General features: G+C 58.2%; 106 protein-coding genes, 2 tRNA genes and 1 pseudogene (2 of these 109 running past the window's edge). 23 read left to right on the top strand and 86 right to left on the bottom strand.

Features of this window, described 5'->3' with window-relative positions:
- A protein-coding gene (shc, locus tag HGHM_RS09535) for a squalene--hopene cyclase (protein WP_245549197.1) crosses the window boundary here: on the bottom strand, positions 1-1,309 show its 5' portion. The gene continues 644 nt to the left of window position 1, outside the view; only the first 1,309 of its 1,953 coding nucleotides appear in the window; it begins with the start codon at positions 1,307-1,309; its stop codon lies beyond the left edge, outside the window.
- Between the two features lie 856 nt (positions 1,310-2,165).
- Here shc and HGHM_RS09545 point away from each other — a divergent pair.
- A complete protein-coding gene (locus HGHM_RS09545) occupies positions 2,166-3,080 on the top strand; it encodes a ferritin-like domain-containing protein (protein WP_245549260.1) in 915 nt (304 codons plus the stop codon).
- A gap of 74 nt (positions 3,081-3,154) precedes the next feature.
- Here HGHM_RS09545 and garD read toward each other — a convergent pair whose 3' ends face one another.
- Both garD and HGHM_RS09555 read right to left on the bottom strand, forming a co-directional pair.
- A complete protein-coding gene (gene garD, locus HGHM_RS09550) occupies positions 3,155-4,738 on the bottom strand; it encodes a galactarate dehydratase (protein WP_019141303.1) in 1,584 nt (527 codons plus the stop codon).
- A 36-nt stretch (positions 4,739-4,774) separates the two neighbouring features.
- A complete protein-coding gene (locus HGHM_RS09555) occupies positions 4,775-6,490 on the bottom strand; it encodes a thiamine pyrophosphate-binding protein (protein WP_148415461.1) in 1,716 nt (571 codons plus the stop codon).
- Between the two features lie 167 nt (positions 6,491-6,657).
- On the opposite strand from HGHM_RS09555, the gene HGHM_RS09560 reads away from it, so the two are divergent.
- Positions 6,658-7,749, top strand: a complete 1,092-nt coding sequence (locus tag HGHM_RS09560; RefSeq protein WP_019141305.1) for a malate/lactate/ureidoglycolate dehydrogenase — start codon at positions 6,658-6,660, stop codon at positions 7,747-7,749.
- Positions 7,750-7,791: 42 nt separating this feature from the next.
- On the opposite strand, the gene garL is transcribed toward HGHM_RS09560, so the two are convergent.
- Positions 7,792-8,568 (bottom strand): 2-dehydro-3-deoxyglucarate aldolase, encoded by a 777-nt coding sequence (garL, locus tag HGHM_RS09565; protein WP_019141306.1) that lies wholly within the window; start codon positions 8,566-8,568, stop codon positions 7,792-7,794.
- 297 nt (positions 8,569-8,865) lie between these two features.
- Between garL and HGHM_RS09575 the strand changes: the two genes are divergently transcribed.
- Both HGHM_RS09575 and HGHM_RS21085 read left to right on the top strand, forming a co-directional pair.
- Complete coding sequence (locus tag HGHM_RS09575; protein ID WP_019141308.1) at positions 8,866-9,840, top strand: Bug family tripartite tricarboxylate transporter substrate binding protein; 975 nt, start codon at positions 8,866-8,868, stop codon at positions 9,838-9,840.
- 108 nt (positions 9,841-9,948) lie between these two features.
- Positions 9,949-11,067, top strand: a complete 1,119-nt coding sequence (locus HGHM_RS21085) for a malate/lactate/ureidoglycolate dehydrogenase (RefSeq protein WP_019141309.1) — start codon at positions 9,949-9,951, stop codon at positions 11,065-11,067.
- Positions 11,068-11,112: 45 nt separating this feature from the next.
- On the opposite strand, the gene HGHM_RS09585 is transcribed toward HGHM_RS21085, so the two are convergent.
- On the bottom strand, positions 11,113-12,042 hold the full coding sequence (locus HGHM_RS09585; protein WP_026075869.1) for a LysR family transcriptional regulator: 930 nt from the start codon (positions 12,040-12,042) through the stop codon (positions 11,113-11,115).
- Between the two features lie 215 nt (positions 12,043-12,257).
- Complete coding sequence (locus HGHM_RS09590) at positions 12,258-12,755, bottom strand: hypothetical protein (protein WP_148415463.1); 498 nt, start codon at positions 12,753-12,755, stop codon at positions 12,258-12,260.
- Between the two features lie 575 nt (positions 12,756-13,330).
- Between HGHM_RS09590 and HGHM_RS22280 the strand changes: the two genes are divergently transcribed.
- The 3 genes from HGHM_RS22280 to HGHM_RS09605 all read left to right on the top strand — a co-directional run bounded on the left by HGHM_RS22280 (position 13,331) and on the right by HGHM_RS09605 (position 16,153).
- Positions 13,331-14,551, top strand: coding sequence for a GGDEF domain-containing protein (locus tag HGHM_RS22280; protein ID WP_019141312.1), 1,221 nt, complete (start codon positions 13,331-13,333; stop codon positions 14,549-14,551).
- A 165-nt stretch (positions 14,552-14,716) separates the two neighbouring features.
- The gene (locus tag HGHM_RS09600) at positions 14,717-15,382 is read left to right on the top strand and encodes a dienelactone hydrolase family protein (RefSeq protein ID WP_019141313.1); all 666 of its coding nucleotides are present in this window, start codon (positions 14,717-14,719) and stop codon (positions 15,380-15,382) included.
- A 3-nt stretch (positions 15,383-15,385) separates the two neighbouring features.
- Entirely contained in the window at positions 15,386-16,153 is a 768-nt protein-coding gene (locus HGHM_RS09605; RefSeq protein WP_019141314.1) for a phosphoribosyltransferase, read from the top strand.
- A gap of 282 nt (positions 16,154-16,435) precedes the next feature.
- Here the strand turns inward: HGHM_RS09605 and HGHM_RS09610 are convergent, their stop codons facing one another.
- Complete coding sequence (locus HGHM_RS09610) at positions 16,436-16,882, bottom strand: CBS domain-containing protein (RefSeq protein ID WP_019141315.1); 447 nt, start codon at positions 16,880-16,882, stop codon at positions 16,436-16,438.
- A 353-nt stretch (positions 16,883-17,235) separates the two neighbouring features.
- On the opposite strand from HGHM_RS09610, the gene HGHM_RS09615 reads away from it, so the two are divergent.
- Together HGHM_RS09615 and HGHM_RS09620 are read left to right on the top strand one after the other, a co-directional pair.
- Positions 17,236-18,621, top strand: coding sequence for an erythromycin esterase family protein (locus HGHM_RS09615; protein ID WP_019141316.1), 1,386 nt, complete (start codon positions 17,236-17,238; stop codon positions 18,619-18,621).
- Between the two features lie 42 nt (positions 18,622-18,663).
- On the top strand, positions 18,664-18,861 hold the full coding sequence (locus tag HGHM_RS09620; RefSeq protein ID WP_019141317.1) for a hypothetical protein: 198 nt from the start codon (positions 18,664-18,666) through the stop codon (positions 18,859-18,861).
- Positions 18,862-19,041: 180 nt separating this feature from the next.
- On the opposite strand, the gene HGHM_RS09630 is transcribed toward HGHM_RS09620, so the two are convergent.
- The 13 genes from HGHM_RS09630 to HGHM_RS09690 all read right to left on the bottom strand — a co-directional run bounded on the left by HGHM_RS09630 (position 19,042) and on the right by HGHM_RS09690 (position 33,379).
- Positions 19,042-21,174, bottom strand: a complete 2,133-nt coding sequence (locus HGHM_RS09630; protein ID WP_026075870.1) for a D-(-)-3-hydroxybutyrate oligomer hydrolase — start codon at positions 21,172-21,174, stop codon at positions 19,042-19,044.
- Positions 21,175-21,666: 492 nt separating this feature from the next.
- Entirely contained in the window at positions 21,667-22,053 is a 387-nt protein-coding gene (locus HGHM_RS09635; RefSeq protein ID WP_019141320.1) for a MerR family transcriptional regulator, read from the bottom strand.
- An 8-nt stretch (positions 22,054-22,061) separates the two neighbouring features.
- Positions 22,062-22,478 (bottom strand): integration host factor subunit alpha, encoded by a 417-nt coding sequence (locus HGHM_RS09640; RefSeq protein ID WP_019141321.1) that lies wholly within the window; start codon positions 22,476-22,478, stop codon positions 22,062-22,064.
- Positions 22,479-22,512: 34 nt separating this feature from the next.
- Entirely contained in the window at positions 22,513-24,939 is a 2,427-nt protein-coding gene (gene pheT, locus HGHM_RS09645) for a phenylalanine--tRNA ligase subunit beta (protein WP_019141322.1), read from the bottom strand.
- A gap of 137 nt (positions 24,940-25,076) precedes the next feature.
- Positions 25,077-26,093, bottom strand: coding sequence for a phenylalanine--tRNA ligase subunit alpha (pheS, locus tag HGHM_RS09650; RefSeq protein ID WP_019141323.1), 1,017 nt, complete (start codon positions 26,091-26,093; stop codon positions 25,077-25,079).
- A gap of 121 nt (positions 26,094-26,214) precedes the next feature.
- A complete protein-coding gene (gene rplT / locus HGHM_RS09655) occupies positions 26,215-26,574 on the bottom strand; it encodes a 50S ribosomal protein L20 (protein WP_026075871.1) in 360 nt (119 codons plus the stop codon).
- 19 nt (positions 26,575-26,593) lie between these two features.
- Complete coding sequence (gene rpmI, locus HGHM_RS09660) at positions 26,594-26,791, bottom strand: 50S ribosomal protein L35 (RefSeq protein WP_019141325.1); 198 nt, start codon at positions 26,789-26,791, stop codon at positions 26,594-26,596.
- A 151-nt stretch (positions 26,792-26,942) separates the two neighbouring features.
- The gene (gene infC, locus HGHM_RS09665) at positions 26,943-27,464 is read right to left on the bottom strand and encodes a translation initiation factor IF-3 (RefSeq protein WP_075111707.1); all 522 of its coding nucleotides are present in this window, start codon (positions 27,462-27,464) and stop codon (positions 26,943-26,945) included.
- A 59-nt stretch (positions 27,465-27,523) separates the two neighbouring features.
- Positions 27,524-29,431, bottom strand: coding sequence for a threonine--tRNA ligase (gene thrS / locus HGHM_RS09670; protein ID WP_026075872.1), 1,908 nt, complete (start codon positions 29,429-29,431; stop codon positions 27,524-27,526).
- A 210-nt stretch (positions 29,432-29,641) separates the two neighbouring features.
- Positions 29,642-29,718 (bottom strand) — tRNA-Val (locus tag HGHM_RS09675).
- A 129-nt stretch (positions 29,719-29,847) separates the two neighbouring features.
- Positions 29,848-32,115: a RelA/SpoT family protein gene (locus HGHM_RS09680; protein ID WP_019141328.1), complete on the bottom strand. Its 2,268-nt coding sequence runs from the start codon at positions 32,113-32,115 to the stop codon at positions 29,848-29,850.
- 7 nt (positions 32,116-32,122) lie between these two features.
- On the bottom strand, positions 32,123-32,476 hold the full coding sequence (locus tag HGHM_RS09685) for a RidA family protein (protein WP_034348936.1): 354 nt from the start codon (positions 32,474-32,476) through the stop codon (positions 32,123-32,125).
- A gap of 36 nt (positions 32,477-32,512) precedes the next feature.
- Positions 32,513-33,379 carry an alpha/beta fold hydrolase gene (locus HGHM_RS09690; protein WP_019141330.1) on the bottom strand — a complete coding sequence of 289 codons (867 nt, stop codon included), beginning with the start codon at positions 33,377-33,379 and terminating at the stop codon, positions 32,513-32,515.
- 268 nt (positions 33,380-33,647) lie between these two features.
- On the opposite strand from HGHM_RS09690, the gene HGHM_RS09695 reads away from it, so the two are divergent.
- A complete protein-coding gene (locus HGHM_RS09695) occupies positions 33,648-34,442 on the top strand; it encodes a 3-hydroxybutyrate dehydrogenase (RefSeq protein WP_019141331.1) in 795 nt (264 codons plus the stop codon).
- Positions 34,439-35,773 carry a PQQ-dependent sugar dehydrogenase gene (locus HGHM_RS09700; RefSeq protein WP_019141332.1) on the top strand — a complete coding sequence of 445 codons (1,335 nt, stop codon included), beginning with the start codon at positions 34,439-34,441 and terminating at the stop codon, positions 35,771-35,773. Before HGHM_RS09695 ends, HGHM_RS09700 begins: the two co-directional genes overlap by 4 nt.
- Positions 35,774-35,830: 57 nt before the next feature.
- Here the strand turns inward: HGHM_RS09700 and HGHM_RS09705 are convergent, their stop codons facing one another.
- On the bottom strand, positions 35,831-36,484 hold the full coding sequence (locus HGHM_RS09705; protein WP_019141333.1) for a 3-oxoacid CoA-transferase subunit B: 654 nt from the start codon (positions 36,482-36,484) through the stop codon (positions 35,831-35,833).
- A gap of 14 nt (positions 36,485-36,498) precedes the next feature.
- The gene (locus tag HGHM_RS09710; RefSeq protein ID WP_019141334.1) at positions 36,499-37,197 is read right to left on the bottom strand and encodes a CoA transferase subunit A; all 699 of its coding nucleotides are present in this window, start codon (positions 37,195-37,197) and stop codon (positions 36,499-36,501) included.
- Between the two features lie 194 nt (positions 37,198-37,391).
- Here HGHM_RS09710 and HGHM_RS09715 point away from each other — a divergent pair, with 194 nt between their 5' ends.
- The gene (locus HGHM_RS09715) at positions 37,392-37,952 is read left to right on the top strand and encodes a LuxR C-terminal-related transcriptional regulator (protein WP_026075873.1); all 561 of its coding nucleotides are present in this window, start codon (positions 37,392-37,394) and stop codon (positions 37,950-37,952) included.
- A 25-nt stretch (positions 37,953-37,977) separates the two neighbouring features.
- Here HGHM_RS09715 and HGHM_RS09720 read toward each other — a convergent pair whose 3' ends face one another.
- Positions 37,978-38,442 (bottom strand): acyl-CoA thioesterase, encoded by a 465-nt coding sequence (locus HGHM_RS09720; RefSeq protein WP_019141336.1) that lies wholly within the window; start codon positions 38,440-38,442, stop codon positions 37,978-37,980.
- A complete protein-coding gene (locus tag HGHM_RS09725; RefSeq protein ID WP_019141337.1) occupies positions 38,439-39,215 on the bottom strand; it encodes an SDR family oxidoreductase in 777 nt (258 codons plus the stop codon). The genes HGHM_RS09720 and HGHM_RS09725 overlap by 4 nt, the downstream gene beginning before the upstream one ends.
- A 161-nt stretch (positions 39,216-39,376) precedes the next feature.
- Here HGHM_RS09725 and HGHM_RS09730 point away from each other — a divergent pair, with 161 nt between their 5' ends.
- Positions 39,377-41,053 carry an electron transfer flavoprotein-ubiquinone oxidoreductase gene (locus HGHM_RS09730; RefSeq protein WP_019141338.1) on the top strand — a complete coding sequence of 559 codons (1,677 nt, stop codon included), beginning with the start codon at positions 39,377-39,379 and terminating at the stop codon, positions 41,051-41,053.
- 143 nt (positions 41,054-41,196) lie between these two features.
- Here HGHM_RS09730 and HGHM_RS09740 read toward each other — a convergent pair whose 3' ends face one another.
- From HGHM_RS09740 to rpsO, 22 genes and pseudogenes are all read right to left on the bottom strand, one after another.
- Entirely contained in the window at positions 41,197-41,751 is a 555-nt protein-coding gene (locus HGHM_RS09740) for an NUDIX domain-containing protein (protein ID WP_019141340.1), read from the bottom strand.
- Positions 41,752-41,820: 69 nt separating this feature from the next.
- The gene (locus tag HGHM_RS09745; protein ID WP_026075874.1) at positions 41,821-42,126 is read right to left on the bottom strand and encodes a DUF2818 family protein; all 306 of its coding nucleotides are present in this window, start codon (positions 42,124-42,126) and stop codon (positions 41,821-41,823) included.
- Positions 42,127-42,159: 33 nt separating this feature from the next.
- Positions 42,160-43,644 carry an NADH-quinone oxidoreductase subunit NuoN gene (gene nuoN / locus HGHM_RS09750; RefSeq protein ID WP_019141342.1) on the bottom strand — a complete coding sequence of 495 codons (1,485 nt, stop codon included), beginning with the start codon at positions 43,642-43,644 and terminating at the stop codon, positions 42,160-42,162.
- 36 nt (positions 43,645-43,680) lie between these two features.
- The gene (locus tag HGHM_RS09755) at positions 43,681-45,171 is read right to left on the bottom strand and encodes an NADH-quinone oxidoreductase subunit M (protein ID WP_019141343.1); all 1,491 of its coding nucleotides are present in this window, start codon (positions 45,169-45,171) and stop codon (positions 43,681-43,683) included.
- A 26-nt stretch (positions 45,172-45,197) separates the two neighbouring features.
- On the bottom strand, positions 45,198-47,243 hold the full coding sequence (nuoL, locus tag HGHM_RS09760) for an NADH-quinone oxidoreductase subunit L (RefSeq protein WP_020693839.1): 2,046 nt from the start codon (positions 47,241-47,243) through the stop codon (positions 45,198-45,200).
- Positions 47,244-47,267: 24 nt separating this feature from the next.
- Positions 47,268-47,579 (bottom strand): NADH-quinone oxidoreductase subunit NuoK, encoded by a 312-nt coding sequence (gene nuoK / locus HGHM_RS09765; protein WP_173390524.1) that lies wholly within the window; start codon positions 47,577-47,579, stop codon positions 47,268-47,270.
- Between the two features lie 9 nt (positions 47,580-47,588).
- Entirely contained in the window at positions 47,589-48,233 is a 645-nt protein-coding gene (locus tag HGHM_RS09770; protein ID WP_019141346.1) for an NADH-quinone oxidoreductase subunit J, read from the bottom strand.
- 45 nt (positions 48,234-48,278) lie between these two features.
- A complete protein-coding gene (gene nuoI, locus HGHM_RS09775; RefSeq protein ID WP_019141347.1) occupies positions 48,279-48,767 on the bottom strand; it encodes an NADH-quinone oxidoreductase subunit NuoI in 489 nt (162 codons plus the stop codon).
- A 23-nt stretch (positions 48,768-48,790) separates the two neighbouring features.
- A pseudogene (nuoH, locus tag HGHM_RS21095) lies at positions 48,791-49,857 on the bottom strand (NADH-quinone oxidoreductase subunit NuoH).
- Positions 49,857-52,193: an NADH-quinone oxidoreductase subunit NuoG gene (gene nuoG, locus HGHM_RS09785; RefSeq protein ID WP_019141348.1), complete on the bottom strand. Its 2,337-nt coding sequence runs from the start codon at positions 52,191-52,193 to the stop codon at positions 49,857-49,859. Before nuoG ends, nuoH begins: the two are co-directional and overlap by 1 nt.
- 48 nt (positions 52,194-52,241) lie before the next feature.
- Positions 52,242-53,537, bottom strand: coding sequence for an NADH-quinone oxidoreductase subunit NuoF (gene nuoF / locus HGHM_RS09790; RefSeq protein WP_019141349.1), 1,296 nt, complete (start codon positions 53,535-53,537; stop codon positions 52,242-52,244).
- Positions 53,534-54,013: an NADH-quinone oxidoreductase subunit NuoE gene (gene nuoE / locus HGHM_RS09795; RefSeq protein WP_019141350.1), complete on the bottom strand. Its 480-nt coding sequence runs from the start codon at positions 54,011-54,013 to the stop codon at positions 53,534-53,536. The genes nuoF and nuoE overlap by 4 nt, the downstream gene beginning before the upstream one ends.
- Positions 54,014-54,047: 34 nt before the next feature.
- The gene (locus HGHM_RS09800; RefSeq protein ID WP_019141351.1) at positions 54,048-55,301 is read right to left on the bottom strand and encodes an NADH-quinone oxidoreductase subunit D; all 1,254 of its coding nucleotides are present in this window, start codon (positions 55,299-55,301) and stop codon (positions 54,048-54,050) included.
- Positions 55,301-55,897, bottom strand: a complete 597-nt coding sequence (locus HGHM_RS09805) for an NADH-quinone oxidoreductase subunit C (protein ID WP_019141352.1) — start codon at positions 55,895-55,897, stop codon at positions 55,301-55,303. The genes HGHM_RS09800 and HGHM_RS09805 overlap by 1 nt, the downstream gene beginning before the upstream one ends.
- 20 nt (positions 55,898-55,917) lie before the next feature.
- Positions 55,918-56,394 (bottom strand): NuoB/complex I 20 kDa subunit family protein, encoded by a 477-nt coding sequence (locus HGHM_RS09810; RefSeq protein ID WP_019141353.1) that lies wholly within the window; start codon positions 56,392-56,394, stop codon positions 55,918-55,920.
- A gap of 3 nt (positions 56,395-56,397) precedes the next feature.
- Entirely contained in the window at positions 56,398-56,757 is a 360-nt protein-coding gene (locus tag HGHM_RS09815) for an NADH-quinone oxidoreductase subunit A (protein ID WP_019141354.1), read from the bottom strand.
- 112 nt (positions 56,758-56,869) lie between these two features.
- A tRNA-Leu gene (locus HGHM_RS09820) sits at positions 56,870-56,954 on the bottom strand.
- Positions 56,955-57,035: 81 nt separating this feature from the next.
- Positions 57,036-57,473 (bottom strand): preprotein translocase subunit SecG, encoded by a 438-nt coding sequence (gene secG, locus HGHM_RS22640; protein WP_075111709.1) that lies wholly within the window; start codon positions 57,471-57,473, stop codon positions 57,036-57,038.
- Between the two features lie 42 nt (positions 57,474-57,515).
- Positions 57,516-58,268, bottom strand: coding sequence for a triose-phosphate isomerase (gene tpiA / locus HGHM_RS09830; RefSeq protein ID WP_019141356.1), 753 nt, complete (start codon positions 58,266-58,268; stop codon positions 57,516-57,518).
- Positions 58,269-58,394: 126 nt separating this feature from the next.
- Entirely contained in the window at positions 58,395-59,375 is a 981-nt protein-coding gene (locus HGHM_RS09835; protein WP_026075875.1) for an NAD(P)H-quinone oxidoreductase, read from the bottom strand.
- Positions 59,376-59,544: 169 nt separating this feature from the next.
- Complete coding sequence (pnp, locus tag HGHM_RS09840) at positions 59,545-61,674, bottom strand: polyribonucleotide nucleotidyltransferase (RefSeq protein ID WP_019141358.1); 2,130 nt, start codon at positions 61,672-61,674, stop codon at positions 59,545-59,547.
- Positions 61,675-61,862: 188 nt separating this feature from the next.
- A complete protein-coding gene (gene rpsO, locus HGHM_RS09845) occupies positions 61,863-62,132 on the bottom strand; it encodes a 30S ribosomal protein S15 (RefSeq protein ID WP_019141359.1) in 270 nt (89 codons plus the stop codon).
- A 165-nt stretch (positions 62,133-62,297) separates the two neighbouring features.
- On the opposite strand from rpsO, the gene HGHM_RS09850 reads away from it, so the two are divergent.
- A complete protein-coding gene (locus tag HGHM_RS09850; RefSeq protein WP_245549199.1) occupies positions 62,298-62,801 on the top strand; it encodes a hypothetical protein in 504 nt (167 codons plus the stop codon).
- Positions 62,802-62,920: 119 nt separating this feature from the next.
- Positions 62,921-63,400 carry an Hsp20/alpha crystallin family protein gene (locus HGHM_RS09855; RefSeq protein ID WP_019141361.1) on the top strand — a complete coding sequence of 160 codons (480 nt, stop codon included), beginning with the start codon at positions 62,921-62,923 and terminating at the stop codon, positions 63,398-63,400.
- Positions 63,401-63,494: 94 nt separating this feature from the next.
- On the opposite strand, the gene HGHM_RS09860 is transcribed toward HGHM_RS09855, so the two are convergent.
- The 7 genes from HGHM_RS09860 to HGHM_RS09890 form a co-directional block, all read right to left on the bottom strand.
- A complete protein-coding gene (locus HGHM_RS09860) occupies positions 63,495-65,033 on the bottom strand; it encodes a 2-isopropylmalate synthase (RefSeq protein WP_019141362.1) in 1,539 nt (512 codons plus the stop codon).
- Positions 65,034-65,437: 404 nt separating this feature from the next.
- Positions 65,438-66,313: a CDP-diacylglycerol--serine O-phosphatidyltransferase gene (gene pssA, locus HGHM_RS09865; RefSeq protein WP_019141363.1), complete on the bottom strand. Its 876-nt coding sequence runs from the start codon at positions 66,311-66,313 to the stop codon at positions 65,438-65,440.
- Positions 66,314-66,355: 42 nt separating this feature from the next.
- On the bottom strand, positions 66,356-67,000 hold the full coding sequence (locus tag HGHM_RS09870) for a phosphatidylserine decarboxylase (protein ID WP_026075877.1): 645 nt from the start codon (positions 66,998-67,000) through the stop codon (positions 66,356-66,358).
- 284 nt (positions 67,001-67,284) lie between these two features.
- Complete coding sequence (locus HGHM_RS09875) at positions 67,285-68,004, bottom strand: SIMPL domain-containing protein (protein ID WP_019141365.1); 720 nt, start codon at positions 68,002-68,004, stop codon at positions 67,285-67,287.
- A gap of 257 nt (positions 68,005-68,261) precedes the next feature.
- A complete protein-coding gene (gene ilvC / locus HGHM_RS09880; protein ID WP_019141366.1) occupies positions 68,262-69,278 on the bottom strand; it encodes a ketol-acid reductoisomerase in 1,017 nt (338 codons plus the stop codon).
- 33 nt (positions 69,279-69,311) lie between these two features.
- A complete protein-coding gene (gene ilvN, locus HGHM_RS22915) occupies positions 69,312-69,803 on the bottom strand; it encodes an acetolactate synthase small subunit (RefSeq protein WP_019141367.1) in 492 nt (163 codons plus the stop codon).
- Positions 69,804-71,528 carry an acetolactate synthase 3 catalytic subunit gene (locus HGHM_RS09890; RefSeq protein ID WP_019141368.1) on the bottom strand — a complete coding sequence of 575 codons (1,725 nt, stop codon included), beginning with the start codon at positions 71,526-71,528 and terminating at the stop codon, positions 69,804-69,806.
- Positions 71,529-72,028: 500 nt separating this feature from the next.
- Between HGHM_RS09890 and HGHM_RS09895 the strand changes: the two genes are divergently transcribed.
- The 5 genes from HGHM_RS09895 (at position 72,029) to HGHM_RS09915 (ending at position 75,321) form a co-directional block, all read left to right on the top strand.
- Positions 72,029-72,598, top strand: a complete 570-nt coding sequence (locus tag HGHM_RS09895) for an RNA polymerase sigma factor (protein WP_026075879.1) — start codon at positions 72,029-72,031, stop codon at positions 72,596-72,598.
- The gene (locus HGHM_RS09900) at positions 72,595-73,008 is read left to right on the top strand and encodes a DUF3619 family protein (protein WP_019141370.1); all 414 of its coding nucleotides are present in this window, start codon (positions 72,595-72,597) and stop codon (positions 73,006-73,008) included. The genes HGHM_RS09895 and HGHM_RS09900 overlap by 4 nt, the downstream gene beginning before the upstream one ends.
- A gap of 10 nt (positions 73,009-73,018) precedes the next feature.
- Positions 73,019-73,702, top strand: a complete 684-nt coding sequence (locus HGHM_RS21100) for a DUF3106 domain-containing protein (protein ID WP_019141371.1) — start codon at positions 73,019-73,021, stop codon at positions 73,700-73,702.
- Between the two features lie 7 nt (positions 73,703-73,709).
- Entirely contained in the window at positions 73,710-74,228 is a 519-nt protein-coding gene (locus HGHM_RS09910; protein WP_026075880.1) for an RDD family protein, read from the top strand.
- 109 nt (positions 74,229-74,337) lie between these two features.
- Positions 74,338-75,321 (top strand): esterase/lipase family protein, encoded by a 984-nt coding sequence (locus tag HGHM_RS09915; protein WP_034348943.1) that lies wholly within the window; start codon positions 74,338-74,340, stop codon positions 75,319-75,321.
- 13 nt (positions 75,322-75,334) lie between these two features.
- Here the strand turns inward: HGHM_RS09915 and corA are convergent, their stop codons facing one another.
- Positions 75,335-76,300, bottom strand: coding sequence for a magnesium/cobalt transporter CorA (corA, locus tag HGHM_RS09920; protein ID WP_026075881.1), 966 nt, complete (start codon positions 76,298-76,300; stop codon positions 75,335-75,337).
- A gap of 284 nt (positions 76,301-76,584) precedes the next feature.
- Between corA and HGHM_RS23170 the strand changes: the two genes are divergently transcribed.
- From HGHM_RS23170 to HGHM_RS09935, 3 genes are all read left to right on the top strand, one after another.
- Entirely contained in the window at positions 76,585-76,737 is a 153-nt protein-coding gene (locus HGHM_RS23170) for a hypothetical protein (protein WP_019141375.1), read from the top strand.
- A gap of 294 nt (positions 76,738-77,031) precedes the next feature.
- Entirely contained in the window at positions 77,032-77,697 is a 666-nt protein-coding gene (locus tag HGHM_RS09930) for a TetR/AcrR family transcriptional regulator (RefSeq protein ID WP_019141376.1), read from the top strand.
- Between the two features lie 131 nt (positions 77,698-77,828).
- Positions 77,829-78,422 (top strand): LOG family protein, encoded by a 594-nt coding sequence (locus HGHM_RS09935; RefSeq protein ID WP_026075882.1) that lies wholly within the window; start codon positions 77,829-77,831, stop codon positions 78,420-78,422.
- A 73-nt stretch (positions 78,423-78,495) separates the two neighbouring features.
- Here the strand turns inward: HGHM_RS09935 and HGHM_RS09940 are convergent, their stop codons facing one another.
- The 32 genes from HGHM_RS09940 to HGHM_RS10100 all read right to left on the bottom strand — a co-directional run.
- Positions 78,496-79,671, bottom strand: a complete 1,176-nt coding sequence (locus HGHM_RS09940; protein ID WP_075111744.1) for a tetratricopeptide repeat protein — start codon at positions 79,669-79,671, stop codon at positions 78,496-78,498.
- Positions 79,668-80,561 (bottom strand): ExeA family protein, encoded by an 894-nt coding sequence (locus HGHM_RS09945; RefSeq protein WP_019141379.1) that lies wholly within the window; start codon positions 80,559-80,561, stop codon positions 79,668-79,670. The genes HGHM_RS09940 and HGHM_RS09945 overlap by 4 nt, the downstream gene beginning before the upstream one ends.
- Positions 80,562-80,569: 8 nt before the next feature.
- Positions 80,570-82,306 carry a pilus (MSHA type) biogenesis protein MshL gene (gene mshL, locus HGHM_RS09950; RefSeq protein WP_026075884.1) on the bottom strand — a complete coding sequence of 579 codons (1,737 nt, stop codon included), beginning with the start codon at positions 82,304-82,306 and terminating at the stop codon, positions 80,570-80,572.
- A 409-nt stretch (positions 82,307-82,715) separates the two neighbouring features.
- Positions 82,716-83,417: a hypothetical protein gene (locus tag HGHM_RS09960; RefSeq protein ID WP_019141382.1), complete on the bottom strand. Its 702-nt coding sequence runs from the start codon at positions 83,415-83,417 to the stop codon at positions 82,716-82,718.
- The gene (locus tag HGHM_RS09965) at positions 83,414-84,094 is read right to left on the bottom strand and encodes a hypothetical protein (RefSeq protein WP_019141383.1); all 681 of its coding nucleotides are present in this window, start codon (positions 84,092-84,094) and stop codon (positions 83,414-83,416) included. The genes HGHM_RS09960 and HGHM_RS09965 overlap by 4 nt, the downstream gene beginning before the upstream one ends.
- Positions 84,091-85,041, bottom strand: a complete 951-nt coding sequence (pilM, locus tag HGHM_RS09970) for a type IV pilus biogenesis protein PilM (protein WP_019141384.1) — start codon at positions 85,039-85,041, stop codon at positions 84,091-84,093. Before pilM ends, HGHM_RS09965 begins: the two co-directional genes overlap by 4 nt.
- A gap of 148 nt (positions 85,042-85,189) precedes the next feature.
- A complete protein-coding gene (locus HGHM_RS09975) occupies positions 85,190-89,062 on the bottom strand; it encodes a DUF6701 domain-containing protein (RefSeq protein ID WP_019141385.1) in 3,873 nt (1,290 codons plus the stop codon).
- Between the two features lie 90 nt (positions 89,063-89,152).
- Entirely contained in the window at positions 89,153-89,623 is a 471-nt protein-coding gene (locus tag HGHM_RS09980; RefSeq protein ID WP_019141386.1) for a hypothetical protein, read from the bottom strand.
- Positions 89,620-90,612: a prepilin-type N-terminal cleavage/methylation domain-containing protein gene (locus HGHM_RS09985; RefSeq protein WP_019141387.1), complete on the bottom strand. Its 993-nt coding sequence runs from the start codon at positions 90,610-90,612 to the stop codon at positions 89,620-89,622. Before HGHM_RS09985 ends, HGHM_RS09980 begins: the two co-directional genes overlap by 4 nt.
- Positions 90,609-91,217, bottom strand: a complete 609-nt coding sequence (locus HGHM_RS09990; protein WP_019141388.1) for a prepilin-type N-terminal cleavage/methylation domain-containing protein — start codon at positions 91,215-91,217, stop codon at positions 90,609-90,611. Before HGHM_RS09990 ends, HGHM_RS09985 begins: the two co-directional genes overlap by 4 nt.
- Positions 91,204-91,785: a pilus assembly FimT family protein gene (locus tag HGHM_RS09995; protein ID WP_081583558.1), complete on the bottom strand. Its 582-nt coding sequence runs from the start codon at positions 91,783-91,785 to the stop codon at positions 91,204-91,206. Before HGHM_RS09995 ends, HGHM_RS09990 begins: the two co-directional genes overlap by 14 nt.
- A gap of 152 nt (positions 91,786-91,937) precedes the next feature.
- Complete coding sequence (locus HGHM_RS23815; protein WP_019141390.1) at positions 91,938-92,396, bottom strand: type II secretion system protein; 459 nt, start codon at positions 92,394-92,396, stop codon at positions 91,938-91,940.
- Positions 92,397-92,458: 62 nt separating this feature from the next.
- The gene (locus HGHM_RS23820) at positions 92,459-92,959 is read right to left on the bottom strand and encodes a type II secretion system protein (RefSeq protein ID WP_019141391.1); all 501 of its coding nucleotides are present in this window, start codon (positions 92,957-92,959) and stop codon (positions 92,459-92,461) included.
- Positions 92,960-93,081: 122 nt separating this feature from the next.
- Positions 93,082-93,627, bottom strand: coding sequence for a hypothetical protein (locus tag HGHM_RS10010; protein ID WP_148415467.1), 546 nt, complete (start codon positions 93,625-93,627; stop codon positions 93,082-93,084).
- Positions 93,628-93,641: 14 nt separating this feature from the next.
- Complete coding sequence (locus HGHM_RS10015) at positions 93,642-94,871, bottom strand: type II secretion system F family protein (RefSeq protein WP_019141393.1); 1,230 nt, start codon at positions 94,869-94,871, stop codon at positions 93,642-93,644.
- A 1-nt stretch (position 94,872) separates the two neighbouring features.
- Complete coding sequence (locus tag HGHM_RS10020; RefSeq protein WP_019141394.1) at positions 94,873-96,576, bottom strand: GspE/PulE family protein; 1,704 nt, start codon at positions 96,574-96,576, stop codon at positions 94,873-94,875.
- Positions 96,577-96,666: 90 nt separating this feature from the next.
- Positions 96,667-97,911 (bottom strand): cystathionine gamma-synthase family protein, encoded by a 1,245-nt coding sequence (locus tag HGHM_RS10025; RefSeq protein ID WP_019141395.1) that lies wholly within the window; start codon positions 97,909-97,911, stop codon positions 96,667-96,669.
- A gap of 41 nt (positions 97,912-97,952) precedes the next feature.
- Positions 97,953-99,470: an amidophosphoribosyltransferase gene (gene purF, locus HGHM_RS10030; protein ID WP_019141396.1), complete on the bottom strand. Its 1,518-nt coding sequence runs from the start codon at positions 99,468-99,470 to the stop codon at positions 97,953-97,955.
- A gap of 24 nt (positions 99,471-99,494) precedes the next feature.
- Positions 99,495-99,983 (bottom strand): CvpA family protein, encoded by a 489-nt coding sequence (locus HGHM_RS10035; protein WP_019141397.1) that lies wholly within the window; start codon positions 99,981-99,983, stop codon positions 99,495-99,497.
- A gap of 12 nt (positions 99,984-99,995) precedes the next feature.
- Positions 99,996-100,925 carry an SPOR domain-containing protein gene (locus tag HGHM_RS10040; protein ID WP_026075887.1) on the bottom strand — a complete coding sequence of 310 codons (930 nt, stop codon included), beginning with the start codon at positions 100,923-100,925 and terminating at the stop codon, positions 99,996-99,998.
- Between the two features lie 19 nt (positions 100,926-100,944).
- On the bottom strand, positions 100,945-102,246 hold the full coding sequence (gene folC, locus HGHM_RS10045) for a bifunctional tetrahydrofolate synthase/dihydrofolate synthase (protein ID WP_019141399.1): 1,302 nt from the start codon (positions 102,244-102,246) through the stop codon (positions 100,945-100,947).
- An 88-nt stretch (positions 102,247-102,334) separates the two neighbouring features.
- Complete coding sequence (accD, locus tag HGHM_RS10050; protein WP_019141400.1) at positions 102,335-103,207, bottom strand: acetyl-CoA carboxylase, carboxyltransferase subunit beta; 873 nt, start codon at positions 103,205-103,207, stop codon at positions 102,335-102,337.
- Positions 103,208-103,314: 107 nt separating this feature from the next.
- Entirely contained in the window at positions 103,315-104,112 is a 798-nt protein-coding gene (gene trpA / locus HGHM_RS10055; RefSeq protein WP_026075888.1) for a tryptophan synthase subunit alpha, read from the bottom strand.
- 134 nt (positions 104,113-104,246) lie between these two features.
- Positions 104,247-105,518: a tryptophan synthase subunit beta gene (gene trpB / locus HGHM_RS10060; protein ID WP_019141402.1), complete on the bottom strand. Its 1,272-nt coding sequence runs from the start codon at positions 105,516-105,518 to the stop codon at positions 104,247-104,249.
- A 13-nt stretch (positions 105,519-105,531) separates the two neighbouring features.
- A complete protein-coding gene (locus HGHM_RS10065) occupies positions 105,532-106,203 on the bottom strand; it encodes a phosphoribosylanthranilate isomerase (RefSeq protein ID WP_019141403.1) in 672 nt (223 codons plus the stop codon).
- An 89-nt stretch (positions 106,204-106,292) separates the two neighbouring features.
- Complete coding sequence (gene truA / locus HGHM_RS10070; protein ID WP_019141404.1) at positions 106,293-107,105, bottom strand: tRNA pseudouridine(38-40) synthase TruA; 813 nt, start codon at positions 107,103-107,105, stop codon at positions 106,293-106,295.
- Positions 107,106-107,188: 83 nt separating this feature from the next.
- Positions 107,189-110,176 carry a FimV/HubP family polar landmark protein gene (locus HGHM_RS10075; protein WP_026075889.1) on the bottom strand — a complete coding sequence of 996 codons (2,988 nt, stop codon included), beginning with the start codon at positions 110,174-110,176 and terminating at the stop codon, positions 107,189-107,191.
- A gap of 265 nt (positions 110,177-110,441) precedes the next feature.
- Complete coding sequence (gene asd / locus HGHM_RS10080) at positions 110,442-111,578, bottom strand: aspartate-semialdehyde dehydrogenase (protein ID WP_075111745.1); 1,137 nt, start codon at positions 111,576-111,578, stop codon at positions 110,442-110,444.
- A 26-nt stretch (positions 111,579-111,604) separates the two neighbouring features.
- Positions 111,605-112,675, bottom strand: a complete 1,071-nt coding sequence (gene leuB, locus HGHM_RS10085; protein WP_019141407.1) for a 3-isopropylmalate dehydrogenase — start codon at positions 112,673-112,675, stop codon at positions 111,605-111,607.
- Between the two features lie 29 nt (positions 112,676-112,704).
- Positions 112,705-113,352, bottom strand: coding sequence for a 3-isopropylmalate dehydratase small subunit (gene leuD, locus HGHM_RS10090; protein WP_019141408.1), 648 nt, complete (start codon positions 113,350-113,352; stop codon positions 112,705-112,707).
- A 36-nt stretch (positions 113,353-113,388) separates the two neighbouring features.
- On the bottom strand, positions 113,389-114,792 hold the full coding sequence (gene leuC / locus HGHM_RS10095) for a 3-isopropylmalate dehydratase large subunit (RefSeq protein ID WP_019141409.1): 1,404 nt from the start codon (positions 114,790-114,792) through the stop codon (positions 113,389-113,391).
- Positions 114,793-114,948: 156 nt separating this feature from the next.
- Positions 114,949-115,343, bottom strand: the 3' portion of a protein-coding gene (locus tag HGHM_RS10100; RefSeq protein ID WP_019141410.1) for a M48 family metallopeptidase. The gene runs 439 nt beyond the window's last position; the window shows 395 of its 834 coding nt (coding positions 440-834); its start codon lies off the right edge, out of view — the gene reads right to left on this strand; it ends in the stop codon at positions 114,949-114,951.

The following is a 115,343-nucleotide window of genomic DNA, read 5'->3' on the forward strand; positions in this document are numbered from 1 at the left end:
TGTTCAGATACAGCTGCGTGTTTTCCGGCTCGAATGCCCCCCACCCTCCGTCACTGCTCTGCATGCCAATGATCCATTCGGTGGCGCGGGAAATCGCTTCCCGGTAGTCCAGTTTCGGATCCTGGGCACTGGCGCGATGCATGGCCATGACTACCACCGCGGTGTCATCGACATCGGGATAATGCGGGTTGGCGTACTGGAAGGCCCAGCCGCCCGGTCGCACGCCGGCCCGGCGCACCGTCCAGTCGCCGTACGTGTCGAGAATCTGCAGCGGGCGCAACCATTCAAGCGCACGTTGCGCAGCCTGAACAGCCGCCGCATCGCCGGTCTCCAGCAAAGCGTGGCTCATCAGGGCCGTATCCCAGACCGGGGACAGGCAGGGTTGGCAAAATGCCTCATCGTCGTTCACCACCAGCAGCTTGTCGATTGCCCTGCGAGCGGTTACGAACTCCGGGCTGTCATGTGGTAAGCCAAGTGCGTCGAACATCAGGACCGCATTCGCCATCGCCGGGAAAATCCCGCCGAGTCCGTCCTCGCCATTGAGCCGTGCACGGACGAACTCGACCACGGAACCGATGGCGCGCGTACGCAGAGATGCAGGGGAATATGGTTCAACGGTGCGAAGCACGGTATCGGCACCACGGAAGAATGAGAACCAGGCGAAACTCTGGTGCGGCGATTTCGGAAGCATGCCGGTTTCGGACGGCGGCCGGATGAACAGCTCGTCGATACCGACACCCTGGGGATTGCGTGCACGCGGCTTCAACGCGCCGAGCACCAGCAGAGGTGCAACCACCGTGCGCGACCAGTATGAAACCTTGGACAAATGGAACGGAGACCATTCTGGCAGCAAGGCAATTTCGACCGGCATGGCCGGGACCGCCCGCCAGGAGACAATGCCAAATAGCGCCAGCAGTATCCGGGTGAACACATTGCAGGTCTCGGCACCTCCGCGCGCGCGTATCGCTTCGCGGGCTTTCAGCATGTGCGGCGCGTCTGGTGAATCGCCTGTCATTTTCAGTGCGAAATAAGCTTTCACGCTGGCACTGACGTCGGACGCTCCTGTATGGAAAAGCGGCCATCCCCCGTCCTCGTTCTGGATGCGCCGCAGGTATCTCGCGATCTTGGATTCCAGCAAGGGATTCGGTGGCTCGGCGAGATGATGCACCAACAGCACGTATTCAGCCGAAATGGTTGCATCCGCTTCGAGCGGATAGATCCAATGACCATCCGGTTTCTGGTCCGCCAGCAAGGTGTTCGTGGCACGGGTGATTGCTTCATGCAGTTCAGCAAGCGTTACCGTTGGCATGTTTGCAGCGGCATCGGATGACGCAAATGAATAAGCGGAATATTGCATATCGATTTAACGTATCTCTTTGTCCGGTACTCGGTAGCGTGTAGCTATGCCTGGGGCTTGTCTATCGATTGAATCAATATGCATCGCAGTAGGATGCCGATGCGTTGCAGCCTGGGGGCTTTCACCGGATATCACCGCATGAAAATCGACACGTTCCAATGCGAATGCAAGGACTTGCCGATGTAGCCCAATTAAATGCGGCGGCGGATTGCCGCCATAGCAGGCGCCGGCGCGCCAATCTTCCGCTGGGCATCACAGTCAGCAATATCATCCACCGCACGGCCAGACGTATAAATTTCAAACATGGCTTGCCGCTGCATGGCAGGCAGGATGCAAATGGCTGTTTGGAACGAGCCGCGATCTGCGGGTGGCGCAGCCTCGCTTTCGACGTGTGAAATGGATGCAGAAATGGGCACGGATCCTCGCATTGCACATGGCGCTGCTCGACCAAAGAGCAAGTCGCGTACCAGACGCGAGGAGAAGGAGCTCCCCGAATGCGGCCCTTCTGCATGCATGCTGCTCGGGAAGACCCGCGATTGCCGAATAAACCAATCTGCCGTTAAGGCGGTCATAACGAAAGGTCGGTTGCATCTGAAACCGTGCCGTTTCCAGATGCGATGACTGCCTGCGGGACATGAGAGCATGAAGCGCGATGCTTTCAATCACGCATGATGCGGCGGCTTCAAGCAATTATCGACAAGCAGGAACAAGAATGCGTGAACAGGCAATGGATGCGTTTGACATCGAAGAAATGATTCCCGGCTTCAGCGCGCCACGCTTGCGAACTTGGGGAGAAGCCCGTCTGGCGATGATTGAGGCTGCCGAACAGCGGAGCCGCCAATGGCACAGCCGGATCGAGGGGCCGATTGTGCCTGGCTCCGATGTTCATAAACGCGAAGTGTGCCGGATGTTTCACGAGACATTCAATCCCTACCGTCCGTCCGTGCTCGACTGGCCAGTACTTGATCCGGAAGCACGCCAGCGCATTCTCTCTCTGCCGATCTGGGACATCGCGGTGCAGACGGAAGGCAAGGCGCGCTTGCGCATGGCGGCATATGCAAAGACGGTATCCGATCCTGACATGCGCAGTGCCCTGGCCTTGAATGCCTGGGAAGAAAACCGTCACAAGGAAGTGCTTTCCAAAATGGTAGAGGCTTACGGCATCCCTCTTGCCGCCGAAGCTCCATACAAGTTCCCGAGAGACGCGGAATGGGCGTATCTCGTCACTGGCTACAGCGAATGCATCGACAGCTTCTTCGCGTTTGGCCTGTTTGAATTGGCGCGGCGCTCAGGCATTTTTCCACCGGACCTGGTGGATACCTTCGAACCCGTCATGCAGGAGGAATGCCGCCATATCTTGCTGTTCGCCAATTGGGTTGCATGGCATCGCGCCAATCTTTCCTGGTGGCGGCGCATCTGGTTTGAAGCAAAGGTGATGGCGGTATGGGGATACCTTGGCTGGGAACGCATCGGTCTTGCGCGCACGCTCGATGCGGACGGCAACAAACAGCAGCAGGACCACAATTTCACCGTAAGCGGGGCGCAGTCGGTCTCAAGCGATGACATCAGCGTGCACGAACTCATGGTGCTGTGTCTGCACGAAAACGACCGTCGATTTTCAGGCTATGATCCGCGTCTGCTCCGCCCGACGACCATGCCGCGAATCGTCAGGTTCGTGCTGCGATTCATGGGCGCGCGCGGAAATCCACAGAAAGCTGCATAAGTTTTCCCCACGAATAATGATGCGCGTCGCACGAGCAACACATGCTCGTGCGCCGGGTTTGCCGCCCCTTTTGTTCAGGTAATCGGCGCCGGGTTGAACAAGGCGAGCGAGTTGTGCAGCTTCCAGTGCTCTGCCCAGGTTTTCTTCCGTCCGCTGGCGACGTCGAGCATCAGGTGGAACAATTCCCAGCCCACGTCCTCGATGCTGGCTTCGCCGGTGGCGATGCGGCCGGCGTTCACGTCCATCAGGTCGTGCCATCGGCGCGCCAGGTCACTGCGTGTGGCGACCTTGATTACGGGAACGGAGGCAAGACCGTAGGGCGTGCCGCGTCCTGTCGTGAATACATGCATGTTGATGCCGGAAGCAACCTGCAGGGTGCCGCAAATGAAGTCGCTCGCTGGCGTGGCAGCATAGAGCAAGCCTTTCTGCTTCGCCTTTTCACCCGGAGCAAGCACGCCCGAGATGGGGCTGGTGCCGGACTTGACGATGGAACCCATCGCCTTCTCGACGATGTTCGACAAGCCGCCCTTCTTGTTGCCCGGCGAGGTGTTCGCACTACGGTCCACGCCGCCTTTGCGCAGGTAGTTGTCGTACCACTCCATCTCGCGCACCATGGCTGCAGCAACCTCAGGGTCCGCCGCCCTTGCCGTCAGCTGGTCGATGCCGTCCCGGACTTCGGTCACTTCCGAAAACATCACCGTCGCGCCGGCACGCACCAGCAGGTCGCTTGCAAAGCCCACTGCAGGATTGGCCGTCACGCCGGAAAATGCATCGCTGCCACCGCACTGCACGCCCACCACGAGATCCGACGCAGGACACTCTTCACGCTGGCGCCGGTTCAATCGGGCGAGCTGCCTTTCCGCGACGCGCATGATGGACTGGATCATGGATTCGAATCCGACATGCTCGGCATCCTGGAGAATGACGAGGTTGGACTCGCTATCCTGGATCGGAATGCTGCCGGGAGGGAATAGCCGCACAGGCTGCAGCTTTTCGCATCCGAGGCTGACAACCATCGGCTGCCCGCCGAAATTCGGATTCATGCTGATATTGCGCAGGGTCCGTATCGGTATCTCCGCGCCGGGAGCGTCAATCGCAACGCCGCAGCCATAGCTGTGCTCGATGCCGATGACGTCGTCCACGTTCGGATACCTGGGCAGCAACTCTTCCTTGATACGCTTGACGGCAAAGTCGACGACGCCTGATACGCATTGCACCGTCGTGCTGATGGCGAGGATGTTACGGGTGCCGACGCTGCCATCCGGGTTGCGGTAGCCCATGAAGGTATAACCTTCCAGCGGTTCCTGCTTCGGTACTGCACGCGTGGCCACCGGCAGGTTGGAGAGTTCGCGCGCGGGCGGCAGGCGTACCAGGGATTCGTCGATCCAGCTGCCCTTCGGGATGTCGCGCATGGCGTAACCGATCGTGACGTCATAGCGCACGATAGGATCGCCTTCCGCAAAATCCTTGAGTGCGATCTTGTGCCCTTGCGGTACCCGGTCATGCAGGGTCAGCCCGCATGGAAACACGGTTCCCGCAGGCAGTCCGCCATCATTGACGACGATCGCGACGTTGTCATTGCGGTTCATTAGGATGTAGCGCGGGGCTGCGGCGTCCCCTGCGGATGCGAGTTCCGCGGATGTGCATTCCGTATTCATTGGCGTTTTCCTTTCTTCTGCAAGCTGCTAGTTCCGTCATTGCTGCGCCGGATCCGCGAGCCGGAGCTGCGGCGTGATCTGTCTCGGATCGACACGCAGTTCCAGCAATGCCGGCCGACCCGCCTCCCGTGCCCGCGCGAAGGCTGCCGGGAATGCTTCCGTCGCTTCGACCAGTTCGGCATGCGCGCCGAAGGATTGTGCCATGCCCACGAAGTCCGGCGTCGTCAGCTCGGTCGCACTGATGCGGCCGGGGAAGCGCTTTTCCTGGTGCATGCGGATCGTCCCGTACATGCCGTTGTTGACCACGATGACGATCACCGGAACTTGGTATTGCAGCGCCGTCGCCAGTTCCTGCGGATACATCAGGAAGCAGCCGTCGCCTGCGAAGCAGACTACGGTGCGCTCCGGATGCCGCAGCTTGGCCGCGAGCGCCGCCGGCATGCCGTACCCCATTGCCCCGCAGGTTGGCGCCAGCTCGGTTCGCGGGCGGCGGTACCGGTAAAAGCGATGGACCCAGACGGTGTAGTTGCCGGCGCCGTTGGTCAGGATCGCGTCTTCGGGCAGGATCCGATCGAGATGGGACACGACTTCTCCCATGTCCACCCCCTGGTGCCGGGAATGCAGTACAGGGATGGCGGAAAACTCCAGCAGGTCGCGATGAGCACTGGCTGTCCATGCATCCCATGGCCGATCCGCCGGTGCCGGCAGCGATTTGAGCAGCGCCGCTCCGGATGCCGCGCCGGCATGGATCGCCAGGTCAGGCTGGTACACGCGCCCGAGTTCGGCGGCGTCGGCGTGCATGTGTACCAGTCGTTGACGGCTGCGCGGCGGCTTCAGGAGCGTATAGCCGTCGGTGCTGATGTCACCGAGCCGGGTGCCTACGGCAAGGATCAGGTCGGCATCGCGCACCCGCTGTGCCAGTTTCGGATTCATGCCGAGACTCAGGTGGCCGGCATACTGTTCACGCCGATTGTCGAACAGGTCCTGGCGCCGGAACGATGCGGCGACGGGTAGGTTCCAGGTGGCGACGAAGCCGGCAAAATCTGCGCATGCCTGATCGTTCCAGCCCGCTCCGCCGACGATGACCAGCGGCTGGCTGGCCTGCTGCAGTTCTTGCATCAGGGCTTCCCGATCCGCCTGCGAGGGCGATGCGGCCACAGGACGATATGCCTGGCTATCTTCCGTTGCGCACATCGCACCCAGTATGTCTTCTGGCAGGGACAGCACCACCGGGCCGGGACGGCCGGAGGTCGCGCATTGAAATGCGCGCGCAACCAGTTCGGGAATCCGTGCCGGGTCGTCGATTTCCGCCACCCATTTGGCGATGGAACCGAACATCGATACATAGTCGACTTCCTGGAAGGCTTCCCGGCCGCGATGCTCGCGTGCGATCTGCCCGATGAAGAGAATCATCGGTGACGAATCCTGGGCGGCGATATGCACGCCGATGCTGGCATGGGTGGCGCCCGGTCCGCGCGTGACGAAACAGATGCCGGGGCGACCGGTGAGCTTGCCGTCTGCTTCTGCCATGTTCGCGGCAGCGCCTTCATGCTTGGTAACGACGACCTGGATTTCCGGATGATCATGCAGGGCGTCGAGCACGTCGAGATAACTTTCTCCGGGAACGCAGAATATGCGGTCCGCTCCATGCACGCGCAGCGCATCGACCAGGATGCGGCCGCCGGAACGCATGACAGTCGAAGAAGCGGATGAGGAATCGGCGGCACCGAAGGCCGGCACGGGCTGGTTCATGAGGATATCCATCGGAATATGGGGAATGCAGGCATTGTCGCAAAGCGCACCGTGCCCGCTTCAAGGTTTTTCGCATTTCTGCTATGCCAAAGTTCGATAACACCTGCCTTGAAGGGACGCTAGAGTTCATATCCGCCATCCTCCGGCAATGATTCCAGGAGAACAGCATGCACACCCTTGAGACTCCCGTTTCCGACATCCATATTGCCGCTCCGGAACTGCATCGCTTCGTCAGGAAACTCTGGCAGCAGGCAGGCAGCAGCGAAACCGAAGCAGCGCTGGTCGCCGACCATCTCGTGATGTCCAACCTGACTGGGCACGACTCCCACGGCGTCGGCATGATCCCGCGCTACGTCCGGGCTCTGAACGAAGGCTTGCTGAAACTGAACCGGCATGCCGAAATCGCGCGCGACGCCGGCGCCGTGCTGACGGTGGAAGGCGGACTCGGATTCGGCCAGGTGATTGCGCACGAAGCGATGGAACTTGGCATTGCACGCGCGAAGAAGATTGGCATTTGCGCGGTCGGGCTGCGCAATGCCCACCATATTGGCCGCATCGGGCACTGGGCGGAACAATGCGCCGCTGCGGGCCTGGTTTCTTTTCACTTCGTCAATGTCGCAGGTTTTGCGCAGGTTGCTCCCTTCGGCGGCTTTGGCGGGCGCTTCGGCACCAATCCGTTCTGCGCCGCCTTCCCGCGTAGCGGCAGGCCGCCGCTGGTGCTTGATTTCGCGACCAGCAGCATCGCGGTCAACAAGACGCGCGTCGCTTACAACAAGGGCGTGCCGGTCCCCCAAGACTGCCTGATGGACCATGAAGGGAGGCCGACCACCGATCCGAAAGTCATGCACGAAGCACCCTTCGGGTCTCTGCGCACCTTTGGCGGACACAAGGGTTACGGCATGGCGGCGATGTGCGAAATATTCGCCGGTGCCCTCACCGGCGGCTACACGACGCACGAAGAGACGAAGGTCAAGGGCAGTGCCATCGTCAACTGCATGCTCTCGGTCATCCTCGATCCGCAGGCATTCGATGCGGCCGATGCCGAAGTCGAAGCCGACGCTTTCGTGGAATGGGTCAAGGCCTCGCCCCGGCTGGCGGGGCATGGCGAAATTTACGTACCGGGCGAGCCGGAACGCCTGCGCAAGGCCGAGCGCAGCGAATCCGGCATCCCTATCGACAGCACGAGCTGGAGGCAGATCACCGAAGCGGCGCTGGCGGTGGGCATGCGCCCCGGGGAGATCGAGTCAGTCGTGCGGTAAGGAGTTGCGAACTGCGCCGACGCCGTCCGCAACTGCCCTGCCCTACTTCTTGAACCGTGCGCAAAGCGCGCTGCTCGCATTTTTCAGGAGGCCGATGTCGCTGCCTACTGCGGTGACATGAATGCCCATGCCGAGATAACGCTGCGCGTCGGCTTCCACCGGGGCAAGGATGCCGACCTGCTTGCCCTTGGACCTGGCGGTCTCGGCCACGTGGCGGATCGCTTCCTGCACCTCCGGATGCTGCGGCTGCCCGAAATGGCCGAGTGCGGCCGACAGGTCGGAGGGGCCGATGAACAGGCAATCGATCCCGTCCACCATCGCGATCTCGGCGCAGGCGTCAACTCCCTTGCGGCTTTCGATCTGGGCCATGACGCAGATGTTGTCGTTGATCGTCGCAAAATAATCCGGCTCGTAGCCGAAGCGGTTGCCGCGGTTGGCCACCGATACGCCCCGTATCCCCTGCGGAGGATAACGGGTGGCGGAAACCGCCGCCTGCGCCTGCTCCGCGGATTCGACGAACGGGATCAGGAAATTGAAGAAACCGATGTCGAGCAGGCGCTTGATGCGGACTGGTTCATTCCAGTCCGGCCGCACTACCGGCGCGCTGCTGCTGTCCTTGAGCGCCTGCAGCTGGGCAACCAGTGAGTTGAGATCGTTCGGCGCATGCTCACCATCCAGCAGCAGCCAGTCGAAGCCTGCGTAGCCGACCACTTCGCTTACCAGGTTGTCAGCCAGCCCGAGCCAGCAGCCGATCAGCCGCTCGCCGGCCAGCACGCGCTGCCGGAACCTGTTTGGCAGACGGTTGTGTGCATTGTTCATCCTTCCTCCTCCATTTTCTTAGCATGCTGAATTTTCACCTGCCGGAACGCCCACAGCCCACCGGTGGCAGGAAATGCGATGGCGACAGTCATCAAGGTACTGTTGGCCGTTTCATGGCATACCGGGAGATTATCGTCGAAGCCAGGTTGCGGGTTCCGGCATTTGCGCATTTCTGCTATGCCTCCTGCGCAAGATCGTGCCTGCGGGACGAGTGTACATTTTGAAGCACCGTTCTGGGCATGCGCCGCTCCCGCGCAAAACCAGGGCGCAGATTAAAACTACACGAAGGAGACAATCATGCAATTCAGCAAGTATCTTGCTGCGCTTTCCTGTGCCGCAGCAGTCATCGCAGCAGGCTCCGTCCAGGCACAGGACAAGTGGCCGAGCAAGCCGATCACTTACGTGGTACCTTTTGCGGCCGGCGGCACCACTGACGTACTTGCGCGACTGATCGGAAACAAGCTCGGCCCCGTGCTCGGCACGACGGTCATTGTGGAAAACAAGCCGGGCGCCGGCGGCAACATCGGATCAGACTACGTCGCCAAGGCAGCGCCGGACGGCTACACCATCCTCGGCGGCACGATCAGCTCGCATGCGATCAATGTCAGCCTGTACTCGAAAATGCCGTATGACCCGGTCAAGAATTTTCAGCCGGTCACGCTGATCGGCACGCTTCCCAATGTCCTGGTCGTCAGAGCCGACAGCCCCTTCCACTCGGTCAAGGATGTCATCGCTGCCGCCAAGGCCAAGCCGGATGCGGTGACCTACGCTTCATCGGGCAACGGCACTTCGCAACATCTCTCCGGCGAATTGTTCCAATCCCTTTCCGGCACGAAGATGCTGCACGTGCCGTACAAGGGCAGCGCCCCAGCCATGCAGGCCCTGCTCGGCGGTGAAGTCAATCTCGTCTTTGAAAACATCCTCGCCGCCGTGCCTCATATTCAGGCCGGCAAACTGCGCGCGCTCGGCGTGACCTCGGCCAAGCGCGCGACCGGACTGCCCGACGTGCCTCCGCTGGCGGATTTCCTGCCGGGCTATGAAATCGTGTCATGGCAAGCCGTCTTCGCACCGGCCGGGACGCCCCAGCCTATCGTGGACCGCCTCGCGAAGGAAATCGGAAAGATCATTCATGACCCCGAACTCACCAGCCGCCTGATGGCCCTCGGTGTGGAACCGTCCGGTGCCGGCCCGAACGAACTGGGCAGCTTCCAGAAGGCCGAAGTCGCCAAATGGGCGCAACTGATCAAGTCTGCGAAGATCACGATGGAGTAAGAAGCCCGGACGGACCGATCGCGCTCGGAGACCCGGTGCGATCGGTCCGTCTTCGAGCGAACCGGATCGCACAACAGGCTTTTCCTTCAACCCAAATCACTTTCGACTGTGGCTCAACATCTCATCCCCACTTCTGCCCTGCACCGCTGGGTTACCGATCTCTGGCTGGCGGCAGGCAGCGAACACCGTGAAGCCATCCTGACCGCGGACCACCTGGTCGGCGCCAATCTCGCCGGCCACGACTCGCATGGCGTAGGCATGGTGCCGCGCTATGTCAATTCATGGCTGGCGGACGAGCTGCAGCTGAACCGGCATGCGCACGTGATGCAGGATTCGGGCAGCATGCTCACTCTCGACGGGCAGCGCGGCATGGGTCAGGCAGTCACGCATGAAGCGATGGAGCTCGCAATTGCGCGGGCCCGCGAGCATGGAGTGTGCGTGATGGGGCTGAGGCACTCGCATCACCTCGGCCGCGTCGGCCACTGGGCGGAACAGGCGGTTGCCGCCGGCATGGTGTCGGTGCACTTCGTCAATGCGGTCAGCAAGCCGATCGTCGCTCCGCATGGAGGAAAGCAGGGGCGCTTCCTGACCAATCCGTTCACGGTCGGCATTCCGGTTCCCGGACGGGAACCGGTATTGCTCGATTTCGCGACCAGCGCCATTGCACTCGGCAAGGTGCGCGTGGCCTACAACAGCAAATCCAGGGTGCCGCCCGGTTCGCTGCTCGACCATGAAGGAAGCTTCACCGACGACCCGGGCGTCATGTTTCCGCCGCCCGGTTCTGCCCCAGGTGCGCTGGTGCCGTTTGCCGGACACAAGGGCTATGCACTGGCAATGGTGTGCGAATTGCTCGGCGCCGCACTCATCGGCGGCGATACCACGCGTCCGCCGAATGCCCAGATGAAGCATGCAATCTGGAACAACATGCTGACCATCGTGTTCGACCCGCAGCGGATGGGAGCGACTGAGGTTTTCGGCAGCGAATTCAGTGCCTTTGTCGAATGGGTGCAATCGGCGCCTCTGCAGGAAGGCAGCCCGGGCGTGCTGCTGCCGGGAGATCCCGAGCGCGCAACCAGAAAGGCGCGGGCGCAAGCAGTGCCGATCGACAGCGGGACGCTGGCGCAGATGGATGAAGCCGCGGCTGCGGTTGAGCGTGCGAAAGGAAATTCGCCCGGGCCTCTGTCGCGACTGGAAATCGCGGCACATCGGGGGAACATGGAGAGATAAGGCTGCCGCCTTTATCCACCCTATGGGCAAAGCCGCCGGCTGGTGCTATTCAAGCAGTTGCGCGTCCGGCCAATTGCCTTCGGCGACGATCTGAGTCACTTCCTGCCGTATGGTTTGCATCACGCCCCACAGCTGCGTGACCGGGGGGCGATTTCTGGCGGTGGCGATGGCCACCTCGCGCATCACCTCGGGGCCGGTCAGGCGTGCAGTGCGCAGGCTTCCCTTCGCCACTTCATCCATCACCGATGCCAGCGGCAGCAAGGTGCATCCGCAGCCCTCCTCCACCAGCCGGCGCGTGACGTTCGTCGAAGCGTCGCACTCCATGGCAATATCCAGGGACACGCCCGCCTTTTGCGCCAGCGACTCGGCAAGCAGCCGCAATCCGTGCGGCGTGCTCGGCAGGATCAGCGGTACCTGGCCAAGCTGCCTCACATTGAACTCCGCACCGATGTGCGAATAACCGGCCGGGACCACCAGCCGGATCGGTTCGCGCAACAAGGGGTCGACCTTCAGGCCCCCGGTGTGCATCGGCACGTAGAGAATCGCAATGTCCACCTCGCCGGTTGCAAGCCACTCCACCATATGCATGCCGAGGCCTTCGACGAAGCGCAACCGGGTCTTGGGGAATTTCTTCTTGAGCGCCTTTCCGACCGCGCCATATGCCATGCGCGCGATAGTCGGCTGCGCCGCAATGACAACCCGCGCCGGCCCCTGTTCCGAGAAGCTGTGGATGGCTTGTTTCGCTTCCTCCAGCGCAGCCATGACCTTGCGCGCCTGCTCGAACAGGGCAAGGCCGGCATCCGTCAGCACCACGCCGCGGCCGCTGCGGTGAAACAGCCGGGTCTCTGAAGCTGCCTCCAGCCGCGCCATCTGCCGGCTTACCGTCGACTGGTCGGTGCCGAGCTCCATGGCTGCACGGGAAATGCTGCCGCAATTGGCGACACGGATGAAGCATTCAAGATCGTCTGAATTCATGGTAAGCCAGGTACAAACGCGAGCCGGACGGCTGAAGCGGGTAATAGTACCTCCAATCAATTCCCTCATGTAACGAAGCTGCGGCGCCGGCGAAAGCGCCGGGACGATGCACGGATCGCTGCACACCATGAAAAAGCCCCGGGCTTGCAAACCCGGGGCTTTCCGCCTTCCACGTCATGCCGCATACCCCGCGCCCCGGGGTATGTGAGCATTCCTCACTTCTTGGTCGTCCGGATCCTCACCACGGTGCCTCCGATCTCGACGTTCCGGATGGTTACGTCACCGAAACTGGGGCCACCCGAGCCGCGCACATGGATGTGCCTGAATCTCAGCTCTTCGATCGAGCTTGGCAGGCGAACGAGCGCAGTGCCGTTTCTGTCGACGATGGTGGCTGGATTGTTCGGATTGTAGATGGCATTTCTGAAGCTCGTTTCCGCGTCCACCAAATCCCATACGGGGTTCAACAAGCTCGCTATTCCACTCCATACGTCGACCGCATTCCCGCCCGGCGACGAATATCTGGAAACATTTCCAAACAGGCGTTCGGGATAGCGATCCGTGAATCCCTGGGCTGAAACGCGCCTTAGGTCTTCCTCGGCCATCCGGCGCCAGCCGCTCCCGGATGCAAATGCCTGCGGCGCATCGCTTGCCAGTGATCCCGGCTCGAACGCATGGACGTGTATGGGATTAAACAGGATTGTTCCGATAAACACTGCCAAACCGAGGCAGCCTTGCCTGCTGCCGCGCTGATGCTCTTGGCGTTGCCCTAGCCATTCCATAATCTCTCCATAGGTGAAGAATCATGATCGCGCTCTGACGTCGCTGTCCGCCCCCTGCCAGATGCGGTTATCCTTTGCCATTCGGGCCGGCTGACTGCCATGATGGCAATCCAAACGAAAGCGCCATTTGTCCAACCGCATAATTTTGGACATGAAAAAATGGAAATAAATCCGCTTCATAAGAACCTATGGAAGCGGGATCCAAAAAATCACGCAAACTGAAATATTCTGAGAATACTTCACGGAATCAAGAATAGAGAAAAGACGAATTCCGAAAGATAGTGCGTCTTGTCTTCAATAAGCGATACTTTAAAAACAGAAAAGACGTTTGTTTATTTAGAGCAACATTCAAAAAGAATAATTGTGCGGGGATGAGGGCTGGCGCAGCTAATATATTTCTTTCGTGCAATAATTGGTAAATTGTTTTGACATGGCGCCGGCCCGAGCGAGGCAAACATCCTTGCTGGAGTTGTGCGAACCCTCATGCATTGCCTGTGCACGACGTAGTTATGCATAAACTTTCTCCAGACACCGTCGACGCGCTGCTGGCCCATCCTTCCCGGTTCCTTACCTTTCCCGCGGAAATCGAGAGCTATTTCCAGCAAAAGATCAAAAAGGAGCGCACGCGCCACGTCGTATATGCCTCCTGCGTCGGCATTCTGGTCTACCTGCTGTTCGCACTTTGCGACCGGGTGCTGCTGCCGGACGTTTACCTCAGCGTTTGGAAAATCCGGCTGTTCGTGGGATTTCCCCTCCTCGTCTTCGCCTGCGCCCTGTTTCCCTTCATTGAAAGTTATCAGCTGCGCGAGTCGTTTGTCGCAGGCGTCGCCTGGTTCGTTGGGGGCATTACTTGCTGGATGATGCTGAAAAGTACGGCACCGCTGGTAGTGCAGGAAGTCGTCGGCTTCATTCTCTTCATTGTGTATGGAAATGTCGTCATCAGATTCCGCTTTACCCTCGCCCTACGGTCTTCCATCATCTTCCTCGCGTTTTTTGCGCTCATTTCGTTCACTGCAAACCATATCCCCACAGCCTCGCACGTCAACAACTTTGTTCTGTTCCTTGCCACCACGGTACTGACGCTGATCAGCAATTATCGGCAGGAACTGGACGAAAGGCGCAACTTCCTGCTGGTTGAACGCGACGCCGCGCGCAAGGAAGAGCTTCAGAATGCGAACGCGACCCTCGCCGACCTGTCCTATCGCGACGGCCTCACTTCCGCCTACAACAAGCGCTATTTCGACATCCGCTTTCCGCTCCTGCTCAGCAGCGCCCAGCAGGCAGGAACGCCCCTGTGCGTCATGTTCATCGACGTCGACCACTTCAAGGCGTTTAACGACAGCTACGGACATGTCGCCGGCGACAAGGCACTGATCTCGGTTGCAGCCCTGCTGAATGCGAGCTTCCGACGCAGGGATGAAATACTGGCGCGCACTGGTGGCGAAGAATTTGTCGGCCTGGTTCCCGGCATATCGCCCGAGCAAGGCCGCGAAATGGCAGAAATGATACGCGAGCAAGTCCAGCAACTTGGCATCCCGCACGAACGTTCTTCCGCCGCCAAGGTTGTCACCGTCAGCATCGGCGTGGCCTTCGCCATGCCAGGGCTCGGGCGCTCCACCCAAGATCTGCTCACCGCCGCCGATGTTGCCCTCTACAAGGCCAAGCAGCGGGGGCGAAACCAGGTAGTGGTTCACGAACAGCATGCTGCACTGGAACCGCCAGGCGAGTAACTCGATGGTTTCGCCTGCCGCCTTGCCTGTTCCCTTCATCTGCGCAAGCCGCGCAGCATCTTTTCAAGTCCGCGCCTCTCAGCATCATTTCCATTCCGCTTGAGCCGCTCCCCCGCGCATCATGGCAGGCATCTTGCTTTAGATATTTCATGCTATGCCAGGGAGATGGCAATGGGATCCTTGTCCAAGCGCGTCGATGAAGTCCGGATCGGGCCGAGCAAGCTTCCCGGCCTGCTTGGGCTTGTCGATGAACCCAAAGGCATTGTGCTCTTCGCCCATGGAAGCGGTAGCGGCCGGTTCAGCCCGCGCAATAACTTCGTCGCTTCCGGCCTGCGCGAAGCCGGATTGGCCACCCTGCTGCTCGATTTGCTGCAACCGGAGGAAGAAGACAACCGGAGCAAGGTCTTCGACATCGAATTGCTCGCATCACGCCTGCAGGAAGCAAGCCTTTGGAGCAGACAACATGCTCCGACCGCGCAACTGCCCATCGGCTATTTCGGCGCGAGTACCGGTGCGGCGGCGGCACTGGTCGCGGCAGCAAGGCTCGGCACTGAAATCGCAGCCATCGTCTCGCGCGGCGGGCGGCCCGATCTTGCCGGCGCCATGCTGGAGCAGGTGCAAGCACCTACCCTGCTGATCGTGGGCAGCCTGGATGCCGCCGTGCTCGATCTCAATAGGCAGGCACTGGAACACATCCCCGCGCATAAGCAGCTATCTATCGTGCCCGGCGCAACGCATCTCTTCGAGGAACCCGGCACCCTGAACCAGGTTCTTACATTGGCTGCCAACTGGTTCATCCAGCATTTGCCGGGCAAGTACAGCGGGAGGTAGAAAGTGGACTTCAGCCATGCTCCTTTTAAAGACAGGCGCGATGCCGGACGCCAGCTTGCGGCCGCCCTCATGCATTTGAAGGACAGCCATCCGGTCGTGCTTGGCCTGCCGCGCGGCGGTGTGCCGGTCGCTTATGAAGTGGCGCGAGCGCTCGAGGCGCCGCTGGATGTCCTGCTGGTGCGCAAGATCGGCGCCCCCTATTTTCCGGAGCTGGGCCTGGGTGCAGTCGCGGATGGCGCGCATCCCCAGCTGATCCTCAATGAAAACGTGGTCCGGCAGGTCAACCCGCCTCAAGGCTATATCGAGGAAGAAAAGCAGCGCCAGCTTGCGGAAATCGAGCGCCGTAGAAAACTCTATTGCGGCGATCGTCCGCCGGTTCCGCTGCAGGGGCGCACGGTTCTTATCGTCGATGATGGAATTGCAACCGGCGGCACCATGAAAACGGCCCTGGCGGCAGTGGCCAAGGCAGGCGCACGCGAAGTGATCTTTGCCGTGCCGGTAGCGGCAAGAGAAGTGCTCGATACGCTCTGCGACTCCGCGAATGACGGCATCTGCCTGCTTGTTCCGCGCGACTTCCGCGCAGTCAGTCCCTATTACGCGGAATTCGATCAGACCAGCGATGAAGAAGTCATTGCACGGCTCCACGATGCAGCGCAGGAACACAATGGCAGTGCGCAAGCCGAGGGAAACGACATGCACGCGTCGTCCGGCATCATGACCTTGCCGCCATCGAACCCTGCGACACCATCGGACATGCCGCGCAAGCGATGAATGACACGCAGCTGGATGCGATGGCGTCGCTTCCCGGTATCGCAACGCGGGACAACGCAGACGTGGACAGCAGACGGGAGAACGTCTCCACGCCAGCAGAGCCCGGCTGCCCGACACAAAACGGGAAGCCTGCGCGGTCGACCTGCCTTTAAGAAGAAGGTGGCAAATTGGCTCGTCGGCGGCTGAATGTCGGCGCAGGCAGACAATGAACCAATCTGCGCCGGGCCTGCGCTGCCAAAGGCATACGCAGGCAGTTCAGCGCAAAGCCTTCGCTGCCGGCAATCAGGAGTTGAGGGGCGGCCGATCGGGCGTGGAGGGCTTCGAAATGTCTTCCAGCGTCCAGTCCACTTCGGCCGAATGCTTGGTCGCGAGGTCGCCGAGGGAGACAATGCCGATCAGGCTGTGCGTAGTGTGATCCATGACGGGTATGCGCCGGATCTGCACGTCGCGCATCTGCTCCATCACTTCATCGACGGGCTGATCGTCGAAGCAGGTTCGCACGTCGCTGCTCATGACCTGTTCGACCCGGGTGTTCTCCGGCATGGCCCCCGTGGAGGTGGCCCGCACCGTGATGTCGCGGTCCGTCACCATGCCTACCAGTTTTCCTCCGTCGCATACCGGAAGCGCACCCACGTTCATCTCATCCATCATCTGCGCTGCCCGCTTGATCGTTTCCTGGGGCGATACGCTCATTACATCGCGCGTCATGATGTCGGCAATTCTCTGCATCGCATGCTCCTTGTCTAGGCAATTTGCATTCTTCGTTCCATTTAATCCGCTGCCGTTTCAACTGCCGGCACGCGTAACCAGTCTAGTACAAACTTCTTCCATGAAAAGACACGGACAGGAATTGGACTGCACGAACTGCATCCTGATTCCCATGCCTCTCGTTATTGCCTTCTTTCAAGGAAACGTTGGCACTGCTGGCTATTGGATGCACGGCTGAAAAATGCAGGAAATCGGTTGAACTATTGCGGCCCGGTACGGCCGAAAGGCTTATCAGGAATACAGCGCGGCGGCCGATGCAAGGGCAGAACACTTTGCCTCGTCCTTGACCGCCGTGCGGCACGGAGGAACAGGCCATGTCCCGACAACCAATCGTCGAGGATCTACGGCGTGAAGCGCATGCCTGGGGCCACAATGAAGGCTTCAATCCGCTCATTGAACAAATCGGCGACGCGTCGGTTGTTCTGCTTGGCGAAGCAACACACGGTTCTCACGAGTTCTACCGGGCCCGGGCAGAAATCAGCAAGCGGCTCATCTACAGCAAGGGTTTCGACGCCATTGCAGTGGAAGCCGACTGGCCGGATGCATTGTGCATCAGCAGATATGTCCAGTCCTCGGACCAGAACGATGGAACAAGCAATCCGGCTTCGGACAGCACCATTGCTCGCGACAAGATTGCCGATGAAGCGCTGCAGGGATTCACCCGCTTTCCGCGCTGGATGTGGCGCAATACCGAAATCGTCGAACTGATCGGCTGGCTGCGTTCGCACAACATGCGGATCGCGGCTCCGGACAGGCGCATCGGCTTTTTTGGCCTCGATCTGTACAGTCTGCGCAAGTCGATGGATGCAGTCGTGCGCTACCTTGACCAAGTCGATCCGGCAGCGGCCAGGAATGCGCGCTACCGCTACAGCTGCTTCGATCATCTTGCGGAAGATCCTCAGCGTTACGGCTATGCGGCCACATTCGGCACGAAGAAGAACTGTGAAGAAGAGGTGGTTCAGCAGCTGGTCGCATTGACTTCGGAAGCCGGCAAATATCTCGCGCATGATGGACGAGCCGCATCGGACGAGCTGTTCTATGCGCAGCAGAATGCCCGGGTGGCACAGAATGCCGAAGCCTATTACCGCTCCATGTTTCATGGGCGCGATGAGTCATGGAATCTGCGCGACACGCACATGATGGAAACCCTGTACGCCTTGCGCGAGCACATCGGCCAGCGCAAAGGCAGTCCCGCGAAGATCATCGTGTGGGCACACAATTCCCACATCGGCGATGCGCGTGCGACCGAAATGGGTGATCACGGACAGCTCAACCTCGGACAACTGGTGCGGGAGCGCTTCGGAGCGGAAGAGACTTTCCTGCTCGGCTTTTCCACCCACGCCGGAACAGTAACAGCGGCCTCGGACTGGGACAGCCCGGCGATATTGAAGACCATCATCCCGTCGCGCCAGGACAGCTTCGAACGCCTGTTCCACAACACCGGTCTGGGCAACTTCATGCTGCCGATCCGCGGCAATGAAGTCGTCTCAGCTCTGCTGGACGAGCGCCGCCTGGAGCGAGCCATCGGAGTCATTTACCTGCCGGAGACCGAGCGCCTCAGCCATTATTTTCATGCATCGATGGCGCGGCAGTTTGACGCGGTAATCCACTTGGATCACACCAGCGCGCTCAGACCGCTTGATCCTTCCCCTTACTGGAAACACGAAGAAGTGCCGGAAACCTACCCGTCCGGAATCTGACAATGCCTCATTCTTGCGTCATGCAAATGAAAGGAGCCAGCCATGAGCAGCGGCAATCGAAACAGGAATGAAATCTCCAGCCTGCACCAGCATCAGAACAAGAAATCCGGCGATCAGCATATCGAACCCATGGATGAACCGATGGAAGCGCCACACAGGCCGCATCGCGTGAACCGGGAAGACATGCAAAAGGTCGAGTCCGGCAGCTCCCCCAACCCGGAAGGCCGCCAGCCTGACTGAGGAAGGACCACATTTGCGCAGGCATCCGGCTTCGAGCTTCACGAACCCGCCTGCGGGTATGCTGCACCTTGTTTTTTCGCTTGCCCGGGTGCCGCTGGAAGAAAGCGGCAAGTGCAGCCGTGCAGGCAATGGCATGAAGCCAGCGCTGCACGGCGACGCATGACGCCTAATGCATGAAGCTTAGTCGGGAATAAGCAATGTGTTGCGAACAAAGGAGATCGCATTTCCCGGGGACGGCACATCCGCGATGGGCGGGACGTTCGCCCGGGTGATCGCAGGCGCCGCACCGGGCACGCCTCCGCGTGGCACCGTGCGCACCACCTGGCTCTGGGGAAGCGTGGCGCCGGCCGTTAGGTGCGCCCACATGCGATCCAGCGCCTGGATCATGTAGTAATGCATCGGGATCAGCCTGGAGTCGTAGCCGCCGAGGAGCGGATTGTCGATGAAGGCATCGAAGTGATTGCCGTTCTCGACCTCGATGAAGCGGGTGCTGGCGCCTGAGCCGGATAGCTGCGCCTTGCCGTAATAGGCGCGCGAGTTGTGATTCAGCGGCAGCAGGGTATCGCTCCGCCCGGCCACGATGATGGTCGGTTTGCCGCGCAGCTTGCCTGTGAGCTGAACTTCGGACACGCCCTTGCGCACCCGGCGGGACTGGGCCGCCAGTTCGCCGGTCAGTGGTCTTCCGCTCACCGGATCGACGCCGGTTGCAAGCGCGCGCTGGCAAAGGGCACCGTCAAGTGCGAAATCGGCCGTCCCGCTGCTCGGGGACATGCTCAGCAAATCCAGCCGCGGGCCGCCCACCGAATCGTTATAGACGATATTCACGCCGCTGGTCGGCGGAACGCCATTGCCGCTGCCGAACAGCCCTGCCTGGACCACGGCATCCTGCGGTATGACTTCGCCTGTGGCATTGGTATTGGCCAGGCTGAAGCCACACAGGTTGTCAGTCACACCAAACCGTCCCAATGCATTGGCATAGGTGAAGGCGATGGAAGGCGTGGCGAGGCGCCAGTGTGAAAGCTGCAAGACGTCCTGCTCCGATTCCCACCCGTATTCATGCAGCCTGGCCAGGGCGTCGGCCGCCTGCTCTGCAGTCGTGCCGCCGTTGACCAGTCCCTTGCTTGCCAGAGCCGCGCAGCGGTTGGCCGCATTCGCCGTCGAAAAGAGCAGCGCGCCCGGGCTGCCCGGAACGGCAAGCGCGGCACAGGGCTGATAAATGTTGGCGAAGGTGAAGTAGTCGATCAGCGGCTTGCTGTGCGTGGTCACCACCCGGTTGCCGCGCTTGATCACCAGTCCGTTGTTGGCGTCCGGCTGCGCATTCGGCTCCGATACCACGACCGCGTCGATCAGGCCGTCCTTGTCCTGCTCTGCCGCGGCCAGCGCAGCGCCGCCGCCGTTGGAGACGCTGGAAGCGATCACCAGGGTATTGGATGGGACGATGGTGCGCAGCTTGTAGCCGCCGACCGTGGTGCCATATTGCTCATTCAGGATGTAGAAAGCGAATTCGATGGCCTGCAGGGTATTCTTGCCCCAGTCGCTTTCCGGATTTTGCCGGGAATGGGCATGCTTGTAGGCGACCCGGTTCGGGAAACGGGCGTTGTAGGCCGCACGCTCCGCGTCGCTCAGGCTGGCGCGGAAGTGGATCGCCGCGCCAGCCATGTCCGCATCGGCAATGGTCCCGTCGATCAGCGTTGCCTTGTTCGTTTCCAGGTCATGGAAGCCATTGCCGGTGCCCTTGTCGGTATAGGCCACTGCACAGCCGCGCTTGAGCCCCCATTCGCCCGACGTGCCGATCGCGCCGTAAATCCCGCGCGAACCGGACGAAGTCGCGGTCACGATGCAAGGTCTTCTCGCGTCGAAGCTGTCGGGAACCTGGACCATCAGGACGACATTCTGCCGTCCGCTGCCGTCGTCGGCATACGCAATATATTCCTTCCCGGGGATCTTGCCCGACCCGCTCGTGGCCACGCCATCGATCGTGATGTTCGGTCCGTAGAGCGTTCCGTAGCCGCCATTCGGGACGACATCGACCAAGGCACGGTAATTGTTATAGATTGCCGAGCGGCGCAATTCGCTTGCGGTGGGACGAGCCGGATTGGCGAAGAAGGCCGGCGCGGGCCCCGCTAGCCCGCTCGCGCCCAAGCCGGCAGTCAACAGGTCGTCGCTGTTGCCGTCGTAAGTCTTGGCGCTGATGCTCCCCTTGATGAACTCGGGCAGTCTGTTGATTTCAAACCGGTTTGCGGCCTGCCCATGACCGGCCAGCATGCCTGCTGCCAGCATCGATGCGACCCCGATTCTTTTACTTGTTTTCATGTTGTCTCACTCCATAAAGTTGCCATTACACTGCATCGGAAAGCGGCTTTTCTTTTGGTAACTACGTGCTGCTAATGCTTGTGAACGAGGAAACATTCCTGTGCCGGCATCGACGCTTCCGTCGTTGACGCGACCGGCCTCATCCGGAATGCATCCGTAAAAATGGCTGCAATGTCTTCTGACTTTTCCTCTCTGCCAGTTGCAATTTGTTCTTTTTATCTTGCAAGGGGTTTTTGCTTTCGTGAGGCAGGACGGGTTCCCTGTTGCCGGAGCGCACGGCAAGGGACGCCGGCCAATATTGGCATGCCGGAAATCAAACATTATGAGATAGCGCAATTGAACGGTTCCGGCCAGCACTTCAGTGGCGACGGATGGAACGGCAGAGATGAAATGACATGCAGATAGAATCGCGAATGCGGGACAATCCGGGCCGCGAGAATGCAACCCACATCCGAAACGTGCATTCAGGATGTCGTAGAACTCGGGTGATGCTTATTTCTTGAGCAGATCGAGGATTTCGGACAACTCGTTTCGAATGGCAATCGTGTCCATCTCGAGTGCAGGCAATCCGGCGGAGAGAGTGGCCACCTCGTCGGCGATCACGCGGTTGTCCAGGCGGTTGCGTGCGCCGCTGATCGTAAAACCCTGTTCATACAGGAGTTCGCGGATACGGCGGATCAGCAAGACTTCATGATGCTGGTAATAGCGCCGGTTGCCGCGGCGCTTGACCGGCTTCAGCTGCGTGAATTCCTGTTCCCAGTAGCGCAGCACGTGCGGCTTCACGCCGCACAGGTCACTCACTTCGCCGATGGTGAAATAACGCTTCGCCGGAATTGGCGGCAGGACGACAGACTCCGGCTTGCTCGCGCGGTCGTTCATTGCTCAGTTCAGGCCAGTCGCGCTGCGGCCGCTGCGCGGGTAGAGTTTTCAACCATGCCCTTCAGTTTTTGACTTGCATGGAAAGTCACCACCCGACGAGCAGTAATCGGGATTTCCTCCCCGGTTTTCGGATTGCGGCCTGGGCGTTGCGGCTTGTCGCGCAACTGGAAATTCCCAAAACCGGAAAGTTTGACGGCTTCACCGCGTTCCAAGGCATTGCGGATTTCATCGAAAAAGGTTTCCACCATGTCCTTGGCTTCACGCTTGTTCAGGCCGACTTGCTCGAACAACAATTCCGCCAGTTCCGCCTTCGTCAGCGTCGGCAGATCCTTTTCTGCTTGGGAACGCGCCCGGGCTTCCAGTACTGCCCGATTGAGGTCGGCGGCTAAAACGGATTGGAGTTCGGCTGAGTTCACGTCATTCATATGTAGTGGTCCCTACCTCGCTTGTGTTTCGTCTTCAGGAGCGCAGTTTTGCGCCGAATTTTTTCTCGACAGCGTCGACGAATGCGCCGATTGCGGCATCCACCTTGTCGTCTTGTAGGGTTGTTTGAGTATCTTGCAAGGTGAACCGGAAAGCAAGGCTTTTTTCGTCATTTTCCAGCCCTTTGCCACGATATTCATCAAATAAAACAACGGCTTGCATGATGTTGCACAGCGGATTCGCCTGCTTTTCGGCAATAAAGGAATTTATCAGATCCTGGGCCGAAATGCTCTGCTTGACCACGAGCGCAATATCTCTTTTAACCGGCGGAAACTTGGAGATTTCCCGGTAAAGCGGAATTGGCCGTTCCTGCAACGCGTCGGCCGCGACCTCGAAGACAACCGGTGCCAAGGGCAACTCGTATTTCTGCTGCCAACGCGGATGCAATTCCCCGATTACGCCCACTGGTTTGCCATTCAAGAGAACTTGTGCCGCCCTGCCCGGATGCAGCGCGGGATGGTCGATCCTGGCGAAAGTCAGAGCCCGGGGCGCAAACAGCGCTTCCAGGTCGGCTTTCACATCGAAAAAGTCGACATTGCGTGTCGGCTGACCCCACTGCTCATCGGCGACCGGGCCGTAGGCGATCGCGGCAATCCGCTTGGGCTGGTCGAAGCCCGCAACCGACAAGGGGCCGTCCTGAGCTGCGGCATTGCGCAGGAATACCGCGCCCACTTCGAAGACGCGCACCCGGCTGGCCTTGCGGTTCAGGTTGTAGCGCACGTTCGCCACCAGGCCGGCCAGCAGCGAGGAGCGCATGACGCTCATCTGGCTGGCGATCGGATTGAGCAATTGGATGGGATGGGCATTGCCTGCGAAATCGGCTTCCCAATCCTTTTCGACGAAGCTGAAGTTCACGACCTCCTGGTAGTCGAGATCCGCCAGCTGGCGCCGGATGGTGAACAGGGAGCGCCGGTTTTCGGGCTCGATGCGCATGGTATTCGGTTCCACGGGCGGCAACGCCGGGATGTTTTCGAAACCGTAGACGCGCGCGATTTCCTCGATCAAGTCCTCTTCGATTTCGATATCGAAGCGATACGATGGCGGCGTGACGGCAAAGCCGCCCGCCTCCTGAGTAAATTGCAGCCCCAGACGGGTAAATATGTCGGCAATCTGCGCCTCACTGATCTGGACACCGATGATTCTTTCGGCGCGTGCGGTACGCACCCGGACCGGATTGCGTTGCGGCAGATTGATGATCTGGTCATCGATGGGACCGATCGCGGTTTCCTTGCCGCCGCAGATTTCGACGATCAGTGCCGTGATGCGCTCGATGTGTTCGACTGTAGTGGCGTAGTCCACGCCGCGCTCGAAGCGATGGGCGGCGTCCGTCGAAAAATTGTAGCGGCGCGCACGGCCCTGGATCGCCTGCGGCCACCAGAATGCGGCTTCGAGGTAGATATTCTTCGTATCGAGCGAAACCGCGGTCGCATCGCCACCCATGATGCCCGCCAGCGACTCGACTTGGCGCTCGTCGGCAATGATGCCGACCCAGCTGTCGACTTCCACGGTATTGCCGTTCAGGAGCTTGAGCGATTCCCCCGGCTTACCCCAGCGCACCTCCAGTCCGCCATGAATCTTGTCGAGGTCGAAGACGTGGGTTGGCCGTCCGAGCTCCAGCATGACGTAATTGGAGATATCGACCAGGGCGGAAACCGGGCGCTGGCCGCTGCGCTCAAGGCGCCTCTTCATCCACTCCGGAGTCCTGGCGCGGGCGTTGACGCCGCGGATGATGCGGCCCGAAAAACGGCCGCACAGATCAGGCGCCGAGATCCTCACAGGCAGCTTGTCGGTCAAATTTGCAGCGACCGGCTTCCAGGAGGGCTCCTTCAGCGCGACTCCGGTCAGGGCCGACACTTCACGGGCGATGCCCAGCACGGACAGACAATCCGCCCGGTTCGGCGTCAGCTTGATGGTGAACTTCAGGTCGTTCAGCTGGTAATAGTCCCGGAAATTCTGGCCAACCGACGCATCCTCCGGCAGCTCCAGCAAGCCTGCGTGATCCTCCGAAAGCTTGAGCTCGCGCGCGGAGCAAAGCATGCCCTGCGATTCGACGCCGCGCAGCTGGCCGACCTTGATCTCGAAGGGTTTGCCATCTTCGCCGGGAGGCAGCTTCGCGCCCGCGAGCGCGCACGGCACCTTCATGCCAGCCCGTACATTGGGCGCACCGCACACGATGCTCAGCAAGGTGCCGGTGCCGGCATCGACCTGACATACATTCAGGCGATCGGCATTCGGGTGCTTGGCGACTTCAACGACTTGCGCGACGACGACATTGGAAAACGGAGGCGCAACCGGATCGATGTCTTCGACTTCCAGGCCGGACATGGTCAGTAGATGCGCCAGTTCGTCCGACGTCATCTTTGGATCGGCCAGAGTGCGGAGCCAGCTCTCGGAAAATTGCATAGTAAAACCCTTACTTGCTCTGATCGGAGTCGCTCACTTCGGAAACGGGCCAGGCCAGGGATGGGGGATGGATTGCGCTGCCATCCCGTCCCATCCGTACCTGTCCGCCTGAAGGGAGCAATCGGATCGATTGATGATCAGTTGAACTGTTTCAGGAAACGAAGATCGCCCTCGTAAAACAGGCGCAGGTCGTTGATCCCATAGCGCAGCATCGTCAAGCGCTCCAGCCCCGAGCCGAAGGCGAAGCCGATGAATTGCTCCGGATCGAGTCCCATGTTGCGCACCACTGTCGGATGCACCTGACCGGCACCGGAGACTTCCAGCCAGCGCCCCTTGAGCGGCCCGCTGCCGAATGCGATATCGATTTCCGCCGATGGCTCGGTGAACGGGAAATACGAGGGACGGAAACGGACCTGCAGATCCTCGGTCTCGAAGAACGCCTTCACGAAGTTCAGGTACACGCCCTTCAGATCGGCAAAGCTGATGCCCTCGGCGATCCACAGACCTTCAACCTGATGGAACATCGGCGAATGGGTGGCATCGCTGTCGACACGATAGGTGCGTCCTGGTGCGATCACCTTGATCGGCGGCTTGTTCATGCGCGCATAGCGCACCTGCATGGGACTGGTATGCGTACGCAGAAGCAGCGGCTTGCCTTGGCTGTCCTTCTCTTCGATGTAGAAGGTATCCTGCATCGAGCGTGCCGGATGATTTTCCGGACTGTTCAATGCGGTGAAATTGGTCCAGTCGGTCTCGATCTCCGGCCCGTCGGCCACGTCGAACCCGATGGAACGGAAAATCTCTTCGACACGCTGCCAGGTGCGCATCACCGGGTGAATGCCGCCCATGCCCTTGCCGCGACCAGGGAGGGTCACGTCGATTGCTTCCGCATTCAGGCGTGCCTGCATCTGGGCATTGGCCATTTCCTCGCGCCGTGCATTGAGCGCGGCTTCGATCTGCTCCTTGGCGGCATTGATGACAGCGCCCTGAGCCTTGCGCTCTTCAGGGGGCAGCTTGCCCAGCCCTTTCATCTGTTCGGTGATCTGGCCGGTTTTGCCGAGATACCTGGCTTTTGCGTTTTCGAGCGCAGCCGCATCTTCTGCAGCAGAAAAATCGCTCCGGGCCTGGCTTACGAGTTGTTCTAGGGAAGTCATGCGGTCATTCCCGCTCTTGAAAAGAAAACCGAAATTCAAAATAAAACGGGGCACAGGTTTCTGACCTCTGCCCCGCTCGAATCGCGGCATCGCCATACGGCGATGCTTGCTCTCACAACACTCAAGCAGCGATGCTGGCCTTTACCTGCCTGACGATGGCGGCAAATGCCGGCTTGTCCATCACAGCCATGTCGGCCAGAACCTTGCGGTCCAGCTCGATGTTGGCCTTCTTGAGTCCGTTCATGAATACGCTGTAGGTGACGCCATGTTCACGCGATGCAGCATTGATGCGGGTGATCCACAATGCACGGAACACGCGCTTCTTGTTGCGGCGGTCGCGATATGCATATTGACCGGCACGCATGACCGCTTGCTTGGCAATGCGGTAAACATTGCCACGACGGCCGCGATAGCCTTTGGCTTGGTCGAGGACTTTCTTATGACGGGCCCGCGCTGTGACCCCACGTTTTACTCGAGGCATGATTGCTCCTTATGTGAGGTTAGGCGAACGGCATCATCGCGCGCACGGAAACCATGTTCGTGTCATGGACATCCACTGCACCGCGCAACTGGCGCTTGTTCTTGGTGGTTTTCTTGGTGAGAATGTGGCGCTTGAAGGCTTGACCTCGCTTGACGGTACCGCCCGGACGCACGCGAAAGCGCTTTTTGGCGCTGCTCTTCGTCTTCATTTTAGGCATAGCAAACTCTGTCCTTTGGACAGCTCCATTTCATATGATTGCAGGTGGTAACACTACGTTACTCTTGGATGCCTGCTCTCACTTGTTTTGCAGCGGCATTGATGCCGCTGCCATTACGCCAACCGCCCATTGCTGCGCGGCTGCGCAAATCCTACTTTTTCTTTTTAGGCGCGATGACCATGACCATCTGACGCCCTTCCATCTTCGGAAACTGCTCGACCTGGCCGTAGGGATCCAAGTCAGCTTTCAATCGCTCCAACATACGCATGCCAATATCCTGGTGCGCCATTTCGCGCCCACGGAAACGCAGGGTGATCTTGGTCTTGTCGCCCTCGTCCAGGAATTTGACGAGATTGCGCAGCTTGATGTTGTAATCGCCTTCATCGGTGCCGGGACGGAATTTGACTTCCTTGACCTGAATGACCTTTTGCTTCAGCTTGGCTTCGTGAGCTCGCTTCTGTTCCTGATACTTGAACTTGCCGTAATCCATCAGGCGGCAGACCGGCGGTTGCGCATTCGGCGCGATTTCCACCAGATCCACGTTTGCCTCTTCCGCCATGCGGAAGGCTTCAGTCAGGCTGACGATGCCAAGAGGTTCGTTGTCGACCCCGGATAAACGCACTTGCGGTGCTGAAATTTCACCGTTGATGCGATGCGACTTATCTGTAGCTATTGCAGTTTCCTTTAAAAATTAAATAATTTAGCCGTGCTTTTGCGCATCGGATTTACCGGTCAGGCTTTGGTTTCCGCCTCGTTCTTCAGGCGCTCCACCAGTACATCGACGGGCATCACACCCAGATCGACATTGCCCCGCGCACGCACGGCCACTGTGTTCGCATCCCGCTCCTTGTCGCCCACAACGACGATATAAGGCAGCTTTTGTATCGAATGCTCCCGTATTTTATAGGTTATTTTCTCATTGCGCAAATCGAGGTGCGCCCTAAACCCTTGTTTTTTCAGGTTTTGTGCGACGGCTTGCGCATAATCAGACTGGGCATCCGAGATGTTCAATACAGCAACCTGCACTGGCGCCAACCACAGCGGCAATGCACCGGCATGGTTTTCGATCAGGATGCCGACAAAGCGTTCAAGCGAACCGACGATTGCCCGATGCAGCATAACCGGTACCTTGCGGGTATTGTCATCCGCGACATATTCGGCACCCAGGCGGCCCGGCATCGAGAAGTCAACTTGCATAGTTCCGACCTGCCAGGAACGGCCAAGTGAATCCTTCAGGTGGTACTCGATCTTGGGCCCGTAGAAGGCGCCCTCGCCCGGCAATTCTTCCCAGCTAACGTCGCAGGCACGCAAGGCCGCACGCAGAGTGCTCTCCGCACGATCCCAGGTTTCATCCGATCCAATGCGGTTTTCCGGGCGCAGTGCAATCTTGATCGCGATTTCCGAGAAACCGAAATCCTGATAAACCTTCATCGCCTGCTGATGGAAAGCCTTGCACTCGTCCTGAATCTGGTCGTCCGTGCAGAAGATATGGCCGTCGTCCTGGGTAAAGCCGCGTACCCGCATCAGGCCATGCAAAGCGCCTGACGGTTCGTTGCGGTGGCACTGCCCGAACTCGCCAAAACGTAACGGCAGATCGCGATAGCTGCGCAGTCCGGCATTGTAAATCTGCACATGCCCCGGGCAATTCATCGGCTTCAGCGCATAGTTGCGGTTTTCCGATTCGGTCACGAACATGTTTTCGCGGTAGTTCTGCCAGTGCCCGGTCTTTTCCCACAGGCTGCGGTCGAGAATCTGCGGCGCCTTCACTTCCTGATAACCGCTGTCGCGGTAGACCTGACGCATGTACTGTTCAACCTGCTGCCAGAGCGTCCAGCCCTTCGGATGCCAGAACACCAGGCCCGGCGCCTCATCCTGGAAATGGAACAGGTCGAGCAGCTTGCCGAGTTTGCGATGGTCGCGCTTTTCCGCCTCTTCCAGCATGTGCAGATAGGCTTCCTGGTCTTCCTTCTTCGCCCAGGCTGTGCCGTAGACTCGTTGCAGCATCTCGTTCTTCGAATCTCCGCGCCAGTAGGCGCCGGCGAGCTTCATCAGCTTGAAAACCTTAAGCTTGCCAGTGGACGGCACGTGCGGGCCGCGGCACAGATCAGTGAAATTGCCCTCGCTGTAGAGCGACACGTCCTCGTTCTGCGGGATCGATTCGATGATCTCCGCCTTGTACTGCTCGCCGATCGACTTGAAATAGGCTACGGCCTCATCGCGTGGCAGGACTTTGCGTATGACCGGCTCATCCTTCTTCGCCAGCTCGGCCATCTTCTTTTCGATCGCCTGCAAGTCTTCCGGCGTGAATGGCCGCTTGTAGGAGAAGTCGTAATAGAAACCGTTGTCGATGACCGGACCAATGGTTACCTGGGCATCCGGGAACAGTTCCTTCACTGCATAGGCAAGCAGGTGCGCCGTCGAGTGGCGGATCACATCCAGGCCTTCTGCATCCTTGTCAGTCACGATGGCAAGATCGGCATCCCGCTCAATGACATAGGAAGTATCGACCAGCTTGCCATCCACCTTGCCAGCCAGTGCCGCCTTGGCAAGGCCGGCACCGATACTGCTTGCAACCTGGGCAACCGTGACTGGCGCGTCGAATTGGCGTTGCGAACCATCTGGAAGTCGGACTGAAACCATGTTGAGCTCCATGTAAGGGCAGGATGCCTGCTGCCAGAATTCAGAATTAATGCGAAAAGTGCAGACGAAAAAAAACGCGGGCTAGCCGCGCTTTTTCAAAAAATGTAATGCAGAAAAAGACCCCGACTAGCGTCGACCCAAAACCTTTGCGGTTGTAGTTCGCGGTGTCATAACCGGGACTGCCTTTCTCGTTCTTACAATAATATTCGTTGGTAGGCTCGATTGGACTCGAACCAACGACCCCTACCATGTCAAGGTAGTGCTCTAACCAGCTGAGCTACGAGCCTAAAGAAGGGAAATTATAACGGCAATTTTTTATTTCCGCTAGTACCCACCCAAACCATTCGATTGAGCAGGACCACAAATATGTCGGAAAGGCCGCAAACTGAAGTTGCGATCTGTCAAACCAACGGTGATCAGTGACGCATGGCGGTAATTACACCGCCAACGTCGCGAATGATCATCAACGCTTTCTGCAACTGGGCGGTGGATGCAATCTCCGCCGTGAAGGCCATGCGCGCCTGCCCTCTCGAACTCTGCGTACTGACACCGACGACATTGATTTTTTCACGCGAGAAAATTTCGGAAATGTCGCGCAACAGGCCCTGCCGGTCGTTTGCCAGAATGAATATATCTACGGGATACACTGTCTCGCCACCCAGCGCCCCCCAAGTCGTCTGGATCACACGCTCATGGGCCTTGAGCCGCATCTGGGCAAGATTCTTGCAGCCGACCCGGTGGATCGACACGCCCTTTCCGCGCGTGACGAAGCCGACGATTTCGTCCGGCGGCGCGGGCTTGCAGCAGCGCGCGAGCTGCGTCAGCAAGCCCTCCGTGCCCACGACCAGCACGCCCGGCCGTGCACCATGCGTCACGCTGGAGGCGCGACTCTTGTTGGTAATGAGTTCTTCATCAATCGGCGCAGCTTTGGCTGCCCCTTTCACTTCGTCGTCGCTGTGCAGAGCTTGCTCGACCTGGCGCAAGCTGAAAGTTTCCTTGCCCAGGGCCAGCAACAATTCGTCGAGCTTGGGAAAGCCCAGTTTGTGCGCGAGCTCTTCCAGGTTGACCGCCGTCTTTCCTTCACGCTGCAGAGTCTTGTCCAGCAAGGCGCGGCCGTGGGAAAGCGTTTCGCGCTGTTCAATGGCATTGAACCACGCACGCACTTTCGCCCGCGTGCGCGGACTGGCCACATACCCCGGACTGAGCCAGTCGCGCGAAGGCCCGACAGCTACCGACGCGCCACTGCCCCTTGCGGTGATGATTTCTACCGTCTGCCCGTTCTTGAGGACAGTATTGAGCGGCACCATCACGCCATCGACGCGGGCGCCACGGCAGCGGTGACCAATATCGGTGTGGAGGTAGTAAGCGAAATCGATGGGCGTGGCGCCCGCCGGCAATTCAATCACGCGCGCTTGCGGCGTCAGGACATAGATGCGGTCATCCAGAGCAGCGGACTTGAGCTTTTCCACCCATTCCCGCTGGATGTCTTCCTGGCCCACGACCGCATCTGCGATCTCGCTGCGCCAGGCAAGCAGTTGCCGCAACCAGGCGATCTTTTCATCGTATTTTTGCGCGGCGAAATTCGAACCGCCCGTTTCCTTGTAGCGCCAGTGTGCCGCCACGCCGTATTCGGCGAAGCGGTGCATTTCCTGGGTACGGATCTGCACTTCGAGCGCCTTGCCGTCCTCCGCCACCACCACCGTATGCAGCGACTGGTAGCCGTTCGGCTTCGGCCGCGAAATGTAATCGTCGAGCTCTTCCGGCACCGGGGTCCAGATGTCGTGCACCAGGCCGAGTACGGTGTAGCAGGTCTTGATGTCATCGACGATCACGCGAAAGGCGCGCACATCGTACAATTCGGAGAAATCGAGCGACTTGCCGCGCATCTTGTTCCAGATGCTGTAGATGTGCTTCGGCCTGCCGGTCACCTCAGCTTTGATTCCCGCAGCCGCAAGTTCCGACTTCAGGCGCGCAATCGCGGCTTCGACGAAGCCTTCGCGCTCCACCCGCTTTTCCTCGAGCATCTTCGCGATCCGCTTGTAGGTTGGCGGATCGATGAAGCGGAAGGCGAGGTCCTCCAGCTCCCATTTCAGCTGCCACATGCCGAGCCGATTCGCCAGCGGCGCATACAAGTCGAGCGTGATCTTTCCGTACTGGTAGGTGCGCTCGTTTTCCAGCCGCAGCTCCGCGAAATAGCGCAGCGTCGTGATGCGCGACGCGAGCCGGACCAGCACGACGCGCATGTCGGTAGCCATGGCCAGCAGCATCTTGCGCAGCGTCTCGAGCTGTTCCGCCGCCTGTTGCGACGCATTCTTGCCGCGAGCCACTTCCTTCTGCCCGAAGGCCTGCTCATGCAGTCGCATCAACTGGCGAATGCCTATGACCAGGTCGGCAATCTCCTTGCCAAAACGAGCCTCCATGTTTTCGCCGGCCTTGGGGTCGAGCACCGGCAGTTCGACCAGCAGGCCGGCGATGCGGGTATCAGCATCGACATTGAGCTGGGCAAGGACGGTCGCCGTGCCTTTCGCATATTCGAAGGCATCCTGACCGTTGCCGGCCGGCCGGCCTTCGTAAATCGGCTTGATGTATGCAAGCGCATCGATCACCCGCGTGCCGTCCTCGGCGCTCAGGCCGGAGGACAGTTGCGTATGCGTTTCAGTTTGCGCTGTAGCCGTTGAAACCATGAATTTCTTATTTCTGGGCTGCGGTAACGACCATCTCAACCAGCCATTCCGGCTTAGCGAGCTTCGCTTCGACGGTTGCACGAGGCGGCGCATTGCCGTCTGCCACCCATTCATTCCATACCGCGTTCATCGCGGGGAAGTCCTTCATGTCCGCCAGGTAGATCTGGCACATCAGGATGCAGCTCTTGTCACTGCCTGCCTCTGTCAGCAGGCGGTCGATATGTCCGAGCACCTCCCGCGTCTGGCCGGCGATATCCTGCTTCGCGTCTTCGGCAATCTGCCCCGCAAGATAGACGACTCCATTGTGGATCGCCACTTCGGACAGCGTTTTCCCCACATGCAAGCGCCGAATATTCTTCATCTTCAGATCCATAAACCCCAGCTATCGATCAATCCATCAACCAAGCAAAAAATCCCGCGCGAGCGCAATCTGGTCGGCATGCATGAATGTCGGCGCATGCCCCACGTCAGGAATTTCCACCAGCTTCGCTTTCGGCCCTCGCCGCGTCATCTCCTGCGCGGCTTCATGCGTCAGCAGGTCCGACGCCGCACCGCGCACCACCAGCGTCGGACAGGCAATCGCATCATAAGTCGCCCACAGCGCAGCTTCCGACTGCCGCGCCATCTCTGGCGTCACCGACTTGAAGGGCACGGCAAGCCCGAGGTCGTAATGCTTGATCCACTTCCCGTCCTTATCCTGGCGCAACACGTCCCGTGCCAGCTTGTGCCATTCTTCCTCAGTGTGTCTGCCGAAGGGCCGCGAAATTTCCCGGATGTACTGCAATCCTTCATCGAAGCTTGCGAACCGCACTTCCTGGCCGATGTAGTCGCCGATGCGTGCCAGCGCGCCGGGATTCAATGCCGGTCCGACGTCATTGAGGACCAGCTTCTTCACCGGCGTATCGGGCAGCGCGGCCAGCCCCATTCCGATCAAGCCACCCATCGAGGTACCGAACCAGTGGACAGTGTCTGCCTCCAGCCGCGCCAGCAAGGTCACCATGTCGCTCACATACTGCGGCACCTGGTAATGGCGCGGGTCGCGCAACCGGCCGGAGCGCCCTCGTCCGACGACGTCGGGACAGACTACCCGGTAGTCACGGCACAATTCCTGCGCCAGGCTGTCGAAATCATCCGAAACCCGTGTCACGCCATGCACGCACATCAGCACCTTCGAATTGCGCGGATCGCCCCACTGCTTGTACACCATGGTATGCAGCCCGGCCGGAGAAAGGCATTGAACGGACTTGGTCTGGACTTCGCTCATTTCCTGGTTTCCCGCTTTCGGAAGTGACATTTTACTGTTCGTTACGCTTAAAATCCCGTGCAGGCAAAAATCGCCTTCAGGAAACCCAGAGCGTCTAACAAAATGTGCAAGCCAACAGGTTTGCGGTCGCTGCAAGCGTAATGCGGAGGTTCCGCAGGATGCACGTCACAAGTCAAATGTGCCACCGCGACCAGTAAGCCCGACAGGCAAAGAGATGCAACGCCGCCAGCAACATTTTGTTAGACGCTCTTAACTCGCAGAGGACATCATGCAAGCTACTACGCTCAAAGGCAAGACGGCATTGGTGACGGGCTCGACTTCCGGCATCGGCTTGGGCATGGCGAAAGCGTTCGCGGCCCAAGGCAGCAACCTGATCTTCAACGGCTTCGGCGACGCCCGGGAAATCGAAGCGCTGCAAACCAGCGTCAAACAAGAATATGGTGTTCAGGTGGCATATCACAATGCCGATATGTCCAAACCATCTGAAATCGAAGCGATGATGCGTTTTGCCGAAGAAAAATTCGGAGGCGTTGACATTCTCGTCAACAATGCCGGCATTCAGTATGTAGCCAACGTCGAGGATTTTCCCGTCGAAAAATGGGATGCGATCATCGCCATCAACCTGAGCTCGGCCTTCCATACCACCCGACTTGCCTTGCCCTCGATGAAGCGGAAGAACTGGGGCCGCATCATCAACATTGCGTCGGCCCACGGACTTGTAGGTTCAGTGCAGAAATCAGCCTATGTTGCCGCCAAGCACGGCATTGTCGGCTTGACCAAAGTCACGGCGCTGGAAAACGCTCACACCGGCATCACCTGCAATGCGATCTGCCCCGGCTGGGTCCTCACACCCCTGGTGCAGAAGCAGGTAGATGCGCGCGCCGCCCAGCAAGGCATTTCCGTGGAAGAGGCGAAGAAAGGCCTGGTCGCGGAAAAGCAGCCTTCCGGCGAATTCGTCACCCCCGAGCAGCTGGCGGGACTAGCTGTGTTTCTCTGCAGCGATGCCGCTAGTCAGGTGCGTGGCGCAGCGTGGAGCATGGACGGAGGCTGGACTGCACAATGATCGGCCGCAGCCCGACGTTGAAGATGCTGGTGCGGTCCGTGCTGTTTTCGACGGCCGCACTGCTGTTCCATGCTCCGCTCCTCGCGACCGGGCTGGGATCGCCTAAGTCCGTCCCGGTGACCGTTCCGGCCGACATGAAAGCGAAGCCTTTCAACGTCCCGCGGTCACTCAAGATACCGCAAGGGGCAAGCATCCGGGTGTTTGCCCGGGTCCCGGGAGCACGCTTCATGGCGCTTGCTCCCAACGGCGACTTGCTTGTATCGAATCCAGGCGCCGGCACGGTGACCCTTTTGCGCCCCGGAGACAAGGGCACTCCCCAGCGCCACACCTTCGCCTCCGGCCTGGATCATCCTCATGACATCGTCTTCCATGTGCTGGGCGACACGACTTATGTCTATACCGCAGAATCGAACCGCATCGTTCGCGCGCCTTACCAGCCAGGCCAGACCAGAATCGGAAAGCTGCAGGTGGTGGTCGACCATCTTCCCGATTCCTCCAGTCCGGGGCTGAAAGGCAGCTATGGCCATCAGCTCAAGAACATCGCCCTGCGCGGCAATAAGCTGTATTTGTCGATCGCTTCCAGCTGCAATGCCTGCCTGTCCGATACCGAATCAGATCCTATTCGCAATGCGATTTATGAATACGACGCCAATGGCGGCAACCGGCGGCTGTTCGCGCGCGGCTTGCGCAATGCGGAAGGCCTGGCATTCAAGCCGGGAACCGATGAGCTCTGGGCGGTGGTGAACAATCGGGACAACATTGCCTATCCGTTTCATAAGGACTGGGATGGCGATGGCAGCGACGACTATGGCAAGGTCATGCAGAGCTATGTCGACGGGCACCCGCCGGATTTGCTCGTCAAGGTAAAAGATGGCGGCAATTACGGCTGGCCCTTCTGCAACTCCAATCCGGACAAGGGCGTGGACCACATGCCGTATGACCGGGATGTGCAATTCAATGCGGATGGCAACAGGCTGGATTGCGACAAGATCGATCGCGCAACGAAAGGCATTGAGCCGCATTCGGCGCCGCTCGGCCTGAGCTTCCTGCAGGATTCCGGCCTGCCTGCTCCCTACCGCAATGCGCTTGCCACCGCGCTGCATGGATGCTGGAACTGCAGCAAGCTCAACGGCCACAAGGTGGTGCTGTATCCGTTCAAGGGCGACGGCAGCCTGGGCGCGGCGGTCGATCTGGTCTCCGGCTGGGTCACTGACGAGAAGAACAGGGAGCGCTGGGGCCGCCCGGTCGACGTCATCCCGGATGGCAAAGGCGGCCTGTACATCTCGGATGATTATTCCGGAACAATCTACCTGCTGAACGGCCTTCAATGAAAAACGGCGCCTGTCATTGACAGGCGCCGCTCGGCTTGCGTATGACGCGATGCGGTCTTACTGTACGCCGCTCATGTCAAGCTCGACGCCGGTTTTTTCCGCAATTTCCTGCTTGCTCACGCCGGGCGCCAGTTCCACCAGCTTCAATCCCTTCTGCGTGACATCGATCACGCCGAGATCGGTGATGATGCGGTTGACCACGCCCACGCCCGTCAGGGGCAGGTTGCACTCCTTCAGGATCTTGTGCGAAGTGGTGCCATCCTTGGCCTTCGCCACATGCTCCATCAGGACCACAACACGGCCGACGCCAGCCACCAGGTCCATCGCGCCACCCATGCCCTTCACCATTTTCCCCGGGATCATCCAGTTCGCCAGGTCGCCCTTCTCGCTGACCTGCATGGCGCCGAGGATGGCGATATTGATTTTGCCACCGCGGATCATCGCAAAGGAATCCGCCGAGCTGAAGAACGAGGAGCCGGGCTGCGCCGTCACGGTCTGCTTGCCGGCGTTGATCAGGTCGGGATCCACTTCATCGTCGGTCGGGAAAGGTCCGATGCCGAGTAAGCCGTTCTCCGACTGCAGCCATACCTTGATATCCTTCGGCACATAGTTGGCCACCAGCGTGGGCAAGCCGATGCCGAGGTTCACATAGAAACCGTCCTGCAGTTCCTTCGCCGCGCGCGCGGCCATTTCATCACGAGTCCATGCCATGTCGGTTCTCCGCTTTATTTGGCGCGCGTGGTGCGCTGTTCGATGCGTTTTTCAGGCGTCGGGTTGACCACGATGCGGTGCACGAAAATGCCGGGCGTATGCACATCGTCGGGATCGATTTCGCCGATTTCCACCAGCTTTTCGACTTCGGCGATCGTGACCTTGCCGGCCATCGCCACGTTCGGATTGAAGTTGCGCGCGGTCTTGCGGAAGACCAGGTTGCCGGACTTGTCGGCCATGTAAGCCTTGACCAGCGCCACATCGGCTACGATCGAGCGCTCCATGACGTATTTTTCACCGTCGAATTCGCGCACTTCCTTGCCTTCGGCGACGATCGTGCCGACACCGGTCTTGGTAAAGAAGGCCGGGATGCCGGCACCGCCGGCGCGCAGCTTTTCCGCCAGCGTGCCCTGCGGCGTGAATTCCAGTTCCAGTTCACCCGCCAGGTACTGGCGCTCGAATTCCTTGTTTTCGCCGACGTAGGACGCGATCATTTTCTTGATCTGGCGCGTCGTCAGCAATTGGCCCAGGCCGAAGCCGTCGATGCCTGCATTGTTGGAAATCGCAGTCAGGTTTTTGACGCCGGAGTCGCGCAATGCGGCGATCAGCGCCTCCGGAATGCCGCACAGGCCGAATCCGCCGACTGCGATCTTTTGCCCGTCCTTGACCACGTCGGCCAGGGCGGTCGCGGCGTCAGGATACACTTTGTTCATATCAGTCCCCTCTTGTCCCAGAAGTTTGGAACGCCTAACAGAATGCCGCTGGCAGCGGTCGCGAACCTGACGGTCAGCGCATTTCGTTGGACGCTCCAAGTTTTTGATACACCACCTGTCAGCATATGATGGTGGACTGCGGCATGCAATACGGTAAAAATACGCACATGATTCCTGATTCAGTGCCTGAGCCGATGGGCGAAGTCCCGGCTATCAATTTCGAGACCATCTTCCGGCATGCGCCGGTGGGTATGTGCGTATCGCGGCAGCGCGTCATTATCGCCTGCAACGAGGTACTCGCAAAAATGTTCGGATACCGGGCAAGCGAACTGGTCGGACAGTCCTTCCGCATTCTCTACCCGACGCTCGACGAATTCGAACGTACCGGCGCCCGCATTGTTCCGATCATGAGTGCTACCGGGCAATATTCAGACGAGCGGATCATGAAGCGGGCCAGTCAGGAGATGTTCTGGTGTCATGTCAGCGGACGGGCACTGGTGCACGACGAGCCTCATGCCCTTGGCATCTGGACATTCGAGGACTTGAGCGAAAAGCGTCCGGTGACGGCGCAGCTTACCGCACGCGAGCGGGAAATCGCCGCCCTGCTCGTCGAGGGCAAAACCAGCAAGTTGATCGCCCGCGAGATCGGACTGAGCCCGCGTACCGTCGAAATGCATCGGGCGCGCCTGATGCGGAAGTTTTCTGCCGCCACTTCCGGCGAGCTGGTGCATCGACTGGTGGCAGGTGCCGCCTGAGCAAAGACGGCAGGAAAGGCTGGTTCTACTCCTGCGGTTCGGCCAGCAGCTTGCGTATCCTGTCTGGCAGAGGCGCCGACTTTTCTTTCGGGAAATTAACCCATACCACCTTGGCTCCGCCAGACGCGGCGAGAATGTGCGGCTCATCTATGCGCCGGATTTCCTGGATCGTTTCGAAGCTGGATCTGCCGGGTGGTCCGGCATAGGTCAACACCTCGATCTCTCCGGGGTATTTCAACTGCTTGATGAAAGTGCAATGGGTGTTGATGATGACCGGCCCTTCGCCAGACGGATCCGGGGCGCAGCCGACCTCGCAAAACCATTCGACACGGGCAGTTTCGAGATAGCGGAAATAGACGGTGTTGTTGACATGGCCCATTGCATCCATGTCGCCCCAACGGATAGGGATGCGGATGGAATGAACCAGTCTCCTGCCGGCAGCTTGATTGTCCACGCTGTGTTCGGCCGGCGTGGCGGAGAACGCTCTCATTGGGCCGCCATGCCATCGTCCGCACTGACAATGGCGCCGTTGATGAAGCGCGACTCATCCGATGCAAGCAAGAGCAGCAAGCCGTCGAGATCTTCCGGTTTGCCAAGGCGCTGGCGTGGCAGCATGTTGATCAGGGCCTGGCCGCGTTCGCTTTCGAAATAATCGGCATTGATTTCCGTCCTGATATAGCCGGGGCAGATAGCATTGACATTGATGCCGTAACGCCCCCATTCCGCCGCCATGGCTTTGGTCATGTGGATGACCGCTGCCTTGCTCACGCAGTAGATGCCGATCTGCGGCAGCACGCGCAAGCCAGCGGTGGAGGCGATATTGATGATACGGTGCTGCTTTGACGGATCGCCCTTGGCGCGCGCAATCATGCGCTTGGCTGCCTCCTGGGCAACGAAGAACGCGCCGCGCTGGTTGGTGTCGATCACATAGGCGTAATCTTCGGGCGTCACATCGACGAGGCGCTGGGTTGTGGACACGCCCGAATTGTTGACCAGGATATCGATCGGCCCTGCCTCGGTTTCGGCGTGGGCAATTGCCGACTTGATGCTGCCGTAGTCGGTCACGTCAAGCGCGACGACATGCGCTGCGCCGCCTTCGGCTTCGATTTCGGCACGCAACTCCTTGAGGCGCTCGGCCCGGCGTGCCGCCAGGACGACCTGCGCCCCGGCCTGTGCCAGCACCTTGGCAAAACGAGCACCGAGGCCACTGGATGCGCCGGTAATCAGCGCGGTCTTTCCATCAAAATTGAATTCGATCCCCACAACATCCTCCTCACCGATGGACTGTCACTGATGATGCCTTCACTTCACGAACTTATCATTAATCGGAACAGCCCGGATTGCATAATGTGGCTAGTATTCTTGAGCAAAATCCACGACAATTAGCACACTCGTTCGATATTATCATTTTATCTGGTGAAACCATGACGCAGACCTCAAGCATCCTAGAACAATACGGGCCGCGCGAAGCGATGGAATATGATGTTGTCATCGTGGGCGGCGGACCTGCCGGCCTCGCCGCGGCGATTCGTCTCAAGCAGCTGGCCGCGGAAAAAGGCAATGACGTGTCCGTCTGCGTCCTGGAAAAAGGCGGAGAACTGGGCGCGCATATCCTCTCCGGCGCGGTGATGGACCCGATCGCGATCTCGGAACTGTTCCCGAACTGGAAGGAACTCGGTGCGCCGCTCAATACGCCCGTGAGCGAGGACCGCTTCCTGTTCCTCACTGAAAACAAGGCTTACAAGACGCCGAACTGGATGCTGCCCGGCTGCTTCCAGAACCATGGCAACTATGTCATTTCACTGGCCAATGTGGTGCGCTGGCTCGGCCAGCAGGCGGAATCGCTCGGCGTCGAAATCTTCCCGGGCTTCCCGGCGGCCGAAGTGCTGTACAACGACGATGGCTCGGTCAAGGGTGTCGCCACCGGCAACATGGGCGTTGACCGGCACGGCAATCCGACCGACGCTTTCCAGCTCGGCATGGAACTGCATGCGAAATACACCATGTTTGCCGAAGGCGCACGCGGCCATCTCGGCAAGCAGCTCATCGCCAAATTCGATCTGAACAAGGGCAAGGATCCGCAGACTTACGGTATCGGCATCAAGGAATTGTGGGAAATCGATCCGAAGATGCACCAGCCGGGATTGGTGATCCATACGGCCGGCTGGCCGCTTGATACCTCAACCTATGGCGGCTCCTTCCTCTACCACCTGGAAAACAACCAGGTTGCCGTTGGCTATGTGGTCGGCCTCGCCTATGAAAACCCCTACCTCTCGCCCTACGAGGAATTCCAGCGCTACAAGACGCATCCGGAAATCCGCAAGTTCTTCGAGGGCGGCAAACGCATTTCCTACGGCGCGCGTGCCATCGTCGCCGGCGGGCTGCAGTCGCTGCCCAAGCTGACCTTCCCGGGCGGTGCCCTCATCGGCTGCGATGCCGGCTTCCTGAATGCGAGCCGCATCAAGGGCAGCCATGCCGCGATCAAGTCCGGCATGCTGGCTGCGGACGCGGCCTTCGAAGCGGTGGGCAGCAACCGCCAGCACGACGAGCTGGCGGCCTATTCCCTAGCGTTCGAGCAGTCCTGGCTGCATGAAGAACTTTACAAGGCGCGTAACTTCAAGCCGTGGATGAGCAAGGGCCTGTACACCGGCACCCTCATGGTGGGCATCGACCAGGTGCTCTTCCGCGGCAAGGCGCCGTGGACCCTGCACCACCAGCACGCGGACCATGAATGCCTGCGCCCTGCTTCCGAGTTCAAGCCGATCCAGTATCCCAAGCCAGACGGCAAGCTTACCTTCGACCGCCTGTCATCAGTGTTCATTTCGAACACCAATCATGCGGAAGACCAGCCGGTGCATTTGACCCTGAAAGACCCGACCATTCCGGTCAAGGTCAACCTCGAGAAATATGCCGGCCCGGAACAACGCTACTGCCCGGCCGGCGTGTATGAATTCGTTAAAACCGACAGTGGTGACGAGCGCCTGCAGATCAATGCGCAGAACTGCGTGCATTGCAAGACCTGCGACATCAAGGATCCAACCCAGAACATCGTCTGGGTCACCCCGGAAGGCGGTGGTGGGCCGAATTATCCCAATATGTAAGGAAAGTCACGAGAGCGGCCACTCGAGGGCCGCAAGAACACAAAAGGCGCCGCAAAACATTGCGGCGCCTTTTTTGTTTTGACGGAAAACCGGAGCTTTCTTCTTGCGTGCGGGGTTCGGAACGCGTGTAGCCTGCACGAGCACTACGGCCGCCATTGCCCCCCCAGGATCTTTTCCAGCCAGAAGGCGCCGATAATGGTTTTTACGTCGGTGATCTTCCCTGTCCGTATCCACTCCAGCATTTCGGGCAAATCGAGCTTGAAGGTATCCAGGAACTCACCGTCATCCAGCTGCCTTTCGCCATCAACCAGTCCGCGCGCGAGAAAAATGTCGAGATGCTCGTCCGAATAGGCGATTGCATTGTGAATGGTGCAGACGTAAGTCCACTCGCTCGCGGTATAGCCGGTTTCTTCCTGCAACTCGCGCTTTGCGCATGCCAGCGGATCTTCCTGCGGATCGATTTTCCCCGCCGGGAATTCGATGAATACCGAATGGTGTGGATAACGGAACTGGCGCTCGAGCAGGATCGAGCCATCATCGAACACCGGCAGGATCACGACCGCGCCGGGATGCCTGATGAATTCCCGCGTCGACTCCTTCCCATCGGGCAGTTGCACCTTGTCACGTTGCACCTTCAGGAAATGGCCATCGTAGGCGAGCTCAGTGTCGAGCTGGGTTTCGGTCAAATGGGCATCCATGCAGGAACTCCGGGAGGGGAATCAAGCTATCCACTATAGCAGTGCCCTGCCTGGTGGTTTTACATGACATCAAGCATGCTGCTTGCGCAGGTAGCGATAGACAAAGCCAGGATAGCCGAGCACGAGGAAAAGGCAGGCAGTTACCGCGTAAAACTCCCACTTCTGCTCGAAGGCGTTGCCCATGCGAGATTCGATCATGCGGGCAAAAAGGATCACGAGCGCGTACAGAATGACCAGTTCGCATAGGCGCAGCCACGCCGACTTGCGTGGCATACGCAGCGGAACCACGGCGAACAGGCGCTCATTCGCAAACGGCAGATTGGCGGCGAGCGCCGCCAGCAGAATCACGAACCAGCTAGAAAGAGAAACGTCCACCGGAATTCAGCAAGCGCTCGCAGCGGTACTTGATCAGGAAGCGAGCGTCTTGACGATGGCGTTCGCGCAAGCCGTCATCAAGGGGCCGGGCAACAGGCCCAGCACCAGGATGGCGAGACCGTTCACGCTCAAGGCGAAGCTCATGTCCTTGTTGACCACGATGCTGCTCTTGTCGGCCGGCTCGTCGAAATACATCATCTTGACGACACGCAGGTAATAGAATGCACCGATCAGGGAGAACAGCACCGAGACCACCGCCAGCCACACCTGGCCGGTTGCCAGCACAGACTGGATCACGGCCACTTTCGCATAGAAACCAACAGCGGGCGGGATACCGACCAGCGAGAACATCAGAATCAGCATGACGAAGGCAAACCACGGGCTGCGCTGATTGAGGCCCTTGAAGTCCTCGATGTTCTCGGCTTCGAAGCCGCTACGCGCAAGCAAGAGAATCATGCCGAAGGTCGCCAGTGTGGTCAGCACATAAGTGATTGCATAGAACATTGCCGAGCTGTAGGCATTCGCGGCGGAAAACACGTTCCCGTTGACCACTCCGGATAGCAGGCCCAGCAGCATGAAACCCATTTGCGCAATGGTCGAATAAGCCAGCATGCGCTTGAGATTGGTTTGCACGATGGCGGTGATGTTGCCGATCGCCATGGACAGAACGGCCAGGAAGGTCAGCATCTGCTGCCAGTCGATTGCAAGCGGCAGCAAACCTTCGACCAGCAGGCGGATACAGATCGCAAAGGTTGCCAGTTTCGGTGCTCCCCCAACCAGCAGGGTAACCGGGGTCGGTGCGCCCTGATACACATCCGGTGCCCACATGTGGAACGGCGCTGCACCGAGTTTGAATGCAAGGCCCGCCACAATGAACACAACCCCGAACACAAGCACCGTCTTGTTCACGGTTCCGGATGCGGTCACCTTCGCCACTTCGAGCAGGTCGAGCGATCCGGTTGCGCCGTACAGCATCGAGATGCCGTACAGGAGGAAACCGGAAGACAGTGCACCAAGCACGAAATACTTCATCGCGGCTTCGGTGGAAACCATGTGCTCGCGACGCAATGCGACCAGCGCGTACAGGGACAAAGACATCAGTTCGAGGCCGAGATAAATGGCCAGGAAGTTGTTCCCTGAGATCATCACCATCTGCCCGAGCAGGGAGAACAGCGCCAAGGCGTAATATTCTCCACCCAGCATGCCGCTGACCATGCCGCGATCACCTACGTAGCGGCGTGAATAAATCAGGGACAAGCCGACAGCGAGATACGAAAACAGCTTCAGCAGGCTCGACATCGGGTCTGACACGAACATGTTGTGGAAGGTGTAGACCGTCGTCCCGCTGTTGAAGTCGACGAAGCTCAACGCGCCGCAAACCACGAGCGTCAGGAGCGTCAGCGCATAGGTGATGTTGCGCTTTGCATCCGACAGGAACATGTCGATCAGCAAAATCGCCGATGTCGCAATCAGCAGGAATATTTCGGGATAAAGCGGAGTCAGGTTTGTGGTATTCATTTCATCGTCGCCAAATTGCGCTCACTTGGTCGTTTCTTACTGCAGTTTTGAGACTGCGACATGCTTGAGCAGATCCGCCACCGATGTCTGCATGGCATCGGTAAACGGTGCGGGGTAGACACCCATTGCGATGACTGCGATCGCCATCAGGCCAAGCATGAAGAACTCGCGCCCGCTCAGATCCTGCAACTGCGCGACCTGCTTGTTGCCAACATCGCCGAAGACGACCCGCTTGACCAGCCACAAGGAGTAGGCCGCACCCCAGATCAGTGCCGTGGCAGCCAGCAAGCCGATCCAGAAGTTGAATTTGACCGCGCCCAGAATGACCATGAATTCGCCCACGAAACCGGAGGTCGCAGGCAAGCCGCAGTTCGCCAGCGAGAACAGCACAAAGAACGCGGCGAAACGGGGCATGGTATTGATGACGCCGCCGTAGTCGGCGATCTGACGCGAATGCATGCGGTCATACAACACGCCGATGCAGAGGAACATTGCGCCGGAGACGAAGCCGTGGGAAATCATCTGCACGATGGCGCCCTGCACCGACATGTCGTTGAACATGAAAAATCCGAGCGTGACGAAGCCCATGTGCGCCACGGAAGAATACGCTACCAGCTTCTTCATGTCGGCCTGCACCAGTGCCACCAGTCCGATATAAATCACTGCAATCAGCGAAAGCGTGATGATGAAGCCGGACAGCGCATGGCTGGCGTCAGGGGCAATCGGCAGCGAGAAACGCAGGAAGCCATACGCGCCCAGTTTCAGCATGATCGCCGCCAGCACTACGGAGCCACCGGTCGGCGCTTCCACGTGGGCATCCGGCAACCAGGTATGCACCGGCCACATCGGGACCTTGACGGCGAATGCCATCAGGAAGGCCAGGAAGATCAGGATCTGCGCGTTCAAGGGCAGCGGCAGAGCATGCCAGTTCAGGATTTCAAAGCTGCCGCCGGACTTGAAGTAGAGGTACAGGATTGCAACCAGCGTCAGCAGGGAACCGAGCAAGGTATAGAGGAAAAACTTGATGGCGGCATAGACCCGGTTCGGCCCGCCCCATACACCGATGATGATGAACATCGGGATCAGCGTGGCTTCGAAGAACACGTAGAACAGCAGGCCGTCGAGGGCACAGAACACGCCGATCATCACTCCCGACAGAATCAGGAAGGCACCCATGTATTGGGCGACCCTTTTTTCGATGACTTCCCATCCTGCAATGATGACGATCACCGTGATGAACGCGGTCAGCAGCACGAACCACAGCGAAATACCATCGATGCCAAGGAAGTAGTTGACGTTGAAGCGCTCGATCCAGACGGTCTTTTCGACGAACTGCATGCCGTGCGCGGCATTATCGAAGCCCCGGAGCAAAGGCAGGGTAACGAGGAAACTGATCACCGAACCGGCAAGTGACAACCAGCGTACCAGCGACGGATTCTCGTCCCGGCCGACCGCCAGCACAAGCAGACCAAATGCGATCGGACACCAGATCGCGAGACTCAGCAAAGGAATAGTTGACTGCATCATGGTTTGAATGGTTTTACTTCGCCAACTTATTTGGCAAACGACGGGAACGGCATGAAGTAAATCAGGAAAGCCAGCACGCCCAGGATCATTACGAAAGCATAGTGATAGATATAGCCGGACTGGAGATGGCGGATCAAGGCGGAGAACCATCCCACCACCTTCGCGCTGCCATTGACGATCAGGCCGTCAATCAACCCCCTGTCGCCGACATTCCAGAGTCCACCCCCGAGCAGACGTGCGCCTCGTGCGAAGACGACTTCGTTCAGCTTGTCCATGTAGTACTTGTTGTCCAGCACGGTGTAAATTCCATGGAACTTGCTGTAGAACCAGGCCGGCACCTTGCGGTTCACCATGTAGCAATAGTAAGCCGCGACCACGCCTGCTAGGGCCAGCGCAAAAGGCACGGTGGTAAATGCATGCAAGCCCATCGCCACGGCGCCATGGAATTCCTTCGCGAGCTCTTCCATTGCGGGATGTGCTTCGCTCACGAAAATCACTCCCTTGAAGAAATCACCATAGAGCATCGGTTGAATAGTGAAAAAGCCGATGATCACGGAAGGAATTGCCAGCAGTATCAGGGGTACCGTTACTACCCACGGCGCCTCGTGCGGCTTCTCACCCGGAGCGAGGCCATGATGGTGCTCGTCGGCGTGTTCATCATGGCTGTGATCCTGATGCTCGGCGTGCGGCTTGCCGAAGCGCTCCTCGCCGTGGAATACCAGGAAATACATGCGGAACGAATAGAAGGCGGTCACGAATACACCTGCCATGACTGCGAAATAGGCAAAACCCGAGCCTGGAATGTTGGACAGCTGCACCGCCTCGATGATCGTGTCCTTCGAATAGAAGCCGGAGAAGAACGGGGTGGCGATCAGGGCCAGCGAGCCGATCAGCGAGGTGATCCAGGTGATCGGCATGTATTTGCGCAGACCGCCCATGTTGCGGATATCCTGGTCGTGATGCATGCCGATGATAACTGCGCCGGCGGCCAGGAACAGCAAGGCCTTGAAGAAGGCGTGTGTCATCAGGTGGAACACGGCAACGGAGTAGGCTGAAGCGCCGAGCGCCACAGTCATGTAGCCCAGCTGGGACAGGGTCGAATACGCCACTACCCGCTTGATATCGTTCTGGATGACGCCGAGGAAGCCCATGAACAGCGCCGTGATTGCACCGATCACCAGCACGAAGGACAGCGCGGTTTCGGAAAGCTCGAACAGCGGCGACATGCGCGCCACCATGAAGATTCCGGCCGTCACCATGGTTGCGGCGTGGATCAGTGCGGAAATCGGGGTCGGGCCTTCCATTGAGTCCGGCAACCATACATGCAGCGGGAACTGCGCCGATTTGCCCATTGCACCGATGAACAGGCAGATGCAGGCAACCGTCAGGAGCATCCAGTCAGTACCGGGGAAAATCAGCGTTGCCAGCTCTTCCCTCTTGGCGAACACGTCGCCGTAATTCATGGAGCCGGCGTAGGCCAGCAGCAGGCCGATGCCGAGGATGAAGCCGAAGTCACCGACGCGGTTCACCAGGAAGGCCTTCATGTTGGCGAAGATCGCGCTCGGCCGGGTGAACCAGAAACCGATCAGGAGGTAGGACACGAGACCCACCGCTTCCCAGCCGAAGAACAGTTGCAGGAAGTTGTTGCTCATTACCAGCATCAGCATCGAGAAGGTAAAGAGCGAAATGTAGGAGAAGAAGCGGTTATACCCCGGATCGTCTGCCATGTACCCGATGGTGTAGATGTGCACCATGAGGGACACGAAGGTCACTACGCACATCATCATCGCAGTCAGACTGTCGATCAGGAAGCCGATTTCCAGCTTGACGCCGGCCACCGTCATCCACTCGTACAGCGTCCCGTTGTAAGTTGCTCCATCCATCACGGCCAGCAGTGTCTGGAACGAGATGATGAAAGCAACCAGCACGCCGAGGATCGTCACGGTGTGAGATGCCGACCGTCCGATCTTGTTGCCGAAAAACTTGGTGCCGAACAAGCCCGCGAGCGCGGAGCCTGCGAGAGGCGCCATCGGCACGGCCAGAAGGAGGTTAGGGTTGAGTTGCCCCGCCATAGTAAACCTTAATATTTTTTGTAATTAACCCTTGAGGCTGTCGAGATCTTCCACATTGATGGTGTCCAGATTGCGGAACAGCACCACCAGAATGGCAAGACCGATCGCGGATTCCGCCGCAGCCACCGTCAGAATGAAGAAAACAAAAATCTGCCCCGCCGCGTCGCCCAGATAGTGAGAGAAGGCGATGAAATTCATGTTGACCGCGAGGAGCATCAGTTCGATAGCCATCAGCAAGATGATGATGTTCTTCCGGTTCAGGAAAATGCCAACAATGGAAATTGCGAACAGAATCGCACCGAGGATCAGGTAATGTGCAAGCGATAAGGCCACGATGCTTCCCCTTTATTGTTTTTCAGCTGCGCCTGCAGCCGGTCGCCCGTTGCCGCTGCCACGTGCCGATTCGGCTTTCATGCTGACGATCCGAACACGATCATTGCGCTTGACCTTGACCGCCGCAGCCGGGTCCGTATACCTGATGTCCTTGCGGCGCCGTAGCGTCAATGCGACTGCGGCGACGATCGCAACCAGCAGCACGACCGCTGCGATTTCGAAGGCGTAGATGTACTGGGTATAGATCAGTTTGCCCAGTTCCTTGGTGTTGCCTATGTTCGCGGCGACTGCCGGAACCTGGGCATCCGGAGCCCAGAAGCCATGCAGCAGTACTGCGGCCATTTCAAGGACGATGACCACGCCTATGGTGGCGGCGAGCGGGAAATATCCCCAGAAGCCTTCACGCATCCTGTCGAGATTGATGTCCAGCATCATTACGACGAACAGGAATAGCACCATGACGGCGCCGACGTAAACCAGAACCAGCACGATGGCCAGGAATTCGGCTTTCAGCAGCATCCAGATGCCTGCTGCGGAAAAGAATGACAGCACGAGAAACAGTGCTGCATGCACCGGATTGCGGTCCGTGATGACACGCGTCGCGGCGAGAATCAGGATCGCCGAGAACGCGTAAAACAGGGCAGTTTTAAATTCCATGATGGGCAGAAAAGTCGACTAAATGCACAGCGAGGTCAAACGGCATTACCGGTACTTCGCGTCGGCTTCACGTGCCGCTGCAATCTGCGGCTCGTAACGGTCACCGATCGCCAGCAGCATCTCCTTCGTGTAATAAAGGTCGCCGCGCTTTTCGCCGTGATATTCCAGTATGTTGGTTTCAACGATGGAATCGACCGGGCAGGATTCTTCGCAAAATCCGCAGAAAATGCACTTGGTCAGGTCGATGTCGTAACGTGTCGTGCGACGGGTACCGTCGTCGCGTTCTGCCGATTCGATCGTGATAGCCAGTGCCGGGCAAACTGCTTCGCACAGTTTGCAGGCGATGCAGCGCTCTTCACCGTTTGGATAACGACGCAGCGCGTGCAGGCCACGGAAGCGCGGTGATGCAGGAGTCTTCTCTTCCGGGAACTGGATCGTGATCTTGCGGGCAAACATGTAGCGGCCGGTCAAAGCTAATCCCTTGACCAGTTCGCGCAGCATCAGGCTGCTGAAAAAATCCTTTATGGCTTCCATTTACTTGATCAGCCTCTTAATCTTTACTTCCAAATATTCCATGGCGTTTGCATCCAGACCGCCACGATCAGCAGATAAGCGAGCGTCAGCGGAATGAATACTTTCCAGCCAAGGCGCATGATCTGGTCATAGCGGTAGCGCGGGAATGAGGCGCGCGCCCAGATGAATAACGACACGACAAAAATGCCTTGATGCCCAGCCAGATCCATCCCGGGATGAAGTCAAGGAACGCAAACGGCGCAGTCCAGCCGCCAAGGAACATGACCGATGCCAGAGTGGAAATCAGGATCATGTTGGCGTACTCGGCGAGGAAGAACATCGCGAAGGACATGCCTGAATACTCAACCATGTGGCCTGCAACGATCTCGGACTCCCCTTCGACGACGTCGAACGGATGGCGGTTGGTTTCAGCGATGCCGGAAATGACGTAGATGACGAAAATCGGCAGCAACGGCAACCAGTTCCAGGACAGGAAGGTCAGTCCCTTGTCGGCGAAAAATCCCCTCGCCTGCCCGAGAACGATTTCCGAAAGGTTCAGGCTGCCCGACACCATCAGGACGATGACGAGAGCAAAGCCCATTGCGATTTCATATGAAACCATTTGCGCGGACGCTCGCATGGCGCCCAGGAAGGCGTACTTGGAATTCGACGCCCATCCGGCAATGATCACACCATAGACTTCCATCGACGTGATTGCCATGACAAACAGCAGGCCGGCGTTGACGTTTGCCAGCACGCGATCCGGGCCGAATGGCACGACGGCCCAGGCTGCCAGGGCCGGCATGATGGTCATGATCGGAGCGATCACGAACAAGGCCTTGTTGGCGCGGGCCGGGACGACAATTTCCTTCAGCAGCAGTTTCAGCGCGTCCGCGATCGGCTGCAGCAAGCCCGCCGGGCCGACGCGGTTCGGGCCGATGCGGACGTGCATCCAGCCGATCATCTTGCGTTCCCACAAGGTCAGATAGGCTACGAGGCCCATCAACGGCAGGACGATGCAGACGATCTTGGCCAGATTCCAGACCAGCGGCCAGAGGACGCCGAACCAGTTCTGTCCGTTCGCGTTAATGGTCATGAGCATCTGGTCCATTATGCTTTCTCCACACGAATCGAACCGAACATCGCACCAAGCGTCGCAGTCGAGGGATGGGCCGCTGCCACGCGCACCAGGTTAGCCGGGAGGCGCTTGTCAATGGCCGCAGCGAGAACGGCACTGCCCTGCCCCTGGATCACCCTTACATTACCGCCTTCAGCGATCCCGAGTTGCTCGGCCAGAGCGCTGGACAGCCATGCCTTTGGAGCCTGGGCGTCGTTGGTCAATTGCAGAGACGTCGCGCGACGCACGATTGCATCGGTAAAGTAAATCGGCACGTCGGCAATGCGCTCCAGTTGTTGCTGGGCCGGCTTCGCAACTGCCTTTGGCTGGATGTCGGCGACATTGTTGAGCCTTGGCTGCAGGTCGGCCTCTTCCGCCTTGCTGGCACCGAGGACCTCGTTTCGGATCGCTTCAGAGCTGTCGTAATCGAAACCCGACAGTCCGAGCAGGTTGCCCAATACGCGCAATACCTTCCATGCCGGACGGGTTTCCATGTATGGCTTGACGCTGCCATTGAAGCTTTGAGCGCGGCCTTCGCAATTGACGAAGGTGCCCGAAGTCTCGGCAAAAGGCGAAACCGGCAGCAGCACGTCGGCATAATCGAGGCCGTTCTTGTACGGAGACATGACGACGACCATTTCTGCCTTATCCAATGCTGCCCGTGCAGTCTGCGGATCGAAGCAGTCGAGTTCCGGCTCCGCGTGCAGCAATACATAAGCCTTGCGTGGCTGGGCAAACATCTGCAGTGCGTTCGCGCCCTTGCCCGGCGTTGCGTTGGCGAGGTAGCCGCCGACGGTATTGGCTGCCTCGGTCAGATAGCCGAACTTGGCATCGGTGTGCAGCGCAATCCACTGGGCTGCGGCATGAAGCTGGGACGCCTGCGGATGCTGTGCTGCCGCATTGCCGAGCACCACGCCACGACGTTCGCCGGACAGCAGGTCATCGGCAATCCGTTTCGCTTCCTGCGACGGCTGGGTATTTTCAAAACCGGCCGGAGCAGCAATGCCCTTGGCATGGGCCACAGCCACAACGACTTCGCCGAGTGCCGACAGCCATTCGGATGGAGCCTTGATCATCCTGGTGGCCAAAGGCATCAGCAGGTCATCGTCGGTGCCATGCAGGATGCTGACCTTGGCGCCGTGCTTGGCGACATGCCGCAGGCGAGCAGCCAGCAGGGGATGGTCCTTGCGCAGGAAGGAGCCGATCACAAAAGCCCGATTCAGTTGACCGAATTCGGTGATCGACATGCCCAGCCATGGGGTAATTTTGCCATCCAGGGCGAAGTCGGATTGGCGCGGACGGAAATCGACGTTGTCCGAACCCAGGCCGCGCATCAGTTTTTGCAGGAGCGACAACTCTTCCAGAGTGGAATACGATGCTGCCAGTGCGGCGATCGCGTCGGCGCCATGTTCGTGCCTGATGTTCCGCAAGCCGTGCGCGACGTATTCGAGCGCGGTCTGCCAGTCGGTTTCCTGCCACTTTCCGCCCTGCTTGATCATGGGCACGGTCAACCGGTCTTCGCTGTTCAATCCTTCGTAGGAGAAGCGATCCTTGTCAGAGAGCCAGCATTCATTGACTGCTTCGTTCTCGAGAGGCAGCACGCGCATAACTTTTGCGCCCCTCACCTGTACGATCAGATTCGAGCCGAGGCCGTCATGCGGGCTCACGGATTTGCGACGCGACAATTCCCAGTTTCGGGCGGTATTAAGGAAAGGCTTGGAAAGCAAGGCACCGACCGGGCAGAGATCGATCATGTTGCCCGAAATTTCGGAATCGACAGTTTTACCGACGAAAGTCGTGATTTCCGAGTGCTCGCCGCGGTTCAGCATGCCGAATTCCATGACACCGGCGACTTCCTGACCAAAGCGAACGCAGCGTGTGCATTGAATGCAGCGCGCCATGCCCTTCATCGAAATCAGGGGACCCACCTCCTTGGGAACGACGACGCGCTTTTCTTCCTCGTAGCGCGAAGATGAGGATCCGTAGCCAACCGCCAAGTCCTGAAGCTGACACTCACCGCCCTGATCGCAGATCGGGCAATCGAGCGGATGGTTAATCAGCAGGAACTCCATCACGCCCTGCTGCGCCTTTACCGCCTTCTCGCTGTGCGAGCGGACGACCATACCGGGAGTAACCGGCGTGGCGCAGGCCGGCAAGGGCTTCGGCGCCTTTTCGACTTCGACGAGGCACATGCGGCAGTTGGCCGCGATGGACAATTTTTTGTGATAGCAAAAATGCGGGATATAGGTGCCGGCTTTATTGGCAGCATCCATAACCATGCTGCCCTCGGGTACCTCTACCTTTTTACCATCAATTTCGATTTCAACCATGGCTGTCTCGCCTATGTATTCTTAACTACGCTGTATGACAGGTGCGACTTACAGATAAGCCGGCACCAGGCATCGCTTGTGTTCGATGTGATATTCAAACTCGTCGCGGAAATTCTTGATCATCGCGCGCACCGGCATCGCAGCCGCATCGCCAAGTGCGCAAATGGTGCGCCCCTGGATATTGTCCGCAATCGAATTCAACAGATCGAGGTCCTCCGGACGGCCTTGACCGTGCTCAATGCGATGCACCATCCGGTACATCCAGCCTGTGCCTTCGCGGCATGGCGTACACTGACCGCAGGATTCCTCGTAATAAAAATAGGAAAGCCGCAACAGCGAACGCACCATGCACCTGGTTTCATCCATCACGATGACCGCTCCCGAGCCCAGCATCGAGCCGGCTTTCGCGATCGAATCGTAGTCCATGTCGAGCGACATCATGAGGTCGCCGGGCAGCACGGGCGCAGACGAACCGCCGGGAATGACGGCCTTGATTTTCTTCCCGCCGCGCATGCCACCGGCTAGTTCCAGCAGCTTCGCGAATGGCGTACCTACCGGCACTTCATAATTGCCCGGCCTTTCGATGTCGCCTGACATCGAGAAGATCTTGGTGCCGCCGTTGTTCGGCTTGCCCAGCGCGGCATATGCTTCTCCGCCCATGCGCATGATGAAAGGCACGGCCGCAAAGGTTTCGGTGTTGTTGATCGTGGTCGGCTTGCCGTACAAGCCGAAGCTGGCCGGGAAAGGCGGCTTGAAGCGCGGCTGGCCTTTCTTGCCTTCAAGCGATTCCAGCAGTGCGGTTTCCTCTCCGCAGATATAGGCCCCATGCCCGTGAAAGGCATGCAGCTGGAAGCTGAAGTCGCTGCCCATGATCCTGTCACCAAGGAAGCCTGCGGCTCGCGCCTCTTCGATGGCTTGCTCGAAGCGCTCGTATTCCGCCCAGATTTCGCCGTGGATGTAGTTGTAGCCGACGGTGATGCCCATCGCATAAGCGCCAATCGCCATCCCTTCGATCAGGGCATGCGGATTGTAGCGAATGATGTCGCGGTCCTTGAAAGTGCCAGGCTCGCCTTCATCGGTATTGCAGACGAGGTATTTCTGGCCCGGGAACTGGCGTGGCATGAAGCTCCATTTCAGGCCGGTCGGAAAGCCGGCACCGCCACGTCCGCGCAGCGACGAAGTCTTCAGTTCGGCAATCACCTGCTCCGGCGGAATCTTCTCGGTCAGGATGCGCTTGAGCGCCTCATAGCCACCGCGCTTCACATAGTCGGCAAGATGCCAATTGTTGCCATCCAACCCCGCGAGGATCAGGGGATTGATGTGACGATTATGCAGGCTCGTCATTTCTTCAATTCCTCCAGCAGCGCATCGAGTTTGTCATTCGACATGAAACTGCACATGCGCTTGTTGTTCACCAGCATGACCGGCGCATCGCCGCAGGCGCCCATGCACTCACCTTCGATCAGGGTGAACTGGCCGTCGGGGGTCGTTTCCTTGTAATCGATTCCAAGTTTCTGCTTCAGGTATTCGCCCGCCCTGTCGCCGCCGGACAGCGCGCACGGCAAATTGGTGCAGACCGATATCTTGTACTTGCCGACCGGCTTGGTGTTGAACATGTTGTAGAACGTCGCGACTTCCTGCACGGCGATCGCTGCCATGCCAAGGTAGTCGGCGACATCCTGCATTACTTCGGGAGAAAGCCAGCCCTTCTCGTCCTGTGCGATCGCAAGCGCCGCCATCACGGCTGACTGTTTCTGGTCGGCCGGGAATTTCGTGAGTTCGCGATCGATTTTTCTGTACGCTTCTTGACTTAACAGCATATTGTTTGCCATTCGTGCGCGTTGGTTAGCGCGGTTATCGGTCAATCTCACCAAACACAATATCTTGCGTTCCGATGATGGTTACTGCGTCGGCAATCATGTGGCCCTTGGCCATCTCATCGAGGCCCTGGAGGTGCGGGAAGCCCGGCGCGCGGATCTTCAGTCGGTACGGCTTGTTGGCGCTATCCGATACCAGGTAGATGCCGAATTCGCCTTTCGGATGTTCGACGGCTGCGTAAGCCTCTCCGGTCGGAACATGCATACCCTCGCTGAAGAGCTTGAAATGGTGGATCAGCTCTTCCATGTTGGATTTCATGCTCACCCGGGACGGCGGCGCCACCTTGTGGTTGTCCGTGATCACCGGACCAGGATTGTTGCGCAGCCACTCTATGCACTGCTTGATGATACGGTTCGACTGGCGCATCTCTTCCACGCGCACCAGATAGCGGTCGTAACAGTCGCCATTGACGCCGACCGGAATATCGAAGTCGAGCAAATCGTACACTTCATACGGCTGCTTCTTGCGCAAGTCCCATGCGATGCCGGAGCCGCGCAGCATCGGGCCCGTAAAGCCCATCGCCAGTGCACGCTCGGGTGAGACAACGCCAATGCCGACCAAGCGCTGCTTCCAGATACGGTTATCGGTCAGCAGTGTTTCGTATTCGTCGACGTAACCCGGGAAGCGGTTGGTGAAATCTTCGATGAAGTCGAGCAAGGACCCCTGCCGGTTCTCGTTGAGTTGCGCTATCGCGTTTTCATTGCGCACCAGCGATGCCTTGTATTGCGGCATGGTGTCCGGAAGATCGCGGTACACACCACCGGGACGATAATACGCTGCATGCATGCGAGCACCCGATACCGCTTCATAGCAGTCCATCAGATCTTCGCGCTCGCGGAAGGCGTACAGGAAAACTGCCATTGCGCCCACGTCCAGGGCGTGCGCACCGATCCAAAGCAGGTGATTCAGCAGTCGCGTAATTTCATCGAACATCACGCGGATGTATTGCGCACGCAGCGGCACTTCGATGCCGAGCAGCTTCTCGATGGCCATCACGTACGCATGCTCGTTGCACATCATCGACACATAGTCGAGACGATCCATGTACGGCACGGACTGCAGATAGGTTCTCGTCTCAGCCAGCTTCTCGGTTGCACGGTGCAGCAGGCCGATATGCGGGTCGGCGCGCTGAATGACTTCGCCGTCGAGCTCAAGCACTAAGCGCAGCACGCCGTGCGCCGCAGGGTGCTGCGGACCAAAGTTCAATGTGTAATTCTTGATTTCAGCCATTATTTCATCCCGTACTTTTCTTCACGAATGACGCGCGGAATGATTTCCCGCGGCTCAATGGTGACGGGCTGGTAAATCACGCGCCTCTGCTCAGGGTCATAACGCATTTCAACGTAGCCGGAGACGGGGAAGTCTTTTCTGAAGGGGTGGCCGATGAAGCCGTAATCAGTGAGAATGCGACGCAAGTCGTTGTGGCCCTCGAACAGGATGCCGAACAGATCGAAGGCTTCGCGCTCGTACCAGTTGGAAGAGGACCAGACGTCGATCACCGACGGCACGATAGGCATATCATCGTCCGGGGCGAACACCCTTACCCGCACGCGCCAGTTATGGGTCACCGACAGCAGGTGCGACACGACCGCAAAACGCGGGCCGTCCCATGCACCGTCACTGTACGTGGAGTAGTCGATACCGCACAGATCAATCAACTGCTCGAAGCGCAAATCGGCATGATCACGCAAGGTGCGCATCGCGGACAGATAATCCGCCGCTTTTACCACCACGGTGATTTCACCAAGTGCATTCGTCAGGCTTTGAATCTGCTCGCCTAGCGCATTGCGCAAGGCGTTTTCGAGGGCTTCCAGTTTCGTCGTCATGTTCTTAATCGGCCGCTCGCTTAGCGTGCAATCGTGTTGGTACGCTTGATCTTATTCTGCAGCTGCATCACCCCGTACAGCAGGGCCTCTGCAGTCGGCGGGCAGCCAGGTACATAAACATCGACCGGCACGATGCGGTCACAGCCGCGCACCACCGAATAGGAATAATGGTAATAGCCACCGCCATTGGCACAGGTGCCCATGGAGATCACCCAGCGCGGCTCCGCCATCTGGTCATACACCTTGCGCAAGGCAGGTGCCATCTTGTTGCACAAGGTACCAGCGACGATCATGACATCCGACTGACGCGGGGACGGACGGAAAATAACGCCGAAACGGTCAAGGTCATAACGCGATGCACCGGCGTGCATCATCTCGACCGCGCAGCAGGCCAATCCGAACGTCATTGGCCACATTGAACCCGTGCGGGTCCAGTTAATCAGCTTGTCTGCGGTTGTGGTAACAAAACCTTCGCTCAACACACCATCAATTGCCATGACTCACTCCCAATCCAGAGCGCCTCGTTTCCAGATGTACCAGAATCCGACGACAAATTCAGCGATGAAGACCAGCATCGTCAGGAAACCCTGCCAGCCGAGGTCGCGCATGGCGACACCCCACGGGAAGAAGAACGCAGTCTCTAGATCGAACAAAATAAACAGGATCGCCACGAGGTAGTAACGCACGTCGAACTTCATGCGCGCGTCTTCAAAAGCCTCGAAGCCACATTCATAAGGGGAAAGCTTTGCCGCATCAGGCTTATGCGGACCAAGCACGCGACCGAGCACTTGCGGCACCACTCCAACGCCAATGCCCACAAGGATAAAGAGAAGAATGGGGAAGTAATTTTCGAGGTTCACGGTCTGCTACTGATGTATTGATGATCCGATTGATTTTCAAGTGCCTTGAAAATCAATCGGCATCTTCGACAAAAAGCCAGCTCAGGCATCCGCCTTGCTGGCTTTGCTCTGTTGGTGCCGACGGCGAGACTCGAACTCGCACAGCTTTCGCCACTACCCCCTCAAGATAGCGTGTCTACCAATTTCACCACGTCGGCTAAAGACGTATATTTTACTCTGTTTTCGAAACTTTATTCAATGCACTATTGCATTGAATCAAGACAAAAATTCAATACAACTTACTTCGGAATCTGATTGACCTGACCCGCACCACCCTCAGAAGAACCAGCGGAAGCAGAAGGCGCTCCTGCAGTATTCTCAGGACCATTTGCCGGAGCGGATGAACCCACCCCTGCAGGCGCTGCGGAAGAGGGAACAGCGGGTGCATTCGGCGTCTGCACGGGCAGATTTTCCATTACACCACCACCTGCGGTGGAATGCTTGTTTCCAATAAATGCCAGCGCCAAGGTGGCCGCAAAGAAGATGGCAGCAGCGACAGCGGTTGACTTTGACAAAAAGTTAGACGATCCACTCGCGCCGAAAAGGCTGCCTGAAGCGCCAGAACCGAAGGCAGCGCCCATGTCAGCGCCTTTGCCATGCTGAAGCAGGACAAGTCCAACAATGGTCAGTGCCGCCAACACCTGAATCACAACGATAAGGGTGAACAATGTGTTCATTCCGTAATATCCAATCTCGGTAAATCTCTTAATACATCCTGCTTACGCGGCTCGCACGATAGCAAGAAAATCTTCAGCCTTCAGCGATGCACCGCCTATCAGACCCCCATCGATATCCGGCATTGCGAGCAAGTCCTTCGCATTGTCCGGCTTCATGCTGCCACCATACAAAATCTGCACGAGTGCCGCGGCCTGCGAATTTTTTTCGCGTAGCCTTACTCGCAAAGCCTGGTGAACCTGTTGCGCCATCTCGGGAGTCGCCGTCTTTCCGGTACCAATCGCCCAGACCGGCTCGTACGCGATGACGATTTTTGCAAGGTCCGCCGACTCAATTGCTGCCAAAACTGCACCGATCTGCCGCCCGATGACGACATCAGTTTGACCGGCCTCTCGCTCAGACAGCGATTCGCCCACGCAAACGATCGGCGTCAGGCCGCACTGCAACGCGCGTACGGTTTTCTGCGCAACGAGCTGCTCGCTCTCCGCATGATAAGTACGACGTTCGGAATGCCCTACGATCACATAAACACATCCGAAATCACGCAGCATTGCCCCCGAAACCTCACCGGTGTAAGCACCGGACTCATGCACTGACAGGTCCTGCGCCCCCCAGTTCACCGTCGTGCCGGACAACTCGGATTGACACTGCGCCAAATAAGGTGCTGGAGCGCACACTGCGACACCGCACGCGACAGACTGTCCCGCCAATTCCGCCTTGATTCCATTCAACAAAGCGGCATTTGCAGCGAGGCTGCCATTCATTTTCCAGTTTCCGGCAATCAGTTTGCGGCGCATATGGTCTCGAAATTTAACAACCGTTCATTTTAGCTCAGCGCACTCGCTGAGGTCAAACCAAGACGAGCAGGCGTGACAGAAAGCTGTTAGTAGTGGAGCCGTCGATACCTGCCGCTGCAGACAGCGCTATTGAAGCGTGAGCACGATCTTGCCAACATGGGTGCTGCTTTCCATCAGCCTGTGTGCTTCGGCCGCTTCTTCCAGACGAAAGGTTTTGAAGATGACTGGCCTGATCTTGCGGGACTCCAGCAGCGGCCATACGCGCTGATGCAGTTGAACCGCAATCGCCGCCTTGAATTCTACCGGGCGCGGACGCAGCGTCGATCCCGTGATCGTCAGGCGTCGTCTCAGGATCTGACCTGTATCGATGTTCGCCTTCGACCCGCCAAGCAGCGCAATGATGACAAGCCGGCCATCATCCGCCAGGCACTCCAGTTCGCGCGCGACATAATTCCCGCTCACCATGTCGAGAATGACATCGACGCCCTTCCCATTCGTTTGGGACTTGATCACCTCGACAAAATCCTCTGTTCGGTAATTGATGGCACGCTCTGCGCCAAGCGCCTCGCATGCCCGGCATTTTTCATCGGAGCCTGCAGTGGCGAATACGCAGTGGCCCAGGGCAGAGGCGACCTGGATCGCGGTTACTCCGATGCCGGAACTGCCACCCTGCACCAGCAAGGTCTCATCCCCGGATAGCCTGGCTCGATCGAACACATTGCTCCAGACGGTAAAGAAAGTTTCGGGCAAGGACGCCGCCTCGATTGCACTCAGGCCTTTGGGAATCGGAAGGCATTGTTTCACGGGCGCAGCGCAGTATTCAGCATAGCCGCCACCCTGCACCAGTGCACATACCATATCGCCATTGCTGAAACCGCTTCCGGACAAGTCGCCGTCGACAATCTCGCCCGCAACTTCAAGCCCCGGGATATCGGATGCACCGGGAGGAACCGGATAATGCCCGGTGCGCTGGATCACGTCAGGGCGGTTGATACCTGCGGCATGCACCTTGATCAAAACTTCTCCCGCCTTAAGGACGGGGAGCGGCCTTTCGCACAACTGCAGCACATCGGGAGGTCCCGGTTGGGTAATTTCTATGGCGCGCATCGTCATCCCATCGAATGGAAAAAAATTCATTGTACGCCACGGAAACCGGTCCGATTGTGAGTTGGCTCATCACTTCCTGCAGGAAAATAAAAAGCCGCCTGAGCACTTGCCCAAGCGGCTCACGAATGGCTTCGCAAGAACGCCTGCCGAAGCCGATCGTGTCTTTCCTTTACTGCTGCGTTGCGGCCTCGCCCGCCTCTTCCGCTGCAACTGCCTTCATCGACAGCTTCAGACGGCCACGGTCGTCAGTCTCCAGAACCTTGACGCGCACCTGCTGGCCTTCCTTCAGATAATCCGACACGGCGTTGACGCGTTCATTGGCGATCTGGCTGATATGCAGCAAGCCATCCTTGCCCGGAATCACCTGTACGATCGCACCGAAATCCAGCAGCTTGAGCACGACACCGTCGTAGACCTTGCCGACTTCCACGGATGCCGTCAGTTCTTCGATGCGGCGCTTGGCTTCCTGACCAGCGGCAGCGTCGACCGATGCAATCGTCACGATGCCCTCGTCCGTGATGTCGATCTGCGTACCCGTCTCTTCGGTAAGGGCACGGATCACGGCACCACCCTTGCCGATCACGTCACGGATTTTCTCCGGGTTGATCTTGATGGTGATCAAGCGTGGTGCAAAGTTGGACAGCTCGGTTTTACCGTGCGGCATGGCTTCCTGCATCTTGGCGAGGATGTGCATGCGGCCTTCCTTCGCCTGGGCTAATGCAACCTGCATGATTTCCTTGGTGATGCCCTGGATCTTGATGTCCATCTGCAGCGCAGTGATGCCATTGGCGGTGCCGGCCACTTTGAAGTCCATGTCGCCGAGATGATCCTCATCACCCAGGATGTCGGTCAGCACTGCGAACTTGCTGCCTTCCTTGATCAGGCCCATCGCGATACCCGCGACATGCGCCTTCATCGGCACGCCGGCATCCATCAAGGCCAGGCAGCCGCCGCAGACGGATGCCATCGAAGACGAGCCGTTCGACTCGGTAATTTCGGACACGAGGCGCACGGAATAGCTGAACTCTTCCGGGGCTGGCAATGCTGCCTGCAGTGCGCGCTTGGCGAGGCGGCCATGGCCGATTTCGCGACGCTTCGGCGAGCCTACACGGCCGGTTTCGCCCGTGGCGAACGGAGGCATGTTGTAGTGGAGCATGAAGCGGTCGGAATACTCACCCATCAGCGCATCGATCTTTTGTTCGTCGCGTGCAGTACCGAGAGTGGCAACCACGAGTGCCTGGGTTTCGCCGCGGGTGAACAGTGCGGATCCGTGGGTGCGTGGCAGCACGCTGTTGCGGATCGAAATCGGGCGCACCGTACGGGTGTCGCGGCCATCGATTCGCGGCTCACCGTCGAGGATTTGCGAGCGCACGATTTTGGCTTCCAGGTCAAACAGGATGCTGCCCACTTCAGCCGTATCCGGAGCGGCGGCGCCGGCTGCAGCAGCCTCGTCTGCCAGGGCGGCATTGACTTCTGCAGCAACGGTATTCAGCTTGGCTGTACGTGCCTGCTTGTCCTTGGTTTGATAGGCGTCGCGCAGCTTGGCTTCGGCAAGCTGAGTTACGCGGGCAATCAGCGCTTCATTCTTCGGTGCCGGCTTCCATTCCACTTCTGGCTTGCCGCCGTCGCGCACGAGCTCATGGATCGCATCGATCACCGCTTTCATTTGCTCATGGCCGAATACGACTGCGCCAAGCATGACTTCTTCCGACAACTGGTTGGCTTCCGATTCCACCATCAATACTGCCTGCTCGGTACCAGCCACGACCAGGTCCATCTCGGACTTGGCGAGCTGAGACACGGTGGGGTTCAACACATACTGGCCGTCGACGTAACCGACGCGGGCCGCACCCAGCGGGCCATTGAACGGGATGCCGGCGACGCAGATCGCGGCGGACGACGCAATCATCGATGCAATGTCGGGGTCGATTTCGGGATTGACGGACAGGACATGGACGATGACCTGCACTTCGTTCAGATAACCCTCGGGGAACAGTGGACGAATCGGGCGGTCGATCAGCCGCGAGGTCAGCGTCTCTTTTTCAGAGGGACGGCCTTCCCGCTTAAAGAAGCCACCCGGGATGCGGCCGGCTGCATAGCTCTTCTCGACATAATCAACGGTCAGCGGGAAAAAATCCTGACCCGGCTTGACGTCCTTCTTCGCCACGACTGTTGCCAGCACGACGGTGTCTTCAACCGAGACAAGCACGGCGCCCGAAGCCTGGCGTGCAATCTCGCCGGTCTCCATCGTGACTTGGTGCTGGCCGTACTGGAAGGTCTTGGTAACTTTATTGAACACGGTGTTTCCTTTCTATTTTTGCCGACAGATTTTCAGGCGCTGTCGTTCACCTCACCACGGATGAAAGCCACGTATGACTTGTCACCTTTTACTTTCGAATCACAAACTGCAAAATGGCAAAATGCCTGCATCAGCTAACTGATACAGGCATTTCCACTATAAACCTGGCCAAGAATGCTGCAACCGGATTACTTGCGCAGGCCGAGCTTTTCAATCAGGGAGCGATAACGGTTTGCGTCTTTGCCCTTGAGATAGGAAAGCAGGCTCTTGCGGCGATTAACCATTTTGATCAGGCCACGACGGGAGTGGTGATCCTTGGTGTGAGCCTTGAAATGGTTGTTGAGTTCATTGATACGGGCGGTCAGCAATGCAACCTGCACTTCCGGGGAACCCGTGTCGTTCTGGCTACGCGCGTTGTCCGCAATGATGGCGGCCTTGTTGATGCTTTCGACTGACATAAGTAGAACCTTTCACATGCGGTGCTCAGAGTCGCAACCCCGTTCACCGTGAATAAACAATAAGAAAATTTGGTCAAATTGACCAAGACGCGCAGTATATAGGAAATGCCCTGCCGTTTCAAACACTTAAGCGCTTTTCGAAGATAAATGCTTCAGGAGAAACTAGTGAGAGCTCTATTTTTCGCGACGGCAATTGCATTCTCGACAATCATGAGTGGCTGCGTAACTTCCCCCTCCCTTGGAGCATCTGAAGCCGAAGTCGTCAACAAGCTGGGACAGCCAACCCATCGTTATCAGGACGGGAATGACCATTTGCTTGAATACATGCAGGGCCCTTGGGGACAGTACACCTACATGGCAAGAATAGGTGCAGACGGGCGGCTAATTTCTTATGAGCAAGTTCTAACTCCCCAAAAATTTAGCAGCCTCAAGATCGGCGAGGCAACCAAAACCGATGTGCTGCATACGGTGGGCGCACCGAGCGACACTTCCTATCTGCCACGGCAAGACCTTGAGGTCTGGTCTTATCCATACAAAGAAAATGGCGTATGGGATTCCATCATGCACGTCGAATTCGACAGGGCGGGCATTGTGCGCAAAATGCAGAACGGCCCCGACCTGCGACGCGACCCGGATACCCGCTGGCCTTTCCGCATGATGCTCCGGTAAAAGCTGCTCCTTGCGAACCGGCTCTTGAAATTGTTTTCGGACTTCCTATATAGGAACCAGCAGAGCGCAGGCTCTTTACTCTTCATAAGACGAAGGAATATTTGAGAAAGGAGTACATCATGAATCTCGTTTTACGCAACCGTATTCCGCTTGCTGCCGGTTTCCGTCCCGCTAGTTTCGATGCGCCCATTGAACGCCTGATGAATAACATGCTGGAAGAATTCTTCTCCCCGTACGGGATTTCTTCCGCGGGTCGCAGCGAGCAGGATGGTGTCTCGGTTCCCCGGCTGAATGTCGTCGAGAATGAACAAGCATATCTGGTGGAAGCGGAACTGCCTGGCGTTTCCAAGGAAAACGTGAAGGTTTCCGTCCATGAACATCAAGTATCGATCGAGGCGGAAGTCAAGCGCGAGGAAGAAAAAAAGGAAGGCGAAAACGTCGTCTACGCCGAACGCACGGTAAGGAAGTTTTCCCGCAGCTTTACGCTTCCAACTGAAGTCGATGATGCAAATGCGCAAGCGAAGCTGGAAAACGGCATCCTGATACTGACCTTGCCGAAGAAAGCCGCTGCACAAGCGAAAATGATCACGGTTCAGTGATCGGCCAATAAAAAAAGCGCCTGTTCACACAGGCGCTTTTTTCTTTTTCGCCGGGACCTGTCTTGCCTTCCGCGAGGGAGGCAGGCTTTTTCCCTTACAACTGCGGATTGAGCCGCTCTGCCTTGGAATGCAACTTGTTCAACGCGGACAGATAGGCCTTGGCGGAAGCGACCACGATATCGAGGTCGGAGCCGACACCGTTGACGATCCTTCCTGCCTTCGACAGGCGCATCGTCACCTCGCCCTGCGATTGCGTCCCCGTGGTGATCGCATTCACCGAGAACAGCAGCAACTCTGCGCCGCTGGCCGCCTGCGACTCGATCGCGTTCACGGTAGCGTCGACGGGACCGTTGCCCTGCCCTTCGCAAACCAGTTCCTTGCCGCCCATTGAAAACACCACCTTGGCGCGCGGCTTCTCCCCGGTTTCCGAATGCTGCGACAGCGACACGAAACGGAAAAATTCATTGTCGTGCGACTGCTGCTCATCCGACACCAGGGCAATAATGTCTTCATCAAAAATCTCTGCCTTGCGGTCGGCAAGCTCCTTGAAGCGGGCAAAGGCGGCATTGACCTCCGCCTCGGACTCGAGTTCGATACCGAGTTCTTCAAGGCGCTGCTTGAATGCATTGCGGCCGGAGAGCTTGCCAAGCACGATCTTGTTGGCAGTCCAGCCTACATCCTCGGCACGCATGATTTCGTAAGTGTCGCGCGCCTTCAGCACGCCGTCCTGGTGAATGCCGGAAGCATGCGCAAACGCATTGGCGCCGACCACGGCCTTGTTCGGCTGTACTGCAAAGCCCGTGATCTGGGATACCAGCTTCGAAGCCGGTACGATTTGTGTCGTATCGATGGAAAGATCGAGGTTGAAGTAATCCTTGCGGGTCTTGATGGCCATGACAACTTCTTCCAGCGCCGTGTTGCCCGCACGCTCGCCCAAACCGTTGATCGTGCATTCCACCTGACGCGCGCCTCCGATGACGATGCCAGCCAGGGAATTCGCGACGGCCATGCCGAGATCGTTATGACAATGCACTGACCAGACTGCCTTGTCTGAATTGGGAATCCGCTCGCGCAGGGTCTTGATCATGTTGCCGTACAACTCGGGAATTCCATAGCCGACGGTGTCGGCAAAATTGATGGTGCGCGCACCTTCTGCAATCACCGCTTCGATGACCCGGCACAAGAAATCCATATCCGAGCGGCTGCCGTCTTCCGGACTGAACTCGACGTCATCCGTGAACTGGCGGGCAAAGCGAACCGCCAATTTGGCCTGTTCATATACCTGATCCGGCGTCATCCGCAACTTCTTTTCCATGTGAAGCGGCGACGTGGCAATGAAAGTATGGATGCGCTTTCTGGCTGCCGGCGCAAGCGCTTCTGCGGCACGGGAAATATCGCGATCGTTGGCCCGAGAGAGCGAACAAACCGTCGAATCCTTGATGATGCCTGCGATCGCCCTGATCGACTCGAAATCTCCTGGAGAGGCCGCCGCAAAACCGGCTTCGATGACATCCACCTTCAGTCGCTCCAGCTGCCTGGCGATGCGGATCTTTTCATCCTTGGTCATGGAAGCGCCCGGGGACTGTTCGCCATCCCTCAAGGTAGTATCGAAGATTATCAATTTGTCGGCCATGCTGTGCTCCTTGGGAAGTTTCGGTAAACGCTCATCTTTAAATGATTATTCGCCCGCCCCCACCTTTGCCGGCAGGAGCGCAAAAACTGCGCGAATTGGGGGATAGGGGATTTAGCGCGCTTAGCGCACTAGGAAAAGCGATAGCAGCAGGCCTAGCAGCAGGCTGCCAAATGAAGAGATTGCAGGGATGCAGGTTTGGGGAAGCATTGAAAAACTATAAGCGCAATTCGGGAAAAGTGCAACGTCCTGCAGTGAAACGTTTGCAGAAAGGGCAAGCAACAATATCAGGCCAGCTTTCGAATTGCCGCGCCTCTTTCGCTAGCACGGCGATCAATTAGCTTGAGCGGCAGGCGCGGAGACTCACGGAGCACATCCGCGCGATTAGGCCACTCAAGAAAGGAGTCCTATTTTTCGTCTGCCGGTTCAGTCTCCATCTGAACAATGCTGACAGGCTTGCCCTTGAACAAACGCCAGAAATAAACCACATAGCCAGACAGACCATAGAGCACGAACATGCCGAAAAGCACTTTCGGTGGATCGCCCGCTATCAGGACGAAAATAAGGACAATTACGAGCGCGGCAATGAATGGCACAGATTTGCGGAAATTCACATCCTTGAAGCTGTAAAAAGGAATGTTGGTAACCATCGTCAGACCCGCATAAAGCGTAATCGTCCATGAGAACCAGCTGAGCTCCGGGCCGGCGAATCCGAGATCATCCATCAGCCAGACGAAACCTGCCACCAGCGCCGCTGCAGCCGGACTTGGCAAGCCTTGGAAATACCGCTTGTCAACGACAGTGATATTGGTATTGAAGCGCGCCAGGCGCAGAGCAGCGCCCGCGCAATACACGAAAGCGGCGAGCCATCCAAGCTTGCCCAAGCCGCGCAAGGACCATTCATAAACAACCAGCGCAGGCGCGGCACCGAATGACAGCATGTCAGACAGGCTGTCGTATTGAGCGCCGAACTCGCTCTGGGTGTTGGTCAGGCGCGCCACCCGTCCATCAATGCTGTCCAATACCATTGCTGCAAAAATACCGACCGCGGCAAAATCGAACTTCAGGTTCATCGCCATCACAATGGCAAAGAATCCGCAGAAAAGATTTGCGGTGGTAAAGGCGTTAGGCAGCAAGTAAATGCCCCGCCCGCGCGGTTTCGGATGGTTGAACTCATCGCCCTCGTCCAAACGAGGAGGTTGCGCCATCTGCTTGTTTTTCCGCATCACTTTGGCGATCGGACCTAGTTTGCTTTTTGCCTTACGACGGTGGAAAGTTGCCATGCGTTTCCCATTTCATTCTGGTGATATATACAGGGAGGAAAATCAGAATTCCGCCAAAATAGTTTCGGTCGCCGATACCTTGTCGCCAACCATTACCTTTGGCCGGGCGGACAATGGTAAATAGACATCAACGCGGGACCCGAAGCGGAGAAAGCCGTAACGCTGCCCGCGAGTCAAAATCTCGCTCGCCTTCACATAACAAAGCATGCGCCTCGCTATCAAGCCCGCAATCTGCACGCATGTCACTATCTGCCCATTTGGCGCGGTAATAGTCATCGCGTTGCGCTCAGCTTCATGCGCGGTCGTGCCGGGAACGGCATTGGCAGATTTGCCGGGAAAATACTGAACGCTTTCAATCTTTCCATCGACCGGTGCGCGGCTTGACTGCACATTGAACACATTCATGAAGACGCTGATCTTGAGCGCCTCGCGCCTGGCATAAGGGTCCTGGACTTTCTCGACCACCACAACTCGCCCGTCGGCCGGGGATAGCACCGCATTGGCTTTTTGCGGAACATTTCGCACAGGATCGCGGAAGAACTGCAGGATGAATAGCGCAATAATCCAAAACAGAATCGACCATGCACCGAATAGATAACTTGCCATGGCCGCAACAGCTACGGCAGCCGCCAGGAACGGCCATCCCTCGCGGACAATAAAGGGATGCGGATATTGGTTAAACGTCATTCCAATGCGTCAAGAAAGTCAAAGCGAGCCTATTCTAGACGAGCGGTCGCCAAATGTAACCCCCGGAGCAAGGCCGGCTTCACCGAGACAAACGGAACATCTCCATTTTTTATTTACGCTCTGGCCGCATTCACACCCAGACTACGCTGTCGTACCTGATCTCTGCCATATCAGGCACCACCTGCCAAACTCGCCCCGCTCTTCCTGTCAAAGGCTGACAGGTCGCGGAGTAGTGTATGTGAACCAAGTCACTTATTGGTCAGAGGAGCGCGAGCCGGAAACGTTCATCTGAACCTAAGCTTCCCGACAATACGCATGCCCAGCGTCGCCTCTCCCGGCTCGAAGCTCGGTTCTTCGACGGGGGCTGCCTCCATTGCAGCAGACCGCATCGCCTTCGGTGCCTGAATATCCTGTTGCGGCGCATAGGCACCCGAAGCCTCCAGATCCACCATCTCCAGTACCGCGTCCGACGGATTGCGACCCATTGCTTTCGCTATCGCCGCAACGCGTTCACCAAGGTTCGCATAGGCCGCCTCGATCCGCTTCGCATCAAGCTTCCTGCTGGTTGGCTCGGTCAAGCTGAAATACAGCCCGTTAAGCGCCAGGACACGCTGCGCAGACGCAGCCGTCCTCGACAAGCCGGTCAAATTCGTCGTCGTCATTTCGAGATAGTGGCCGACCCGCCAGGCTGACGGCTGGCGTGGCCTATTGCTGACGCGGGGCTGGTCGTCCGGGTAAACCGGATAGGTGTAGTACCCTCTCGTCCTCAGGGTGGCTTGCGGATCTTCGCGCCTGATGATGTCGATACCTTCTTTCATTTTCTGATTGACGCGCGACGCTGCTACCGACTTGTCCTTGTCCTGTTCTTCGATCATGAACGTGACGTGCGCTTCGTCATTCGGGTATTTGACCTCAGCGTAAGCAGGAACGATCACCAGGGTGCCGGCGGTCTGCACCGGCGCTTGCGCACAGGCATTCCATCCCGCCGCAGCCAGTACGAGCATAAGAAGATGTTTGTTCCAGCACGCCATAGTTTTCTCCCATGAAAAAAATGGGGCACACATAGTGTTGCCCCATTTAAATTGCGGCCGAGATTCGAGTCATCTCGAAATTTCAGAAACTTAATTCTCGGATTGATTAACCAGCTCGCTCTTTGTCCAAGGCACGAGGCCGATAAAAAAGCCGTGCCCGCGCACAGCTTTCGAACGAGCACAGGCGCCGTTTGCAATCGGCACCTGCATGACGCCATCTCAATCCGGGCTTAGTTTTTCGATTGATCAACCAGCTTGTTTTTCTTGATCCAAGGCATCATCGCACGCAGTTTTTCACCGACTTGCTCGATCTGATGTTCGGATGTCAGGCGGCGACGGGAAATCAGGGTCGGCGCGCCAGCCTTGTTTTCCAGAATGAAGCTCTTTGCATATTCGCCAGTCTGGATGTCCTTCAGGCACTTGCGCATTGCGTCTTTGGTTTCCTCGGTCACGATACGCGGGCCGGTCACATATTCGCCGTATTCTGCGTTGTTCGAGATCGAGTAATTCATGTTGGCGATGCCGCCCTCATAAATCAGGTCGACGATCAGCTTCAGCTCATGCAGGCACTCGAAGTAAGCCATTTCCGGCGCATAGCCGGCTTCAACCAGGGTCTCGAAACCTGCCTTGATCAGTTCCACCGTGCCGCCGCACAGGACAGCCTGCTCGCCGAACAAGTCGGTTTCGGTCTCTTCACGGAAGTTGGTTTCGATGATGCCTGCACGGCCGCCGCCGTTGGCCATTGCATAGGACAGGGCGATGTCGCGGGCACTGCCGGATTTGTCCTGGTACACCGCAACCAGATGCGGCACGCCGCCACCCTGGGTGTAGGTGCTGCGCACGGTATGGCCTGGAGCCTTCGGCGCAATCATGATGACGTCGAGGTCGGCACGCGGAATGACTTGGCCGTAGTGAACGTTGAAGCCATGGGCAAATGCAAGGACTGCACCCTGCTTCGCGTATGGAGCGACGTTTTCGTTGTAGACCTGGGCGATGTTCTCATCCGGCAGCAGGATCATGATGACGTCGGCGGACTTCACAGCCTCGTTGACTTCTGCAACATTGAGACCGGCATTCTTGGCCTTTTCCCAGGAAGCGCCGCCCTTGCGCAGGCCGACGGTTACCTTGCAACCGGAATCGTTCAGGTTTTGTGCATGGGCATGGCCTTGGGAACCGTAACCGATGATGGTGATGTTCTTACCCTTGATCAGGGACAGGTCACAGTCTTTGTCGTAAAAAACTTTCATCTAATTTCCTAACAAGTTGTTGTGCGTGCTAAATCAAACCTTGAGAATGCGCTCGCCACGACCGATGCCGGAGCCACCAGTACGAACGGTTTCCAGAATGGCAGTACGGTCAATCGATTCGATAAACGCGTCGAGCTTCCCTTTGTTGCCTGTCAGTTCGATCGTGTAAGTCTTCTCGGTGACGTCGATGATGCGCCCGCGGAAAATATCCGCCGTACGTTTCATTTCTTCGCGCTCCTTGCCGACGGCCCGGACCTTGATGAGCATGAGTTCGCGCTCGATATGCGCACCTTCGGTCAGGTCCACTACCTTCACCACTTCGATCAGGCGGTTCAAGTGCTTGGTGATCTGTTCGATCACATCATCCGAACCGCTGGTGACGATGGTCATGCGCGAGAGGGTCGCATCTTCTGTCGGCGCGACAGTCAGAGTTTCAATATTGTAACCGCGCGCAGAGAATAAACCCACCACGCGCGACAGGGCGCCCGGCTCGTTTTCGAGAAGAACGGAGATGATGTGTCGCATTTACAGATCCTCCGAACCCAGGAGCATTTCAGTCAAGCCTTTGCCCGCCTTCACCATCGGCCAGACATTCTCGGTTTGATCCGTAATGAAGTTCATGAACACGAGCCGATCCTTCATTGAGAACGCCTCCTTCAATGCGCCTTCCACATCATTCGGCTTTTCGATTTTCATGCCGACGTGGCCGTAGGATTCCACCAGCTTGTTGAAGTCCGGCAGGGAGTCCATGTACGACTCCGAGTAGCGCGAGCCATAGTCGATTTGCTGCCACTGGCGCACCATGCCGAGGAAGCGATTGTTCAGCAGGATGATCTTTGGTGTCAGGTGATACTGCTTGCAAGTCCCCAGCTCCTGGATGCACATCTGGATCGACGCTTCCCCGGTGATGCAGGCAACCGTCGCGCCCGGATTGGCCATCTGCACGCCCATTGCATAGGGCAGGCCGACACCCATGGTGCCCAGCCCGCCGGAATTGATCCAGCGGCGCGGCTTGTCGAAGCGGTAGTATTGCGCAGCCCACATCTGGTGCTGCCCCACATCGGAAGTAATGAAGGCATCGCCTTTCGTGACCTCCCACAGCTTTTCGACAACCGACTGCGGCTTAATGACTTCCTTCGAAGTCGGATATTTCAGGCATTCGCGGCCGCGCCACTCGTTGATCTGCTTCCACCACTGCGTCAGCGCAGTTGCATTCGGCCTGGAGCCTGCCGCTTCGGCGGCATCGAGTTGGGCCAGCAGCTCCTGCAGCACATCCTTCACGTTCCCGACGATGGGGATATCCACCTTCACGCGCTTGGAAATCGAGGAAGGATCGATGTCGATGTGGATGATCTTGCGCGGATGGGTGGCAAAGTGCTTGGGATTGCCGATTACGCGGTCGTCAAAGCGGGCACCGATGGCGATCAGGACGTCCGAGTGCTGCATCGCCATGTTCGCTTCGTAGGTGCCATGCATGCCCGGCATGCCGACGAATTTATCACTCGAAGCCTTGTACCCGCCCAAGCCCATCAAGGTATTGGTGCAGGGGAAGCCCAGCCTGTCGACCAGCTTGTTCAATTCGGGCGCCGCATCGGCCAAGATCGCGCCACCACCGGTATAGATCATCGGGCGCTCGGCGCTCATCAGCAGTTGCACTGCCTTGCGGATCTGGCCGGCATGCCCCTTGTCGACTGGTTTGTAGGAGCGCATCTCGATTTCCTTCGGATATTCGAATGCGCATTTCTGAACCGTGATGTCTTTCGGGATGTCGACCAGGACCGGGCCCGGACGGCCGGTTTTGGCAATGTAGAAGGCTTTCTTCATCGTCTCTGCCAGATCCTTGACATCCTTGACGAGGAAGTTGTGCTTGACACAGGGCCGTGTAATGCCCACCGTATCGCACTCCTGGAACGCGTCCTGCCCGATGGCATGCGACGGTACCTGCCCCGAGATGACCACCATCGGGATCGAGTCCATGTACGCCGTCGCCAGTCCGGTGACCGCATTGGTCACACCAGGCCCGGAGGTCACGATGGCAACGCCGACCTTCTGCGAGCTGCGCGAATAGGCATCAGCCGCGTGGATCGCCGCCTGTTCGTGGCGCACCAGGATATGCTGGAATTTGTTCTGATTGAAGATTGCGTCGTAGATGTAGAGCACTGCTCCGCCGGGATAACCGAATACATGCTCGACACCTTCCTCGGCCAGGCAGCGCACGACTATATCCGCGCCTGTCAATTCGATACTCATGCTAAGTTCCTTTCAAGGTCCATAGGAAATTGATCGGATGCCCTCTCCTTGCGAAACCGCGCGGAACAACAGTGCCCAGGCTTCCCTTCTTTGTGCGGTCACGCCGGTTCGTTGCGCACCCGTAGATGCGATTCAAAGCGGCGCTAAGCGCGACTCGTTCAGCCAAGGTATCCGAGGTCCGCTACGGATTTCTCGCGCTTGTGGCGCGGGTTAGAGCAAACAGCTTTTTAAATAAGCGCGTCTGATTCGGGGGCGGCATCATGGGCCGCGCGAAAAGACAATCCTTCAGGTTTGCGAAGGGATTAATAAGTTAATGCGTTGCAGCATTTTGGTCAAGTTAAATTCCACCAAAAGCATTTGAAATCAAGCGGTTTGCGCAAAAAACATGCACAAGGACCGGCTTTTTTGCTAGCATGCGCACTGTTTTGAAGCAGCCCACCCCAACGGCAGCCCCTATCAGCCTGCCACCCAAAAGAGAAGCGAAGCAGCCGCCGCATCGCATGGCAACAGACAAAGAATTATCCGATTTTCTTGAAAGCGCAGAACGCAAAGCCTTCAAGCAAGCCGTATACGCGGTTCGAAAAGATGAGGCGGCCCTCGACATCGTGCAGGATGCGATGATCAAGCTGGCGGAAAAATACGGGGACAAGCCGGCTGCGGAATTGCCTTTGCTATTCCAGCGGATCCTGCAAAATACCATTCATGACTATTTCCGGCGCGAAAAGGTGCGCAACACCTGGGTTAGCCTGTTTTCGGGCCTAACCGGTGAAAGCGAGGATCAGGAAAATTTCGATCTGCTGGAAACCTATGCGGCGGAGGAAGGAACTCAGGCCGCCGAGTCCAGCGCCGACAAGCTCGAACGGGAACAGGTACTTGCGGTCATAGAGGCGGAAGTTCAAAAACTGCCAAGCCGTCAACGGGAAGCATTCCTGATGCGTTATTGGCAGGATATGGATGTGGCCGAGACTGCTGCAGCAATGGGGTGCTCGGAAGGTAGCGTAAAGACCCACTGCTCTCGAGCGACACATGCTTTGGCCCAGGCACTAAAAGCCAAAGGGATCACCTTATGAACACCAGAGAACTCAACTTCGCTTACAAGATCCGGCACGCGCTGAATGAAAACGCCGATAATTTGCCCGCATTAACAGTAGAAAAACTGGCATCGGCCCGCAAAATCGCGCTTTCCCGTAAAAGGAAGGAATCCGGGCTGCGTGCGCTGGCGAACCGTGTTGTTATGGCGGGGCATGCCGGGCAATTTTTTGGCGGACCGCTGTCCTGGCTTGGGCGCGTGAGTCTGGCATTGCCACTGGTGGTACTGGTCCTGGGGCTGACCAGCATTTACAAATTCGAACAGCAGCAGCGCATCAACGAAACAGCCGAAATCGATGCTGCAGTTCTTTCGGACGATTTGCCGCTGTCCGCATATCTGGACAATGGCTTTAACGCGTATCTTGCCGGGCACGGGGAGCGAGGGGAGTAAAGTGGCACGCATGGCTTCCCTTTCCACCGCCCGCTTTTTGCGGGCGGCCTGTATCGCGGGTGGAATCCTGGCCGCCGCCGCTGCATTTGCAGCCATTGGGAATGCTCCGCTCATTTCCGAAAATGCCGGATCGACAGCGCCCGGCGTTGCGTCCCAGTCCGGCACCGTTATACCGGCTGCGGCAAAACAGCAATCAGCGGCCAGGCCGATGTGGCGTGAGCTGACGCCTGATCAGCAACAAGCACTGGCTCCCCTGGCAAATGAATGGGACAAACTGGATAGCCAGCGCAAGAAAAAGTGGCTCGCCATAAGCAAGAAATTTTCTTCCATGAGCCCGGAAGAGCAGCAGCGCGTACAAGAACGCATGCGCGACTGGGTGAAACTCACGCCCGACCAGCGCCGGCTCGCGCGTGAAAGCTATGCCCGCGCCAAGAAGCTGAACCCGGACCAGAAGTCGGCACAATGGCAGCAGTACCAGCAATTGCCTGAAGAGCAAAAGAAGGCGCTGGCAGCCCGTGCGGCTGAGAAGAAGAAGGTCGCGACATTGCCGACGGCTGCGCAACGCAAAGCCAAGACCGTGCCCCCTATCAAATCGACTCCGAAACCCGTGCTTGAACAGTCGGTGACGCCCAAGGCGGCAAACCATTCTGCTCTCAAGCCGGTGGCTCCAATGGCGCCGGAACCAAGCAAGTGACCCGCCCTTGAAAAAAACGACAACACCCTCCTTGAAGCGGCGTCTGGCCAGCATGCTGTATGAAGCCATGCTGCTGTTCGCTGTCGTATTCATCTCCGGCTGGCTGTTTTCCACGCTGCTGCAGCAGCGCCATGCTCTCTACCTGAGGCATGCACAACAAGCCTGGCTATTTTTCGTAGTCGGCATCTATTTCGTCTGGTTTTGGACGCATGGCGGCCAGACTTTGGCCATGAAGACGTGGCGGATCCGTCTGGTGACGGCTGACGGCAATGCAATTCGGCTATGGCATGCAATCATTCGCTATCTGCTTGCCTGGATGTGGGTCCTGCCCGGACTGGCCCTGGCATGGGCGCTTGATGCAAAGGCCTGGATGCTTGCCCTGATCCCCATGGGCAACGTCGCACTCTGGGCACTCACCGCCTACCTCGATCCGCAACGCCAGTTCCTGCACGACAGGCTGATCGGCACCCGCGTGGTCAGCGCTGCGGATTCTGCGGAACCCGCGGCAAGTCCGAAGGTCGTGTAAAAACCGGGGTTCGATACGCTGGTCCCAGAGCAATTCCTGGGCGAGTGCTGGCTGCGCCATAATGGAGAACATCCCCGGCAATCGATGCAGCTATCCTTTCAATCGTTCCATGATTACCCGCATCACCAGAATCCTGCTCGCCCTGCAACTCGGTCTTGCCTTCGGCCTTTCCGCTGCGTTTGCAAAGACGTTTCACATGGACAGCCTGATGCTGGCGGCATTGAGCGGCTTCGGCCTCGTTGTCCTCCTCCGCATGCTGATCACGGCAAATAACTTCCTGATTGCATGGATCTACCGCAGCAGCACTCCCGTCGGGCACAGGATCAAATGGCACCAGACATGCCGCATGTTCTTCGAAGAATTCGGTGCGACAATGCTTTCATCGTCCTGGACCATGCCCTTCCACGCATTCAAGAACCATGTCTCGGCCTTCCCTGCCGGTCTGCCCGTACTCCTGATACATGGCTACGGTTGCAACAGCGGATATTGGCATTCGATGAGCAAGGCCTTGGTACACGCGCACATTACCCACCATGCGGTGAATATGGAGCCGGTATTCGCCGGCATCGATGAATTCGTGCCGGCAGTGCATCGCGCCATCGAGTTACTCTGTCAGCAGACTGGGAAGGACAAAATCATCATTGTTGCGCATAGCATGGGCGGTCTGGCGGCTAGGGCCTATCTTCGTGCTCATGGCAGTGCGCGAATTGCGCGGGTCATTACGCTGGGCACGCCGCACCAGGGTACGGGCCTCGCCAATTTCGGCAAGGGCTTGAACTGCGAGCAGATGCGCTGGACCGGAAATGCGGTCGAAGGCATGTCCAGTGCCTGGCTGCGCGACCTGGCTGCGAGTGAAAGCGGGGCTGTCCGCCGCTTGTTCACGTCGATTTATTCGCACCAGGACAACATCATTGCCCCGCAGACTTCATCCCATCTTGAAGACGCGCGCAACATTGAATTCCATGGCATCGGTCATGTGGCGCTTGCGCTGAACCCGGCCATCCAGAAGTGCGTGATCGAAGAAGTCATGAAAGCCTCATCCGCGCATCCGGTATTCCGGTCGCTGTCCGCAGGCGAAATGCGGCACGGCTAAGCCAAAGAGGCATCTACAGCCAGCCGGATTTCTTGAAGCGGTAATACAGGAAGCCGCAGACGATCGTCACCACGCACAAGGCAAAGGGGTAGCCGTATTTCCATTTCAGCTCCGGCATGCCCTCGAAGTTCATGCCCCACACGCCAAAAAATGCAGTTGCGACCGCAAAAATGGCAGCCCAGGCGGCCAGCCTTTTGCTCACTTCACTTTCCTCAATGGTCACCATTGAAAGATTGACCTGTATTGCGGTGCTGATCGTGTCACGGATCGCGTCTATCGACGTATTGATCCGATACAGGTGATCATATACGTCGCGAAAGTACTCCTGCGTATTCACGCACATGGGCGGCACCCTGCCCCCGTAAAGCCGGGTGACGTTCTCCATGAGCGGGGCAACCGCGTGCTTGAGCAGCGTGACCTGCTGCTTGAGCTGATAGAGGCTTTCGATGTTGGCACGCTCCGAACCCTTCAGGAATATCCGCTGCTCGATGGCTTCCAGTTCCGATTCCAGAAAATCGAGGACCGGAAAATAGCGGTCCACCACCGCATCCATCAAGGCATAGAACACAAAGGCAGCCCCCTGCTTCAGGAGATGCGGTTCACGCTCGCAGCGCTGCCGCACAGCGGAAAATCCCTGCTGACTTTGGTTGCGGACCGACAGTACATATTTTTCTTCGACGAAGACGTCGAGTTCTCCGACACGCAGCTCGCCGTCAACTAGATCGATCGTGTGCATCACGCCGAACAGCGAATCACCGTATTCCTCGATCTTCGGCCTCTGGTGACCATGCCGGGCATCCTCGACCGCCAATTCATGCAAGCCGAACTCCTTCTGCATGTGCTCCAGTTCGCCCGGCTCCGGGTCTTTCAGGGCGACCCAGACAAAGCAATCCGGCCGGGCGACATATTCGCCTATTCTTTGCACCGGGACGTCCGCCAACTTCCTTCCATCCTGGTAAGCAGCACAATTAATCAGCATGACTTCCCTTCCCTGCCAACTTTGGCGCAGCACACGGGTGTAACCGAATGAAGCTCCGACGCGTCATGAATAAACAATTCCCGCTCTTCTCCGTCTCGTCATGAACATGCCAAGGCAGCCGCACAGTTCTTCAGCCACCTTAATTCAAAGATCGGATTCTGGCAGTTTATTACCTGCGCTGCGACTGAAATGATTCGTTGGCCTTCCACCTGCGTTCTCCGGAAAACGCATTCGCAGTCTGCAAGCTTATAGCGTGATGCTTCCATATATGCAAGGAGCATATTATGAAGCGATTTATCTCCCAGCCTTTAACCTATCACACGGTCCCGGGAATGCCGACGGTCGAAAGCGGCCAATTGACGGATATCTCAGACAACGACAAGGGAACCGTCGATGAAACCAATATGATCGAAAGCGATGTCGCCGTCGAAAAGTGATCCACGCAATCGATTCAGTCATCTTGCAGAAATTGCAGTGCACCTGCATTTTCACGGGTGGAGAGGCAGTATATGCAATGCGAAAGAGCGGCCAGATCTCTTTTCCAGGGATAGCAGGCATACCGCCAGGGATGCCGCATCGCACCCGCCTTTCCAATCCGCCTTTCCGGCCTTGCACTCCTTCCCGTCGGCTGCCGTGAACATTGACAGCCGGATTTCCCGGCAAGAGGTTCTATTGCCCGCTATCAGTGGTATCCTCGCAAAAAATGCAGGAAGGGATGGGAGAAAACTGGCATGCAACACAAGGCTCCACGGCGCACGCGCGAACGGATACTGGAATTGTCGCTGCGGCTGTTCAATGAGTTTGGCGAGCCCAATATCACAACGACGGTGATTGCCGAGGAGATGAACATCTCTCCCGGGAATCTTTATTACCATTTCCGTAACAAGGACGATATTGTCAATTCCCTGTTCGCCCAGTTCGAGTCGGAAATCGGCCGCATGCTCGCGGTCCCGGCCAACCGCCGCGCCAACATCGAAGACGTCTGGCTTTACCTGCATCTGATGTTCGAACTGGTCTGGCGCTACCGCTTCTTCTATCGCGACCTGAGCGACCTGCTGTCCCGCAACCGGACGCTCGAGCTGCGCTTCAAGGAAATCGTGGCACACAAGATCAAGGTCGCGCAGCAACTGTGCCTAGGACTGCGCAGCGACAAGGCTTTCGAAGCCAGCGACGCGGAGATCGATGCGCTTGCCACCAACATGGTCGTGGTGGCGACCTACTGGCTGTCATATGAATACGTGCGCAATCCTCGCAAATACACCGAGCAGCAGGCGATGGCAGAAGCCCTGGCCCGCGGTTGCTACCAGGTGCTGTCCCTGATTCGGCCTTACCTGCGCGGTGAGACGCACCGGGTGTTCGAGAAGCTCGCGGACGAATACCTGCAGAAGCTGAAGTGAACCTTCTTTCAAGGCAAGCAGTATAAAATGCTGGAATCCTTGCCTGACCGCCCCGCAGTAGGGAGTGATTCCAAAGGACGCCGTTCTGGCGGACCGGGCTTTTTCAACCAATCTGTTTTCTGCACAATCCCGTGAAATCAATCTGCATCTATTGCGGTTCATCTGTCGGCGCCTTGCCGGTCTACGCGGAAGCCGCCCGCGCCATGGCCAGGGAACTGGTCGACAACAATATTGCGCTGGTTTATGGCGGCGGCAATGTCGGCCTGATGGGGATTGTCGCCGATGAGGTCTTGCGGCTTGGTGGGGAAGCTACTGGTGTGATTCCCCAGGCGCTCATGGAAAAGGAAGTGGGACATCGTGGACTGACTCGGCTGCATATCGTGAAGGACATGCATGAGCGCAAGGCCATGATGGCGGAGCTGTCAGACGGATTTGTTGCCATGCCAGGCGGCATAGGTACGCTGGAAGAGCTGTTCGAGGTGATGACCTGGTCGCAGCTCGGTTTCCACGCCAAGCCGATCGGCCTGCTGAATGTGCAGGGTTTTTACGATGGCCTGGTTGCCTTCCTCGACCACGTGGTGTCCCAGCGTTTCCTGCGGACTGAGCATGCCTCCCTGCTCATGCATGACTCCGATCCAGCCGCATTGCTCTCTGCCTTCAGGAATTATCGACCGCAGCACCACATCAAATGGCTCGACCGCGAGGAAGCCGCGAAGATTATCTGAGGCAGGAAGCGTTCGGGCATACAGGCCAGGAAAGCGCTGAGTCTGTTCGCCCGTGAGGACGCCGTCATCCGGCTTAGCGCTGCAATTGCTTCAGCTTCGCGTCCACGAACTGAACGAGTTCCGGCGACAGGTTATTTGTCGCTTTCGCCCGGTTGTAGGCTTCCTGCGCCTCCAGCGTCCGATTCTCCGCCTGCAGGGAAATTCCGAGCCCCATCCACCATACGCCGCTTTGCGGCTCCGTTCGCAGTGCTTTCAGATAGTGTTCGACCGCGTCCTTGTGACGCCCGTCGCGCTGCAGCAATGCGGCCAGGAAGGCCTGATAATCGGCGCGCTCCGCGGCATGAGGAAGCGTGCGTTGCAGGGTTTCGATGGCGAACTTCAGCTCGCCCCTTTCCAGCTGCAGCCGCGAGAGAATCATCGCCAGACCCGGCTGTGCGGGATCAAGCGCCAGCCCCTCCCGCGCCTTGCGCAAGGCATCGTCGGCCCGGTTGTCCTGCAGGAGCACCGCAACCAGGGCCTGGCGCGCGGCGGAATGCAGAGGATCGAGCTGCAATGCCTGCTCCAGGCTGGCAATGGCTTCAGAAGCCCTGCCCTGCTGGATCAGTACGGTCGCCTTGCGGTACTCGTTTTCCGCGCGCTGTTGTGGCGTCAGTTCCTTGATCTGCTTGTTGACGGTAACAGCGGGCGCGGGATTCGCTGGCCTGGAAGCGGGCATAAGGGCCGTGCCTGCAATTAACTGCCTTGCCGGCTGAACAGGCTTCGCTTCCGTGACTTGTGAAGCCACATCGGTGGTCTGCATTCTCGTCTGGGAAACTTCCGTCAAGTGTGCGTTCCTGGCAGACGGCATGGTCACCGGCTCGAGGTTTACCTTGATGGGCTCGGCGGCAGCGACCGCTGGCGCCGCAGGCGCGGTAACTTCCTGGCTTTCCTGTGCAGCAGCATCCTGCGCAAGCGACGCGGGCGCCGCATTCATGTCCGTATCGAGCCGCAAGGGCAATTGCGGTTTGGGCGCGAGCTGCGCAACTGCCACTGGAGCCGGAGCGGCAACCGGAACCGATTGCGAAGGACGCAAGAAACTCCATGCGAGGACCGCAATCAGTAATACCGCCAGCAGCAGGACCAGCCACCACGCAGCATGGATACCATGCCGCTCCGGCACCGCCCGCACCTGCTGTCCAAACGCGTTGGTTTCCGGAGCATCGGAGCGCCGCGCCTCCAGGTCTTGCAGCATTTGATTGATCAGGCTCATCGGAAATACGCCCATCCCACGCTTGTGCTCGCCACGAGCAGTGCTGCCGCGGCAAGCCAGAACTTGACCCAGGAGTACTTCCAAGCCGCACCGGTGTCTCTTGCGGCAGCACGCACGTGACGGGCCGAAATCATCTGCCGGCCTTCCCCGAAACCGAGCATCAGTGATTTGTGAGCTAGTATGTTTACCAGGCGCGGGATGCCACCGCTCGCCGCATGCAGCGCCCTGATCGCGCCGCGATCAAACAGCCTGCTCCCCGCAAAGCCTGCGATCTTCAGCCGATGAGATACATAAAAGTTCATATCGTCCTTGGTCAACGGTCCGAGATGATAGTGAAACGTGATGCGCTGGTTCAATTGGCGAATCGCCTCCTGCTGCAGTTTGCGGTCCAGCTCCGGCTGACCGAACAGGACGATTTGCAGCAGCTTGCGCTTCTCGGTTTCAAGATTGGTCAAGAGGCGCAAGGCCTCCAGGCTTTCGATCGGCATGGCCTGCGCTTCATCGAGGCACAGCACCACGCGCTTGCCTTCACGTGCCAACACCAGCAGACGATGATTGATCGCCTTCAGAAGCTGGTGCTGATCGGCGTCCTTCTCGATCGGCGTTTCCAGCTCGTCCGCCAGCGCCATCATCAGTGTGCGTGGCTCCAGGAAAGGGTTCGGGATATAGGCCGTCACGAATTCCCTGTCGAGGGAAGCCATGAACTTGCGGCACAGCAGGGTCTTGCCGGTCCCGACTTCCCCGGTAATCTTGATGAAGCCCTCGCCATTTTTTGCAGCAATCAGGAGCGTGTTCAGCGCCGCCTGATAATTGGAGCAGGCAAAAAAATAACTTGTGTCCGGAGTTATGCCAAACGGCAATTCGCGCAAACCGAAGTGAGCCTGGTACATACGTCAGCTCATTGTTCCTGAGAGCCGCGGGATTCCATCCCCTGAATACGGCGCTGGCTCTCCATGACGTCGTCGGCCCATGTATTGCTGCCCTGGACGATGGTAGGTTTCAGCAGGATGACCAGCTCACGCTTCTGGGTAGTCTGCTTGGTGTTGCGGAACAAGCCGCCGACCACGGGCACCTCTCCCGCGCCCGGCACCTGGGCACGATCCGACGTGCTGGCCTGGCGCATCAGTCCTCCGATCGCCACGATCTGGCCGTCCTGACCGCGCACCACACTGTCCGTCTCCGAAATGCTGCTGGAAGCCAGAGGCAGGCTGAAGGTGCCGGCAGTGCCGAGATTGAGCGGCTTGTCCACGGTCGTGACATTGCTTACCGATGGATGGATATGCAGGATGATGTTGCCGCTCTCGTCGATCTGCGGCATCACATCGAGAGCGACGCCGGAGAAGAAGGGCTGCACCGTGACAGTCGGGCTCGTCACGCTGGTGTTGCCGGTAGCAGTCGTGGTCGTGCTGACGTTCGTGACGAAAAACTCGTCCCGGCCGACTTTCAGCACCGCTTTCTGATTGTTGAGCGTCGCGATTCGCGGATTCGACAACACATGCACCTTGCCCTGGGTTTCGAGGAATGAAATCAGGGCGGCGAAATTGCTGGTCTGGAAGGCGAGCCCGAACAGCGAGCCCGCTGCGGCGCCCGCCGCCTCGGCTCCTGCCGCTACCGCGCCGGTTGCCAGCGACTTGCCGGGCACGCCGCCAATGGATGGCGTATTGGCTGTACTCGAGAGTGTTCCGGGCAATGTGGACAAGGTAGTACTGGGCGAGATGAAGCCGGTGGACAATGCGCTGTTGCCGCCGATCCTGAATGCGGCCCAGTTCACACCGGACTGAAATTCGTCATTCAGCTCCACTTCCATGATCTTCGCATCAAGGATCACCTGGCGATCGACTGCGAGCTGGGTCGCCTTCAGATAGGCCTCGACATTGCGCAGCTCATCCCACATGCCCCGGACGACAACCACACCCGACTGCGGGCTGACGACGACGCTGCGTCCTTCCTTGTTGTTGCCGACGATCGCTTCCAGCGAGGCCTTGAGCTCGCTCCAGAAATCCGTGGTGGAAGACGTGCTGATCTTGCTGGTGTTCAGTGCCTGTGAAGTCGTTGCGGGCGTCGCAGATCCCGGAACGACCGCTCCCGGCGTGCCGGCACTTCCGGAATAGGAAGAATCGCTGATCGAACCGGAGGTCACGCGGATGTCGGAAGTGCCCTTGCGGCTTCCCGTCAGATAGTTGACGTGGAAAACGCGCGTCTGCATGGTCAGTGGCTTGATGTAAATCCGGTTGCCTTCCACCTTGTAGTCATAACCGTATAGTTCGCGTACGGCATCGAGCGCTTCCAGGACCGTCACGTCCTTGAGGTTGACGGAAATCGTGCCCGTCACTTCGGGGTGAACCAGCATGCTGTAGCGCGTGCCGGAAGCGATCCCCATAAAAAACTGCGGAGCCGGCACGTTGTTGAAAGTCACGCTGAACCGTTCCTCCAGAGGCTGGCGGGCCTTCGGAATTTCGATCTTCAGAGGTGGAAGCAACGCAGCCGCAACGGCATCCGGCTGGGCCGACTGCGATTTCGGCTGAGCTGCCTTCGCCAGTTCGGTATTGATCAGGTCGGATGTCTCGCCCTTCTGGGACACGGAAGCGCAACCGACCAGGCTCGCGATCAAGAGGGCTGTTGTAACGTTTTTCACTCTCTACCTTGTCTTTCTTGTTTGGGGGCGGCCGGCCTGGACTGCGTTCCACGCCGCGCCACTCTCTTTTCCATTCCCGGAAAAAGCTTCAGGACCTGCCTGTCCTTCCCGTTACGCAAAACCACCTCCGACTCGGCAATGGACACTACGCGGGCCTCGCCGAATTTGCTCCCCAGTCTGACCGTCTGCCCGCTGATGATCGCCTCCCTGCGGCCTGGGGCAATCAGGACGGATTGCAGAACCGGGCCAGCATTGCTGGTTCGGCCTGCATTTTCTTCCGAAACCGTCGCGCCCAATGACGCCGGCGGACGAGTGGGATCTGCCAGTCCTTCGGCAAGGACAGCAGATGCCGCTGCCGAGAGCATCAGTGCGAGGCAGGCCTCGAGCGCAACGATGGGAATTGTCCTGATCAAAGGTTCAGCCATTTTTCATCCAGGCTCAAGGTGAAAAGTGTGAGGGTAAGCGTCGACCTCGGATATTCGTCGACATTCAGGGCTGCCTTGCTCCAGAACAGTTGCCAGGGCATTCCTTCCAGCTGGGTCAGGTAATTCAGGAGATCAGCGTAGGTGCCCAGCACCACAATTTCGACGCCATGCTTGTAGACGGCGGCAGTAGCCGGCTTGGCTGCAGCCTTGGGGGCCTTGTCATCCTTGCTTGCCTCCGTTCCCGCTTCCACTGCGGTCTCGCTCAAAGAAACCGGCGGAAACGTCTTGAGGGAAACCAGGCGCAGGCTGCCATTCTGTTTCAGTATGTCTTCGAGCAGCGCCGGCATTCTATCAGGAGGGACCAGTCCTTTTTGCATGTCGTGCAAAGCCAGTTGCATGCGAACAGCCTCCTGCTTGAGCTGCTCGAGCCGGGCCTTGTTCTGCTTGTCGGGATCGTCTCCGTCATGCAACACCTTGTTCTGGATTTCCGCCTGCAGGGCAGCCACCAGGGTCTGTTCCTGCTTCACGCGCTGGGACAACTGCTGCTGCTTTCTGTATTGGGTATCGAGCAGAAATGTGTTGACCAGCACGACCAGGGCCAGAGCCACCATGGCGAAGATGATGGCGCGCTCGCGCAAGGTCAGCGCATCGATTTTTTCCGCTGACTTTTGCCAGTACTGCTTCATTTGCTTTTTGCTCCCGGAGCAGCTGCCTGCATGCCGGCCGTGCCGGAAGACTGCAGGTTGAACTCGACGTATGCCCCATTTACATGATGCTTGGCAGCAGGCGAGTCATCCTTGCCTGCAGTTTCCACACGTGGCGCATGCACTTCAAGACTCGCAAAGGATTTGCCCTGCAGAGCGGGCTCGTGCTTGAGACGGCTGATATACACGGGTACCAGATCGGGCTTCAATGCCCGTCCCTGCAACCCGATCTCGCTTCCCGCGCCGCTGATGCCGAAGCCGGTCAGCCAGACTCCGCCAACGATCTGGCGCGCAAACGCGCGCATGTATTCCGCATAGCCTTTCGTATTCCCCAGATCTCCCCTCCTCAGGGTATCGAGGGCCTGCTGCATCGAGCGGATTTCGGCCTCGGCCTTCTGGACATCTTGCTCGAGCTGCTGGTTCCTTTGCCGCTTGCCGAATTGGGCGTTCAGGCTGGTCAGTTGCGCCTGGGTCGAAGCCAGCTGCGCCGAGGTAGCCTCCACTTCCTTGCTCAGCGCGGACACCTGGTAGCTCGTATAAGCCCCCAGAAGCAGCGCTCCCGCCAGGATCATCCCCAGGGCCTGCGCCATGGTTGTCGCGGAAAAATACTTCTTCTGCTTGAGGAAGATGGGATTGAACAGATTGATCTGCTGGCTCACAGCGCGACCTCCTCATGGCGCAATGCCGCTCCCAGGGTGAGGAAATAGCGCTGCTGGCTCTCGGGCGACTTCAATGCCGGGGCATTCGAAATGTCGAGCACGGATTCCATGTCGAAGGATTCGACCGGAATGTACAGATTCGCCGCCAGATAATCCTTGAGCGCCTCGCCCGACATCCCCAAGGGTGCCAGCACAAGCTTGGACACCGTGATGAAGTGATACTGACGGTCGAAATGGTCGAGCGAACGCTGCAGTTCCAGCGTCACGCGGTCGAAGCAGGCATTCTGGGGCTCGGTATCGCCTTGCCTGATTTGCGCCAGCGTGATGTCGATTCGGCGCGACAGGTAAAGCTCGCCGGAATAGGTGATCGTCAGCAAGCCGCCCGTTGAATCGAAGGACAGCATGGCGACGCCCCTGCCCTCCGGTTCGAGCATGGCGGAGAAATTTCGTTGCGCGGTGTCCGGAATATCGATCACGCTGAGTGGAATCTTTGCTTCGCCGAACAGGTTCTGGCAGCGCTGCACGACATGATTGCGTGCCGCCACCGCAAACATCGAGTGATTGCGCGTCGGTGCATTCTTGTCAACGGGGACGTCCAGCACATCGATGGTCGCGTCGTCGATATGAAAATCGAGCATGTCCTTCAGTCGCCAGCGGATGGCCGTCTTCAGCTCGTCCGGCGGCACGTTCGGCGCATCGACCGACAGCAGCTGGTATTCATTCGGCGCCAGCAATGTGCCGCACTGGTAGGCGCCTGCGTCGATTTCCTTCGCAAATTTTTCGAGAGCAGCTTCGTTGACGGGATGTTCGAGCGCGTGAAAGCCCATCACGCCGACTGCAGGGCGGGACGAGGCGGAACGATTGATCTGGACGGCGCAAATCCCGCCGTCGATGAAGCTGATGGCGAGGTAGCCAGCATTTCTCCTGGATTTCTTGAAAAGGCCCATGCCGACAAATGTAAGAAAGAGTTACAGGAAGTTAGGCTATTAGATTATTGCTGTCAAGAAAATTGCCATCCCTATGATCCATAAGGAACATTTCCATGGAAGGCACTCTGCAAAATGTGGTTTTCATCATCTTGGTTCTGCAGCCGCCTCAGTAAATTTCGCGCACATAAATCACCCTCCCGGCCTTGTACACACCGAAGGTTTCGCGGCCGATCCCTGGCAGATAGGGCAGATTCGCGCTGTTCGACCTGAGGTCCACGCTGCCGTTTTTGGTGGGCCTGGGACTGGGTGCATTCAACACGATCTTGCCGCTGCCCCCACTCAGTGCAAGCCCGCCGGCGATATTGGATGCATTCATGTTGCTGGCATCGAGACCGCCCGTGTGATTCAATAGCTCGAAATTGCTGCCGGCAAGCGGGCTGCAATTGTCCAGGGTATTCCTTGCATAGGCCTTCCCGTTCCAGTAGTCGGCAGTGACCGGGACAGACAGCTTGAGCAATTCCGAGCCATAGGCGTTGTCGATGCGCAGCCGCCCGTAGCGCAGTTCGGTCGTCCCCAGCATGCCGTGATCAAAAACCAGGGCACTGGGCGTGTTGGTCGTGCTCGTCGTATCGATATCGAGAGGAACTGTCACACCATCTTCGTCCATGGGATTGATGCCGATATCGACCGCGCCATAGGCACCTTCCGGCGATGCATTCCGAGCAAACTTGAAAGCCACGTCGATATCTGCCGCAACACCCGCCTGGAAGCAGGGCGTAGTCCCGCATTTGATGGCCGGCATGCCATCGGCTGTAGGTGTGAGCCGATAAGGCGGCGCCGAGGCTGGCGCGGGCAGGCTCGTGGTACGGTCCGCCGCCGCCATTCTCAGATTCGCAAATACCGTGGGGTCGAGCTTGGCAAGATCGCCTGTGTAATTCCTCGTGGTGGAGCCGTCCGCAGCCTGTGCCGTCAGGGTGAATTTCGCATTGAGCTGTTCGCCGAAATAGGTGAATGAATCCGGACACGAAGACAGGTCGGCGCGGTTGGTTAGGGTGCTGGAAAGCGCGAAGCGGTAGGGAATGAAACGACCCAGGGTCGCAGTAGCGGAAGTAGAACTATTGCCGAAGTTGCAGCCGTACTTGCCGCTGGCATCCTTGGCATTCGAAAAGCTGTCGGCGACACAATCGCCCTTCCCGCTGATGCTGTCGACACCGGTCCAGGTCGCGGCTTTCAGTGTGTCGCATTGGGCAGTCGTTTTCCCCTGACATTCGCTGGTGGTTACCACGCCGTCAAATACGCTATAGGGGGGCAGAACGAAGGCGCCGACCTCACTATAGGTAAAGGTTTTATCTCCCAACGCGGTGGACGAGCCAGTGCCCTTGGTCGCTGCAGGAAAGCTCAATGGCGAAACCGTGCCGGCAACAGTGGCAGGACTGAGCGCCTGTATCAAGTCCTTGTTGATCTTCAGCACGCCGTCGTAGCCGCTTGAGCTTCCTGCCACACCGGCGACCGTTGCTGTCAGCGAGAATTTGTCTGCGCCAGCCTTGAACGTTCGCCCTCCCGAAGTGCCGAGGTTTGTTGCATCACTGGAGGTCACAGAGGTAATGCCGGTCGGCCGTACGGAAAATGCATCGATAGAACAGGCGGCCGTCGTACCGTCATCGACAATCGCCACCAGGTTGCGATAGGCTGAATTGAGAGTGAAGTTGGCTGACTGTTTTTGCCCCTTGTCGGAAGCGGTGAAGGTCAGCGTCTGGCTGCCGCTGGAGACGGCAGTCTTGCTGATGCAGGCGCTGTTGCAATAATTTGCCTGCGTACTGTCGAGCACGCATTTACCATCGCTGTTGTCGACCAATTTGACTGTGACCGATTTGTTCGCGCCAGCCGCATAGATGGTTTGAATCTGGCTGTTGCTGAGCGCTGCTACGTTAAGCTTGAAGGCCGTTCCAACCAGCTTGGTATAGATATGGCCAGTCAGGTAATTCTGCACTGCGAGCGCTGGCGTACCGTACCCTTCATCAATCACGCTGAAACCGCTGGCTGTTCCGCCGCTCGGCGGCACCACAGTCTGGGCGCAGATCCTCAATCCGCCGATTTCATGGATATTCGTCGAGCCGCCAGTCGAGCCAGTAAAGGAAATCTGCCAGTTTTCGGGAACCGGTGCCTGAGTAAATCCGCGGTTTGCCGCCGCCGTATAAACATTCGGGATGCTGATAAGCGAAGTGTAGCCTGCCCCGGTATCGCGATTGACGGAGACAGCGGCGCTGGTCGGATTGCGGGCATCGACGATCACCTGGTAGTAGTAACCGCGCGAAGGCGTCGTCGAAGTCCTGTTGTCGATGCCGGGATTCAGGCCGTTGGTGCCGGCGAGCCAGTTGTAGCCGCTCACGCCTGAGCCGGAGCCGCGCACACCGACAGACTGTGCGATAGTTCCCTGGCCACCGATGCGACCTTCGGTCGCGCTCTGGAAATTTCCGTACTCGTCGAGTGCAACACCGATCCAGCCTCCGGCAAAGCCGGGAATGTTGGCGGTAACGGCCGGCGGTGTTTTTTGTGCGTAGCCGAGGGAGCCGCCGAAAGCACCGGGAACGGGCGGCACCAGATAATCAGACAGCGTCACCGCAATGCCATCCGCACCAGGGTTGGTATTGCTGCCGTAGGCGTAATGCTGGAATTCCACTGAAATGTAATTGCCTGCTGCCGGGAAGATGCCCGGCACGGTGACCGCCTTGGCATTGTTCGTAGTGTTGTTCGTCAGCCTTAAGTAACCGGGATTGACGATGCTCGGCACGATGCCGGTCGTGTCGCTGGTGGATACAATCCAGTTCGCTCCGTAAATCGTCGAGGGATTGAGATTGCTTCGGCTGAATGTATCGCAGACGCAGGTCAGCGTCACACCCGCGGGTGCATTGGCCGGCGGCGAACAGAACGGCGGCTTGATGGTATACGCCGCTCCCGTGAAGTTTCCGTTGCCAGCCCCAGCTCCGCCAAGTTTTGTGCCAGATACATCGACAATGGTATCGTCGTCCACCAAATTGAGCCCGAGGGATCCGCTGCCGCTGCCGGTATTGGCAGAAACAGTCCAGGTCGTTCCGCTGCCGGTTACCGAAGTGATGGAAGCGCCGGTGACGCCTCCTCCCGGGACGAGGGCGAAATCCGCCTTGTCCACCCCCGTCACGCTTCGATTGAACACCACCGTCCACGACACCGTAGTCGCGGAACTGGTCGGATCGGCGCTGGCCAAGTTCATCGATACGACTGCCGGAGCGGGAATCGTGTACGCCGGCCCGGAATAATTGCCGTTGCCGGCTCCCGTTCCGCCCAGTCTGGCACCGTTGGCAACGATGCTGTCGTCGTCCACCAGGTTCAACCCCAGCGTGCCGTCCCCGCTGCCGGTCTTGGCGGTGACAGTCCAGGTGGTTCCGCCGCCGCTCACCGACGTGATGGAAGCGCCTGTGACATTCCCGCCGGTCACCAGCGAGAAATCCGCCTGGTCCACTCCTGTTACGGATTTGTCGAACACCACTGTCCAGGAAACGTTGGTCGAAGGATTGGTCGGGTTTGCACTGGCCAGACTGATGGAACTCACCGAGGGATAGGCAATGACTCTGAGCGCATTTGCCATGGTATAGGTGTCCTGCAGATCCTGATTTCTGCAAGTACCCCTCGTATCGTAGACACCAAAATACACGGTATAGGTACTCTCCGTACTGGGCGCCGTGATGTTGAAGGTTTCGGTGAATGTTCCCCTTCCGCTATGGTTGGGCGTGTCCTGGCAATCCGACACCTGATTTCCCTGTCCGTCAGTAATGAGCCAGCCGGTGGAAAACCAGTCATCCCCATTATTGCTGTGGGACACCGTTATCGTGACCGAAATGGTGGCACCCGGCGTAACGTTTAAGGTTGTTGCGCCATTAAGCGTTGCCGATGCGATCGTAACGGCGGCGTGGCTGGACGCTGCGGCTGACATCAAGCTGGTGAAAATGACGCCGGCGAGGAAACCCCATAGGATTTGCAGACAGCCTGCTTTCATTTTCATGTCATTTTCCTTTCCTTGGGCCCGGCCCGCAGTGCGAGGATCGCGAACAGGGGCAAAACGCAGTCCGGAGCGTCTCCATTCCACCTGCACTCAAAACTGCACCTGCAATCTTCTTTCCACATAAGCCCCGTTCTGGCCCGGATTTGGACATATCCCGGTTGCAGTGGGCTGATTGCAGGCAGTCGATGTGATGAGCCAACGCTTGAGATTCGTGCCCGCTCCCGATACCGGTCCATCCTTGGATGAGCACTCCACGGTCACAGTGAATGCGCCCAAGGTAGAACCCGCAGGCAGCTGGAAGGATGTCGTGTTGTTGCACTTATTTTCCTGCAGTTGCTTGTACATGCCCCATTCAATGCCGGCCCGTGCCGCTTGATAAGCGCGCGCGCCCTGCACGTCCAGCGCGGAACTCATGTGCTGCGCGGTCGAGATATTGAGGATGGCCGCGCCCAGCGTGGAGAGCACCACCAGCAGGAACATGGCGCTCACCAGGCTGAATCCCCGCTTGCCGGCTTTGCCGGCGGCACGCAGGCGCATGAACTTGTCGGGACGCGGCATCATGGCGTGTTATCCACGTGGACCTGATGGAACAGGGTTACTGCCCCACTGTTGCTGTTCGGGACCTGCAACGTGATAGTGAGGCCGACCAGCCCACTGTGGATGTTGCGGAGGTTGTCGTAATCGAAGCTGCAGCTCACTACACCTGTCGCCAGCAATGCGCTTTTCGGGCTTGTTCCCGCACTCAGATTCACTGGTGGCGGGCCTTCCTGGATCGTGTAGTCCCAGTAGCGAGTCAGCGTACCGCCGAGGCCACCTGCACTGCCGTCGCAGTAATAAGTCACCGGTGTTGCGACGACCTGGAAGCGCATCGAAGGCGATTTCATGCGCGGCTCCGGCTGGGCGCAAAAGGGATTGGAATCGAGCCTGATCGTGTTGTCGGTTGGAGTGCTGCTTACTTGAGCTCGATTGCAGGACGCGGTGCAGTTGTAGGCGTCTGCGGGCGCTTGCCCGAGGTTGTAGACGACGACGTAATCGCCGGAGGCAATCTGCTGTTCTGGGCCGAACGGCGACCCCGAATTGCCGGCCAGGGCAGCGCCGACCACATCAAACTGGCGGTCGCCCGAGGTGCCGTCGCAAGTGTCGAACCTGAGGGGATTACCAGTCGCCATGTCCTCTTCCGCAAGATAGCGACCACCCGTCTTCGTCAGGAGCAGTTCGAGATACTTACCGTCGGCCGACACCCGTATGCTGTTCGGCAGCGCCAGGCGCAGGTCGCGCGCCATGCGGCGCAGCGCAGTGTCGGCAACATCGGTCAGCGCAGCCCGGTCCGCGGAATCGAAGTAAGCCTGCACCGGTTTAGGGATGAAGATGGCGACCACCGCGGCGATCACGGCGGTGATGACGATCACGATGATCGCCTCAACCAGAGTGAAGCCGTGCTGGAAGTGGAGTCTGTCGACATGCGAACCCGCAGCTTGCTTTCCGCGTGCACGCTGCCGGTGATGTGATTGCTGGGCCACGTCAAACAAGGAATCGGAACCTGTCTTCATGGCAGCGCGTTCGGAGCATACCGGGTGCGATACCCGTCGAGAGTAATGGAATTGCCCTGGCTATCTGTCACTGTCACCGTGATCATCAGCGCACTGTCCGCGGGAATCGCGTTCGCGCCATCGGGGAATGCAGCTTGCCGAATCGTCACGCTCGCGTTGTAGGTATTGCCGTCGATGATGAACGACTTGTTGTTCGCGTCCGTCGAGTAGGCCTTGGGAATGCCGAACTGATTGACGTAGTCGTTGACGTTGTCGTAAGGGCGCTCAGTGCTGCTGCCAGCCTCTATCCCGGCGTTTTCCAATGTGGCGGCGCTAGTGCAGCCACCGGCAACCACGCCGACGATCGACTTTGTCGCGGTCTCCGCTGCCGGATCAGTCGGATCGCAATAGGTAAAGCGGGCCAGCTCGATTTCTTCCAGCATCGCTTCGGCTATCGACAATGCCTGCTTGCGCACTTGCGGATCGGCGCTCGACCTGCTCGTCACGTTCAGCACTGACAGGATGCCGGCGATGCCCACGCTGACGATCACGATGAAGAGAACCAGCTCGATCAGGGTCAGCCCCTGCTCGTGCCTGTTCCGGATGGATCTGTCAGAAATGCACATAACCCGTTTCACGTTCTACGAATATGTCGCGCGTCACGCCGCCACCGGAAACCGAGATGCGGAGAGTGGCATTGAAGGTGGAGACCGGCGTGGTATCAGTCGAATTGAATGGCCTGCCGAGCGCATTGAAGTAAAACATGCCGATGCTCGGGAATACGGCATAGGCGACACCATTCGGATTACCCTCGCAGAACCAGGCTGAATTGTTCGCGCATGCGGCTTTGGTGGTGGCGCTGCCGCTGTTGGCGCCTGCCGGAGCGGGCACGGTGCTGTTGCAGGCTGCATCGAAACAAAGTGCGGCGCTGCTTCCGTTTAGGCGGACATACACATTCCGGCGCTGGGCGATGGCTACTTTTTGGGCGTAGCTGAGCATGGATTGGACGGTGTCACCATAGCTGCGAGCGTCGAAGGTGGTACGGTCAAAATAGCGAGGGACGGCGACTGCCGCCAAGATGCCTACGATGATCATCGTGGCAACCAGCTCAACAACAGTAAAACCTTGCTCCCTGATCACTCGTCTCTGCTTTTTCAATTGTTGAACCCATCGTCCTTCGCGGGAGACTTGCATGATTTGACGCAAATGGAGTTTGCATCAAATCCGGTGCACATTTCGTGCGAAGTCGAATATTGGGCGGCCACAATACGAAAGGACGCGCCCGCACCAATTCATGGTGTAAGAGCGCGCCCTCGGAACAGCACTACTTAATCGTTATTCAAACATCAGTTAGTGCAAGGCACGTACGCAGTAGCCGTTTTACCGCCCTTGCTGGTAACCGTGCATTGAATGACAGTACTCGCACCAGCGGTACACACTCCCTGCCCTGACACCGCCGAAATTTTGTACTCGTTCGTAGTGTTCGGCGTGGCATTCACCAAGCTAACACTACCGGTCAAGAACGTTGTTCTGGCTGCATAAACACTATTAGTGCCTGCGCATGCGTCAGTAGCATCGTCAATCGCTTTCGCACCAGTAGAGGTACCGCTTGCCGCCTTATATTTTGCATAATTCACTGAACCTGCAGATGAGATCGCCCCAGCAACACCTTGTGTCGTCGCCGTTTCGGCTTCAGAAGACATATCCACAAACTTCGGCAGCGCGGTCGCCGCCAAAATCCCCAAAATCACAATGACCACCACCAACTCGATCAGGGTGAAACCCTGTTGTTGTTTGACGCGCATGACTTTCTCCTAAAAAAAGCGCTTCTTATTTCAGGGCTTCCGCCCCGTGCCCGGGTAAAACCTTAACAACCGTCCGTGACGACACTCATGACAGGCGCGATCACGCCGCCGCTGGCGCTTGTCGTCGCCGCTGAATACGAAATCCTGCAATTGGGTACATTGCCGCCGACCATATCGATCAGGATCGGGTCGGTTGCCGCAGCACCGGCGGTGATCGTCACTCCATCCGAAGCTGCATTGATCTGGGAGGCGGCGATAATGCCTTCCATCGTCGGCGCGGGAAACTGGTTCACCATCTGTATCGCGACGCCATCCATGTTGGTGGTGCCGCCGGTGGATGTGCAAGCAGCCGGGTTGGTCAGGCCAGCCAGGTCGACCAGGCAGTTGGCGCGCGCCAGAGAGGCGGCAGATTTGACAGAGCCGAAGATCGCCTTGGCTTTTGCGGCGCGCGCCTGGGATTGCAGGCCGATGAAACGCGGAAGCGCGACGGCTGCCATGATGCCGATGATAGCGATCACGACTACCAGTTCGATCAGGGTGAATCCGGTCTGCCTTTGGCGCATTTCAGAAAATTTGTTTCAATTGGTAACAGGTCGAATCATACCCGTAAAGAAGTGACCTCAGGAAACATTGTTGCGCAATACAGACGACTTCCTACATGAAATTTCTTGTAAGGATGGACGGATCAGAACCAGATATAGGAATGCACAGGAACGATGGCTATTCCCTGGGCTTTTGCTTGGGCTTTTCCGTTTCCGGAAGGCGACGAAAATATCGCAGTGACCCTGAAACGGATTGCCGTTTCTGCTCCGGGGTCGGCTTCGAAGTAGCGTGCAAGCCGGGGAAGGTAAACGAGTTCACGTCGTGCCGTATCGAAGTACCAGTTCCCTGCCGGGATGTCGGCTCGGGTGGAATCGGCCATCTCGCCAAGGTAGTTGGGCGGCGGCGTCTCCAGCCAGTTGACAGGGTTTTCCTGGAGCAGTGTGCCGGCTTCATTCATCCGGTCGAGCGTCATCAATTCGGCAATGCGCAGGCGTAGACCGCTGCGCATGTTGATGACCGTGGTCTCCATGGCGATCTTTTCCGCCTGTTCCTGGTAACGCAGCAGGTAATGAAGGAATACCGCTGCCAGCACACCGGCCAGGATGGTGCACACCCCGAATTCGAAGCGGGAAAAGCCGCCCTCCCGGCTCTTGCGCCCCCTGCGCAAAAGGCGGTTCGGCTCCGTCATGCCCGGCATTGCCGTCATTTGTGGATCGCGACCTTGCCAAGGTCCCAGATCGGGAGGAATACGCCGAGCGCGAGGATCAGCACCAGGATGCCGAGGCAGACGATCAGGATGGGCTCGATCTGAGACGACAGCGTCTTCAGCTCATAATCGACTTCGCGCTCGTACATGTCGGCGATTTCATCCATCAGCTCGTCGAGCTCGCCGGTTTCCTCACCCACCGCGACCATTTGCAGCACGACCGGGGTGAACACGCCGGTCGTCACCGCGGTGCGAAGGATGCTCTCGCCCCGCTCGACGCCATCGCGCATCTGTTCGATGCGGCCCGAGATATAGGCATTGTCGACCGTTTGTGCCACCACATTCAGGCCTTGCACGATCGGCACGCCGCTCTTGCTCGCCAGCGCGAAGCTGCGGGCGAAGCGCGCCAGCGTGGCTTTCTGCATGATCTTGCCGACGATCGGGATCCGCAGCTTGGCCTTGTCCCAGCGATACCTTCCTTCCGGGGTGCCGATATAGAACCTGAATCCAAAGAAGGCGGCGATGAGCGCAACCAGAATGTAGGGCCAGGACTGGACGGTGAAATTCGAGGTGTTGATCAGTATCCGCGTCATCAATGGCAGCTGGGCATTGAAGCCGGCATACACCTTGGCGAATGCAGGAATGACGAACAGGTTGATGACTGCAATTGCCACCGTCATGGAGATGACGACGAACATCGGGTAGCGCAGCGCGGTCTTCACCCGCTCGCGCATATCCCGATCAAACTCGAGCTGACCGAACAGGCGCAGAAAAATCTCTTCCATGCGGCCGGTGGTTTCACCGACGCGCACCATGTTCACGTAAAAGGAGGAGAATACCTCGGGATGGCGGCGGAGCGACGCCGACAGCTCACGCCCGGCGTCGAGTGATTCGCGGATGTCCTTCAGGACGCGCGCGAACGACTTGTTGATCGCCGACTCCTGCAAGCCCGCGAGGGCGCGCATGATGGGTACGCCGGCCTTGAGCAAAGTGTGCATCTGCCGGCTGAACATCTGTACGTCGATCGGCCGCACCTTTTCTTCGAACAGCCGCTCCCGCCAGCCGCCCTCCCCTGCGATGACAGGCTTGCTGGTCGCCACGATTTCGATCGGGGTGAGACCGGTGTTGAAAAGCTGGTCCGCGATCGCGCCGCTGTCCGCGCTTTCGAGCACGCCTTGCAACAACTCGCCGCGGGCGTTGCGCGCTTTGTAGGCAAAGAAAGGCACCTTAATCCTCGAACTGGTTGCTGACTCGCATTGCTTCCGACACGGTGGTCTTGCCCGCCACTACCAGCGCGACTGCATGCCTGCGCAGGGTCTGGCCGGCCATTTGCATATGGGCGACCTTCATGAAATGGGCCGGATCTTCATGGTTGGCGGCATCGGCGACCGCCTCGGTCATTTCCAGCATTTCATACACGCCGGTGCGTCCCCTGTAGCCGGTTCCGTTGCAGTGCGAGCATCCACGACCATGCAGGTATTGACGCTGGGCCACCGTTTCCCCGAGCTCGGCCTTCAGCCATTCCTGTTCACTGGCTTTCAGGGTATAGGGTTCGGCGCAGCTTTCGCAGATCACCCTCACCAGGCGCTGCGCGAGCACTGCCTGGAGCGAAGTCGCTACCATGTAGCGAGGCACGCCCATGTCCAGCAGGCGAACCGGCGTACTAACGGCGTCGTTGGTATGGAGGGTGGACAGCACGAGGTGACCGGTGAGTGCGGCGCGCATGCCGATCTGCGCGGTTTCCTGGTCGCGCATCTCGCCCACCAGCACCACGTCCGGATCCTGGCGCAAGGCGGCGCGCAGAACGCGAGCGAAGGTGAGGTCGATCTTTTCATTGACCTGAACCTGGTTGATCCCGGGCAGCCGGTATTCGACCGGGTCCTCGACGGTAATCAGTTTTCGTTCAGTGGAATTCAGCTCTGCCAGCGCGCCATAGAGGGTGGTCGTCTTGCCGCTGCCGGTCGGTCCGGTGACCAGTACCAGCCCGTTCGGACGCTCAAGGATGGCGCGAAACCTTTTCAGCATCGCTGCCGGCATGCCGATGGAATCCAGCCTGAGCGCCCCGCCGCTCTGGTTCAGCAAACGCATGACCACCGATTCGCCATATTGGGTTGGCATGGTCGAGATACGCACATCGACCTGCTGCTGCTTCACCTTGATGGCGAAGCGCCCATCCTGCGGAAGCCGCTTCTCGGAGATGTCGAGGCCGGACATGAGCTTCAGGCGCAGCGCCAGGGCCGGCGAGATCTTGATGTCGGCTTCCGTCTGCAAATGCAGGACACCATCGATGCGGAACCGGATGTGCAGGCGCGCTTCCTGCGGCTCGATATGAATGTCGGATGCCCTGACCTGGGTGGCGTCGTCGAAAATCGACTGGAGCAGCTTGACGACCGGCGCTTCCTCGATCCCCGGCGCCCCGCCCAAGCCGCCGAAATCCACGTAGCTGTCTCCCAGGTCCTGCTCCAGCTCCCGGGCGAAGTCGGTGATTTCCTCGGTGCGGCGATAGATGCGGTCGACCGTCTGCAGCAGTTCGCTCTCATTGACCACCGCCAGCTCGATGACTCTGCGGGTCAGGCGCGTGATCTCGTCATATGCGAACAAGTCGGTCGGATCGGCGACACCGACGAGCAAGGCCGAGCCGCGGTCTTCCAGGGCAATCGCGCGGAAGCGGCGCGCCTGGGTTTCCGGCAGCAGACGGACAATGTCGGGATTGACGTTAAAGAACTTGAGGTTGATGTAAGGGAGATTGAGCTGCTTGGCGAGCGCGCCGCAGATCTCCTCTTCGGTGACGAAGCCGTTTTCGATGAAAATCCGCCCAAGCTTGCGTCCGGTGCGCTTCTGCTCGGCCAGCGAAAACTGAAGCTGCTCTTCGGAGAGCAGCTTCTGCTGCACGAGAATTTCACCCAGACGGACTTTTTCCGGCCTTGCCATACACGTTCCTTACAAAAAGTTACGTGTATTTTAGGTCCAAACTAGTTGCCGTAGCGAATTGTTTTTGTTGAGGATTTTGGATAATGGCGCTTATGCGACATCCAGCGCTTGCCGGAAGTCCTCGACCAGATCAGCGGTGTCTTCAATGCCCACGGAAACCCGGATCAGTGATTCGGCGATGCCCATGCTGGCGCGCCGCTGTGCCCCCATCTCATAGAAAATCGTGTGCGCAACCGGGATGACCAGGGTTCGGGTGTCGCCGAGATTGCTGGCCGGGATGGCGATTTTCAGGCGGTTCAGATAGTCGAAGCAATCGATGCCATCTTTCAGCTCGAAGCTGAACAGGCCGCCATAACTCGCGAAAAGCTCGCTCGCAATTCCATGCTGCGGATGCGAAGGCAGGCCCGGATAGTGGACGGCGGCCACGCGCGGGTCCTGGCTAAGCATGGTGGCCAGTGCCATCGCATTCTGGCATTCGCGCTCGATGCGCAGTGCCATGGTTTCAGCGCCGACGGCAATGTGATGTGCCGCTTCCGGAGCAAGCGTGCCGCCGAAATCGCGCAAGGCCTTGGCACGCAGCTGAGCCATGCCCCATTGGGCCGACGGATAACGCTTGTAGTTGTCGAAAATGTTGGGAAAGCCCGACCAGTCGAACACGCCGGTATCGGTCAGGGCTCCGCCCAGTGCATTGCCATGGCCGCCAATCGATTTGGTCAAGGCATTCACCACCAACCCCGCGCCCACTTTCTTAGGCTGAAACAGATAAGGCGACGTCATGGTGTTGTCGACGATGTACAGAATGCCGCGGTCGCGGCACAGTTCACCGATACGCTTCAGGTCGGCGACCTGGGTGCGCGGATTGGCGATCGTCTCGACGAACACGACCCGGGTGGATGGCGTGAGTGCCGCCTCGACCTGGCACACATCGGTCGCGTCCACGAAGGACACATCGATTCCCAAGCCTCCGGCAGTCTGCCACAGGCTGTTGGTGTTCCCGAACAGGAAGGATGACGACACTACATGGTCGCCCTTGCGCAGCAAGGCCTGCACGACCGCGCCGATGGCTGCCATGCCGGTGGAAAAGCAGACCGTTGCCACGCCCTGCTCCATTTTGGTGATCTTGTCTTCCAGTGCGGAGACCGTCGGATTGCCTTGCCGCCCGTAGCGGTAGCCGGGCTGCCTGCCCTGGAATACTGCCGCCAGTTCGTGCGCATCCTTGTATCCGAATGCAACCGAGGTATGGATGGGTTTGTGCAGCGATCCGTGTTCAATCGGCTTCTGCCGGTCGCCGTGGAGTATGGTGGTGGTGAAGCCGTGCTTGTTTGCGTCAGTCATGTTCAGAAAAAACCGTAAAACCTGTCTCAATCGGCTGCCAGTCAGTCCACCTGCGCCAGATTCAAATTGAGCTGCGACCGCACGACATCCTCGCTCGATGCCTTCGGCGTATTGCGCACCAATTCGATGTGTTCCAGGTAATCGCGCGATACATCGCCCGTGACATAGACGCCGTCAAAGCAGGATGCCTCGAAACTCTTGAGCGCCGGGTTCACGTCGGAAATCGAGCGCCGCAAGGCTTCCACGTCCTGATATACCAGTCCGTCGGCGGTGATCTCCCGGCACACCTCTTCCTCCGTGCGGCCGTGGGCGATCAACTCGCTGCGCGTAGGCATGTCGATGCCATATACGTTCGGGAATTTCACCGGCGGCGCGGCGGACGCGAAAATCACCCGCTTGGCGCCCGAGTCGCGTGCCATCTGCACGATCTCGCGGCTGGTGGTGCCGCGTACGATGGAGTCATCGACCAGCAGGACGCTCTTGCCCTTGAATTCGGCGCCGATCGCATTGAGCTTCTGGCGCACCGATTTCCTGCGCACTCCCTGCCCGGGCATGATGAAGGTGCGGCCGATGTAGCGGTTCTTGATGAAGCCTTCGCGATAGTTCAGGTTCAGCTCCAACGCCAGTTCCATCGCTGCCGGCCGGGAGGAATCGGGGATAGGCATCACGACATCGATATCGCCGAGTGAATATTCGCGCCGGACCTTTTCGGCAAGGTACTCACCCATCTTCAGGCGGGTCGCATAGACCGAGGCGCCATCGATGATGGAATCGGGGCGGGCCAGGTAAACGAATTCGAACGCGCAGGGATTCAGCGTCGCATTTTCCGCGCATTGCTGGTTGTACAGCCTGCCTTCCAGGTCAATGAAAATGGCTTCCCCTGGCATCACGTCGCGCAGGAAGCGGAATCCCAGGCCTTCCAGCGCAACCGACTCGCTGGCGACCATGTATTCGGTACCCTGGTCGGATTCATTGAAGCCGATGCACAGCGGGCGGATCCCGAACGGGTCGCGAAACGCAAGCAGGCCGTAGCCGGCAACCTGCGCCACCACTGCGTAGGAGCCGCGCACCCGCTTGTGCAGCATCGACACTGCCTTGAACAGCGAAGACGGATCCAGCGAGTAGCCGGTGGTCGCCTGCTGGATCTCGTGGGCCAGCACATTCAGCAGGACTTCCGAGTCCGACGCGGTATTGATGTGGCGCCGGTCATTCTTGAACAGTTCTTTCTTGAGCTGCTCCCAGTTGGTGAGATTGCCGTTATGTGCCAGAGTGATGCCGAATGGTGCATTGACGTAGAAAGGCTGCGCCTCTTCTTCGCTGTCCGAGCCCGCCGTGGGATAACGGCACTGGCCGATGCCTGCATTGCCGGGGAGCGAACGCATGTTGCGGGTGCGGAATACATCGCGCACCAGGCCGTTCGCCTTGTGCATGTAAAACTTGTCGCCATGGCCAGTTGCAATACCGGCCGCATCCTGGCCACGATGCTGCAGCAGGAGCAGCGCATCGTAAATAAGCTGATTGACGGGACTGTGGGAAAAGACGCCAACTATGCCACACATGGTGGACTCCTCAACGAGAACAATTCAAAACTGTACGTGCCGCGCAAAATCGCCAGGCAGGAAAGGCTTGATGGTACGTGCCGCGGTCTCTGCCATGGGGCTGAGCAAGGCATTCTTCCAGAACGGCTGCTTGGGAATCGCAGTCATGCCGCACAATAAGACCGCTGCGATCACGATCACCAGGCCGCGCCCGAGGCCGAACAAGCCGCCGAGCCCGCGGTCGGCAAGCGTCAGGCCGCTCGCCTTGACCAATGCATCCACTGCCATCGACAGCAGCATCATCAGGCATCTTACGCCGATAAAAAGAACGATGAAGGAAACGATCAATCGGGTAGTACTTCCCGGGAGCAGACCGGCCAGCATTCCGGCCAGGTCTTCGCTGTATGCATTGGCAAGCACGAACGACACGATCCAGCTCAGCAGCGACAGGATTTCCTTCATCAAGCCGCGCAGCGTACTGATCACGACCGAGCAAATCAGTACGAACAGAACCAGATAATCAAACAGCGTCACGACTCAAACGACTCAGGCTGAAACCAGGGTGCCTGTCAGGCCCAGTTTTCCCAGCTTGGCGCGCATCCTGTCGGCCTCTTCCCTGCTCGCAAACGGACCAACTCTGACCCGGATCTTGCCTCCCGCGCCGGAGTCGATTTTTTCGGTATACGACTTGATCCCGGCGCCCTTGAGTCTGCCCTGCAATTCGCTTGCCTTTTCCTTGGAAGCGAGAGCAGCCACCTGGATGATGAATTTTCCGGACTTCGCGGTGCTGGCCTTGACGATCTCCCCTCTGCTTTCAGCTTTCCCGTCGAGGATGGCCAAGGCACGCGTTGCTTCAGTGTCCTTTGCCGCAGGCTTCACCTCCGGCTTGCTCTCGATCTTGGCTGTCGCATGCTGGGCCGGCTTGTCGTTGCCAGCCTTGGCCGGCTCGGACGGTTTTTCGCTTTCCCTTGGTTTTGCAGGTGCTGGAGTTTCTGATTGAGGAGTGGAGACCGCTGCACGCGGCGCTTCCAGCGTAACACGACTAGCCGGGTTCGGTGATGGCGTGCGCGCTGCCGGTTGTTCCGGTATTTCTTCCTTGGGGTCGAGGGCAGCCACTTCGTCCGGCGCCGCTTGGGCGAGAGATGCGTTACCACCCTTGCCCGCATGAGACGGCTTGTCCCTGGAAGGGATCTGAACGACGACGTCTTCTGCCAGCGGCTTGGGCTCCGAATCGAGGATCATGGGCAAGCCGATCACGGCCGCCAATACCAGGGCGATGACGCCGATCAAACGCCGGCGCGCGCGTTTCTTCTCCGGCAATATGGGGTCGGCCGCTTGATCAGCTGCATTGGACTTGCGTCTCGCGCGAGGACGTTTGGGGCTCGGGCTCGACGCCTCTTCGGCACGGGGAGAAAATCCGCTTTCGTCGGACTCGACGTCCTGCTTGTCTTTGCTGAGGGACGATAACAAGCTCATGCGCTAACCGTGAAATTTATCAGTGAGATCCGGATTTTCTGGCTTCCATCACTCCGGCAACGGTGAGGAAGGATCCAAAGACCACAATTCTATCATTCTCGCCTGCCCGATTTCTTGCATCGGCGAAAGCCGCGGCCGGTGAAGGGAAGGTTTTGATCGTCGTTTCGCTTCCCGGTTCATTCTTTGGAATAATTTCCACCTCGGCCAGCTTGGCCTTCAATTGCTCCGCCGTCGCAGCGCGCGGCAGTGGCAAATCCGTCAAGCACCAGTGGTCGATCCGCCCCTTCAGGTGATTGAGGATGCCTGCAATATCCTTGTCCTGCATCGCGCCAAACACGGCAAACGTATAGGGATGAAATCCCATGTTATCGAGATTCTGCGCGAGTGTTGCTGCAGCATGCGGGTTGTGGGCCACATCCAGGATGACTGTTGGCCGTCCCGGCAACACCTGGAAGCGCCCTGGCAGATCGACAAGGACCAGGCCGTTACGCACTTCCTGTGCACCCACCGGCAACCTGTTGCGCAAGGCTTCCAGCGCTGCCAGTACAGCGCATGCATTCAGCAACTGGTTCGCGCCACGCAGGCTGGGGTAGCCGAGCGAGTTGCGACGCTGCCCCCGGCCGCCATAGTTCCATTGCTGCTTGTCACCGGCGTAATTGAAGTCCCGCCCCAACAGCCACAAGTCGGCGCCGATGGCATGGGCGTGATCGATCAGGGATTGCGGCGGCATCGGATCACTGCAGATGGCAGTCTTGCCTGGGCGGAAAATGCCGGCCTTTTCGAACCCGATCTGCTCGCGTGTGTTGCCTAGGTATTCGGCATGGTCGATGTCGACGCTGGTGACGATTGCCACATCGGCATCGATCACGTTGACCGCGTCCAGCCGGCCGCCCAATCCGACTTCAAGGATGACTGCATCCAGCTTGGCTTCGGCAAACAGGTGCAGGATGGCCAGAGTAGTGAATTCGAAATACGTGAGAGACACATCCCCCCGCTTTTCTTCCACAGCTGCGAAATTGGCAATCAGGACATCATCCTCGACCGGCTCACCATTGATCCGCGCCCTTTCATTGAAGTTCAATAGATGCGGAGAGGTGTACAGCCCGACGCGATAGCCGGCCTGCAGCAGGATCGACTCCAGCATGGCGCAGGTTGATCCCTTGCCATTGGTGCCACCTACGGTGATGACCGGGCAATCGAACGCAATGCCCAGGCGCTCTTTCACGTGGGAGACACGCTCAAGGCCCATGTCGATTGCCTTCGGATGCAGCTTCTCGAGCGCGGCCAGCCAGTCTGTCAGGGTGGTAGGAAGATTTTGCATGCTCAATACGGTACAAAGATTGTTAGGACCGCTGCAAGCAAAAAGCCCGGACAGAAATCGCCCGGGCTTGAAGTGTGCGTCGGCCTGATTAAGCCACGACGTCGGCCGGCTGATTCTGTAGCAATGCCAGCAGGCGGGCGAGTTCTTCCCGCATTTTGCGACGATCGACGATCATGTCAATGGCGCCTTTTTGCAACAGGAATTCGGCGCGCTGGAAGCCTTCCGGAAGTTTTTCCCGCACGGTATTTTCAATGACGCGAGGACCGGCAAAGCCGATCATGGCTTTCGGCTCCGCAATGACGACATCGCCCAAGAATGCGAATGAAGCTGATACGCCGCCGGTGGTCGGATCGGTCAGGATCGAAATGAATGGCAGCTTTTTCTCCGCCAATTTAGTCAGCATGGCTGTCGTTTTCGCCATCTGCATCAGCGACAGCAAGCCTTCCTGCATGCGCGCTCCGCCGCTTGCCGTGATGCAGATGAAGGGGACTTTCTGTTCCAGTGCCGTCTGCGCGCCGCGAACGAAACGCTCGCCGACCACCGAACCCATTGATCCGGTCATGAATTCGAATTCGAAGCAGGCAACCACCACCGGCACTGACATGATGGCACCGCCCATGACTACCATGGCATCGGTTTCGCCGGTGGCTTCCATGGCCGCTTTCAGCCGGTCCGGATACTTTTTGTTGTCCTTGAATTTCAGAGTATCAACAGGCAGGGTTTCCTGGCCAATCTCATAACGTCCGCCGGCATCGAGCAAGGCATCCAGCCGTTCGCGTGCACGGATGCGCATGTGATGATCGCATTTCGGGCAGACATGAAGATTCGATTCGAGGTCTGTGCGATACAGGACGGCTTCGCAGGAGGGGCACTTGACCCACAGTCCTTCCGGCACCGTCTTGCGGTTCGCAGAATCGGAACGCTGAATCCTCGGAGGAAGTAATTTTTCAAGCCAGCTCATGGTGCCTTCTTTCAGTTTTTTGCTTGGCGCATTGTACCGCTCGTGTTGGCATAAGCCAATATGGCTTACAGGCAATACTTCCCGCCCTTCTGTTCCCATTGGAACAGTTATGCATCTAACGCTTTCCGGATTCCTGCAATAAATTCGCGGACCGCCTGCACCGCCCGTTCACGCGGCGTGTTTTCCAGTTCCTGAATGATCCGGCTGCCGATGACTACCGCGTCCGATACCGAGGCGATTGCCTTTGCCGTTTGGGCGTCACGAATTCCAAATCCCACGCCGACTGGCACATGCACATGCTTTTTAATCTTCGGCATCGCTGCCGCAACCGCGGCCAGGTCGAGGTGGCCGGAGCCGGTCACCCCTTTCAGTGACACGTAATACACATAACCACTGGCCAACTGTCCGACCTGCTCGATACGTTCATCTGTCGAAGTGGGCGCCAACAGGAAGATCGGATCCATGTTGCTGCTGCGTAGCGCTACTGCAAATTCCTGGCATTCTTCCGGGGGGTAATCGACCACCAGTACGCCATCTACCCCGGCCTCCTTTGCGGCCTGGATAAATTCCTTTACACCCATTCGCTCTATCGGGTTGGCATAACCCATGAGCACGATGGGCGTGGCCTGATTGACAGTTCGAAATTCATGCACGTACTGCAGCACATGGCACAGGCTTACTCCATGCTCGAGGGCCTGCTCCGAGGCGCGCTGGATTACCGGTCCGTCCGCCATTGGATCGGAGAAAGGTATGCCGAGTTCGATGATGTCGGCACCACCCTCTACCAGTGCATGCATCAAGGAAACGGTCAGCTCGGGCACTGGAAAGCCCGCTGTGATGAAGGGAATCAATCCCTTCCTGTTTTTCTCTGTCAGAGCAGACAGGGTGGTTTGGATTCTTGACATGGTCGATTCGGTAGTTCGGAAAGCGTTCCAGCGCGCTGGTGCCCGGCAACATCTTTTAAGAAAGCCAGGCGGGCCTCACAGGAACGGCGTAATTATTGTTATTGTGGGGATCGCCAGGCGATAGCATAAAGAAACTATTTGAGAGTCTTCTTCATACGCTCGGCCACCGTATGCATATCCTTGTCCCCACGGCCCGACAGGTTGGCCAGGATGATCTTGTCCTTCGGCAGCGTCGCAGCCAGATTGGCAGCGTAGGCGAGCGCATGGCTCGATTCCAGCGCAGGAATAATGCCTTCTATCCGACAGCACTGATGGAAAGCCTCGAGCGCCTCATCGTCGGTAATGGACACATATTTCGCCCGGCCCGCATCCTTCAGCCAAGCATGCTCGGGGCCGACGCCGGGATAGTCCAGACCCGCCGAGACGGAATGCGTTTCGATGATCTGGCCATTCTCGTCCTGCAAGAGGTAGGTACGGTTCCCGTGCAACACGCCAGGTGAACCTGCGATCAGGGAGGCGGAATGCTTTCCGGTTTCCAGCCCTTCTCCCGCGGCTTCTACGCCAATCAGTTGCACATCCTTGTGGTCGATATAGGGATAGAAAATCCCCATCGCATTCGATCCGCCGCCAATGCAAGCCACGACGTAGTCCGGCTGGCGGCCGGCGAGTTCCGGCATCTGCACCAGGCATTCCTGGCCGATCACCGACTGGAAATCCCTCACCATCATCGGATAAGGATGGGGGCCAGCCACCGTACCGATGATATAGAACGTGTTCTCCACATTCGTGACCCAGTCGCGCATGGCTTCATTCAGCGCATCCTTCAGAGTCTTCGAACCGGATTCGACCGGCACCACCTTGGCGCCCAGCAGTTCCATCCGGTAGACGTTCTGCACCTGGCGCTTCACATCTTCGCTGCCCATGTAGATCACGCATTCCAGCCCGAAACGGGCACAGATCGTGGCAGTCGCCACACCGTGCTGCCCTGCCCCGGTTTCCGCAATGACGCGCGGCTTGCCCATGCGCTTGGCGAGCAGGGCCTGGCCGATCACGTTGTTGATCTTGTGCGCCCCCGTGTGATTCAGGTCTTCGCGCTTGAAATAGATTTGCGCGCCGCCCGCCATTTCGGACCAGCGCTTGGCGTGGTAAATCGGACTGGGCCGGCCGACGAAATGCTTGAGCTCGTTCTCGAATTCGGCCAGGAACTCGGGATCCTTGCGAAAATGGGCATATCCCTCCTTCAGCTCGGACAGCGCATGCGTCAAGGTTTCCGAAACAAAGGAACCGCCATACTGGCCGAAGTGGCCGCGTGCATCTGGAAGATTGTAAGTGGCAGACTGATAAATGGCCGTGGTCGGCACGGCTTGACGCTCGGAATAGTGATCGAGCGGGTTCAACTCTTTCATTGTGAATCTCGCTTTATTCGGATAATGCGGCATCTGCCTGGTGCACTGCGCCGATGAAGGCGCGGATCTTAGCGTGCTCCTTGATGCCTTTTTCGAACTCGACGCCACTGCTGACATCGACCGCATAAGGGCGTACCCGGCTGACAGCTTCAGCCGCGTTTTGCGCGTTCAAGCCACCACTCAAAACGACCCGAGGCGCGAGTTCTTTTGGGATCAGAGACCAATCGAATACCTTTCCTGCGCCACCATAAGCTTCCACGAATGCATCGAGCAACAATCCTGCAAACAATGGGCTGGCGGCGTGACATTGACGTTCGTATTCTAGCAAATCACTGCCCCCGCCATCAGGGCGCATTCGCACGGCTCGCAGAAAGCGCCGCTTCGCCGCATTTGCCGCCGCATGGCATTGCTCCGGGCTCTCATCCCCATGAAACTGCAACAGCGACACGCCGGTCCGCTCTACGATGTCAGCCACCTCACCGGGTGCCGCATTGACGAACAGACCGGCGGCGGTCACGAACGGCGGCATGGCGCTGATCAATTCCGCGGCACGGTCCGGGGATACGTAGCGCGGGCTCTTGGGGTAAAACACGAATCCGAGCGCGTCCGCCCCTGCGGCCACTGCCGCATGCACATCTTCCAGCCGTGTTAGGCCGCAGATCTTGATCCGGGTACGATGTTCCATTTCAGTGTTCAAATGAATCCAGTTGACGATTATGTTCCATGCCGCTTCCCGGCCCGTTAGGCGGTAGCTGTATTGTTTTCGATGTCCGCTCAAGACTGCAGACCAAGGCGCAAGAGCACGTCGCAAGCCGCTTCCTGCGGCAAACCCCATCGGGCATCGTAATCGATCCTCGACAAATACAAGCCATCGGGCATGAATGTCGGCGCCGCCCGACTGCGGTCCCGCCCCGCCAGCAAATCCTGCAACCATTCCGGCGGTTGATTACCGTTTCCAACCACAATCAGGGAACCGACGATATTGCGTACCATGTGATGCAAAAAGGCGTTGGCCTTCAAAGTAAAGACAATCAGATTGCCCTGCCGTTCGATCCGGATTTCATGCATGGTCTTGACGGGCGACTTGGCCTGGCACTCGGCTGCTCTGAATGCCGAAAAGTCATGATTCCCGAGCAAGTACTGCGCCGCCTTGCGCATGGGTTCCACCTCGAGCGGGCGGAATACCCAGCCGGCCTTGCCTGCTAATAGCGGTGCCCGCACCGGATGGTTATACAGCACGTAATGATAGGTGCGCGCAGTGGCGCTGAAGCGTGCATGAAACTGTTCCGACACCCCATCCGTCAATTGGTGCGCCCATCGCACTGCAATTGACGAGGGCAAAAACGCGTTGACACCTCTTACCCAGGAAAATGACTCGCGTTCAAGTTCGGTGTCAAAGTGGATGACTTGCTCCAGCGCATGCACGCCAGCATCGGTGCGACCGGCACAGGTGGTGGCAATGCGCATCAAGCTGAATTTCTTCAGTGCTTCCTCGAGCGTATCCTGCACCGTCCCGCCGCCCGGCTGAGTCTGCCAACCGCGCCAGGGGGTTCCATCATATTGAATGCCCAGGACAATACGTTTCAATTCAGGTCCGTTTTCATTAGGCGGCAGCAAAACAAAACGGGCGCAGGCAAAGCCTTGCGCCCGTATTCCGCCGCAAAGAGGAATTACGCGAGTTCAAGCAAGAGAGATTTCGCTCTTTCGCTTTGCTCCGGCGTACCGCCTTTCAGAACTTCATCCAGCAGTTCGCGCGCGCCTTCCTTGTCACCAATTTCCCGATACGCGACCGCCAGGTCCAGCTTGGTCGCCATTTCCGAATCGCCGGAGGAATCGTTCTGCATGGGGGCGATGTCATCCATGCTCAGGGATACGCTTTCCTCCTTTGCCTCCGGCGCCGCGTCCAGTTCAAGGCTGATTCCGGAAAGATCGAAGTCGTGAGATTCCACAGGCGCATCGGTCTTTGCGTTGGCACTAACCGGCTCAGCCTCAGATGCATTCAGCTCCAGCGGAGCAAGATCATAGGCCGACAAATCGATGCTGCTTGCGGCAGGAGCCGGCGCCGGAGTTGGGCTGACCTTCGCGGGCGCAGCAGGTGCTGCCTTTACAGCAGGCTTTTCAGTTGCTTTTGGCGTTTCGAGAAAATCAAAATCAATGGAACCCAAGTCGGCATGAAGCTCCGTCGGCGCCGGACGAGGGATGGTGTTGGGCACCTGCACCGTGCCCAAATCCATTTCCGCCAGATCAAAATCCAGCTCGTTAGCCGGTGCTTTTTCATTTTTCCGTTGCACCGACGGTTTTTCCTCCACTACTTTTGGAGCAGCCGGCTTTTTCGCCGGAACTTCAATTTCCGGAGCGGCATCTTCGACCAGCGAAGTGTGGTCGAAATGGGACGAGTTAGCTTCCAGCGACTGAACGACTTCAGGTACTGCGGCCGGTTGAGCGGGTGCAGGAGCAGCTTTGGGCTTCTCGCCCGACTTCTTGCCGCCCGCATACAGCGGATTGTTAGGATCAACCGAAGCGCCCAGAAGAGCAGCTTGCGCCCAGTCGGCTCCTTCGCCCTTTGTCATCCCATAGAGCTCAGTTGCCAGCACTTCAAATGCGCGCAAATCCTTGCGGCTGGCATAGATCTCAAGGAGCTTTACGCGCACTGCATGACGTTCCGGCTGGGTGCGAAGAGCTTCCTTCAGGATTTCCTCGGCTTGTGCATCGCGACCGTAGGCAATGTAGACGTCCGCTTCCGCAATCGGATCCACTTCGTTCGTGTCCAGTTGATTTGCGGATGGCGCGAAGTTGGAGTTAAAAACGCTGTTATTCGTGTCGACACTCTGGCCGCCGGTGGAGCCGAACAGCGAGTTTGCCTTCAGGCTCGAGTCCGTAATAATGCTATCGCCGAATTGCTTGCTCTGCTTCCTGCGACGCGAGATGAAAATTCCCAGGGCCCCCAGTCCGACCAGCAGAATTCCCGCACCCGGCAACAGCAACGGATTGTTCATCAAATCATCGAAAAAGCTTGGCTCCGGTTGCGGTGCAACGGGAGGCGCGACTTTCGGTTTCGGCTTCACTGGCGCGGGCGCCGGTTTCACAGCCGCTGGATAAACAGGTGCTGCGGGATGTGCCGGGTCGGGCTGTTCCGCTTTTGCCTGTGCTGGCTCAGCCTGAGCAGGCGCAGCGGGCTGTTGTTCTGATGCTGGTACGGCATCCACCTTTGTCGATGCCGAAGGCGCAGTTACCGGTACGGATGATGCAGTTGCATTACCCGGTGCAGCCGGCGCTTTTTCGTTAACTACGGTGTCGGGCTTGGCAGGTTCCTGTTTTACGGGATCGGCTTTTGCAGCGGCGGCCTGCTGTTGCTGTTCGGCGAGGCCCTTGTTTTTGACTTCCAAAACCTTCTGCAAGTCGTTGACATTCTTTTCGAGCTCCTTGACCCTCGCATCAGCTTCCGCTAGCTCCTTCTCTTTCGCAATCTTGTCTTCTTCGCTGACCGTTGCGCCACCTTTGGTTGCGCTGGCTTTGTCCTGACCCGCATTTGCAGCAGGAAGCGCCTTGGACAGTTTCAGCTTGTCTTTCGACTCGCTGGCCGGTGTAGGCTGCTCTTCCACCTTGGCAGTGATCTTGCCGGTCGCGCTTTGCTTGTTCTCTTCCGATTTCTGGGGAGTTGCCTCAGCGACCTGGCTGGCCAGCTTGTTACGGTAATTCGCGAAGTCGGCAGACTGCGCGACAACGATACTGTGCGCCTCCGCTTTGCTGACGCTGCGAGTCGTATCCGCATCCGGCACCGACAATATCTGGCCCGCCCGCAAGCGATTCATGTTCTTGCCCGCGAAGGCATGTGGATTCGCGCGATACAGCCCGACCAGCATCTGGTCCAGAGATACGCCGCTCGGCTTCACCTGGTTGGCGATCTTGACCAAAGTGTCGCCACTCTTAATCTTATGTTCGGTCGGGTTCGGCTCGCTTTTTCCTTCTCCTGCCGCTGCTGTCGCAGCCGGCTTGACAGGCTTCAGTGCAGTCTTTGCTTCCTGTCCTGCAGACGTCTTGGCCTCTTCAACTTTATTGGCAGGCGCGTCCGTGAGCTTCTCTTCAGATTTTCCGTTCGGCTTGTCCTCGGCTTTGTGCTCAATCTGTGCGGGAGCCTCCGCCTGGACAACGGGCTGTGCCGGCTTGATTGTTCCTTGGGCAGGAACGGGAATCGACGCAACTTGGGCCGGCTGCATGGCGCGCATGTCGGCGGGGTCAAGCAGGAAAGTATATTCACGAACGAGGCGTCCATGCGGGCCGCCTACCTCGAGGAGCAAGTCGACAAACGGCTCGTTGATCGGCTGGCTCGATGTAATACGAATGAATTTGCGGGTGCCACGCTCATCGATCGCAAACCGAAGCGACAGCAAGGTTGGGTTCAAATCAATGCTGGCTTGGTGAAAAGCTTCCGGGGAAGCAAGCTTTGCGACAAGTGCACCGGCCTCGTCCTTCGATACTGAACTTAATTCGATTTCGGCATTGAGCGGTTGTCCCAGGGACGACAATACTGTCAGCTTGCCCAGTCCTGCTGCATATGCATTGGAAAACAGCAGCGCCGAAACAACTGCGGCACTAAGTGTCTTCAGGCTAAACGAGACCGATTTTGAGCGTGTGTTTGAATGCATGTTTAAGGACATTGGTTGGCATTCCATTAGCGTATGTTGTGACGTGCACGGACACCGCTGCAATTTATCATTATTCAGGGAACTTTCACCATATCATCATGGACTTACACGCGCAAGTGTATCCAACTTGCTAACTTCGCCAAATCGCACGGATCTTTGTGGCTATGACAGGCAACGCCTGTTTTCCTGTTGTGCGTTGACAACGAGGGCCTATCAGCAATCCGTACCTCTTGATGGATTGCCAATAGGCCCTCGACTCACGACCACGACTAAGGAATTATTTTTCCAACACGATGCGCAGCATGCGCCGCAGCGGCTCAGCGGCACCCCACAGCAACTGGTCGCCAACGGTGAATGCGGACAGGTACTCACCACCCATCTGCATCTTGCGCAGACGTCCCACCGGGATGGTGAGTCTGCCTGTGACTGCAGCCGGAGTAAGATCCTTCATCGAAGCTTCGCGGGTGTTCGGTACCACTTTTACCCACTGATTGTTCTCGGCGATGATGCCTTCGATCTCATCGAGCGGCACGTCTTTCTTCAGCTTGATGGTCAGTGCTTGCGAGTGGCAGCGCATTGCGCCGATCCGAACGCACAAGCCGTCGACAGCAATGGCCGGCTTTGCATCTTTGCCGAATGTTTCGCCCCGGCCGAGGATCTTGTTGGTTTCAGCGCCACCCTTCCATTCTTCGCGGGACACGCCATTGCCCAGATCTTTGTCGATCCACGGAATCAAATTGCCGGCGAGCGGTACGCCGAATTGCTTCGTTTCCTCGGCAGTGAATGCATGCTGCTTGGCGAGCACCTTGCGGTCGATTTCGAGGATTGCAGAAGCGGGATCGTCCAGCAAGGATTTGACTTCGGCATTGATCGAGCCGAACTGGGTCAGCAATTCGCGCATGTGTTGTGCGCCGCCGCCAGAAGCAGCCTGGTAAGTCATCGATGTCATCCACTCCACCAGGTCCTGCTGGAACAGGCCACCTAGGCCCATCAGCATGCAGGACACGGTGCAGTTGCCGCCGATGTAGTTTTTCACACCGCGAGTCAAGGCATTCTTGATCACATCAAGGTTGACCGGATCAAGCACGATGATGGCGTCGTCCTTCATGCGCAGCGTGGAAGCCGCATCGATCCAGTAGCCGTTCCAGCCGGCCGCGCGCAGCTGAGGATAAATTTCGGTCGTGTAATCGCCGCCCTGGCAGGTAATGATGATGTCGCACTTCTTCAGGTCGTCGATATTGCTTGCGTCCTTCAGGGTGGTTTCATTTTTCGCCATTGCAGGCGCCTTGCCACCTGCGTTCGAGGTCGAGAAAAACACCGGCTCGATATGCGCGAAGTCGCCCTCTGCCTGCATACGCTGCATCAGGACCGAACCCACCATACCACGCCACCCTACCAGACCGACTAACTTCACGATTTTCTCCTTCAATTCAATTAACCTTAACCCAGCGCCTTCACCACCGCGTCACCCATTTCCCGGGTACCGACTTTGGTGGTGCCTTCCTCGTAGATGTCCGGAGTGCGCAATCCCTGCGCCAGCACCTTCTTGACCGCGGTCTCCACCCGATCGGCCTGCTCTGCCTTGTTCAGGGAGTAGCGCAGCATCATCGCAGCCGAAAGAATCGTGGCCAGCGGATTGGCAATGCCCTTGCCTGCAATATCCGGGGCCGAGCCATGCGAAGGTTCGTACAAGCCCTTGTTGTTCGCATCGAGCGAGGCGGATGGCAGCATGCCGATCGAGCCAGTCAGCATGGCTGCAGCGTCGGACAGGATATCGCCGAACATGTTGCCGGTGACGATCACATCGAACTTCTTCGGCGCGCGCACCAGCTGCATTGCTGCATTGTCCACATACATGTGGTCGAGCGCGACGTCCGGGTAGTCCTTGTGCACATCGGTGACGATGTCTTTCCAGAACTGGAAGGTTTCCAGCACATTGGCCTTGTCGACGCTGGTCAGGCGCTTGCCGCGCTTCCGAGCCGCCTGGAAGGCAACATGCGCGATGCGACGGATTTCCGTCTCGGCATAGCGCATAGTGTCGAAACCCTCGCGCTCGCCTTTGAATTGGCCGTCGGGAGCAGTACGCACGCCGCGCGGCTGGCCGAAATAGATGTCGCCAGTCAGTTCGCGAATGATCAGGATGTCCAGGCCCGATACCACTTCCGGTTTCAAGGTCGATGCACCAGCCAGTTCCGGATACAGAATCGCCGGACGCAGATTGGCAAACAGATTGAGGTTCTTGCGCAGGCCAAGGATTGCCTGTTCCGGCCGCAATGCACGTTCAAGCTTGTCATATTTCCAGTCGCCGACCGCGCCGAACAAGACCGCGTCAGCTTCCTTGGCGAGCTTCAGCGTTCCTTCGGGCAGTGGATGCCCCTGCGCTTCGTAACCGGCACCGCCCACTGGAGCGGCTTCCATTTCAAATTTTTCATCAAGCGCGTTCAGCACCCGCACGGCTTGTTCGATGATTTCCGGACCAATGCCGTCGCCCGGCAGGATTGCAATTTTCATTTTTCGGTTTTGCTTGGATTACTGACGAATCAGATGGTGTTGACCAGCCAAGGCTGCGCCGCCAGGTACCTTTCTTCAAAGGCGCGGATCTTGTCGGCATGGCGAAGTGTCAGGCCGATGTCATCCAAACCGTTGAGCAGGCAATACTTGCGGAATGCGTCGACTTCGAAGGGGTAAGTCGTGCTGCCGTTGGATGTGGTGACAATCTGTTTCTCGAGATCGATCACCAAGCGGTAACCCGGAAATGCCTTCACCTCGTCGAACAGACGGTCGACCTGGGTTTCGCCCAGCACGATCGGCAGCAAGCCGTTCTTGAAGCAGTTGTTGAAGAAGATATCGGCAAAACTCGGCGCAATCACTGCGCGAAAACCGTATTGCTGGAGCGCCCAGGGAGCATGCTCGCGCGAGGAACCGCAGCCGAAGTTCTTGCGTGCAAGCAGGATGGAGGCACCCTGGTAGCGCGGCTGGTTCAGCACGAAGTCCGGATTCAGCGGCCGCTTGGAATTGTCCATGCCCGGCTCGCCATGATCCAGGTAGCGCCATTCATCGAACAGGTTGGGACCGAAGCCGCTGCGCTTGATCGATTTAAGAAACTGCTTGGGGATGATGGCATCGGTATCGACGTTCGCGCGATCCAGCGGCGCTACCAATCCATCGTGTACGGTAAATTTGTCCATGGTTCTTACTCTTTCATCCTGATTCCGGAACTGGCCTCAGCGCAAAGCGCGCACGTCGACGAAATGACCGGCAATGCCTGCCGCGGCGGCCATCGCCGGCGACACCAGGTGCGTGCGGCCGCCCTGCCCCTGACGGCCTTCGAAGTTCCGGTTGGAAGTGGAGGCGCAGCGCTCGCCCGGTTCCAGGCGGTCGGCGTTCATCGCCAGGCACATGGAACATCCGGGCTCGCGCCATTCGAAGCCGGCCTCCTTGAAAATCTTGTCCAGGCCTTCGCGTTCTGCCTGTTCCTTCACCAGGCCGGATCCGGGCACCACCATCGCCAGCTTCACATTCGATGCGCGGTACTTGCCGCGCACGACCGCTGCCGCAGCCCGCAAGTCCTCGATACGGGAATTGGTGCAGGATCCGATGAACACCTTGTCGATGCGAATATCGGACATCGCGGTATTCGGCTTGAGGCCCATGTAGCGCAATGCCTTTTCCATCGCATCTCGCTTGACGGCATCCTTTTCCTTGTCAGGGTCGGGCACGCGACCATCCACGGCGACCACCATCTCGGGCGAAGTACCCCAGGTGACCTGAGGCTTGATTTCCGCGGCATTGAGCGTCACCACCATGTCAAACTTGGCACCCGGATCGGAATGCAGTGTGCGCCAGTATTCCACCGCGCGATCCCAGTGCGGGCCGACCGGCGAGAAAGGACGGCCTTTCACATAATTAATCGTCGTATCGTCCACGGCCACCATGCCGGCGCGTGCGCCAGCCTCGATTGCCATGTTGCAGACAGTCATACGGCCTTCCATCGAGAGCGAACGGATGGTGGAACCGGCGAATTCGATTGCATACCCGGTGCCGCCCGCAGTACCGATCTTGCCGATCACCGCCAGTACGATGTCCTTCGCAGTCACGCCTGTAGGCAGCGGACCATCAACCTGCACCAGCATGGATTTGGATTTTTTCGCCAGCAGTGTCTGGGTCGCCAGCACATGCTCGACTTCGGAAGTGCCGATGCCATGCGCGAGGCAGCCGAAGGCGCCATGGGTCGAGGTATGAGAGTCACCACAGACAACTGTCATGCCGGGAAGCGTTGCGCCCTGTTCCGGTCCGATCACATGCACGATGCCCTGGCGCTTGTCGCGCATGTTGAAATAGGTCAGGCCGTATTCCTTGGCATTCGCGTCCAGAGTTTCGACCTGCAGTCGCGACACCGGATCGGCAATGCCTTGCATGCGATCGGTGGTGGGCACGTTGTGGTCCGCAACCGCGAGATTGGCGGACACGCGCCATGGTTTGCGGCCGGCCAGCTTCAGGCCTTCGAATGCCTGCGGGCTGGTGACTTCGTGCACCAGATGGCGGTCGATATACAGTATCGATGTCCCATCTTCTTCAGTATGGACGACATGCGATTCCCAGAGTTTGTCGTAAAGCGTTTGAGCCATGGGTCGAAATGTGCAGGACGAAACGATGAAAATAGCCTTTGATTATGCCATATTGTGCAATGCGGAACACGCGGGACGCACGGATGCATGAATGAAAACGCCCGCAGCACATGCTGCGGGCGCTCAAGTTTCGGCTGATTTCGTCAGTACTTTTTGTCAGTACTTCTTTTTCGCCTGCTGGTAGAGAGGCGCCACCCGCTGAGAATACGCTGTCAGGTCCCTGAGCCTGTCCTCGTTCGACGGGTGAGTCGAGAGGAACTTCAGCGGTTCGCTGCCGCTTAGCTGTCCCATTTTTTGCCAGAGTGTCACAGCGGCACGCGGGTCGTAGCCGGCACGCGCTGCCAGTTCCACCCCGATGCGGTCGGCTTCCGTCTCTTGGAGCCTTGAATGGGGCAATCCGACCAATCCCATGTAGGCGTATTCCGCCCCCTTCTGGCCAAGGTCTCCGAGTCCCAGCAAGGCCGAGCCGATCGAAATCAGGCCGCCCGCCACCGCCTGTTCAGAAGCACGTTCGCGCGAGTGCTCGCGCAATGCATGGGAGATCTCATGGC

This window comes from Noviherbaspirillum massiliense JC206 (assembly GCF_000312045.1).
Lineage (GTDB): Bacteria > Pseudomonadota > Gammaproteobacteria > Burkholderiales > Burkholderiaceae_D > Noviherbaspirillum > Noviherbaspirillum massiliense.

Coding starts and splice junctions, on each gene's coding strand:
- HGHM_RS09545 (WP_245549260.1), top strand. CDS start 2,166: ATGATTGAGGCTGCCGAACAGCGGAGCCGCCAATGGCACAGCCGGATC.
- garD (WP_019141303.1), bottom strand. CDS start 4,738: ATGAATACGGAATGCACATCCGCGGAACTCGCATCCGCAGGGGACGCC.
- HGHM_RS09555 (WP_148415461.1), bottom strand. CDS start 6,490: ATGAACCAGCCCGTGCCGGCCTTCGGTGCCGCCGATTCCTCATCCGCT.
- HGHM_RS09560 (WP_019141305.1), top strand. CDS start 6,658: ATGCACACCCTTGAGACTCCCGTTTCCGACATCCATATTGCCGCTCCG.
- garL (WP_019141306.1), bottom strand. CDS start 8,568: ATGAACAATGCACACAACCGTCTGCCAAACAGGTTCCGGCAGCGCGTG.
- HGHM_RS09575 (WP_019141308.1), top strand. CDS start 8,866: ATGCAATTCAGCAAGTATCTTGCTGCGCTTTCCTGTGCCGCAGCAGTC.
- HGHM_RS09585 (WP_026075869.1), bottom strand. CDS start 12,042: ATGAATTCAGACGATCTTGAATGCTTCATCCGTGTCGCCAATTGCGGC.
- HGHM_RS22280 (WP_019141312.1), top strand. CDS start 13,331: ATGCATAAACTTTCTCCAGACACCGTCGACGCGCTGCTGGCCCATCCT.
- HGHM_RS09600 (WP_019141313.1), top strand. CDS start 14,717: ATGGCAATGGGATCCTTGTCCAAGCGCGTCGATGAAGTCCGGATCGGG.
- HGHM_RS09610 (WP_019141315.1), bottom strand. CDS start 16,882: ATGCAGAGAATTGCCGACATCATGACGCGCGATGTAATGAGCGTATCG.
- HGHM_RS09615 (WP_019141316.1), top strand. CDS start 17,236: ATGTCCCGACAACCAATCGTCGAGGATCTACGGCGTGAAGCGCATGCC.
- HGHM_RS09620 (WP_019141317.1), top strand. CDS start 18,664: ATGAGCAGCGGCAATCGAAACAGGAATGAAATCTCCAGCCTGCACCAG.
- HGHM_RS09630 (WP_026075870.1), bottom strand. CDS start 21,174: ATGAAAACAAGTAAAAGAATCGGGGTCGCATCGATGCTGGCAGCAGGC.
- HGHM_RS09635 (WP_019141320.1), bottom strand. CDS start 22,053: ATGAACGACCGCGCGAGCAAGCCGGAGTCTGTCGTCCTGCCGCCAATT.
- HGHM_RS09640 (WP_019141321.1), bottom strand. CDS start 22,478: ATGAATGACGTGAACTCAGCCGAACTCCAATCCGTTTTAGCCGCCGAC.
- pheT (WP_019141322.1), bottom strand. CDS start 24,939: ATGCAATTTTCCGAGAGCTGGCTCCGCACTCTGGCCGATCCAAAGATG.
- pheS (WP_019141323.1), bottom strand. CDS start 26,093: ATGACTTCCCTAGAACAACTCGTAAGCCAGGCCCGGAGCGATTTTTCT.
- rplT (WP_026075871.1), bottom strand. CDS start 26,574: ATGCCTCGAGTAAAACGTGGGGTCACAGCGCGGGCCCGTCATAAGAAA.
- rpmI (WP_019141325.1), bottom strand. CDS start 26,791: ATGCCTAAAATGAAGACGAAGAGCAGCGCCAAAAAGCGCTTTCGCGTG.
- thrS (WP_026075872.1), bottom strand. CDS start 29,431: ATGGTTTCAGTCCGACTTCCAGATGGTTCGCAACGCCAATTCGACGCG.
- HGHM_RS09680 (WP_019141328.1), bottom strand. CDS start 32,115: ATGGTTTCAACGGCTACAGCGCAAACTGAAACGCATACGCAACTGTCC.
- HGHM_RS09685 (WP_034348936.1), bottom strand. CDS start 32,476: ATGAAGAATATTCGGCGCTTGCATGTGGGGAAAACGCTGTCCGAAGTG.
- HGHM_RS09690 (WP_019141330.1), bottom strand. CDS start 33,379: ATGAGCGAAGTCCAGACCAAGTCCGTTCAATGCCTTTCTCCGGCCGGG.
- HGHM_RS09695 (WP_019141331.1), top strand. CDS start 33,648: ATGCAAGCTACTACGCTCAAAGGCAAGACGGCATTGGTGACGGGCTCG.
- HGHM_RS09700 (WP_019141332.1), top strand. CDS start 34,439: ATGATCGGCCGCAGCCCGACGTTGAAGATGCTGGTGCGGTCCGTGCTG.
- HGHM_RS09705 (WP_019141333.1), bottom strand. CDS start 36,484: ATGGCATGGACTCGTGATGAAATGGCCGCGCGCGCGGCGAAGGAACTG.
- HGHM_RS09710 (WP_019141334.1), bottom strand. CDS start 37,197: ATGAACAAAGTGTATCCTGACGCCGCGACCGCCCTGGCCGACGTGGTC.
- HGHM_RS09715 (WP_026075873.1), top strand. CDS start 37,392: ATGGGCGAAGTCCCGGCTATCAATTTCGAGACCATCTTCCGGCATGCG.
- HGHM_RS09720 (WP_019141336.1), bottom strand. CDS start 38,442: ATGAGAGCGTTCTCCGCCACGCCGGCCGAACACAGCGTGGACAATCAA.
- HGHM_RS09730 (WP_019141338.1), top strand. CDS start 39,377: ATGACGCAGACCTCAAGCATCCTAGAACAATACGGGCCGCGCGAAGCG.
- HGHM_RS09740 (WP_019141340.1), bottom strand. CDS start 41,751: ATGGATGCCCATTTGACCGAAACCCAGCTCGACACTGAGCTCGCCTAC.
- nuoN (WP_019141342.1), bottom strand. CDS start 43,644: ATGAATACCACAAACCTGACTCCGCTTTATCCCGAAATATTCCTGCTG.
- HGHM_RS09755 (WP_019141343.1), bottom strand. CDS start 45,171: ATGATGCAGTCAACTATTCCTTTGCTGAGTCTCGCGATCTGGTGTCCG.
- nuoL (WP_020693839.1), bottom strand. CDS start 47,243: ATGGCGGGGCAACTCAACCCTAACCTCCTTCTGGCCGTGCCGATGGCG.
- HGHM_RS09770 (WP_019141346.1), bottom strand. CDS start 48,233: ATGGAATTTAAAACTGCCCTGTTTTACGCGTTCTCGGCGATCCTGATT.
- nuoI (WP_019141347.1), bottom strand. CDS start 48,767: ATGGAAGCCATAAAGGATTTTTTCAGCAGCCTGATGCTGCGCGAACTG.
- nuoG (WP_019141348.1), bottom strand. CDS start 52,193: ATGGTTGAAATCGAAATTGATGGTAAAAAGGTAGAGGTACCCGAGGGC.
- nuoF (WP_019141349.1), bottom strand. CDS start 53,537: ATGACGAGCCTGCATAATCGTCACATCAATCCCCTGATCCTCGCGGGG.
- nuoE (WP_019141350.1), bottom strand. CDS start 54,013: ATGCTGTTAAGTCAAGAAGCGTACAGAAAAATCGATCGCGAACTCACG.
- HGHM_RS09800 (WP_019141351.1), bottom strand. CDS start 55,301: ATGGCTGAAATCAAGAATTACACATTGAACTTTGGTCCGCAGCACCCT.
- HGHM_RS09805 (WP_019141352.1), bottom strand. CDS start 55,897: ATGACGACGAAACTGGAAGCCCTCGAAAACGCCTTGCGCAATGCGCTA.
- HGHM_RS09810 (WP_019141353.1), bottom strand. CDS start 56,394: ATGGCAATTGATGGTGTGTTGAGCGAAGGTTTTGTTACCACAACCGCA.
- secG (WP_075111709.1), bottom strand. CDS start 57,473: ATGAACACATTGTTCACCCTTATCGTTGTGATTCAGGTGTTGGCGGCA.
- tpiA (WP_019141356.1), bottom strand. CDS start 58,268: ATGCGCCGCAAACTGATTGCCGGAAACTGGAAAATGAATGGCAGCCTC.
- HGHM_RS09835 (WP_026075875.1), bottom strand. CDS start 59,375: ATGCGCGCCATAGAAATTACCCAACCGGGACCTCCCGATGTGCTGCAG.
- rpsO (WP_019141359.1), bottom strand. CDS start 62,132: ATGTCAGTCGAAAGCATCAACAAGGCCGCCATCATTGCGGACAACGCG.
- HGHM_RS09855 (WP_019141361.1), top strand. CDS start 62,921: ATGAATCTCGTTTTACGCAACCGTATTCCGCTTGCTGCCGGTTTCCGT.
- HGHM_RS09860 (WP_019141362.1), bottom strand. CDS start 65,033: ATGGCCGACAAATTGATAATCTTCGATACTACCTTGAGGGATGGCGAA.
- pssA (WP_019141363.1), bottom strand. CDS start 66,313: ATGGCAACTTTCCACCGTCGTAAGGCAAAAAGCAAACTAGGTCCGATC.
- HGHM_RS09870 (WP_026075877.1), bottom strand. CDS start 67,000: ATGACGTTTAACCAATATCCGCATCCCTTTATTGTCCGCGAGGGATGG.
- HGHM_RS09875 (WP_019141365.1), bottom strand. CDS start 68,004: ATGCTCGTACTGGCTGCGGCGGGATGGAATGCCTGTGCGCAAGCGCCG.
- ilvC (WP_019141366.1), bottom strand. CDS start 69,278: ATGAAAGTTTTTTACGACAAAGACTGTGACCTGTCCCTGATCAAGGGT.
- ilvN (WP_019141367.1), bottom strand. CDS start 69,803: ATGCGACACATCATCTCCGTTCTTCTCGAAAACGAGCCGGGCGCCCTG.
- HGHM_RS09890 (WP_019141368.1), bottom strand. CDS start 71,528: ATGAGTATCGAATTGACAGGCGCGGATATAGTCGTGCGCTGCCTGGCC.
- HGHM_RS09895 (WP_026075879.1), top strand. CDS start 72,029: ATGGCAACAGACAAAGAATTATCCGATTTTCTTGAAAGCGCAGAACGC.
- HGHM_RS09900 (WP_019141370.1), top strand. CDS start 72,595: ATGAACACCAGAGAACTCAACTTCGCTTACAAGATCCGGCACGCGCTG.
- HGHM_RS21100 (WP_019141371.1), top strand. CDS start 73,019: ATGGCTTCCCTTTCCACCGCCCGCTTTTTGCGGGCGGCCTGTATCGCG.
- HGHM_RS09915 (WP_034348943.1), top strand. CDS start 74,338: ATGATTACCCGCATCACCAGAATCCTGCTCGCCCTGCAACTCGGTCTT.
- corA (WP_026075881.1), bottom strand. CDS start 76,300: ATGCTGATTAATTGTGCTGCTTACCAGGATGGAAGGAAGTTGGCGGAC.
- HGHM_RS23170 (WP_019141375.1), top strand. CDS start 76,585: ATGAAGCGATTTATCTCCCAGCCTTTAACCTATCACACGGTCCCGGGA.
- HGHM_RS09930 (WP_019141376.1), top strand. CDS start 77,032: ATGCAACACAAGGCTCCACGGCGCACGCGCGAACGGATACTGGAATTG.
- HGHM_RS09940 (WP_075111744.1), bottom strand. CDS start 79,671: ATGAGCCTGATCAATCAAATGCTGCAAGACCTGGAGGCGCGGCGCTCC.
- HGHM_RS09945 (WP_019141379.1), bottom strand. CDS start 80,561: ATGTACCAGGCTCACTTCGGTTTGCGCGAATTGCCGTTTGGCATAACT.
- HGHM_RS09960 (WP_019141382.1), bottom strand. CDS start 83,417: ATGAAGCAGTACTGGCAAAAGTCAGCGGAAAAAATCGATGCGCTGACC.
- pilM (WP_019141384.1), bottom strand. CDS start 85,041: ATGGGCCTTTTCAAGAAATCCAGGAGAAATGCTGGCTACCTCGCCATC.
- HGHM_RS09975 (WP_019141385.1), bottom strand. CDS start 89,062: ATGAAAATGAAAGCAGGCTGTCTGCAAATCCTATGGGGTTTCCTCGCC.
- HGHM_RS09980 (WP_019141386.1), bottom strand. CDS start 89,623: ATGATGCCGCGTCCCGACAAGTTCATGCGCCTGCGTGCCGCCGGCAAA.
- HGHM_RS09985 (WP_019141387.1), bottom strand. CDS start 90,612: ATGAAGACAGGTTCCGATTCCTTGTTTGACGTGGCCCAGCAATCACAT.
- HGHM_RS09990 (WP_019141388.1), bottom strand. CDS start 91,217: ATGTGCATTTCTGACAGATCCATCCGGAACAGGCACGAGCAGGGGCTG.
- HGHM_RS09995 (WP_081583558.1), bottom strand. CDS start 91,785: ATGCAAGTCTCCCGCGAAGGACGATGGGTTCAACAATTGAAAAAGCAG.
- HGHM_RS23815 (WP_019141390.1), bottom strand. CDS start 92,396: ATGCGCGTCAAACAACAACAGGGTTTCACCCTGATCGAGTTGGTGGTG.
- HGHM_RS23820 (WP_019141391.1), bottom strand. CDS start 92,959: ATGCGCCAAAGGCAGACCGGATTCACCCTGATCGAACTGGTAGTCGTG.
- HGHM_RS10010 (WP_148415467.1), bottom strand. CDS start 93,627: ATGACGGAGCCGAACCGCCTTTTGCGCAGGGGGCGCAAGAGCCGGGAG.
- HGHM_RS10020 (WP_019141394.1), bottom strand. CDS start 96,576: ATGGCAAGGCCGGAAAAAGTCCGTCTGGGTGAAATTCTCGTGCAGCAG.
- HGHM_RS10025 (WP_019141395.1), bottom strand. CDS start 97,911: ATGACTGACGCAAACAAGCACGGCTTCACCACCACCATACTCCACGGC.
- purF (WP_019141396.1), bottom strand. CDS start 99,470: ATGTGTGGCATAGTTGGCGTCTTTTCCCACAGTCCCGTCAATCAGCTT.
- HGHM_RS10040 (WP_026075887.1), bottom strand. CDS start 100,925: ATGAGCTTGTTATCGTCCCTCAGCAAAGACAAGCAGGACGTCGAGTCC.
- folC (WP_019141399.1), bottom strand. CDS start 102,246: ATGCAAAATCTTCCTACCACCCTGACAGACTGGCTGGCCGCGCTCGAG.
- accD (WP_019141400.1), bottom strand. CDS start 103,207: ATGAGCTGGCTTGAAAAATTACTTCCTCCGAGGATTCAGCGTTCCGAT.
- trpA (WP_026075888.1), bottom strand. CDS start 104,112: ATGTCAAGAATCCAAACCACCCTGTCTGCTCTGACAGAGAAAAACAGG.
- trpB (WP_019141402.1), bottom strand. CDS start 105,518: ATGAAAGAGTTGAACCCGCTCGATCACTATTCCGAGCGTCAAGCCGTG.
- HGHM_RS10065 (WP_019141403.1), bottom strand. CDS start 106,203: ATGGAACATCGTACCCGGATCAAGATCTGCGGCCTAACACGGCTGGAA.
- HGHM_RS10075 (WP_026075889.1), bottom strand. CDS start 110,176: ATGTCCTTAAACATGCATTCAAACACACGCTCAAAATCGGTCTCGTTT.
- leuB (WP_019141407.1), bottom strand. CDS start 112,675: ATGAAAATTGCAATCCTGCCGGGCGACGGCATTGGTCCGGAAATCATC.
- leuD (WP_019141408.1), bottom strand. CDS start 113,352: ATGGACAAATTTACCGTACACGATGGATTGGTAGCGCCGCTGGATCGC.
- leuC (WP_019141409.1), bottom strand. CDS start 114,792: ATGGCTCAAACGCTTTACGACAAACTCTGGGAATCGCATGTCGTCCAT.